Below are 85507 nucleotides of genomic sequence, written 5' to 3'. Positions count from 1 at the left end.
CAATTCACGGCGACGTGCCCGCACCGGACCGAACACTCAGCTACCGCCCGCGACACGGCCATCAGGACCCAGCCACCCCACAGTGCCAGCCACCACAGGAGTCGACTGATAACGATGAGAGGGCCTCCACCAGAATCTTCTGGTGGAGGCCCTCTCATCGTCCATGGGGATCAGCCGTTGCCGCCTCCGAAGAAGCCGCCTCCGCCACCACCGTTGTTGCCTCCGCCGCCGGCGGGGAAGGTGGTCAGCTTGATGACGGTGTTCGCCGGGTCGTCGACCTGCTGGTTGGGGTTCGGATCCTGTCGGATGACCCGCGCGTTGTCGCTCTGGTCACTGCCGTTTTCGAACTGGATCTGGGTGAAGCCCGCCTGGTTCAGGGCCTGCCGGGCCTGGGCCACGGTCGCTCCGACGACACCGGGCACCGGGGTCTTCTGCTGCTGTTGCAGCTTGCCGACCGTGATCGTGACCGTGCTGTTCTTGTCCGCCCTCTGGCCAGCCTGGAGCGAGGTCGAGATGACCTTGCCGTCCTGGTTCGGATCGTTGGTGGGCTGCTCGACGCAGTTGCCAATGAGGTTGGCTGCCTGCATTTGGATCTTTGCCTCGTCGCAGGTGCGGTCAATCACGTCGGGGACGGTCGCCTTGTCGGACGCCTTGGCGACTGTGAGGGTGATCGTGGAGCCCTTCTCGACCTCCTTGCCGCCGATCGGGTCCTGGTCGAGCACCGTGCCCGGGTCCTCGGTGGAGACGCGCGACTTGGTCTTGATCGTGAACCCGTAGTCGTCGCCCTCCAGCTTCGACTGCGCGTCCTCCTGGCTGAGCCCGATCACGCTGGGCACGGAGACCTTCGGCGCCCCGGTGGAGACCACCAGGTTGACCGTGGAGTCCTTCTCGACCTTCGTCTCCGGGTCCTGGTCCTGTGCGCAGACCTTGCCCTTGGGCTGGTTCTCGCACTCCTTGTCGGTGAAGGCCAGCTTGAGGCCGACGTTGTCCGCCTGTTGGGTGGCCGCCGCCCGGGTCTGGCCGACGAAGTTCGGCACGGCGATCGAGTCGTTGCCGGGGCCGCCCCCGCCGAAGGCGTACTTCCCGATCAGGATGGCGCCGATCAGGACCAGGACGCCCGCGACCACGAGGACGATCGTCGAGGTGTTGTTCTTCTTCGGCTGCCGGCGCCGGTCGGGGCGCTCGTCGTAGCCGTACCCGCCGTCGTCCGGGTTCATCGGCGGCAGCATGCTCGTCGCGCCGGCGCCCGGCTCGGAGCGCAGCGCGGTCGTCGCCTGGTCGTCGGGGTAGGCCCCGTAGCCCACCGCGCCGAGCGCCGCCGTCGCCGCGACGGGCTGGCCGTCGAGGCACGCCTCGATGTCGGCGCGCATCTCGTCCGCGGACTGGTAGCGGTAGTTCGGGTCCTTGACCAGTGCCTTGAGGACGATGGCGTCCATCTCGGGCGTGATCTCGGGGTCGAAGACGCTCGGGGACTGCGGCTCCTCCCGTACGTGCTGGTAGGCCACCGCGACCGGCGAGTCGCCGACGAAGGGCGGCCGTACCGTCAGCAGCTCGTACAGCAGGCAGCCCGTCGAGTAGAGGTCCGAGCGGGCGTCGACCTGCTCGCCCTTGGCCTGCTCCGGCGAGAGGTACTGCGCGGTGCCGATGACCGCCGCCGTCTGCGTCATCGTCATGCCGGAGTCGCCCATCGCGCGGGCGATGCCGAAGTCCATCACCTTGACCTGGCCGTTGCGCGTCAGCATGACGTTCGCGGGCTTGATGTCACGGTGGACGATGCCGCTGCGGTGGGCGTACTCCAGGCCCTGGAGGATGCCGATGGTCATTTCCATCGACCGCTCGGGCAGCAGCTTGCGGCCGCTGTGCAGAAGCTCACGGAGCGTGGAGCCGTCGACGTACTCCATCACGATGTACGGGATCGAGACCCCGTCGATGTAGTCCTCGCCCGTGTCGTAGACCGCGACGATCGCGGGATGGTTGAGCGAGGCGGCCGACTGGGCCTCCCGGCGGAACCGGGCCTGGAAGGACGGGTCACGCGCGAGGTCCGCGCGCAGCGTCTTCACCGCCACGGTGCGACCGAGCCGGGTGTCATGCGCGAGGTAGACCTCGGCCATGCCACCACGGCCGAGCACCTGGCCCAGCTCGTACCGGCCGCCGAGGCGACGCGGCTCTTCCATAGCTACCTACCAGCCCTCTCCGTCGGTCCCGGCCGGCACAGTGGTGTGCGGTCGGAGGCTGCCGTCCGGGCCTACCGTACCCGGCTCGCTTTGTTTGACCTGGCCAAGAGCGTCACCTGATACAGGACCGGTATCGCAACGTGCACCGATGTGCAGGGGACGTGATCGGTGTCACTTCTTGGCGTTGATGACCGCCTCCATCACGTTCTTCGCGATCGGAGCCGCGAGACCGCCGCCGGAGATGTCCTCGCGGTTGGCCTGGTCGTCCTCGATCACCACCGCCACGGCGACCGGCGAGCTGCCGTTACCGACCTTGGCATAGGAGATGAACCAGGCGTAGGGGTTGCCGCTGTTGTTGATGCCGTTCTGGGCCGTACCGGTCTTGCCGCCCACCGTCACGCCGTTGATCTGCGCGTTCTTGCCGGTGCCGTCCTTGATCACGGTCTCCATCATCGACTGGAGGATCTGCGCGTTGTTCGAGCTCAGCGGCTGGCTCATCTCCTCCGGCTCGGTCTGCGCGACCGTGTCCAGGGTGGAGGACTGGAGCTTGTCGACCATGTACGGCTTCATCAGCTTGCCGTCGTTGGCGACCGCGGAGGCGACCATGGCCATCTGGAGGGGGGTCGCGGCGGTGTTGAACTGGCCGATCGAGGACAGTGCGGTCTGCGAATCGTTCATCTTGTCGGAGAACACCGAGGCGTTGGAGCGGACCGGCACGAACTGCTGTTCGTCGAAGCCGAACTTCTTGGCCTCGGCCAGCATCTTGTCGTTGCCGAGGTCGGCGCCGATCTTGCCGAAGACGGTGTTGCAGGAGTACTGGAGCGCGACTCGCATCGTCGCGTCCTTGCAGGGGATGTTCCCCTCGTTCTTCAGCTCGGTGTTGGTGCCGGGCATGATCCAGGGCAGCGGGGAGTCGGTCTTCTCGTCCGCCGAGGTGTACTTCCCGTTCTCCAGTGCCGCCGCCGCCGTGACCACCTTGAAGGTGGAGCCCGGCGGGTAGGTCTCGCGCAGCGCGCGGTTCAGCATCGGGTCGTTCGGGTTGTACGTCTTCTGGGCCTGCTTCCACGCCTTGGCGTCGCTGTCCGAGTACCCGGCGAAGGACGAGGGGTCGTACGACGGGTAGGAGGCGAGGGCCAGGATCTTGCCGGTGGACGGCTCGATGGCCACGACGGCGCCCTTGCCGCCCTGTGCCTTCAGACCGTCGTACGCGGCCTTCTGCGCGGCCCCGCTGAGCGTGGTGACCACGTTGCCGCCCTGCTTGGGCTTGCCCGTGACCATGTCGAGGGTGTTGCGGAAGAACAGCCGGTCGTCGTTGCCGGTGAGGATGCCGTCCTCGATGGACTCCAGCTGGGTGGCGCCGAACGCCTGTGACGTGAAGCCGGTCACCGGTGCCCACATGGGCCCGTTCTTGTACGTCCGCTTGTACTTGAAGTCGCCGCTCTTGGCCTCGACCGAACCGGTTATCGGGTCACCGTCGACGATGAGGTCGCCGCGTGGCGACGCGTACCGTTCGATGGCCACCCGGCGGTTCTTGGTGTCCGTGCGCAGCGTGTCGGCCTGCACGTACTGCAGCCAGTTGTCGCGGATCAGGAGGGTGAGGACGAGGAGTCCACAGAAGATCGCGATGCGGCGCAGTGGCTTGTTCACGTCCGGCCTTTCCACAAGCAAGCAGGTGCGCCTGTTGCTTCGGTCTCTCGGTGTCGCTGGTGCTGGCGCGTCTTCGGCGGCCCACAGTCTAGGGGCAGCCGCTGTGCGCCCGATCGGGGTGTGGACAACGGCTGATCAATAGACGTACCGCAGCCGCGGAGGGTTCCACGCGGGGCGGACGGCCCTGGTGGGGAACCGTCCGCCGCGGGGCGTGAGAAGGGTCATCCGGTGATCGGGTCGGCCCCACCAGGGCGGACGATCTGGGTCATCTCGGCGTCGGGGCTGGCCGCCGGGGCGGGTGCCGGACGGCGGGCGGTGTCGCTGATGCGGATGAGGATGCCGATGAGGGCCCAGTTGGCGATGACGGAGGAACCGCCGTACGCCAGGAACGGCATCGTCATACCGGTGAGCGGGATGAGCCCCATCACACCGCCGGCGACCACGAACACCTGGAGCGCGAAGGCGCCGGACAGGCCCACGGCGAGCAGCTTGCCGAACGGGTCGCGGGCGGCCAGGGCGGTGCGTACGCCGCGCTCCACGATCAGCCCGTACAGCAGCAGGATCGCCATGATGCCGGCCAGGCCCAGCTCCTCGCCGAACGTGGCGAGGATGAAGTCGGAGTTGGCGGCGAACCGGATCAGCTCGGAGTGGCCCTGGCCGAGGCCGGTGCCGAGGGTGCCGCCGGAGCCGAACGCCCACAGGGCCTGCATGGCCTGCTCGGAGTGACCGGGGACGCCCTGCTGGGAGAGCTTGTACTCGCCCAGCGGGCTGAGCCACGCCTGGACGCGCATCTTCACGTGCGGCTCGAAGCTCGCCACGCCGACCGCGCCGGCCGCCGACATCAGCAGACCGAAGACGATCCAGCTGGTCCGCTCGGTGGCGACGTACAGCATGATCACGAACATGCCGAAGAACAGCAGCGACGTACCGAGGTCGGTCTCGAAGACCAGGATGAGGATCGAGAGGAACCAGACCACGAGGATCGGGCCGAGGTCGCGCCCGCGCGGCAGGTACAGCCCCATGACACGGCGGCTGGCGAGCGCCAGCGCGTCCCGCTTCACCATCAGGTAGCCGGCGAAGAACACGGCCAGCACGATCTTCGCGAACTCACCGGGCTGGATGGTGAACCCGCCGATGGAGATCCAGATCTTGGCGCCGTAGACGTTGAGGCCGAGCCCCGGGACCAGCGGGAGCAGCAGCAGGAAGATCGCCGCGACCATGGAGATGTAGGTGTAGCGCTGGAGCGTGCGGTGGTCCTTGAGGAAGATCAGGACGACGACGAACAGCGCGATGCCCATGGCCGTGTACAGCAGCTGGTTGGTCGCCTTGCCGCCGGCCACGTTGAGGCTCTGCAGCAGCTTGGACTGGTCGAGCCGCCAGATGACGACCAGACCGAGCCCGTTCAGCAGTGTCGCGAGGGGCAGCAGCAGCGGATCCGCGTATGGGGCGAACTTCCGTACGACGAGATGGGCGACGCCGGCCAGGAGGCCGAGGCCCAGGCCGTAGGCCAGCAGGCCGGCGGGCACCTGGTCGTTGATGGCGAGGCCCACGTTGGCGTAGGCGAACACCGGGATGGCGACCGCGAACACCAGCAGCGCGAGCTCGGTGTTGCGCCGGCTCGGCGTGCCGATGGCGCCGATGGTGGACGTGTGGTGCGTCGACGGGTTGGTAGTACTGCTCATCGTGTGACAGGGCCTCTCACGGCTTGCCTACTGCTTACCGCACAGCGAGACGACCTTCTGCTCATCCTCCGAGAGGCTGGGGCCGGGGCTGGGGGTCGCGGACGGGGTCGTGGACGGAGACTTCGAAGGGGGCGCCGATGCCGTCGAACCGGGCGACGGCGTGGACTTGGACGTGAGGGACGTGTCGGTGGTTCCGCCGGCCTCGCCCGCCCTGGTCTCGCTCTCGGCGGACCGACGCTGGGCCTCCTTCTTGCAGGCGGAGGCCTGCACGGCCAGTTCGTCGATCTTCGAGCGGGCCGCGTTCAGACCGCCCTCGGCGATCGTGGCCTTGACCTGCTTCTGCTGGTAGGCGGGCAGGTACTTGAGTTCGATCTCGGGGTGGTCCTTCTCCACCTTCGACAGCGACACCCAGGCCAGGTCCTGGCTGATGCCCTGGAACAGCGCGACGTGCTCGCCCTTGGTGCCGACGTAGTACTGGGTCTGCGTCCAGCGGTAGCCGCCGTACAGACCGCCGCCGATGACGGCGAGGACGAGGACGGAGTAGAAGCTGCGCTTCAGCCAGCGGCCCTTGCGCGGCTTCACGAAGTCGTCGTCCGTGTAGTCGCCGAAGCTGCCCGTCGGCACGTAGCCGGTGGTGTCGCCGCTGCCGGGCGGGCCGAACTCGCCGCCGCCGCCCTGGCCGGGCACCTGGCGGCCGAGGTGGGAGGCGCGGCCGGCCGGGGTCTGCATGATCCCGTTGTCGTGCAGGTGGTTCTGGTTCTCGGCGACCGCGCCGACCACCACGGGGGTGTCGGAGAGCTGGCCGGCGAGGGTGTCGCCCGTGTCCAGGTCGAGGACGTCCGCGACGATCACGGTGATGTTGTCGGGACCGCCGCCGCGCAGCGCGAGCTGGATCAGCTCCTGCACCGTCTCCTGCGGGCCCTGGTAGCTGGCGAGGGCCTCCTCCATCGTCTGGTGGGAGACGACGCCGGACAGTCCGTCGGAGCAGATCAGATAGCGGTCGCCGGCCCGGACCTCGCGGATCGACAGGTCGGGCTCGACGTGGTCGCCGCTGCCGAGCGCCCGCATCAGGAGCGAGCGCTGCGGGTGGGTCGTGGCCTCCTCCTCGGTGATCCGGCCCTCGTCGACGAGCCGCTGCACCCAGGTGTGGTCCTGCGTGATCTGCGTGAGCACGCCGTCGCGCAGCAGATAGGCGCGGGAGTCGCCGACGTGCACGAGGCCGAGCCGCTGGCCGGTCCACAGGAGGGCGGTCAGGGTCGTCCCCATGCCCTCCAGCTGCGGGTCCTCCTCGACCATGGAGCGCAGCTGGTCGTTGGCGCGCTGCACGGCCACGCCGAGCGAGGTGAGGATGTCGGAGCCGGGCACGTCGTCGTCGAGCGTGACCAGCGTGGAGATCACCTCGGAGGAGGCGACCTCACCTGCGGCCTGGCCGCCCATGCCGTCGGCGATGGCCAGCAGCCGGGGACCGGCGTAGCCGGAGTCCTCGTTGCCCTCCCGGATCATGCCTTTGTGCGATCCGGCGGCGAAGCGCAGTGACAGACTCATGCGCACCTCGCCCGTCGGCTCCGGGTACATCCGCACGGTGCCCACCCTCCGGTCGGGAGCGCGCCGGCGGCCGCCAGGCGGTCCGCCGTTGCGTGCTCGCTCCGCTCGCGCTCTTCCATGACGTAGTACTACTTCCGCAGCTCGATGACGGTCTTGCCGATGCGGATCGGGGCGCCCAGCGGGATCGGCGTGGGAGTCGTGAGCCGGGACCGGTCCAGGTAGGTGCCGTTGGTGGATCCGAGGTCCTCGACGATCCACTGGCCGTCGCGGTCGGGGTAGATCCTGGCGTGGCGGCTGGAGGCGTAGTCGTCGTCCAGCACGATGGTGGAGTCGTGCGCGCGGCCCAGGGTGATCGTCTGCGACTGGAGGGCCACGGTCGTACCGGTCAGGGTGCCTTCGGTCACGACCAGCTTGGAGGGGGCGTTGCGCCGCTGGCGCCCGCCGCTCTGCTGGGCGCGCTGCTGCGGCGGGGGCGCGGCCTGCTGCCGAGCGGCCTGCTGGCCCCGCCCGGCCTCGCGGCGCGACCCGCGCTGGGTGACGCGCGTACCGAACAGGTCGCTGCGGATGACCTGCACGGCCACGATCACGAACAGCCACAGTACGGCCAGGAAACCCAGCCGCATGACCGTGAGGGTCAGCTCTGACATTGCCCCCGCTTCACCCTTCGGCTTGCCTATAGATAACGGTGGTGCTGCCCACGACGATCCGCGAGCCGTCGCGGAGCGTAGCGCGGGTGGTGTGCTGTCCGTCCACCACGATGCCGTTGGTGGATCCGAGATCCTGGATCGTCGAGGGCGTTCCGGTCCGGATCTCGCAGTGCCGGCGGGAGACGCCGGGGTCGTCGATCCGCACGTCGGCCTCGGTGCTGCGGCCCATGACGAGGGTCGAACGGGAGATCTGGTGGCGGGTGCCGTTGATCTCGATCCAGTAGCGGGTGCGTCCGCCGCTCGTGGGCGCGGCCGGGGGCCGCTGGGGGGAGGCGGGCTGCGGATAGCCGTAGCCGCCCTGCCGGGCGCCGGGGGGCGGCGCGGACGGCATGGGGGGAGCCGCGGCGGGTCCGGGCTGCGGATAGCCGTAGCCGCCCGGGGCGGCGCCCTGGCCGGGGCGTCCGGGCGGGGCGGCGGCGGGCGCGGCCTGCTGGCTGCTGGAGGAGGCGAGGGTGCGGCTGCGCACCCGGTAGAGGCCGGTGTCGAGGTCCTCCGCCTTCTCCAGGTTGACCTTGATCGGGCCCATGAACGTGTAGCGCTGCTGCTTGGCGTAGTCGCGGACCATGCCGGCCAGCTCGTCGCCGAGCTGGCCCGAGTAGGGGCTGAGGCGCTCGTGGTCGGGCGCGCTGAGCTCCACGATGAAGTCGTTGGGGACGACGGTCCGGTCGCGGTTCCAGATCGTCGCGTTGTTGTCGCACTCCCGCTGGAGCGCTCCGGCGATCTCCACGGGCTGGACCTCGGACTTGAACACCTTGGCGAAGGTGCCGTTGACCAGACCTTCGAGACGTTGCTCGAACTTCTTCAGGACTCCCATGGGGCACCTCCTCCATCGTTGCCGTACTGCCTGCCGTACCGCTGTTGTTCCGTACTGCCCTGCCTGGTACTGCCTGGTACTGCTTACTGATCGTATCCACGCACCCGGCAATGAGCCGGTTCCCCCAGCGACTCCCCTTCGAACTCCTTGTGTCAAGGATCGTAGAGGCGGGTGAGGACAAGTGTCCCGCACCCGGACACCCACCCGGCCCGCCTCCGGGGGAGACGGGCGTCACCGGTACGAGGTTGATACGTGAACCGGTTCTCCTTGATACGTGACGGACGGGCCCGGGACCTCGGAAACAAGCGATGTGAATCCACCGTCTCCGGCGTGCTAATCTTCTGCATGTCGGAAGGGGCCAGCCCGAGAGGGTCGGGACCGGAGGACACACCCAATGCGCGGGTGGCGGAATAGGCAGACGCGCTGGATTCAGGTTCCAGTGCCCGCAAGGGCGTGGGGGTTCAACTCCCCCCTCGCGCACAGAGGCAACGGGCCCATCGTGAAAACGATGGGCCCGTTGTCGTATGTAGGGTTCCTACGACATCCGGTGGCTGTCCGGTGGTGTCGGTCACGTCCGGATCATCCGTGCACCGGGGTGCGTGCGTGAGGTATCTCACGAAGATGGCCGGTGGGGGACGAGTTCGCGGGCGTGGTGTGCACATGCGGAGAGTTGTCCACAGGGTCTGACGGGATATCGACGGCGGCTGTACGGTCGGCACGAGTTGATGTTCGGGCGGGCATGCGGGTGGACGGGGGTGGCGGTCGTGACGGCCGAGGTCGGAGCGGGGGCGGACGAAGGCGCCGCGGGCGGGACGGGACGCAGGCTGCCGCAGGTGCGGGGCTTCGCGCGCCGGCCGCACCAGGGGTCGCCGAAGGACGAGGGGAAGGCGCTGCGGGCGAGCGTGCCGCGCTCGGCGCACGACGCGCTGGACGTCGACGGTTCCCGCCCGGACGCGGTGGGCGCGGTCGTGGAGTCCAACCGGGGCCGCATTCCGGAGCTGACGCCGATACGGGTGGGCAGGATGGCCGCGTCCCCCTTCGCGTTCCTGCGCGGCGCGGCCGGGCTCATGGCCCACGACCTGGCGCGCACCCCCATGACCAGGATCGGCGCCCAGCTGTGCGGCGACGCCCACGCGGCCAATTTCGGTCTGTACGGCGACGCCCGCGGCGACCTGGTGATCGACCTGAACGACTTCGACGAGACCGTGCACGGCCCCTGGGAGTGGGACCTCAAGCGGCTGGCCGCCTCGCTGGTGCTGGCCGGCCGGGAGGCGGGCGCCGACGAGGACACCTGCCGCAAGGCGGCGCACGACGCGGCGGGCGCCTACCGGCGCACGATGCGACTGCTCGCCAAGCTCCCCGTGCTGGACGCCTGGAACGCCATCGCGGACGAGGAACTCGTCTCCCACACCGACGCCCACGATCTGCTGGGCACCCTGGAGCGGGTCTCGGAGAAGGCGCGCGCCAACACCAGCGGCCGGTTCGCCGCGAAGTCGACGGAACCCGCCGAGGAGGGCGGCCGGCGCTTCGTCGACGCCCCGCCGGTGCTGCGGCGCGTCGGGGACGCGGAGGCGGCGGCGGTCGCGGCGGCGCTGGAGGAGTACGTGACGACGGTCTCCGAGGACCGCCTGCCGCTGCTGGCCCGGCACGCGGTGCACGACGTGGCGTTCCGGGTCGTCGGCACCGGCAGCGTGGGCACGCGGTCCTACGTCGTCCTGCTCCTGGACCACCGAGGTCAGCCGCTGGTGCTCCAGGTGAAGGAGGCCCGGCCGTCGGCGCTGGTCCCGCATCTGGCGACGGCCGGCTTCGACACCCCGCCCGTCGCCCACGAGGGCAGGCGGGTCGTGCTGGGGCAGAAGCGCATGCAGGTCGTCAGCGACATCCTGCTGGGCTGGACGACGGTGGACGGCCGGCCCTTCCAGGTGCGCCAGTTCCGCAACCGCAAGGGCAGCGTCGACCCGGCCGCCCTCGCCGCGGACCAGGTCGACGACTACGGGCGGATGACCGGCGCGCTCCTGGCCCGCGCCCACTCGCACAGCGTGGACCCGCGCCTGATCGCCGGGTACTGCGGCAAGAACGAGGAACTGGACGAGGCGATCGCCGGCTTCGCCGCCCGCTACGCCGACCGCACGGAGGCGGACCACGCGGAACTGGTCACGGCGGTGCGCCAGGGCCGGATCGCGGCGGAGATGGGGGTCTGACGAGGGCGGGCCGGGGGGTGTGCGGGCAGCGGTGAGCGGCGACGGCGAGGGGAGGGCGGCGCGGCGGGCGTGTCGGTCGTCGCGGACGGGGTTCGGGCCGTGGCCTAGGCTGGTCGGGTGACGACCCCGGAAGCTGAGCAGTCCGAGACGCCGCGGCCCGAGGAACGGCTGGAACGGGCCGTGCGGGCCGCCGAACAGGCCCTGATCGAGTTCGAGATCGCGGTGGAGACCTTCCGCGTCGAGGTCGAGAACTTCTCCCGGCTGCACGAGCAGAAACTCGGCCCGATGTACTCGCGGCTGGAGGAGCTCGACGCCCGGATCGCGGAGGTGAAGGCCGCCCGCAGCGGCGACCCGGAGGACATCCGGCTCGCCGAGGAGGCGCGGGCCCGGGTCATGCCCATGCCCGGCGTTGAGGAGCTGATGCACGGCTGGATGGACGGGCACGGCCTGTATCCGGAGGCCGTCGCGATGCTCACCGACCAGCCGGTGCGGCCCCCGCAGCGAGTGCGCCCCGGTGAGGAGGCCCGCCGCCTCTACCGCGAGCTGGCCCGCAAGGCGCACCCGGACCTGGCGCAGGAGGAGGCCGAGCGGCAGCGGCGTGAGGAGTTCCTCACCCGTGTCAACGCCGCCTACGCCCGCGGCGACGAGGTGCTGCTGCGGGAGCTGGCCGAGGAGTGGGACGCGGGCCCGGCCCCAGCCGAGCGGCCCCCGAGCCCCAGCGAGGAGCTGTACGCCCGCCTCGAATGGCTTTCTGAGCGCAAGGAACTGCTCACGATGGTCGCGCGCGAGCTGGAGAACAGCGCGATCGCCTCGATGCTGCGGCTGGCCCCGGACGACCCGGACAGCCTGCTCGACGAGATCGCCCTCCGGCTCCAGTCCGACGTGCTGGAGCGGGAGATGCGGCTGGCGGAGCTGCTGACGCAGGAGTAGCCGAAGCGGGTCCCGGCAACGGGATCACCTCGGCCGCCCGTTCGGGTAGCGTCGGGGACATGAGTTTCGGAGCTGGTGTGCCCACGGTCGAGGTCGCGGACCTCAAGGACGACGACTTCCTGCTGGACGTCCGCGAGGACGACGAGTGGCAGGCGGGCCACGCCGCAGGGGCCCTGCACATTCCCCTCAGCGAGTTCGCGGCCCGCTACGGCGAGCTGACCGAGGCCGCCCCGCAGGACGGCCGGATCCATGTGATCTGCCGCTCGGGAGGCCGCTCGGCGCAGGTGACGATGTACCTCGCCCAGCAGGGCGTTGACGCGGTGAACGTCGACGGCGGCATGCAGGTCTGGCAGGCGGCCGGCCGCCCCGTCGTCACGGACGGGGGAGAGCCGGGGCACGTCCTCTAGCTCCCGCCGGCTCCCGCGTTCTGCCCGCCCCTCAGGTGGGAGGCAGGCGGCGTTTTCAGCGGTCGAAGTCCAGTTCCACCGTCTCCGTCACCGGGTGGGACTGGCAGGCCAGCACATAGCCGGCCTCCGTCTCCTCCGCCTCCAGGGCGAAGTTGCGGTCCATGCGGACCTCGCCCGTCACCAGGAACGCGCGGCAGGTGCCGCAGACGCCGCCCTTGCAGGCGTAGGGGGCGTCCGGGCGGTTGCGCAGGACCGTCTCCAGGAGCGATTCGCCCTCCCGCACGGGCCAGGTGCCGCCGCGGCCGTCCAGCCGGGCGGTCACGGTGCTGTGGGCGGGGGCCGTGACGGCGGCCGCCGGTGCCGGGCTCCCGTCGACGTGGAAGATCTCCTCGTGGATCCGCTGCCGTCCGACGCCCAGGCCGCGCAGCGCGCGCTCCGCGCCCTCCACCAGGCCGTGGGGCCCGCACAGGAACCAGCCGGCCACGTCCACCACCGGCAGCAGCGCGGGCAGCAGACCCGTCAGCCGTTCCCGGTCCAGCCGGCCCGAGGGCAGGCCCGCCTGCTGTTCCTCCCGTGAGAGCACCGTGACCAGCTGGAACCGCTCGGGGTGGCGGTCCTTCAGGTCGGCGACCTCCTCCAGGAACATCGTCGAGGCGGCCGTGCGGTCGCTGCGTATCAGACAGAACCGGGCCGTCGGCTCGCGCTCCAGCAGGGTCGAGGCGATCGACAGCACGGGGGTGATGCCGCTGCCGCCGACGATCGCCGCGTACAGCCCCGGTGCCGGGTCCAGGGTGAAGCGGCCGGCCGGGGTCATCACCTCCAGCTCGTCGCCGACGTTGATCTCCTTCAGCGCGTACGGGGAGAAGGCGCCGCCCTCCACCAGGCGCACCCCGACCCGCAGGACGGCCGGACCCGTGCCGTCGGGGCCGGGTGCCGGGGAGCAGATCGAGTAGGTCCGCCGGACGTCCTCCCCGCCCGTGCGGCGCCGCAGGGTGAGGTGCTGTCCGGGGGCGTGCCGGAACTCCTCGCGCAGGGCCGGGGGGACGGTGAGGGTCAGGGCCACGGAGTCGTCGGTGATCCGGTCGACCGCGGCCACCGGGAGCGTGTGGAAGCGGGCCATTCACAGCTCCTTGAAGTGGTCGAACGGTTCACGGCAGGACAGACAGCGCCGCAGGGCCTTGCAGGCGGTGGAGGAGAAGCGGCTGAGCAGCTCCGTGTCGGCCGATCCGCAGTGCGGGCAGCGGACCGGGTCGGAGACGTCCTGGGCGTGGGTCTCCCGGGCGTGGGCGTCCACGGCGGTGCGGGTGCGGCCGAGGGTGAGGGTCACCGGTCCGGGGGCGCGGTGGGGGCGCGGGGGAGCGATGCCGAACTCCCGTAGTTTGCGCCGCCCTTCGTCGGTGATGTCGTCGGTCGACCAGGCGGGGGTGAGCACCGTGCGCACCGTGACCTCGCACAGGCCGCCGTGCTCGCGCAGCACCCGCTCGATGTCCAGGGACATGGCCTCGACGGCCGGGCAGCCGGTGTAGGTCGGGGTCAGCTCGACCTCCGCCTCCACTCCGGCGGAGTCGGCGCCGCGGACGTGCACCGCGCGCACCACGCCCAGTTCGGCGAGGGTGAGCACGGGCAGCTCGGGGTCGGGCACCGAACCGGCGAGCGCGAGGAGTTCCGCCTCCAGCGGGGTGGTCGTCGTCACCATGTCGCCCCCGGGTGGCTGCGGTGCAGGTGCTGCATCTCGGCGAGCATCCGTCCGAACGACTCGGTGTGCAGGCCCTGCCGGCCGGCGCCCGCGGTCCAGGCGCCGGTGCGCGGTCCCTCGGGCAGGGGCAGGGTGGCGCGGCGCAGGATGTCGCCCACGGACTCCAGCCAGACCGCCTCCATGCCGGATCGGTCGACGTCCAGGCCCTCCACGGGCTGGAACAGTTCGCCGGTGAACCGCCACAGCGCGTCGCACGCGCGGGCCATGCGCTCATGGCTGACGTCCGTGCCGTCCCCGAGGCGCAGTGTCCACTGCTCGGCGTGGTCGCGGTGGTAGGCGACCTCCTTGACGGCCTTGGCGGCCAGCGGCGCGAACGGGCCGTCGCCCGCGGCCAGTTCGGTGTACAGCAACTGCTGGTAGGTGGAGAAGTAGAGCTGGCGGGCGATGGTGTGGGCGAAGTCGCCGCCTGGCTGTTCGACCAACTGGACGTTGCGGAAGGCGCGTTCCTCACGCAGATAGGCCAGCTCGTCCTCGTCGCCCGCCATGGACAGCAGTACCCGGGCCTGGCCGAGCAGGTCCAGGGCGATGTTGGCGAGGGCGACCTCCTCCTCCAGGACGGGGGCGTGGCCCGCCCACTCCCCCAGGCGGTGGGAGAGCACCAGGGCGTCGTCGCCGAGGGACAGCGCGGCGGTCGTGGGCACGGTGGCGGTCACAGGTGCTTCACCCCCTCCGGGATCTCGTAGAAGGTCGGGTGGCGGTAGGGCTTGTCGGCGGCGGGCTCGAAGAAGGGGTCCTTCTCGTCGGGCGACGACGCGGTGATCGCGGCGGCCGGGACGACCCAGATCGAGACGCCCTCGCCGCGCCGGGTGTAGAGGTCGCGGGCGTTGCGCAGGGCGAACTCCGCGTCCGGGGCGTGCAGGCTGCCGGCGTGGGTGTGGGAGAGGCCGCGGCGGGAGCGCACGAAGACCTCCCACAGGGGCCAGTCGGTGTTCGTCATGCCTGCGCTCCTCCGATCGCGCCGGTGCCTGCCCCGGCCGTGTGCTTGGCCGCGTAGGCCGCGGCGGCCTCCCGCACCCACGCGCCCTCGTCGTGGGCGGCGCGGCGCTGGGTGATGCGTTGTTCGTTGCAGGGGCCGTTGCCCTTGAGGACCTGGTGGAACTCGGTCCAGTCGATCTCCCCGAAGTCGTGGTGCCCGCGCTGCTCGTTCCAGCGGAGGTCGGGGTCGGGGAGGGTGAGGCCGAGGGATGCGGCCTGGGGGACGCAGATGTCCACGAAGCGCTGTCGCAGGTCGTCGTTGGAGTGGCGCTTGATCTTCCAGGCCATCGACTGCGCGGAGTTGGGCGAGGCGTCGTCGGGCGGGCCGAACATCATCAGGGACGGCCACCACCAGCGGTCGACCGCGTCCTGGGCCATCGCGTGCTGCTCCGGGGTGCCGTTGCTCAGGGCCAGCAGCAGTTCGTACCCCTGGCGCTGGTGGAAGGACTCCTCCTTGCAGATGCGGACCATCGCGCGGGCGTAGGGCCCGTAGGAGCAGCGGCACAGGGGGACCTGGTTGGTGATCGCGGCGCCGTCCACCAGCCAGCCGATCGCGCCGACGTCCGCCCAGGTCAGGGTGGGGTAGTTGAAGATCGACGAGTACTTCTGGCGGCCCGAGTGCAGCTTGTCGAGCAGTTCGTCGCGGCCCGTGCCGAGGGTTTCGGCCGCGCTGTAGAGATACAGGCCGTGGCCCGCCTCGTCCTGGACCTTGGCCATGAGGATCGCCTTGCGGCGCAGCGAGGGCGCGCGGGTGATCCAGTTGGCCTCCGGCTGCATGCCGATGATCTCGGAGTGGGCGTGCTGGGCGATCTGCCGGACCAGCGTCGCGCGGTAGGCGTCCGGCATCCAGTCGCGGGGTTCGATGCGCTCGTCCGCGGCCACGGCGGCGTCGAAGGCGCGCTCGTACGCCGCCGTGTCGGCGGTGTTCCCCGCGCCGTACCCCTCCGCGGGGTCTGTGCGGTGCGCGGCTGCTGTGGTCATGCGGGTCCCCCTGACCTCGGGCTCTGTCCGATCCACTGTCCCGACCGATCGTTCGGTCCGTGCGATTCCATGGTGAGCGAGCCGCCGCGGGGTGTCAATCTCTGTGGACAACCAGGGGGACGACCTGTGGACAACTCGTGGAGCCTCGGCGCGGGGCCGCCGGCCGCGGGGGTGGCCGCGGGCGTCTCACCTGCGGTGACCGTCGAGTGGGGTGGCGGAGTGGTGACGACCACGTGGGCGGGGCGCCGTTCGGGGCTGCGCCCGGCGGGCGGGGCTGAGTACCGTTCCGTGCGAGCGCGCGCAACGGGGTGCGCGCGCCGGACCGGCCGGCGCCCCCGTCGCGGGGTGACCGGACGAGGCAGCGGGATCGGGGAACGGCGGAATGGACGCGTACGACGAGGACCCGGTCGCACCGGTCGCACCGGAAGGGGTGGACGGGGCGGCGACCGAGGTGCGTCGGCAGCGGGACCCCGACGCCGACGGGCGACGTCCGGCCGGGATTCCCGGGCCCTCGACTCCGCCTCCGGCCGAGGACGACCGGCCGGAATCCTCGCCGGTTCCGGGGGGCTCCGCAGCTGGGGGCGGGCGGGACGATGCCGTCCCGGAGGCCGGACCGCCGGGTGCCGGGTCCTTGCGCGTCCCGGATGAGCTCGGCCTTCCTTCCGTGCCGGAGGGCGGGGCCGGGCGGTCGGGGGTGGCTGGGCTTTCGCTTCGGTATCAGGTCGGTGCCGCTCTGGCGCTCGCCCTCGTCGCCGTCGCCGTCTGTGTGCACCTCGGGATGGTGTTTCTGAGCGTGGCGCCGGCGAACACCGTGACCGAGCAGCACGGCAGGGCGATCGAGGACTGGGTGTACCCGGAGTTCGAGCAGAACTGGCGGCTGTTCGCGCCCAACCCGTTGCAGCAGGACGTGGCGATACAGGTCCGCGCCGAGGTCCGGCTGCCGGACGGCGGGATCGAGACCACCGGCTGGACCGATCTGTCCGCCCGCGACGGGGAGGCCGTCGACGGGAGCCTGCTGCCGAGCCACACCGAGCAGAACGAGCTGCGCCGCGCGTGGGAGTTCTTCACCTCCACCCACGGCGCCGACAACCGCCCCGTCGGTCTGCGCGGCACGCTCTCCGAGACCTATGTGCGCCGGATCGCCGTGATGCGCATGTACCGGGACGACCCGATCAGCCGCCGGGGCACGATCGACAGCGTCCAGGTCCGCGCCGAGACCACCAACGTGCCGCCGCCCCCGTGGAGCGACGAGAAGGTGTCCGACAAGCCGGAGTACCGGGTGCTGCCCTGGTGGACGGTCACCCCGGCCGAAGCGGCGAGGAGCGTCAGGTGAACCGGCTCGCGCTCTCGCTCTCCCGCGGCATCACGCGCGTCACCGACGCGGCCCTCGGCCCCTACCAGACCGCCGTGATCCGCATCGGCTTCGCCGGGACCTGGCTGCTGTTCCTGCTGCGCGAGTTCCCCCACCGACAGGAGCTGTACGGCCCCGACGGCCCCTGGGCCTGGGGCCTCGCCCGGCGGCTGACCGAGGACAACCACGCCTTTACGGCGCTGCTGTGGTCCGACGGGCAGTCCTGGTTCGAGTTCTGCTACCTGCTCGCCGTGGTCTCCAGCCTGCTGCTCCTGCTGGGCTGGCGCAGCCGTACGACCTCCGTGCTGTTCATGGCCGGCGTGCTCTCCCTCCAGAACCGCAGCGTCTTCATGGGCGACGGCGGCGACAACGTGCTGCACCTCATGGCGATCTACCTGGTGTTCACGCGCTGCGCCCAGGTGTGGTCCCTGGACGCGCGGCGGGCCGAGCGCGCCGAGGCGGCACGGGCGCGGGGGGAACGGGCCACCGACCGGGTCGGCCCGCTCCTGTGGGTGGTCCTCGGCCTGGCACTCGTCGTGGCGACCCTGACCGGCCGGTTCGGCGGCGGGTCCGTCGTGCCCGTGCTGATGTGGGCGGTGTGGGCGGGATGCGCCCTGTGGTGGGCGGTGGGCCGTCGGCCGCGCGCGGACGAGCCCCGGATCCTGCTGGACGTCGTCGCCAACGTCCTGCACAACGGCGCCCTGCTCGTGATCATGGCCGAGGCGTGTCTGATCTACGCCACCGCGGGCTGGTACAAGATCCAGGGCTCTCGCTGGCAGGACGGCACCGCCGTCTACTACCCGCTGCACCTGGAGTCCTTCTCGCCCTGGCCCGGCCTCGCCGACCTGCTGTCCTCCAACGGCACGCTCGTTTTGCTCGTGACCTACGGGACGGTCATGGTGCAGGTCGCCTTCCCCTTCACGCTGTTCAACCGGCGGGTCAAGAACGTCCTGCTGGCCGCGATGATCGTCGAGCACGTGGCCATCGCGATCGTGCTGGGGCTGCCGTTCTTCTCGCTGGCGATGATCGCCGCGGACTCGGTCTTCCTGCCGACGTCGTTCCTGCGCCGGATCGGCGAACGCGCGGGACGCGCGCGCGGGCGACTGCTCGGGCGGCTGCCCGGCCGCCGGGAGCGCGTCGGGACGGTGCCCGCGCCCCGCGCGCACGAGGACGATGAGCCCGCGCGCGTAGGCTTCACGGCATGACCGACCCGTTGATCCGCTGGGGCGAGGCCGTCGGCACCGGTGTCCTGCTCGACGGGTTCCACGCCCTCAAGCACGCCCTGCGCTTCGGCGCCGAGGTGCCGGTGGCGGTCACCACCGACCGGCGCGCCGCGCTCGCCCTCGCCGGGGAACTCGCCCCGGACCTGGGCGACACCCTGGACGCGCTGCTCACCGAGGTCGCACCGGCGGTGTACGCCTCCCTCGTGCCGCGCCCGCATCCCACGGGCGTCGCCGCGCTGGCCGTACGGCCCTCCCGCGCGGCCCAGTTGCGGACGCTGGCGCGGATGCCCCGCAGCACCCCGGTCGTGGTCCTCGACAACCCGCGCAACCTCGGCAACGCGGGCGCCGTGATCCGGCTGGCCGCCGGTTTCGGGGCGACCGGGGTCGTCACCACCGGCACGCTCGACCCCTGGCACCCTACCGTGGTGCGCGGCGGGGCCGGGCTGCACTTCGCGACCGCCGTGGAGCGGCTGGACGTCGACGAGCTGCCCCCGGGTCCCGTGTTCGCCCTCGATCCGGAGGGCGAGGACGTCCGGGGCACGAAGCTGCCCGACGACGCCGTGCTGGCCTTCGGTTCGGAGCGCAGCGGGCTGTCGCCCGAACTGCGCGCGCGGGCCGACCGGCTGCTCGCGCTGCCGATGCGCCCCCAGGTCTCCAGCTACAACCTGGCCACCAGCGTGGCCATGACGCTGTACCACTGGAGCGTCACCGGGGGCGCGGCGCTCGTTCCCTAGGCGTGCTTGCGCACCTCGACCACCCGGAAGCGGTTCGCGACGAACGCGGCGTCGCACAGGGCGGCGTTGGCCGCCGGGTTGCCGCCCGAGCCGTGGAAGTCGGAGAAGGCGGCGGTCTGGTTGACGTACACCCCGCCGGTGAGGTTGAGGGACAGCTGGGCGGCCTCCTCCAGGCAGACCTCGCGGACCGCGTCCTCGACCTCCGGGTCGGTCGTGTAGGCGCCGACCGTCATCGCGCCCTTGTCGCGCACCGTGCGGCGCAGCAGTTCCACGGCGTCGGACACCGAGTCGACCGCGACGGCGAAGGAGACCGGGCCGAAGCACTCGCCCATGAAGGCCGCCTCGTCGTCCGGCTTGGTGCCGTCCAGCTTGACGATCACGGGCGTGCGCACGACCGCGTCCGGGAAGTCCGGGTGGGTGACCTCGCGGGAGGCGAGGGCGACCTCGCCGAGGCCGGCCGCGGCTTCCAGGCGGGCCTTGACGTCCGGGTTGACGATCGCGCCGAGCAGGGCGTTCGCGCGGGTGTCGTCGCCGAGCAGGCCGGCGACCGCGCGGGCGAGGTCGCCGGCCACCTCGTCGTACGTCTTGGGGCCCTCGTCGGTGCGGATGCCGTCGCGGGGGATCAGCAGGTTCTGCGGGGTCGTGCACATCTGGCCGCTGTAGAGCGACAGCGAGAAGGCCAGGTTGGCGAGCATGCCGCGGTAGTCGTCCGTCGAGTCGACGACCACCGTGTTGACGCCGGCCTTCTCGGTGTAGACCTGCGCCTGGCGGGCGTTGGCCTCCAGCCAGTCGCCGAAGGCGGTGGAGCCGGTGTAGTCCACGATGCGGATCTCGGGGCGGGTGGCCAGCGTCTTCGCGATGCCCTCGCCGGGCCGCTCGGCGGCGAGCGCGACCAGGTTCGGGTCGAAGCCGGCGTCGGCGAGCGTCTCGCGCGCGACCCGCACGGTGAGCGCGAGCGGCAGCACCGCGCGCGGGTGGGGCTTGACCAGGACGGCGTTGCCGGTGGCCAGGGAGGCGAACAGGCCCGAGTAGCCGTTCCACGTCGGGAAGGTGTTGCAGCCGACGAGCAGCGAGATCCCGCGCGGGACGGGTGTGAAGCTCTTGGTCATGCTGAGCGGGTCGCGCTTGCCCTGGGGCTTGACCCACGCGGCGGTGTCCGGCGTGCGGGTCTGCTCCGCGTACGCGTAGGCCACCGCCTCCAGGCCGCGGTCCTGCGCGTGGGGGCCGCCCGCCTGGAACGCCATCATGAACGCCTGGCCGCTGGTGTGCATGACCGCGTGGGCGAACTCCATGGTGCGGTCGCTGATCCGCTTGAGGATCTCCAGGCACACCACGGCCCGGACCTCGGGGCCCGCGTCCCGCCAGGCGGTCTGGCCGGCCTTCATGGCGGGCAGCAGCGTGTCGACGTCCGCGTGGGGGTACGTCACGCCCAGTTCGATCCCGTACGGCGACAGCTCGGCGCCCACCCAGTCGTCCGTGCCGGGCTGGTCGAGGTCGAGGCGGGTGCCGAGCAGGGCGTCGAAGGCGGCCTTGCCGTCCGCGAGGCTCAGGCTGCCGTTCTCTCCGTACGCCTTGGGGTGTTCGGGGTGGGGGGACCAGTACGCGCGCGTGCGGATCGTCTCCAGCGCCTGGTCGAGAGTGGGCCGGTGCCTGGCGATCAGGTCGGGCGCGGTCGGTGCGGCCATGCGGGACCAACTCCTCGTCTCAGGAACTCTTCGTCGAGCTCATGACCTGGGAAGAATCAGGGGCGGAAACAGCGAGTCAGAGTTAGAGTAACCGAACGATCGGTCGGGACAAGGGGGTCCGCCGCATCTGTGGACAGCGTCGTGCGGGAGGATCACGCACATGACAGCACTTGACCTCAGCAGCCCCGTGGCCGTCGTCGGCACCGGCACCATGGGCCAGGGCATCGCCCAGGTCGCGCTGGTCGCGGGCCACCCCGTGCGGCTGTACGACGCCGTGCCGGGGCGGGCAGGGGAAGCGGCCGACGCGATCGGCGCCCGGCTCGACCGGCTGGTGGACAAGGGCCGCCTCGCCGCCGCCGACCGGGACGAGGCCCGCGCGCGGCTGACGGCCGCCGAGGACCTGGCGGGACTCGCCGACTGCGGCCTCGTCGTCGAGGCCGTCCTGGAGCGGCTGGAGGCCAAACAGGAGCTCTTCCGGGCGCTGGAGGACGTCGTCGACGACGACTGCCTGCTCGCCACCAACACCTCGTCCCTCTCGGTGACGGCCATCGGGGGCGCCCTGCGCAACCCGTCGCGCTTCGTGGGCCTGCACTTCTTCAACCCGGCCCCGCTGCTGCCGCTCGTGGAGGTCGTCTCCGGGTTCGCCACCGACGTCACCTCGGCCACGCGCGCGTACGAGATCGCACGCGCCTGGGGCAAGACGCCGGTCGCCTGCGCGGACACCCCCGGCTTCATCGTCAACCGCATCGCCCGGCCCTTCTACGCCGAGGCGTTCGCGGTGTACGAGGCGCAGGCCGCCGACCCGGCCACCATCGACGCCGTGCTGCGCGAGTGCGGCGGCTTCCGGATGGGCGCGTTCGAGCTGACCGACCTCATCGGGCAGGACGTCAACGAGTCCGTCACCCGCTCCGTGTGGCAGTCGTTCTTCCAGGACGTCCGCTTCACGCCGGCGCTCTCCCAGCGCCGGCTCGTCGAGTCCGGCCGCCTGGGCCGCAAGACCGGGCACGGCTGGTACGACTACGGCGACGACGCCGAGCCGGCCGAGCCGCACACCGCGGAGAAGGAGCAGCCGCCCGCGTACGTCGTCGCCGAGGGTGATCTCGGCCCGGCGTCCGAACTCCTCGCCCTGATCCGCGAGGCGGGCATCCCGGTCCGGCCCGAGGAGGAGGACCACGGCACCCGGCTGGTGCTGCCCAGCGGCGGCCAGCTTGTCCTCGCGGACGGCCAGACCTCCGTGGAGTTCCGCGACGTCGTCTACTTCGACCTCGCGCTCGACTACCGCAGGGCCACCCGCGTCGCCCTGTCCGCCTCCCAGGACACCTCGCCGCTCACCCTCGCCGAGGCCACCGGCCTCTTCCAGGCGCTCGGCAAGGAGGTCAGCCTCATCGGCGACGTCCCCGGCATGATCGTCGCCCGTACGGTCGCCCGGATCGTGGACCTCGCGCACGACGCCGTCGCCAAGGGCGTCGCCACCGAGGAGGACATCGACACGGCGATGCGCCTCGGGGTCAACTACCCGCTCGGCCCGTTCGAGTGGAGCCGCAGGCTCGGCCGCGGCTGGGCCTACGACCTCTTGGACGACCTGCACCTGCGCGACCCCTCGGGCCGCTACGCGCCGTCCCTCGCGCTGTACCGCCACGCGTACGCCACCGACAAGCGGGAGGGCAGCACCTCATGACGACCGTCAGGCGGGACACCTACACCCCCGAGACCCTGCTGTCGGTGGCCGTCCGCGTCTTCAACGAGCGCGGCTACGACGGCACGTCCATGGAGCACCTGTCCAAGGCGGCCGGCATCTCCAAGTCGTCGATCTACCACCACGTGGCCGGCAAGGAGGAGCTGCTGCGCCGTGCCGTCAGCCGGGCGCTCGACGAGCTGTTCGCGATCCTCGACGAGGAGCACGCGCGCGGGGGGCGGGCCGCGGACCGCCTGGAGTACGTCGTGCGGCGCATGGTCGAGGTGCTCATATCCGAGCTGCCCTACGTGACGCTGCTGCTGCGGGTGCGGGGGAACACCGACACCGAGCGCTGGGCGCTGGAGCGGCGGCGCGAGTTCGACCACCAGGTGGCCGGGCTGCTGCGGGCGGCCGCCGCCGAGGGGGACGTCCGCGACGACGTGGAGGTCCGCCTCGCCACCCGGCTGGTCTTCGGGATGATCAACTCCATCGTGGAGTGGTACCGGCCCGACGGGCGGGGCGGCAGCGCGCGCGAGGTGGCGGACGCGGTGGTGCGGCTGGTGTTCGCGGGACTGCGCCGGGACTGAGCGGACCGCTGGTGGACCGGGCGGACTGCTGGTGGACCGGGCGGACCGCTCCGGGACCGAGCCGACCCTCCGGCTCCGGGGATCAGCCCTCCGGCTCCAGGTCCTCCTCCTCGAAGACCAGCAGCGTGCGGGTGCTGAGCACCTCCGGGATCGCCTGGAGCCGGGTGAGCACCAGCTCGCGCAGCGCCCGGTTGTCGGGCGTGTGCACCAGGAGCAGCACGTCGAAGTCGCCGCCCACCAGGGCGATGTGCGAGGCGCCCGGCAGCTGCCGCAGGTGCTCGCGCACGGTGCGCCAGGTGTTCTGGACGATCTTCAGGGTGATGTACGCCGAGGTGCCCTGACCCGCGCGCTCGTGGTCGACGCGGGCTCCGAAGCCCCGGATCACGCCGTCCTCGACGAGGCGGTTGATGCGCGCGTAGGCGTTGGCGCGGGAGACATGGACGCGTTCGGCGACGGAGCGTATCGACGCGCGGCCGTCCGCCTGGAGTATCTGGAGGATGTCCTGATCAATGGCGTCCAGGGGACGCGGGGGCGGTATCACCACACCGCTCCCGGCGCCCTCGGCCATTTGTTCAGGTGCCATGTCCCCCTGCCTCCCTACCATGGACGTACTGCGGTCATTTGAAGCTGTGGAGAACCGTTTGTCCACAGCCTGAGGGCGCCTGTAGCCAAATTGTGCCGACGACCGAACAATCGGTAGGGAGGCGCCTCACCGTCGACGCGCCTCCCGTAGCCACCCCCATGAGGAGGTGCCCGTCATGACGGTCATGGAGCAGCGGGGCGCGTACCGGCCATCGCCGCCGCCCGCCTGGCAGCCCCGCACGGACCCCGCGCCGCTGCTGCCCGACGCCGAGCCCCACCGCGTCCTCGGCACGCAGGCCGCCGCGCAGGCCGACCCGGACCTGCTGCGCCGGCTGTACGCACAGCTCGTGCGCGGCCGCCGCTACAACACGCAGGCCACCGCCCTCACCAAGCAGGGCAGGCTCGCCGTCTACCCCTCCAGCACCGGCCAGGAGGCGTGCGAGGTCGCCGCCGCGCTCGCCCTGGAGGAGCGCGACTGGCTCTTCCCCAGCTACCGCGACACCCTCGCCGTCGTCGCGCGCGGCGTCGACCCCGTCGAGGCGCTCACCCTGCTGCGCGGCGACTGGCACACCGGCTACGACCCCCACGAGCACCGGGTCGCCCCGCTCAGCACCCCGCTCGCCACCCAGCTCCCGCACGCGGTCGGCCTCGCCCATGCGGCCCGCCTCAAGGGCGACGACGTGGTGGCGCTTGCCATGGTCGGCGACGGCGGCACCAGCGAGGGCGACTTCCACGAGGCGCTGAACTTCGCCGCCGTCTGGCAGGCCCCCGTCGTCTTCCTGGTGCAGAACAACGGCTTCGCCATCTCCGTGCCGCTCGCCAAGCAGACCGCCGCGCCCTCCCTGGCCCACAAGGCCGTCGGGTACGGCATGCCGGGCCGGCTGGTCGACGGCAACGACGCCGCCGCGGTGCACGAGGTCCTCACCGAGGCCGTGCGGCACGCACGCGCGGGCGGCGGCCCGACGCTGGTGGAAGCCGTGACGTACCGCATGGAGGCGCACACCAACGCCGACGACGCCACCCGCTACCGGGGCGACGCCGAGGTCGAGGCGTGGCGCGACCACGACCCGATCCTGCTCCTGGAGCGCGAACTGACCGGACGCGGACTGCTCGACGAGGACGGCGTCGCCGCCGCGCGCGAGGACGCCGAGACAATGGCCGCCGGGCTGCGCGAGCGCATGAACCGGGACCCGCGGCTCGACCCGATGGACATCTTCGCCCATGTGTACGCGGAGCCGACCCCGCAACTGCGCGAGCAGCGGGAGCTGCTGCGCGCCGAGCTGGACGCGGAGCAGGAAGGCGGTCACCGATGACCACCGTGGCCGTCAAGCCCGCCACCATGGCCCAGGCCCTCACGCGCGCGCTGCGCGACGCGATGGCCGCCGACCCCGCCGTGCACGTGCTCGGCGAGGACGTCGGCACGCTCGGCGGTGTCTTCCGGATCACCGACGGACTGGCCTCGGAGTTCGGCGAGGAACGCTGCACCGACACGCCGCTGGCCGAGGCGGGCATCCTCGGCACGGCCGTCGGCATGGCGATGTACGGGCTGCGCCCGGTCGTGGAGATGCAGTTCGACGCCTTCGCCTACCCGTCGTTCGAGCAACTCGTCAGCCATGTCGCCAAGATGCGCAACCGCACGCGCGGGAAGATGCCGCTGCCCCTGACCGTCCGGATTCCCTACGGCGGCGGCATCGGCGGCGTGGAGCACCACAGCGACGCCTCCGAGGCGTACTACATGGCGACCCCGGGGCTGCACGTCGTGACGCCCGCGACCGTCGCCGACGCCTACGGGATGCTGCGCGCCGCGATCGCCTCCGACGACCCGGTCGTCTTCCTGGAACCGAAGCGGCTGTACTGGTCGAAGGACACCTGGAACCCGGACGACCCGACGGCCGTTGAACCGATCGGACGCGCGGTGGTGCGGCGCTCCGGCCGCAGCGCCACGCTCATCACGTACGGGCCGTCCGTACCGGTCTGCCTCGAAGCCGCCGAGGCCGCCCGCGCGGAGGGCTGGGACCTCGAAGTCGTCGATCTGCGCTCACTGGTGCCGTTCGACGACGAGACGGTCTGCGCGTCGGTGCGGAGGACCGGGCGCGCGGTCGTCGTGCACGAGTCGGGTGGGTACGGCGGGCCGGGAGGGGAGATCGCCGCCCGGGTCACGGAGCGCTGCTTCCACCACCTGGAGGCGCCGGTGCTGCGTGTGGCCGGGTTCGACATCCCCTATCCGCCGCCGATGCTGGAACGGCATCATCTGCCCGGCGTCGACCGGATCCTGGACGCGGTGGCGCGTCTGCAGTGGGAGGCCGAGGGCTGATGGCACAGGTGCTGGAGTTCAAGCTCCCCGACCTGGGGGAGGGGCTCACCGAGGCGGAGATCGTCCGCTGGCTGGTGGAGGTCGGTGACGTGGTCGTCGTCGACCAGCCGGTCGTGGAGGTCGAGACGGCCAAGGCGATGGTCGAGGTGCCGTGCCCCTACGGGGGCGTGGTCACCGCGCGCTTCGGCGAGGAGGGCACGGAACTGCCCGTGGGTGCGCCCCTGATCACCGTGGCGGTGGGCCCGGCGGACGACTCCGGCGACCCCGGCACCCCCGAGCAGACCGAGGGCTCGGGGAACGTGCTGGTGGGCTACGGCACGGGTGCGCCACCGGCGAGGCGCCGCAGGGTACGGCCGACACCGCTGGGATCGAACGGCGGTCCGGCGACGGGCGGCGGCTCCGTGCCGGGCGCCTCCGTGACGGACGGCGCCTCCGTGGCGAACGGGAGCTCCGCGGCACGTGGCGCCTCCCTGGCGGACGGGAGCGTGGGGCGTGGTGCCCAGGCGGTTGCCGAGGGGCCCGTACCGGTCATCTCGCCGCTGGTGCGGAGGCTCGCGCGGGAGAACGGCGTGGACCTGCGGCGGCTGACGGGATCGGGACCCGACGGACTGATCCTCCGCGTGGACGTCGAGGACGCCCTGCGGGCCGGCGCGGCGAGGACGGCGACGATCTCCGCCCCCGTGGCAACACCGGCGCCGGCCCCCGCACAGGTCGCGGCACCCCCGGTGACCCGGCCCGGCCTCGCGGACACCCGGGTCCCCCTCAAGGGCATCCGCGGTGCCGTCGCCGACAAGCTCTCGCGCAGCCGGCGCGAGATCCCGGACGCCACCTGCTGGGTGGACGCCGACGCGACGGAACTCATGCGCGCGCGGGCGGCGATGAACGCGGCCGGGGGCCCGAAGATCTCCGTCCTCGCGCTGCTCGCCCGGATCTGCACGGCCGCCCTGGCTCGGTTCCCCGAACTCAACGCCTCCGTCGACACCGAGGCCCGCGAGATCGTCCGGTTCGGGCACGTGCACCTCGGTTTCGCCGCGCAGACCGACCGCGGACTGGTCGTCCCCGTCGTGCGGGACGCGCACGGACGGGACGCCGAGGGCCTGACGGCGGAGTTCGCGCGGCTGACCGAGTCCGCGCGCGCCGGAACCCTGACCCCCGGGGAACTCACCGGCGGCACCTTCACGTTGAACAACTACGGAGTGTTCGGCGTGGACGGCTCCACCCCGATCGTCAACCACCCCGAGGCGGCCATGCTCGGCGTCGGCCGCATCGTCCCCAAGCCGTGGGTGCACGAGGGCGAGCTGGCGGTCCGGCAGGTCGTCCAGCTCTCGCTCACCTTCGACCACCGGGTCTGCGACGGCGGCACGGCGGGCGGCTTCCTGCGCTACGTGGCGGACTGCGTGGAACAGCCGGCGGTGCTCCTGCGCACCCTGTGACGCACGGCATAATCTCCCGGACCCCCTTCGCGGGGCGTACGGGGGTATGGCGGTGATCCTTCTGCGGCCATACTCGGAGGGTGACTGCTCACGACGGGTCCGCCGGACCGGGGGCCGGCGTGCCCTACGACGCCGTGGTGCTGGCCGGCGGTGCCGCCCGGCGGCTCGGCGGGGCCGACAAGCCCGGTGTACGGGTAGGCGGGCGCCCGTTGCTGGACCGGGTGCTCACGGCGTGCGTGTCCGCGCGCACGACCGTCGTCGTGGCCGACCCCCGGCCCACCGCCCGCCCGGTGCGCTGGGCGCGTGAGGAGCCCTCCGGCGGCGGACCGGTCGCCGCGCTCGACGCGGGACTGCGGCACACCACGGCCGCGTACGCGGTGGTGCTCTCGGCCGATCTGCCCTTCCTCGAACCGGCCACGGTGGAGCGGCTGTTGACCGCTCTGCACGACACCGGCGCACAGGCCGCGCTGCTCACCGACGCGGACGGCCGGGACCAGCCGCTGGTGGCGGCCTACCGTACGGCGGACCTCCGCCGCGTACTGACCACCCTCGCCGAGGGATCACCGCCCCGGCTCGCCGGTCTCCCGCTGCGGCGGCTGGTCGCACTGCTCGACATCACTCGTGTCCCGGACCCCGTCGCCGGCTTCGACTGCGACACCTGGGACGACATCGCCAACGCCAGGGCACGGATCAGGGAGCATGGGCACGTGTTGGATGAATGGATCTCCGCAGTCAAGGACGAGCTGGGCATCGACCTGGACGTCGACACCGGCGTGCTGCTCGACCTCGCGCGTGACGCCGCCCACGGAGTGGCCCGACCGGCCGCGCCGCTGACCACCTTCCTCGTCGGCTACGCCGCGGCGAAGGCGGAGGGCGGTCCCGAGGCGGTCGCCGCGGCGGCCCGCAAGGCCGCCGCGCTCGCGCTGCGCTGGGAGGAAGAGAACGCTCCCGGGGACGGCAGCGAGAAGCCCGGACCGGGTCCGGACGCCGGATGACCGCCCGCGGCATCCGGGCCGGCGGGCCCGCCGAGGACGCCGACGACCTCGATGTGGAGGAGGCGCTCGCCCTCGTGAGGGAGAACAGGCAGGACAGGGGACGCCGACAGCTCGGCGAGCCGGGCCAGGGCCAGGGCCAGGGCCAGGACCGCGGTGCGGGCGGTCAGGTGCCCGCACCCCAGGGCGGCAGCGACCGCCACCACGCCACACCCTGGCCCCAGGCCCGGGACATCGCCGCCCGCGCCGCCCGGTCCGGGGCCCGCCGCCCGCCCGTCCCGGTGCCGCTCGGCGACGCCCTCGGCCTCACCCTGGCCGCCCCGCTCGACGCGCTCACCGACCTCCCGTCCTTCGACACCTCCGCCATGGACGGCTGGGCCGTCGCGGGCCCCGGCCCCTGGGACGTGCGCGACCAGGGCGTCCTCGCCGGGCACGCCCAGCCCGAGCCGCTGACGGACGGCGAGGCCGTGCGCATCGCGACCGGCGCCCGGGTCCCGGCGGACGCCACGGCCGTACTGCGCAGCGAGCACGGCCGCGTCGACACCAAGGGCCGGCTGCACCCCGCCCTCCCCCAGTCCGCGGCCGCCGCCGGACCCGTCCACGGCCAGGACATCCGCCCGCGCGGCCAGGAGTGCCGCGTCGGCGACCAGCTGCTGCCCGTCGGCACCCTGGTGACCCCCGCCGTGCTGGGGCTCGCCGCGGCCGCCGGGTACGACAGCGTCACCGCGGTCCCCCGCCCCCGCGCCGAAGTGCTCGTCCTCGGCGACGAGTTGCTCACCGAGGGACTTCCGCACGACGGGCTGATCCGGGACGCCCTCGGCCCGATGCTGCCGCCCTGGCTGCGTGCGCTCGGCGCCGAGGTGATCGCGGTGCGCCGGCTCGGCGACGACGCGAAGGCCCTGCACAAGGCCGTCACCTCCTCCGATGCCGACCTGGTCGTCACCACGGGCGGTACGGCGTCGGGACCGGTCGACCATGTGCACCCGATACTGCGGCGGATCGGTGCGGAACTCCTCGTCGACGGCGTGCGGGTCCGCCCCGGACACCCCATGCTGCTGGCCCGCACCAAGGAGAACCAGCACCTCGTCGGCCTGCCCGGCAACCCGCTCGCGGCCGTCTCCGGTCTGCTCACCCTCGCCGAGCCGCTGCTGCGCACCCTGGCAGCGCGTCCGGCGCCCGAGCAGTACGCGCTGCCGCTGCTGGACGCGGTGCAGGGGCATCCGCACGACACCCGGCTCGTCCCGGTGATCCTGCGCGGCGACGGCGCGCTGCCCCTGCACTACAACGGTCCGGCGATGCTGCGCGGGGTCGCCGCGGCCGACGCGCTGGCCGTCGTACCGCCGGGCGGTGCGCGCCAGGGGCAGGAGACCGAACTCCTCGACCTGCCGTGGGCGACGGCCGGGATCGGGGTGTGTTTCACGTGAAACTTCCGGGCCATGACGCCATTGCCCGTCAGGCGGACGAGCATCTGGTGACCCATCGGGTGAAACTCCCGAAGAAAGTGGTGGAGCGGCCGATCCGGCAGGTCGTCAAACGCCTGATGATGGCCCTGCTGGTGCTCGTCGCCACCGCGATGATCGTGTACGTGGAGAGCGACGGCTACACCGACAACTCCGACGGCTCGGTGGATCTGCTGGACGCGTTCTACTACGCGACGGTCACCCTCTCCACCACGGGATACGGCGACATCACCCCGGTCAGTGACGGCGCCCGGCTCACCAACATCCTCGTCATCACGCCCCTGCGCGTGCTGTTCCTGATCATCCTGGTCGGCACCACGCTGGAAGTCCTCACCGAACGCACCCGTGAGGAATGGCGCCTGAACCGCTGGAGGTCCACCTTGCGTGACCACACCGTCGTCATCGGGTTCGGTACGAAGGGGCGGTCGGCGATCCAGACCGTCTGTGCGACGGGGCTGCCGAAGGAGCAGGTCGTCGTGGTCGACCCCAGCTCCAAGGTGATCGAAGCGGCGACGGCCGAGGGGTTCGCGGGTGTTGTCGGGGACGCCACGCGCAGTGACGTCCTGAAGCGGGCCGAGGTGCACAAGGCACGGCAGATCATCGTGGCCCCGCAGCGCGACGACACCGCGGTCCTGGTCACGCTGACCGCGCGGCAGCTCAACCGCGGCGCGAAGATCGTGGCGGCGGTGCGCGAGGAGGAGAACGCGCCGCTGCTCAAGCAGTCCGGCGCCGACGCGGTCATCACCAGCGCCAGCGCGGCCGGGCGGCTGCTCGGGCTGTCGGTGCTCAGCCCCGCGGCGGGCATGGTCATGGAGGACCTGATCCAGCAGGGCAGCGGTCTCGACCTGATCGAGCGGCCGGTGGTCAAGGCCGAGGTGGGCCGCAGCCCGCGCGAGGCGGACGACCTGGTGGTGAGCGTCGTGCGCGGGCACCGGGTGCTCGGCTACGACGATCCGGCGATCGGCAGCCTCCAGCTTGCCGACCGGCTCATCACCATCGTGCGGGCCACCCCCGGCACCCAGGTCGCCCCGGACCTCCGCCCGATACCGCAGGCCCAGCGCACCCCGGACGCGGGTGCCTGACACGGGGTGACTGACACGGGGTGACGCGAAGCGGGTGACCGATGAGGGTCCGTGGCGTACCGGGGCGGTGGCGTACCGGGCAGGCGTCGTAGGGAACCCGCGCGGTCCCGGCGCTTCGTCGGAGGGGTGCGGGGTAGCGTCGCCGTCATGCATGCGATCACGATTCCCGAACCTGGTGGGCCCGAGGCGCTGGTGTGGGACGAGGTTCCCGATCCGGTGCCGGGCGAGGGCGAAGTGCTGGTCGACGTGGTGGCCAGCGCCGTCAACCGTGCCGACCTGCTGCAACGGCAGGGCTTCTACAACCCGCCGCCTGGGGCGTCCCCCTACCCCGGCCTGGAGTGCTCCGGCAGGGTCGCCGCGGTCGGCCCCGGGGTCTCCGGCTGGGCCGTGGGCGACGAGGTGTGCGCGCTGCTCGCGGGCGGCGGATACGCGGAGAAGGTCGTCGTCCCGGCCGGCCAGCTGCTCCCCGTGCCCGAAGGCATCGACCTCAAGCAGGCCGCGGCGCTGCCCGAGGTGGTGTGCACGGTCTGGTCGAACGTCTTCATGATCTCCCATCTGCGTCCGGGCGAGACCCTGCTCGTGCACGGTGGCTCCAGCGGCATCGGCACCATGGCGATCCAGCTGGCCAAGGCCGTCGGCGCCAAGGTCGCCGTCACGGCCGGCACCAAGGAGAAGCTGGACCGCTGTGCCGAGCTGGGCGCGGACGTCCTCGTGAACTACCGGGAGCAGGACTTCGTCGAGGAGGTCGGCCGGGCCACGGACGGGGCGGGCGCGGACGTGATCCTCGACAACATGGGTGCCAAATATCTGGACCGCAATGTGCAGACGCTCGCGGTCAACGGGCGGCTCGCCATCATCGGTCTCCAGGGCGGGCTGAAGGGTGAGCTGAACCTGGGTGTGCTGCTGAACAAGCGGGCCGCCGTCACCGCGACCTCGCTGCGGGCCCGTCCGCTCACCGAGAAGGCGGCCATCGTCGCGGCCGTACGGGAGCATGTGTGGCCGCTGCTCGCCGCGGGCCATGTGCGTCCGGTCGTCGACCGTGAGCTGCCCATGTCCCAGGCCGCCGAGGCCCACCGGGTGCTGGAGTCGAGCGACCACGTCGGCAAGGTGCTGCTGATCACGCCGTGACCACGGGGTGCTCCGCAGGGAGCGCCGCGATGTGCCGTCCGTCGGCTGCGGCGTCGTTGTGGCTGGGCGCGCCGTTCCCCGCGCCCCTTCAGGGCGGGTGCCGCCGGCTGGGTTTCGGGGGCGGCGCGGTTTCGCCGGGGGTGCTGCGTGTGTGCCGTTCGTCGGCTGCGGCGTCGTTGTGGCTGGGCGCGCCGTTCCCCGCGCCCCTTCGGGGCGCTTTCCCGCGCTCAGCTCTTGCGTAGTCGCAGGCCCAGGAAGGCCAGGCCCAGGCCCATGCCGATGAGGACCAGGCCGCTGCCCAGCGGGAGGATCCGCAGGACCGGTCCGGTCGTCTCCTGGCCGCTCCGGGTGACCTTGCGGCCCGCGGGCCGGGGCGGGGCGGCGGAGGGGGCCAGGGCGGCCTCCCGGGGCGACTCGGAGACGGCGGGGGGCCGTACCCCGCCGTCCTCGGGGGTGTGGTGCCCGTGCGTGCCGAAGAGGTCGTCGTCGCCCTGGATCTTCGTCGCGGGCCCGTCGTCGCGTCCCGGCCGCTGCCGTCCCTCACCGGGGCGGCTGCCGGCCCGGGACGGCTCGGAAGAGACCGATGAGACCGATGAGACCGATGAGACCGATGAGATCGGCGAGACTGACGAGACCGACGAGGCCGATGACCCCGACGACACGGACGACCCCGACGACGCCGATGAGGAGGATGCCGTGGGGGCGGCGGGTGAACCCGGGCCGGAGCCGGAGCCGGGCTTCGCTCCCGCCGCGGACTCCGTGGCCGACGGTACCGACGGGGAGGCCGGCGCTGAAGGGGAGGACGCGGACGACGCCGGTGCCGGTGTCGAGGACTCCGCGGGCGCGGACGTGGACGGGGGCCTGCCCGAAGAGGCGGGTGCCGTGGCCGGCGCGGGCCGGGACGGGGGCGCGGGTGCGGGGCCCGACGGCCCGGTGTGCGCGCTCGCGGTGCCGTACGGCAGCAGGAGCAGCGCCACGACGGGCAGCAGCCGTACGAGGCGGAGCGGGGGACGCAGCCATGGAGCCACGGCGGTGACCTCCTGGAACCCAGTCGCCGGTACCGAGGAACCTCAGCCTCACATTCGGCGACGATCCCGGCATTCCGGGTTGGGCCGACGGGTCTAAACGGTGGATCACGCCCCATGGGGGGCGGCGCGGTGATGAGGTGTAGGTGTGCGAGAGAATGGCGGCATGGAGATGCCGAGGAACGAAAGGTCGCCGGAGAACCCCCAGATCCTGGTCGTGGGCCAGGACGGGATGGCGCTCGGCGGTGGCGGAGACGACGACTCCCGCGAGATCCCGGTGACGGAGCAGGTCGAGCAGCCCGCCAAGGTGATGCGCATCGGCAGCATGATCAAGCAGCTGCTGGAGGAAGTACGCGCCGCTCCCCTGGACGAGGCCAGCCGGGCCCGGCTCAAGGAGATCCACCGCAGCTCCGTGAAGGAGCTGGAGGACGGACTCGCGCCCGAGCTCGTCGAGGAGCTGGAGCGGCTCTCCCTGCCCTTCTCGGACGGGGCGACGCCGAGTGACGCGGAACTGCGTATCGCGCAGGCCCAGTTGGTCGGCTGGCTGGAGGGTCTCTTCCACGGGATCCAGACCACGCTGTTCGCCCAGCAGATGGCCGCGAGGGCCCAGCTGGAGCAGATGCGCCGGGCCCTGCCGCCGGGCGTGGGCGACGGCCCGGAGGAGCAGCAGCGCGCGGGCGGCCGCTCGGGCGGACCGTACCTGTAGACGCGTTCCGCAAGCCGTTCCGCGGACCTGCTCCGCGGACCCGTACGACTGGACCTGTACGACCTCACAGCAAAGGGCCCGGCACTCCTGTGTGCCGGGCCCTTCGACGTGTGCGGGCCGGTCAGCCGGTCGCCGGGTTGCCGGTCGAGACCTTGAGCTGGATGGTCGGCATGTCCTTCGGGTCGACGTCCGTGCCGGCGGCCGGGAACTGGTCCATGATCGAGCCGTCGCCGTAGGTGTTCTCGTCGACCGGGACCTCCTTCATGCTCCAGCCCGCGGCCTGGAAGCACTCCTTGACCGACTTGATGTACTTGAAGTGGAAGTCCGGGACCTGGATCTTGTCCGGGTCGTCGTACGACTCCTGGGGCTCCGTGCACTCGCTCGTGTCGATGGTCTTGGACTCGTCCGGGCCGCGGTAGCCCTCCGCGTGGGACGAGGTGGAGGCCGACGCGGAGGTCGAGGCACCGGCGCCGCCCCCGCCCCCCGCGTTGTCGTCGCCACCGCCGCCCCTGTTCAGGGTCAGCGCGACGACCAGGCCGACGACCGCGACCAGGGACACCACGATCGAGCCGATGATCACCGGCCGGTTGCCCCTGCCGCCGCCCGGACCCGAGGACTGCACCGCGGTCTGCGGGGTGAGGTTGTACGGCGGCGGGGTCGAGGCGCCCTGCGGGCCGTACCCGGCCGACGGGGCCGCGTAGCCGCCCTGCTGCGGATAGCCGTAGGCCGGGGAGGGCGTCGGCGTGCCGTACGGGTTCGGGGTGGCCGGGGGCTGGTACGGCGTCTGCACCGGGCCGGTGGGCGCGGGGGCCGCCTGGTCGACCGGAGGGAAGACCGCGGAGCCGACGCCCGAGCCGCTGGGGGTCGGGGCGCCCGGCACGATGTTCGGCGCGGCCGCCTGGAAGGAGGCGGCGACGCGCAGGCACTCGTCCCGCATCGCCTCGGCGGTGGGGAAGCGCTCGTTCGGGTTCTTCTTCAGCGCGCGGGCGACCAGCGCGTCCACCGCCGGCGGCAGCGAACGGTTGACCGACGAAGGGGCGACCGGCTGCTCCTGCACATGCGCGTACGCGATCGCGAGGGGCGAGTCCGCGTCGAACGGCAACCGCCCGGTGACCAGTTGGAACAGCATGATGCCGACCGAGTACAGGTCGGAGCGGGCGTCCACACCGCGGCCGAGCGCCTGCTCGGGCGAGAGGTACTGCGGGGTGCCGACGACCATGCCGGTCTGGGTCATCGACGTGACGCCCGACTGCATGGCGCGGGCGATGCCGAAGTCCATGACCTTGACGACACCGCGCTTGGTGACCATGACGTTGCCCGGCTTGATGTCGCGGTGGACCAGCCCCATCTCATGGCTGATCTCCAGCGCCGCCAGCACGTCCGCCGTGATCCTTAGCGCCTTGTCGGCGGGCATCGCGCCGTGCTGCCGTACGTCCGCGTCGAGCACCGAGCCCAGCGGGCGGCCCTCGACGTACTCCATGACGATGTACGGAGTGGTCAGCCCGCCCAGGTCGTCCTCGCCGGTGTCGAAGACCGAGACGATGTTGGTGTGCGTGAGCTTCGCCACGGCCTGCGCCTCACGGCGGAAGCGCTCGCGGAACGCCTGCTCACGGCCGAGTTCCGTGTGCAACGTCTTGATCGCGACCTGGCGGTCGAGCACCGCGTCGTACGCCAGGTGCACGGAGGCCATGCCGCCCTCGCCGAGCAGGTCCCGCAACTGGTAGCGGCCGCCGGCGAGCGCCTGCCCCGTATACCGGCCCCCCGCGCCGTCCTGGCTCATGTTCCCCGTCCCCCCGTGGCCGTCAGGCGCTGATCGAATGTGCCATTCCCGGCCAAGTCTGCCCGAGGGCACTGACACGTCAAGCGTGGTGCCCGTTCCGTGACCGTACGCGAAAGAAGCGTCGCGGAAGCGTTACAGCGGCCGTACTCCAGGTACACGGAATTTGCACGACGCGAGGGGCTACCGGTTTGATGACCGGTCCGTCTCGGGCCGGTCCCGGTTCCGATCCCGGACCGGAGGCCCTCGTGGAGGCTGTAGCGTGGCCGACGGAGACCCGTACCAACACCGCGCTCACCGCGGGCAGAAACGACGGCGAGGACCGATGGCACAGACGCACAGCGCCCAGGGCCCGTCCGACCCCGAGGCGGCTGGCGGCGGATTGTCAGACGCGCCGGAGATGTGGGGCAACGGAGGGCTGGTCGGCGACGGCCGGTACCGGCTGACCCACCGTCTCGGCCGGGGCGGCATGGCCGAGGTGTTCGCGGCCGAGGACGTACGGCTGGGCCGCACCGTCGCGGTCAAGCTGCTGCGGGCCGATCTCGCGGAGGACCCCGTCTCCAAGGCGCGCTTCACGCGCGAGGCGCAGTCGGTGGCCGGACTCAACCACCACGCGATCGTCGCCGTGTACGACTCCGGCGAGGACCAGGTGGGCGGCCAGGCCGTGCCCTACATCGTGATGGAGCTGGTCGAGGGCCGCACCATTCGCGACCTGCTGCTCAACGCCGAGGCACCCGGGCCCGAGCAGGCCCTGATCATCGTCTCCGGGGTGCTGGAGGCGCTGGCCTACTCGCACCAGCACGGCATCGTGCACCGCGACATCAAGCCGGCCAACGTCATCATCACGCACAACGGCGCCGTCAAGGTCATGGACTTCGGCATCGCCCGCGCGCTGCACGGCGCGTCCACGACGATGACGCAGACCGGCATGGTGATGGGCACCCCGCAGTACCTGTCGCCTGAGCAGGCGCTCGGCAAGGCCGTCGACTACCGCTCCGACCTGTACGCGACCGGCTGTCTGCTGTACGAACTGCTCGCTCTGCGGCCCCCGTTCACCGGTGAGACCCCGCTGTCGGTGGTCTACCAGCACGTGCAGGACATCCCGGTGCCGCCGTCGGTCGTCGGGGGCTCCGCGCCGCCGGAGCTGGACGGTCTGGTCATGCGCTCGCTGGCCAAGGAGCCCGACGACCGCTTCCAGACGGCCGAGGAGATGCGCGGCCTGGTGCAGTACGGCCTCCAGATGCTGTACGACCAGGGCGGGCACACCGGCACCTGGAACACCGGGCCGGTCGACATGCACGACGGGCGGCACACCCCGGCCGCAGGGTTCGCCGGGACCACCGCGATGCAGCACCCCATGGCCGGGTCCGGCACCACGCAGATCCCGCAGCCGATCCTGCCCGGCGGGTACGGGGGCGGTTACGGGAACGACGACGGCGGCTTCGAGGGGCGCGGCAACAAGGGCAGCGGCCGCGGCAGGCTGTGGATCCTGGCCGTGCTCGCGGTGATCGCCGTCGCGGCGGGCGTGGCGCTGGCGCTGAACAGCGGCGGTGGCGGCGGTGGCGGCCAGGACACGGGCCCGTCGCCGACGACCTCGCAGTCCAGCGAGGACGAGACGAGCAGCGAGAGCCCGAGCGACGACACGCCGCAGCGGTCCATCGACCCGGGCACGGGCGGCGGCTCGGACCAGGGCACCGGCCGGCAGTACACGCCGTCGTCCACTCCGTCGTTCACCCAGTCCGACCCGGAGACCAGCGGCCCGACCGAGAATCCGTCGCCGCCGGAGACCTCCGACGAGCCGACCGACTCGGGCACGGAGTCGCAGCCCGCGACCACGGAGGCGCCGCCGGAGCCGACGGGCGGCGCGGACGGTGGCAACACCGGTGCGCCGGGGACGACTTGAATGCCAGAGCCCCCCACGATCGAGCCCACCCCCTGAGGGATCTTCACCACGCGCGCGTGGGAGCCTAGTCCGGCTCCCCCGCGCGCGTGGTGTTTCCGTACGGCCCCACGGGCGCCCGCGCGGTCACTCCGAGCGTCGCTCCGCGCGGTCACTCCACGAAGGCGTCGCAGACCGCGTCGTACTCCCGCGTCCACCACACCGCGAGCGCCGAGGCGGCCGGGAACTGGGGGTCGGCGCGGCTGTCGCCGCGCTCGTAGTGCCAGCGCAGCATCCAGAAGTCGTTGAGCCGCTCCCACCACACGCGGTGCACGGCCGCCGCGAGTTCGGAGGGCGTGGCCCGCGCGGCGAGCCGGTACGCGCGCGCGTAGGCCCGCACCTTCGGCAGGTCGAGCGCCCCCGCGGGCCGTACGAAGAAGATCGCGGCGGCGCGGACGGCCTCCTCCGCGCGGGGCTGCACGCCGAGCCGGTCCCAGTCGACGATCGCGGCCGGGGCGTCGCCCTTGTAGAGCAGGTTGAACGGGTGGAAGTCGCCGTGCACCCAGCCCACCGGGCCGCCGCGCGGGGGCCGGCGGTCCGCGTGCTGTTCGAGCAGTTCCCGGCGTTCGAGCAGGCGGTGGCGGGCCAGGGCGTCGAAGGAGTCCGCGGGGCGGTGGCGGCGGACGTGGCCGAGCAGGTCGTCGATCAGGGCGAAGGTGTCGGCCGGGTCGGCGCTCTCCACCGGGTGGGGGCTCGTGGCGGGCCGCGTGCCGCCCTTGGGCGGCATCACGCGCTCCAGGCAGGCGTGCACGGCGCCCAGGAGCGCGCCGAGCCGGGCGGACTGCCCGGTGGTGAGCTGGCCGCCGTGGCGGTGTCTGCCGTCGATCCAGGGGTGCAGGGCGTAGGCGTGGCCGCCGACGACGGCGACGGTGCGGCCGTCGTGCCGGGCGAGCGGCGGGGCGACCGGGACGCCCAGGTCGGCGAGGCGCCGGGTGGCCTCGTGCCGGCGCTCGATCGCGGCGGGATCGGCGGTGTCGGGGTCGAAGTGGTGCTTGAGGAAGTAGTGGCCGCGTGTCGTGCGCAGGCGGTATCCGCGGTTGAGGAGGCCCTGGTCGACGGGTTCGCAGGCGACGGCGGAACCCGCGCCGTACAGCCGGAGCAGGGCGCCCAGTGGGGGCGCGTGGGGCACGGGGGGTGGTACACAAGAGCGCGGCACGCCGCAGATGCTAGGGCACCAAAAGGGCGCGTGAGCTGCACGTTGTCACACACAGTCGCTTTCGATCACAGTGTGTGCACGAAGTGCCCTCCGGGGCCGCCGACCGCCCCGGAGTGGTAGGCCGAGTGCGGCGCGGGACTCTTCCCGTGACCTGGGTGGGCGGGATAACGTGCCGTTGCTCCGGCCTCCTGCAAGGCTGTGACCAGCGACCTTCCCGACCCTGGGGATTTACTTGGAAATCCAAGCAAAAGCCGCAGGTCAGGGGGGTTTCACAGAAATGTGGCGCACTGGGTAACGTGACATTTGCAGGGCGCTCGCCGGGGCACCTGTCACGCCTGTTCCGGCCCAGTGGCACCCACCCCGTGCTCCGGGTGCCGGCAACGGGTGAGCCGCACTGGTTACCCGGCAACCCCGGGGGCCGGACCGACGGAGGAGCACACGTGACCGTGGACAGCAGTGCCGCTCGCAAGCCGCGACGCAGCGCCGCAGGCAAGGCCGGCACCACCGGCACCAAGCGCACCACCCGCACCACCCGCACCACTGCCAAGAAGAGCACCGAACCCGAACTCGTCCAGCTGCTGACGCCCGAGGGCGAGCGCGTCGAGGACCCGAGGTACGCCGAGTACGCGGAGTACGTCGCCGGGATCACCCCCGAGGAGCTGCGCGGTCTGTACCGCGACATGGTGCTCACCCGCCGCTTCGACGCTGAGGCCACCGCCCTGCAGCGCCAGGGCGAGCTGGGCCTGTGGGCCTCGCTGCTGGGCCAGGAGGCCGCGCAGATCGGCTCAGGCCGGGCCACCCGCGAGGACGACTACGTCTTCCCGACCTACCGCGAGCACGGTGTGGCCTGGTGCCGCGGCGTCGACCCGACCAACCTGCTCGGCATGTTCCGGGGCGTGAACAACGGCGGCTGGGACCCGGGCGGCAACAACTTCCACCTCTACACCATCGTCATCGGCTCCCAGGCGCTGCACGCCACCGGCTACGCGATGGGCGTGGCCAAGGACGGCGCCGACTCGGCCGTCATCGCCTACTTCGGCGACGGCGCCTCCAGCCAGGGCGACGTGGCCGAGGCGTTCACCTTCTCCGCGGTCTACAACGCGCCCGTCGTGTTCTTCTGCCAGAACAACCAGTGGGCGATCTCCGAGCCCACCGAGAAGCAGACCCGGGTGCCGCTCTACCAGCGGGCCCAGGGCTACGGCTTCCCCGGGGTGCGCGTGGACGGCAACGACGTGCTCGCCTGCCTCGCGGTCACCAAGTGGGCGCTGGACCGGGCCCGCGCGGGCGAGGGTCCGACGCTCGTCGAGGCGTACACCTACCGGATGGGCGCCCACACCACCTCCGACGACCCGACCCGTTACCGGGGCGACGAGGAGCGCCTGGCCTGGGAGGCCAAGGACCCGATCCTGCGCCTTCGGCGGCACCTGGAGTCCGCAAACCACGCGGACGAGGGATTCTTCACGGAACTGGAGGCGGAGAGCGAGACGTTGGGCAGGCGAGTGCGCGAGGTGGTGCGGGCCATGCCCGACCCGGACAACCTCGCCATCTTCGACAACGTGTACGCGGACGGGCACGCGCTCGTCGACGAGGAGCGCGCCCAGTTCGCCGCCTACCAGGCGTCGTTCGCGGACGTAGAGGGGGTCTGACCATGGCGGAGACCACGGCCACGAAGAACATGGCGCTGGCCAAGGCGATCAACGAGTCGCTGCGGCGTGCCCTGGAGACGGACCCCAAGGTCCTCGTCATGGGTGAGGACGTCGGCAAGCTCGGCGGTGTCTTCCGGGTGACGGACGGTCTGCAGAAGGACTTCGGCGAGAGCCGCGTCATCGACACCCCGCTCGCCGAGTCGGGCATCGTCGGCACCGCCATCGGCCTGGCCCTGCGGGGCTACCGCCCGGTGGTGGAGATCCAGTTCGACGGCTTCGTCTTCCCGGCGTACGACCAGATCGTCACCCAGCTCGCGAAGATGCACGCGCGCTCGCTGGGCAAGGTCAAGCTCCCGGTCGTCGTCCGTATCCCCTACGGCGGCGGCATCGGCGCGGTCGAGCACCACTCGGAGTCCCCCGAGTCCCTGTTCGCGCACGTGGCGGGCCTCAAGATCGTCTCCCCGTCGAACGCCTCGGACGCGTACTGGATGATGCAGCAGGCCATCCAGAGCGACGACCCGGTGATCTTCTTCGAGCCCAAGCGGCGCTACTGGGACAAGGCCGAGGTCGACACCGAGGCCATCCCGGCGCCGCTGCACAAGGCGCGCGTGGTGCGCGAGGGCACCGACCTGACCCTCGTCGCCTACGGCCCGATGGTGAAGCTCTGCCGGGAGGTCGCCGACGCGGCGGCCGAGGAGGGCCGGTCCCTGGAGGTCCTGGACCTGCGGTCGGTCTCCCCGCTCGACTTCGACGCGATCCAGGCGTCGGTGGAGCGGACCGGCCGGCTGGTCGTGGTCCACGAGGCGCCGGTGTTCTTCGGCTCGGGCGCGGAGATCGCCGCCCGCATCACGGAGCGCTGCTTCTACCACCTGGAGGCCCCCGTGCTCCGGGTCGGCGGCTATCACGCGCCGTACCCGCCGGCCCGACTGGAGGAGTCGTACCTCCCCGACCTGGACCGGGTGCTCGACGCCGTCGACCGCGCCCTGGCGTACTGAGGAGAGGGACGTGACGACGATGACGGAAGCGTCCGTGCGTGAGTTCAAGATGCCCGACGTGGGCGAGGGACTCACCGAGGCCGAGATCCTCACGTGGTACGTGCAGCCGGGCGACACGGTGACCGACGGCCAGGTGGTGTGCGAGGTCGAGACCGCGAAGGCGGCCGTCGAACTGCCCATCCCGTACGACGGCGTGGTCCGCGAGCTGCACTTCCCGGCCGGCACCACGGTGGACGTGGGCACGTCCATCATCGCGGTGGACGTCTCGGGCGGCGCGGCCCCCGCTCCGGTGCCGGCGCAGCCGGCCGAGCAGCCCGCGCCCGTCGAGCGGCCCGCCGCCGAGGAGCCGAAGACGGAGGGCCGCCAGCCGGTGCTGGTCGGCTACGGCGTCTCCACCTCCTCGACCCGGCGCCGCCCGCGCAAGCCCACCGGGACGGGTGCCCCGGCCGAGGCCGTCCGCGCGGTCCAGACCGAGCTGAACGGCCACGCCGGTGCCGCGGCCCCGGCTCCTGCCCCGGCCCCGGCTCCCGCGCCCGCCCCCGAAGCCCCGGTGTCCGCAGCCCCCGCCCCCGGGTCGCGCCCCCTGGCCAAGCCGCCCGTGCGGAAGCTGGCGAAGGACCTCGGGGTCGACCTGGCCACGGTGACCCCGACCGGCCCGGACGGTGTCATCACGCGCGAGGACGTGCACGCGGCGGTCGCTCCCGTGGCCCCCACCCCCGTCGCCGTGCCCGTCCCCGAGGCCGTGCCGGCGGTCGTGACCCCGGCCGGGGCCCCGGCCCCGGCGGTCGCGTACGACGGGGCGCGCGAGACGCGGATCCCGGTCAAGGGCGTCCGCAGGGCGACGGCGCAGGCCATGGTCGGCTCGGCGTTCACGGCGCCGCACGTCACCGAGTTCGTGACGGTGGACGTGACGCGCACGATGCGGCTCGTCGAGGAGCTGAAGCAGGACAAGGAGATGCAGGGGCTGCGGGTCAACCCGCTGCTGCTGATCGCCAAGGCCCTGCTGGTCGCGATCAGGCGCAACCCGGACATCAACGCGTCCTGGGACGAGGCGAGCCAGGAGATCGTGCTCAAGCACTACGTCAACCTGGGCATCGCCGCGGCCACCCCGCGCGGGCTGCTCGTCCCCAACATCAAGGACGCGCACGCCAGGACGCTGCCGCAGCTGGCGCAGGCGCTCGGTGAGCTGGTGTCCACCGCGCGGGAGGGCAGGACCTCCCCGGCGGCGATGCAGGGTGGCACGGTCACCATCACCAACGTCGGCGTCTTCGGCATCGACACCGGCACGCCGATCCTCAACCCCGGCGAGTCCGCGATCCTCGCGGTCGGCGCGATCAAGCTCCAGCCGTGGGTCCACAAGGGCAAGGTGAAGCCCCGTCAGGTCACCACGCTGGCGCTGAGCTTCGACCACCGGCTGGTCGACGGCGAGCTGGGCTCCAAGGTGCTGGCCGATGTCGCGGCGATCCTGGAGCAGCCGAAGCGGCTGATCACCTGGGCCTGACGGGCGCGTCGACGACACGGGAAGGGGCCCGCCGCGTGCTGCGGCGGGCCCCTTCGGCGTCGTACGGGGACGTCACTTGGCGAAGCCGTAGGTCAGCAGCTTCTTGGCGTCCGACTCGCGGGCGGTGATGGACGAGGAGGCGAGGACGGTGCCGATGACCGTCTTGCCGTTGCGGGTGGCGGCGAAGACCAGGCAGTACTTGGCCTCGGGGCCGGAGCCGGTCTTTACGCCGATGGTGCCGCTGTAGCTGCTGAGCAGCCCGTTGGTGTTGGTCCAGGCGGCCATGGTGCGGGTGGAGCCGGTCTTGGTGATCGTCTTGGCGCGGTACGACTTGGTCTTGACGATCGTGCGGAACGTCGCGCTCTTCATCGCGCTGCTGGCGATCTTCGTCAGGTCGCGCGGCGTCGAGTAGTTGGTGCCCTTGCCGATGCCGTCGAACGAGTCGAAGTGCGTGTTCTTCAGGCCGAGGCTCTTGGCGGCGCTGTTCATCTTGCCGATGAAGGACTTCACCCGGGCGTCCCGGGTGGAGCCGGAGCCGTACTTGTCGGCGAGCGCGTAGGCGGCGTCGCAGCCGGACGGCAGCATCAGCCCGTACAGGAGCTGACGGACGGTGACTTTGTCACCGACGATCAGATGGGCCTGGGAGGCGTTGTTCTTGACGACGTAGTCGCTGTACGCCTTCTGGATCGTGACCTTGGCGTCCAGGTTCAGGTTCGACTGCGCGAGCACGACCTTCGCGGTCATGATCTTCGTGGTGGAGCCCGTGGACCGCCTGGTGTCCGCCGCCTTGGTGTAGAGCGTCTTGGCGTTGCCGTTGTTCATGACGTAGCCGCCCTTGGCCACGATCGAGGGCGTCGTCACGGCCTGGGCGGGCGCCGCGGAGAGGGCTCCGGCGGCGATCAGCGCGCCGGACGTGACGGCGACGGCGGTGGCCCTGCGGAGGCGAATGCCCTGGATGCCGGTTTTCAAGTGAGATACCCCGATTGTCTTGAATGCCCCTACTGTGCGGCCGAGTTGAGGTGGCAAGGGAGTGGGGCCGCACGTGTGTGACGCCCTGACGGGGGTGATGGTTGTACGACCCGCGAGGGTTTTTCGGGGAGTTCCGTGTGACCTGCGTTACGGGACGGTCGCGTGGGGTCCGCATCGTGGACGACGCTCGGGCATGCGTACGTGATGTATCTATGCTGTGCGCATGCCTTCAGCGCCCCCTGCCCCCGTCAGACAGCCGCCCGCCGCCGACCGCGTGTACACCCACGTCAAGCAGGGTGTCCTGGACCGCCGTTACGAGGGCGGCAGCCTCCTCACCGAGGGTGAGCTGGCCGAGGCCGTCGGGGTCTCGCGCACTCCGGTGCGCGAGGCGCTGCTGCGCCTGGAGGTGGAAGGGCTGATCAAGCTCTACCCGAAGAAGGGCGCCCTCGTGCTGCCCGTCTCCGCGCAGGAGATCCACGACGTGGTGGAGACCCGGCTGCTCGTCGAGCAGCACGCCACGCGCAAGGCCGTGCCCGCGCCGCCGGGCCTGGTGGAGCGCCTCGGTGAACTGCTCGCCCGGCAGCGGGAGCAGGCCGCCGCCGGGGACTTCGCCGGCGCGGCCGTCACCGACCGCTGCTTCCACGCCGAGATCGTGCGCAGCGGCGGCAACGAGATCCTCTCCCGCCTCTACGACCAACTGCGCGACCGTCAGCTGCGGATGGGCGTCGCCGTCATGCACTCCCACCCCGACCGCATCGCCAAGACGCTCAGCGAGCACGCGGAGATCCTGGAAGCGCTGCGCACCGGGGACGCCGAGGCGGCCGTGGGGGTCGTGCACCGGCACGTGAGCTGGTTCTCGAACCTCGCGCGGGGTGAGGTCCGATGAGCGGCACCACCCTTCCCGGGGACCCGCCGGGCGGTCGCCGGGCGGTGTGGGTGTGGAGCATCGGCGTCGCCGTCTACTTCGTCGCGGTCGTCTTCCGTACGTCCCTCGGGGTCGCCGGGCTCGACGCCGCGCAGCGCTTCCACGTGGGCGCCTCGGCGCTGTCGACCTTCTCGATCCTCCAACTGCTGGTCTACGCCGGCATGCAGATACCCGTGGGGCTGCTGGTCGACCGGCTCGGCACCAAGAGGGTGCTGGGCATGGGGGCGGTGCTGTTCACGGCCGGACAGCTGGGCTTCGCGTTCTCCCCGTCGTACGGCACCGCGCTCGCCTCGCGCGCACTGCTCGGCTGCGGTGACGCGATGACGTTCATCAGCGTGCTGCGACTCGGCGCGCGGTGGTTCCCGGCGCGGCGCGGACCCCTGGTCGCGCAGCTCGCGGGCCTGGTCGGCATGGCGGGCAACCTGATCTCCACGCTGGTGCTGGCCCGGCTGCTGCACGGCGTCGGGTGGACGACGGCGTTCGCGGGGAGCGCGGCGGCCGGCGCGATCGTCCTGGTGCTGCTCCTGCTGTTCCTGAAGGACCACCCCGAGGGCCACGAGCCGGAACCCTTCCCGCACCGGGGGGCCGCCTACGTGCGCCGGCAGATCGCCGCCTCCTGGCGGGAGCCGGGCACCCGGCTGGGCATGTGGGCGCACTTCACCACGCAGTTCCCCGCGATGGTGTTCCTGCTGCTGTGGGGGCTGCCGTTCCTCGTCGAGGCGCAGGGCCTCAGCCGGGCCACGGCCGGTGAACTGCTCACCCTGGTCGTGCTGTCCAACATGGTGATCGGTCTGGTCTACGGCCAGATCGTCGCCCGGCACCACGCGGCGCGGCTGCCGCTGGTGCTCGGGACGGTCGCGGCGACGACGGTGATGTGGGCGACGGTCCTCGTCTGGCCCGCGGACCACGCCCCGATGTGGCTGCTGCTGACGCTGTGCGCGGTGCTCGGCGCGTGCGGTCCCGCGTCGATGATCGGCTTCGACTTCGCCCGGCCCGCGAATCCGCCGGAGCGGCAGGGCACGGCCTCCGGGATCACCAACATGGGCGGATTCGTCGCCTCCATGGCGACCCTGTTCGCGGTGGGTGTCCTGCTCGACGCGACCGACGACGACTACTCGATCGCCTTCTCGGTGGTCTTCTTCCTCCAGGCGCTCGGCGTGAGCCAGATCCTGCGCCTGCGCCGCCGGGCGGCCCGCCGTGAACGCGAACGCCTGGTCGCGAGCCGGGTGGAGACGGTGCACGTACCGGCGGCGTAGCGCCGCGGAGTGGTGGTGCGGGCCCTCGAAGGCCCCGCACCACTCAGGCTTCCTGTCGCCGCGTCACCACGTCACCGTCACCACGTCGCTGTGTTCACGTCACCGTGTTACTGCGTCACCGCGAAGTGGCGGAGGATCGCCGCCGTCAGGGTCGGGTCGCCCTCGGTCTTCACACGGTCCGTGACCGCCTCGGGTGTCACCCGGCCGCAGGCCAGGCGGACGTAGGTCTCCCAGTCGAGGGTGAGGGTCGCGGCGGGGCCCAGCGCGGGGGCCGTCTCCAGGGTGCCCCGGCCCTGGATGTCGACCCGGATGGTGCGCAGGAACTCGATCGGCCCGTGCACGTCGAAGACGACCGCCGAACTGCGCGGCGCGTCGGCGTCGTCGGCCACGACCTTCGGCAGCTCGGACAGGAGCACGTCCCGTGCGACGTGCGCGCCCGGCGAGTCCAGGTTGCCCGGCCGGCCCAGGGCGGCGCGCAGGTCCTGCTCGTGCACCCACACGTCGAACGCCCGGTTGCGCATGGCCTCCTCCAACGTGAGGTCCGTGCCGAGCGGGCCGCGCACCTTGGTGCCCGGGTCGCGCGACTCGTTGCGCAGCTGGCGGTTGCGGCGGATGACCGTGTACTCCAGCTCGGACGTCATCTCCGGGGCCGTGTGGTGACGGCGGACGTCGACCTGCATCTCCATGTACCGCTGGTGCTCGTTGGTGACGTGGAACAGGTCGCGCGGCAGGCTGTGGATCGGCCGGGGGTCGCCGAGCATCTCGCAGTCCAGGCCGATGACGTGGGAGACGACGTCACGGACCGACCAGCCGGGGCAGGGCGTCCGCCGGTTCCACTCGCCCTCGACAAGCGGCTGCACCAGCTCGGATATCGCTTCGATGGAGTGGGTCCACGCGTCGGCGTAGGGCTGGAGGGTGGGATGCAGACTCACGGAACGGGACCCCTCGGCGGTCGGTACACGGGCGGTTGGTGGCTGGAGGTGCCAGTGGGAGGTGGCTTTCGGCGGGCGTCTCGGAGATCCCCCAAGCTCTCGTCATCGCTCGAACGGGGGGGACCCCCAAGTTACGCTGCTGTGAGGCACCCCGGCAGTGCTTTCGTGTGACGATCGTAGGCCCGTGTGGACGGGTCGAATGCCAGGACGGTGGTAGTGTGCGCGCCTCGCTCCTCCAGATCGCCGTAGACGAGGACGAATCGGTCGAATCGCGAAGGCGGCGGGTGGCCGCGCTGGTGCGTGAGCAGGCCGGGGCCGATCTGGTCGTCCTGCCCGAGCTGTGGACGACCGGCGCCTTCGCCTTCGAGACGTTCGCGCGTGAGGCCGAGCCGCTGGACGGGCCGACGCACGAGGCGATGGCCGGGGCCGCGCGTGACGCGGGCGTATGGCTGCACGCGGGGTCCTTCCCGGAGCGCGCCGCGTCCGAGGACGGCTCCGACGGGCCGGGGCCCCTCTACAACACCTCGCTCCTCCTCTCCCCCTCCGGTGAACTCGCCGCCGTCTACCGCAAGATCCATCGCTTCGGCTTCGACAAGGGTGAGGCCGTGCTGATGGGGGCCGGGCGCGAGCCGGTGACCGCGCGGCTGCCGTGGACCACGCTCGGCGTGGCCACCTGCTACGACCTGCGCTTCCCCGAGCTCTTCCGTGCGCTCGTCGACGGAGGCGCCGAGACGCTGGTGATCCCGGCGGGCTGGCCGGAGCGCCGCCGGACGCACTGGACGCTGCTGGCCCGGGCGCGGGCGGTCGAGAACCAGGCGTTCGTGCTCGCCTGTGGAACGGCCGGGACGCACGCCGGAGTTCCGCAGGCGGGTCACTCGATCGTGGTGGACCCCTGGGGCGAGGTCCTGGCGGAGGCGGGCGCCGGGGAGGAGGTCCTGACCGCGGAGTTCGACCCGTCGGCGGCGCGCACGGCGCGGGACCGCTTCCCGGTCCTCAAGGACCGGGTCCTGGGCCTCGCCCCGCCCTCCCACTGACACCACCCGGCCCCGCTGCGGGCGCCCCTTTCGGCGGTGTCGCGCAGGGTGGCGACGGCGCCGGGCGGGCCGCCGTCCCGGTCGGTGGAGCGCCGGCTGACGGCGAGCAGCCGACCCTGCGCGAGGTGCACCTCGCCGGCGGCGTCCCGGCCGGAGACGAACACCCGGGCCAGGCATCCCCGTCCCTGACGTCCCCGACGTCCTCGGCCCGGCGTTCCCGGCCCTGACGTTCCCGGCCCCGGCGTCCTCGGCCCGGCGTCCTCGTCCCCGGCGTCCTCGGCCCGGCGTCCTCGTCCCCGACGTCCTCGGCGTCCCCGACGTCCTCGGCGTCCCCGACGTCCTCGGCCCGGCGTCCTCGTCCCCGGCGTCCTCGGCCCGGCGTCCTCGTCCCCGACGTCCCCGTCCCCGACGTCCTCGCCCCCTACAACCCCGTCCCCAGGGGCTGTTCCGTCCAGATGACCTTGCCCGACGGGGTGTAGCGGGTGCCCCAGCGGTCGGCGAACTGGGCCACCAGGAACAGGCCCCGGCCGCCCTCGTCCGTCGTCGCCGCGCGGCGCAGGTGCGGGGCGGTGCTGCTGCCGTCGGAGACCTCGCAGATCAGACTGCGGTCGCGGATCAGCCGTACCCGGATGGGGCCGCCCGCGTGCCGGATGGCGTTGGTGACCAGTTCGCTGAGGATCAGCTCGGTCGTGAACGCCGCCTCCGTCAGCCCCCAGTCCTCCAGTGTCTTCGCCGCCGCGGCCCGCACCCGGCCCACCGCCGAGGGGTCGGCCGGCACGTCCCACTCCGCCGTCCGGTCGGGCGCCAGCATCCGGGTGCGGGCCACGACCAGGGCGATGTCGTCGCGGGGCCGCTCCGGCACCAGTTCGGCGAGCACCTTGCGGCACATCGCGTCCGGCTCCGGACCGGCCCCGGTCAGCGCCTGCCGCAGCAGTTCCAGGCCGTCGTCGATGTCACGGCGCTGGTCCTCGACGAGCCCGTCCGTGTAGAAGACCAGCGAACTGCCCTCGGGCAGCCGCACCGTGACCGTCTCGAAGGGCAGCGGACCGCCCAGGCCGAGCGGCGGCCCGCCGGGCACGTCCAGGAACTCCACGCTGCCCTCGGGCCGGACGAGGGCCGGCTGGAGGTGCCCCGCGCGCGAGAGCGTGCACAGGCCGGAGCCGGGGTCGTACACGGCGTACAGACAGGTCGCCCCGGTGACCTGCGGGCCCTCGTCGTCGCAGGACTCGTCCAGGTCGATGCGGGAGACCAGCTCGTCCAGGTGCCAGAGCAGTTCGTCGGGCGGGACGTCCAGCGTCGAGAAGTTGTGGACGGCGGTGCGCAGCCGGCCCATCGTCGCGGCCGCGTGCAGCCCGTGCCCCACGACGTCCCCGACGACGAGCGCGACGCGGGCCCCGGGCAGCGGGATGACGTCGAACCAGTCGCCGCCGACCCCGCCCTGCGCGGCCTGGGCGGGCAGATAGCCGTACGCCACCTCCAGCGCGGTCTGTTCGGGCAGGGCCCGGGGCAGCAGGCTGCGCTGGAGCGTGACGGCCATGCCGTGCTCGCGCGTGTAGCGGCGGGCGTTGTCGATGCTGACGGCGGCGCGGGCCACCAGTTCCTCGGCGAGGGAGAGGTCGTCCTGCTCGAAGGGCTCGCGCGGGCCCGACCGCCAGAAGGTCGTCACGCCCATGATGACGCCGCGGGCGCGCAGCGGGACGGTGAGCATCGAGTGCATGCCGAACTCGATGATCCGCCGGGCCCGTTCGGGGTCCTGGACCTGCCAGCCGGAGAACGTCGTCAGATCGGTCTCCAGGGTGGCCCGGCCGGTGGCGAAACCATCCGCCTGCGGGGTGTCCGGGGCGAAGCGGACCAGTTCGTCGTGGCCGTAGAGCGGGCTGCCGCCGAGGACGGCCCGGAAGCCGACGCGGCGCATGTCCGTGCCGCCCTGCCGCGGTTCGCCGCCGCGCAGCACGGGATCGGCGAGGTCGACGGTCACGAAGTCCGCGAACCGGGGGACCGCGAAGTCCGCCAGCTCCTGGGCGGTGTGGGTGACGTCGAGGCCGGTGCCGATCTCCAGACCGGCGTCGAAGAGCAGCTTCAGCCGCTCCTGCGCGAGGTCGGCGCGGCCGGTGAGCGCCTGGAGCTCGGTGGTGTCGCGCAGGGTGGCGACGGCGCCGGGCGGGCCGCCGTCCCGGTCGGTGGAGCGCTGGCTGACGGCGAGCAGCCGGCCCTGCGCGAGGTGCACCTCGTCGGTGGCGTCCCGGCCGGAGACGAACAGCCGGGCGAGGTCGCGGTCCATGTCCAGGTCGAGCGGGGAGCTGCCCTCCGCCTGCGGGGCGAGGCCGAGGAGTCTGCGCGCCTCGTCGTTGGCGAGGGCGAGCCGGCCGTCCCCGTCCATGATCATCACGCCTTCGCGCACGGAGTGCAGGACGGCGTCGTGGTGCTCGTACATCCTCGTCATCTCGGCGGGCCCGAGGCCGTGCGTCTGGTGGCGCAGCCGGCGGCTCACCAGGGCGGTGCCCGCGGTCGCGATGGCCAGGGCGGCGATCGCCGAGCCGACGAGCACGGGCAGCTGGTGCTCGACGACCCCGCTGACCGAGCTGAGGGTGACCCCTGCGGCGACCAGGCCGACGATCCGGCCCCGGTCGTCGGTCACGGGGACCGCCGCGCGCACCGAGGGGCCGAGCGTGCCGGTGTAGGTCTCCCGGACGACGCCGCCGGCCGCCGCGGGGCCTATGGTGCCGAGGTAGTGCTTGCCGATCTGGGAGGGGTCGGGGTGGGTGTAGCGGATGCCGTCGGTGGTCATCGCCACGACGAAGTCCACGCCCGACGCCTTGCGCGCCGCCTCCGCGCGCGGCTGGAGCAGCGCGGTCGGGTCGGGGCTCTGCATCGCCTCGGCCACACCGGGCGCGTGGGCGAACGTCTCGGCCACGGCGAAGGAACGATTGCGCGCCTCGCGCTCGCTGTCGGTGCGTACCTGTAGGACCACGGTGACCACCGCGGCGACGACGAGGAGCACGACGATCGCCGCCTGAAGGACGAATACCTGCCGGGCGACGGTACGCGCGCTCAACACCGAGCACAGGCGGCCGAGGTATCCGGCCATGCCTCTTTTATCTCACAAGCGGATGTGGCTGTCCGGCGGATCATGCGGATCGTGACGCACGGGCCCGGAACCGGTTCCGGCACCGGTGGTTTCTAGTCGCCGGCCCGTTCCTTTTCCGCCAGATGGATCACGCAGACCGCCACCGCGATCAGCAGCGCCGGGTCGGCGTCCTCCCGGACGACGTCCACGCCGTAGGTCTCGCGCAGATGCAGCCACCGGCGGGAGATCACCGCGAGGAGTTCGCCGTCGTACTCCACGGCGAACTCGCGGTCGAGGATCTTGCCGCTGACGTCCAGTTCGGTGCCGTCGGCCAGGGTCACCCGGTAGTGGTTGCGCAGCAGCGACAGCCGCTTGCGGCGGATCCGGGCCAGGGTCTCGCCGTCCCGTTCGATCACCATCGTGTCGCGCAGGGCCAGCATCTTCTGGTGGATGTCGATGAGGACCCGCCCCTGGGTGTCCTTCAGTTCGAAGGTGTCCCGCAGCCGCATCGCCTTGCCGTCGACCAGGAACACCCTGTTGCCGTGGTCGTCCTCGATCCAGTAGTCCTCGCCGATGCCGAGGAGCCGGTCGCGTACCTGGAATCTCATGCCGTTACGGCTTCCCCGCGCGCGGGACCGAAACGCCGCCGGTAGGCCGACGGGCTGAGCCCGGTCTCGCGGCGCAGCCGGGCGCGCAGATTGGCGGCGGTGCCGAGCCCGCTGCGGGCGGCGACCACGTCGAGGCGTTCCTCGCCCCGTTCGATCAGCCGGCAGGCCAGGGCGACGCGCTCCCCGGTCAGCCAGGCCAGCGGCGTGGTCCCCAACTGCGTGCGGAACCGGCGGTGCAGCGTGGCGGGGGAGACGGCGGCGCGGGCGGCCAGGTCCGCGACCGTCAGCGGCTCGCCCAGCCGTTCCTGCGCCCAGGCGAGCAGCGGGCCGAGCGACTCGTCGGGCACGTCGGGGACCGGGCGCTCCACGAACTGCCGTTGCCCGCCGTCCCGGTGCGCGGCGAACACCAGCCGCCGGGAGACGGCGTTGGCGATCTCGGCGCCGTGGTCGCGCCGTACGACGTGCAGCCCGAGGTCGAGCGCGGAGGCGCTGCCGGACGCGGTGAGGATGTCGCCGTCGTCCACGAACAGCACGTCCGGCTCCAGGAGCACCCGGGGGAAGCGGGCGCGGAAGTCGTCGGCCCACATCCAGTGGCAGGCCGCGCGCCGTCCGTCGAGGAGCCCGGCCTCGGCGAGGGTGAACGCGCCGGAGCAGAAGCCGACGAGGCGTGCGCCATGCGCGTGGGCCCGGCGCACGGTGTCCAGGACGCGGGGCTCGCGCGGGGTGTCGGTGTCGGGGCGGTTCGGCACGATCAGGGTGTCCGCCTCCTCGGCCGCCTCCAGGCCGGCGACCCCGGTGAGGGTGAAGAAGCCGTCGCGCATCCGGGTGTCCGGGTCGGCGGCGCACAGCCGGAAGTCGTAGAGGTCGCGGCCCAGCTCGGGGCGGCGCAGCCCGAAGACCTCGATGGCGCAGCTCATCTCGAAGGGGTTGGAGTTCTCGTCGACGAGGAGGACCACCCGGTGCGCCCGGCCGGCCCGGTCCGGCCGCGAGGGCTGAGAGGGCTGAGAGGGCTGAGAGGATTCTTGCGGCATGTGCGATTCCTAGCACTCGTGCCGCCGGCCCGCCACCGCTGACGATGGCGTCATGAATGAACCGATCTCCCTGGACACCGCCCTGGCCTCGTTCGCCGAGCGGTGGAGCCCCCGCATCGTGACGGCCGTCAACGACTACGACGTGCGCGTCGCCAAGGTCGAGGGCGACCACGTGTGGCACGTCCACGACCACACCGACGAGTTCTTCCTGGTGCTCGACGGCGAACTGCACATCGCCCTGCGCGAGGACGGCGGCGAACGCACCGTCGTCCTGCCCAGGGGCTCGGTCTTCACCGTCCCGAGCGGCACCGAGCACAAGCCGTACGCGCCCGTCCCCACGGCCATCCTGCTGTTCGAGCCGTCCGGCACGCTCACCGTCGGCGACCGGCACGAGGAGGTCCCGGCCCACGTGGACGCGACGACGGGCCACGCGCTCGGCCGACCGCCCCGCCCGACTGCCTGACCGCCCGACTGCCTGGCCGCCCGGCCGACTGCCGCCGGTCCTGGCCGGGAGGGACGGCCGGGACCGGCGGCAGGGCGGGGCGTGCTACCGGCGGCGCGGGCGCGGCGCCAGCTTGAACAGGGCCACTCCGGCGGCGACCAGCGTGGTGGCCGCCACCATCATCGCCATGCTGTTGAGCCACATGCCGGTGGCGGCCAGGGTGGCGCCGCCCGCGCCGGTGGTGCCGGCGCCTATCACTCGTCCGTACATCGTGCTTCTCCTAGGGGTGGTGCGTGAGGTGGGCGCGTGGGGGGCGGCGGTTCGGGTGACGGCCCGTCGGGCGGGTCGCGTCAGGTGGCGACCCACTTCTCCTCGCTGCGGCGCAGCAGGCCCCACAGGGAGGAGAAGTAGACGGCGTGCTGGAAGAGGTCGTAGAGCATCTCCGGGACCATCAGCAGGGCGACCAGGACCGCGAGGGGTCCGGCGCGGCGGACGGAGACGGTCTTCTCGACCACGAAGATCAGGCCGATCGCGGTCCAGAAGGGCGACATCCCGGGCCAGCCGTACAGCGAGGTGTACGTGATCGTGAAGATCAGGTAGACGAGGAAGGACAGCGCGCCGAAGCCCATCAGCAGCTGCTGGAGGAAGTAGCGGGCGGTGACCCGGGTCCAGCCGTAGTCGCGCAGGTTCTCCAGGGCGCCGCGCTGCCAGCGCAGCCGCTGGTGCCACAGCTTGGGCAGGGTCGGCATGACCTCGGTGGTGACCGCGCAGCCGGCCGGTGACATGGCCCGGTAGCCGAGGGTCTTGACCGCCTTGGTCATCTCGTCGTCCTCGGTGAGCGAGGCGAGGCTGTAGTAGCCGGTGCCGCCGCCGATCACCCCGGCGCGGCGGGCGGCGCGGACCTCGCGCAGCACACGGGCGCGGAACATGGTGCCGGTGCCGGTGAGGACCTGGGCCTTTCCGCCGGTGCGCTCCAGTTCCCAGGCGTAGCGGTGGAACTCCATGCGCTGGAGCAGGCCGAGCAGACCGCCGCCGGGTTCGCCGTAGAAGACGCCGCCGACGGCGCCGACCTTGCGGTTGAAGGTGGCGAGGGCGGTCTCGGCGAACCAGGGGTTGAGCACGGTGTCGGCGTCCTGGACGAGCACCAGGTCCCGGTCGTCGAGGTGGGGCAGCACCCAGGCGATGGCCTGGTTGAGGGCGCCCGCCTTCTTGTGGGTGTTGCCCTGGGTGGGGAAGACCTGGGCGCCGTGGGCGGTGGCGACGGCGGCGGTGGCGTCGGTGCAGTTGTCGGCGACGACCACGACCAGGTCGGGGGTGCGGGTCTGGTGCCGCAGCCCGTCGAGGGCGGCGGCGATCCGGTCCTCTTCGTTGTGCGCCGGTATCAGCACGACCAGCCGGGGCCGGTGCGCGGGCTCGTCCGGCCCGGCGTGCGCGCGCCGGGCGCCGTGACGCGGCGCCTGCGGCGCCACGCCGACGCGGTACGTCACGGAGCCCCCCCCGGGTCCCTGGTGCGTGGTGGCTCCGGTGTCCCCTCGGCCTCAGATGGACCGAGTCTTTACGCTTTCCACACAACTACACAAGTTGCCGGGGATAACGGATCTACCAAGACGTATGGCCTTTTCACCCCTCCAGGAACGCCGTGAGGGAATTGGCCAGCAGGTAGGGGTCGGCGGCGCCGCACAGTTCCCGGGCGCTGTGCATCGAGAGGATGGCGACGCCGATGTCGACGGTGCGGATGCCGTGGCGGGCCGCGGTGATGGGGCCGATCGTCGTGCCGCAGGGCATCGAGTTGTTGGAGACGAAGGACTGGAAGGGCACGTCCGCCTTCTCGCAGGCCGCGGCGAACACCGCCCGGCCCGAACCGTCGGTCGCGTAGCGGTTGTTGACGTTGACCTTGAGGATCGGGCCGCCGTTGACGCGCGGGTGGTGCGTCGGGTCGTGCCGCTCCGCGTAGTTGGGGTGCACGGCGTGGCCCGTGTCCGAGGAGAGGCAGATCGTGCCCGCGAACGAGCGGGCCCGGTCCTCGTACGACCCGCCGCGCGCGAAGACCGAGCGCTCCAGCACCCCGCCGAGCAGCGGCCCGTCCGCGCCGGTGTCCGACTGCGAGCCGTTCTCCTCGTGGTCGAAGGCGGCCAGCACCGGGATGTACGGCAGCTCCGCCCCGGACGTCGCCACCGCCGCCAGCGCCGCCGCGCCCGCGTGCACCGACAGCAGGTCGTCCATGCGCGGCCCGGCGACCAGCTCGCGGTCGCGGCCGAGGTAGGCGGGCGCCTCGACGGAGTGCACCATCAGGTCCCAGCCGGTCACCTCGCCCGAGCGCAGTCCGGTCTCCTCCTCCAGGAAGGCGATCAGGTCGCCGTCGCGGACGTCGTCCCCGACGCCCCACACGGGCTGGAGGTGGCGTTGCTTGTCGAGCTTGAGCCCGTCCGTGTTGACCGAGCGGTCGAGGTGGATGGCGAGCTGGGGCACGCGCAGTAGCGGCCGGTTCACGTTCACCAGCCGGGTCGAGCCGTCCCGCAGGGTGAGCCGGCCGGCGAGCCCGAGGTCGCGGTCGAGCCAGGAGTTGAGCAGCGGTCCGCCGTAGATCTCCACGGCCACCTGCCGCCAGCCGTGCGCCCCGGTGTCCGGCAGCGGCTTGACCCGCAGGTTGGGCGAGTCGGTGTGGGCGCCGACGATCCGGAACGGGGTGTGCGCGGCGGCGCCCTCCGAGACGTACCACGCGATGATCGCGCCGCCGCGCAGCACGAAGCGGCCGCCGCTGGTCCCGTCCCACTCCTCGGTCTCGGTGACCTGGCGGAAACCGGCCTTCTCCAGCCGCGCGGCGACGTTCGCCACGGCGTGGTACGGCGACGGGCTCGCCGCGAGGAAGGACATCAGATCGTCGGTGTGGCCGCGGTCGAAGCGGAGGGGAGCGCGCATGGGTTCACCTTAACGACGTGTGTGGGCCCACTCCCCTTATGGGAGCGGGCCCACACGGTGGGGCGGACGGGGCGCGAGGTCTAGAAGGCGGCCTCGTCCAGCTCCATCAGGTCCAGGTCGACGTTCTCCGAGATCTTGCGGGCCAGGGTGACGCCGGGCAGGACGTTGGCGGCGAAGAAGGTCGCGGCCGCGATCTTGCCGGTGTAGAACGCGGTGTCCTTGGCCGACACGCCCTTGCCGCCCGCGGTCTCCAGCTTGTCGGCGGCGACGGCCGCGCCCTTGAGCAGCAGGTAGCCGACGATCACGTCACCGGAGGCCAGCAGCAGGCGGGTGGTGTTGAGGCCCACCTTGTAGATGTTCTTGACGTCCTGCTCGGTGGCGGCGAGGTCGGTCAGCATCAGGCCGACGATCGCCTCCAGCTCCACGGCCGCCTTGGCCAGGTGCTCGCGGGCGCCCGCCAGCCGCTCGCCGCCGGTGCCGAGCGCGAGGAACTTCTTGATGTCCTCGGCGAGGGAGTTCAGCGCGGCGCCCTGGTTGCGGACGATCTTCCGGAAGAAGAAGTCCTGGCCCTGGATGGCCGTGGTGCCCTCGTAGAGGGTGTCGATCTTGGCGTCGCGGATGTACTGCTCGATCGGGTACTCCTGGAGGAACCCGGAGCCGCCGAAGGTCTGGAGCGACTGGGCGAGCTGCTCGTAGCCCTTCTCGGAGCCGTAGCCCTTGACGATCGGCAGGAGCAGGTCGTTGAGCGCGTGCTCGGTGGAGGCGTCCTCGCCGGTCGCCTCCTTGACCGCGATCGCGTCCTGGACGGAGGCGGTGTAGAGGACGAGGGCGCGCATGCCCTCCGCGTACGCCTTCTGCGTGATCAGCGAGCGGCGCACGTCGGGGTGGTGGGTGATGGTGACCTTGGGCGCGGCCTTGTCCATGAAGTTCGCGAGGTCCGGGCCCTGGACGCGCTCCTTGGCGTACTCCAGCGCGTTGAGGTAGCCGGTCGACAGGGTCGAGATGGCCTTCGTGCCGACCATCATCCGGGCGAACTCGATGATGCGGAACATCTGGCGGATGCCGTCGTGCTTGTCGCCGATCAGCCAGCCCTTGGCGGGGTGGCGGTCGCCGAACGTCATCTCGCAGGTGTTGGACGCCTTGAGGCCCATCTTGTGCTCGACGTTGGTGGCGTAGACGCCGTTGCGCTCGCCCAGCTCGCCGGTCTCGAAGTCGAAGACGTACTTCGGGACGAGGAAGAGGGACAGGCCCTTGGTGCCGGGTCCCGCGCCCTCGGGGCGGGCGAGGACGTAGTGGAGGATGTTCTCCTCCATGTCGTGCTCACCGGAGGTGATGAAGCGCTTCACGCCCTCGATGTGCCAGGAGCCGTCCTCCTGCTGGACCGCCCTGGTGCGGCCGGCGCCGACGTCGGACCCGGCGTCGGGCTCGGTGAGGACCATGGTGGAGCCCCAGGTCCGCTCGACCGCGATCTCGGCGATCTTCTTCTGCTCCTCGGTGCCCTCCTCGAAGAGGATGCGCGCGAACGCCGGGCCGGAGGAGTACATCCAGATCGCGGGGTTGGCGCCGAGGATCAGCTCCGCGTACGACCAGATCAGGGACGGGGGAGCCGTCGTCCCGCCGATCTCCTCGGGCAGGCCGAGCCGCCAGTACTCCGAGTCCATGAACGCCTTGTAGCTCTTCTTGAACGACGCGGGCAGCGGCGCGGTGTTCGTCTCGGGGTCGAAGACCGGCGGGTTGCGGTCGCCGTCGGTGAAGGAGTCGGCCAGCTCGTTCTCGGCGAGGCGGGTCAGTTCGGCGAGGACGCTCTTCGCGGTGTCGGTGTCCATCTCGGCGAAGGGGCCGGTGCCGTACAGCTTGTCCCGGCCCAGTACTTCGAAGAGGTTGAACTCGATGTCGCGCAGGTTCGACTTGTAGTGCCCCATGGACGGCTCCGTATCGGACTCGGCGAGGCACTGGATCCTCGCGTGTGGTTCACGTACCAACTAGCAGTACCGATGATGCTACCCGTCGGTAATAAGAAGCAACCCCGAACCGCCCATCTGTGACTCAGTACGCTTGCGCTCATGTATGGATACGGCCAGCCCATGGACGGGGGCAGCGCTCAGCAGCAGTACGCCCCGCCGCCGCAGCAGCCGGGCGGGTACGGCCAGCAGCCGCCGCTGTACCCCGAGCCGTCGCCGCCGTCGCTCGCGGACGCGGTGCGGGCCTTCACCACCGGCCAGCTGGCGGCCGAGGACTTCCAGCAGGTCTTCGCGACCTCCAAGGTGTACTGCCCGCGCGGCGACAACCCCGGCTTCCTCGCCCTGCACAACACCCAGCAGCCGGTGATCCCGATGTTCACCTCGCTCAAGGAGCTGCGCCGGTATGCGGGCAAGGAGTCCAAGTACTTCGTGATCACCGGCGCCGAGGTGATCGACCTGCTGCCGACCGGCTACGGCTTCGTCCTCGACATGGAGGGCGAGCACCGCATGGTGTTCGACGCGAAGGCCGTCGAGCAGATGGTCGAGTTCGCGATGCGCCGCATGTACGGCTGAGGTGTGCGGCACTCTGCCCCGGGCCCGGAGGGAATTCCCTCCGGGCCTTCTCCGTTGGGGGTGGCAGGAAGTTCAATGCTCAACTAAACTAGGTGCACAAGGAGGTACCGACATGCCTGCAGTGACCGTGGAGAATCCGTTGACGCTGCCGCGCGTGGCCCCGCCGGCCGACGCCGTGGCACGTCCCGTGCTCGCCGTCTCGACCGCGCCGAGCGGCTTCGAGGGTGAGGGCTTCCCGGTGCGCCGGGCGTTCGCCGGGATCAACTACCGCTATCTGGACCCGTTCATCATGATGGACCAGATGGGCGAGGTGGAGTACGCGCCGGGTGAGCCCAAGGGCACGCCCTGGCACCCGCACCGCGGCTTCGAGACCGTGACCTACATCATCGACGGGATCTTCGACCACCAGGACTCCCACGGCGGTGGCGGCACCATCACCAACGGCGACACCCAGTGGATGACGGCCGGTTCGGGCCTGCTCCACATCGAGGCGCCGCCGGAGGCCCTCGTCATGTCCGGCGGTCTCTTCCACGGCCTCCAGCTGTGGGTGAACCTGCCGGCCAAGGACAAGATGATGGCCCCGCGCTACCAGGACATCCGCGGCGGCAGCGTCCAGCTGCTCACCACCCCCGACGGCGGCGCGCTGCTGCGTGTCATCGCCGGTGAGCTGGACGGGCACGCGGGTCCCGGCATCACGCACACGCCGATCACGATGATCCACGCGACGCTGGCGCCGGGCGCGGAGCTCACGCTGCCCTGGCGCGAGGACTTCAACGCGCTGGCGTACGTACTGGCGGGCCGCGGCACGGTCGGCACCGACCGGCGTCCGGTCCAGATGGGCCAGACCGCCGTCTTCGGCAACGGCTCCTCGCTGACCGTCCGCGCGGACGAGAAGCAGGACTCCCACACACCGGACCTGGAGGTCGTGCTCCTGGGCGGACAGCCGATCCGTGAGCCCATGGCCCACTACGGCCCGTTCGTCATGAACACCCGTGAGGAGCTCCAGCAGGCGTTCGAGGACTTCCAGAAGGGCCGTCTCGGCACGGTCCCGGCGGTCCACGGCATGACGGCCTCCGGCCCGGAGTCCTGACCCGCCCGCACCACCCACGGCGAGCCGTGCCCCACTGTCCGGGGCACGGCTCGCCGCCTTTTGTGTCCGGGGCGGGCGCGCGTCGGGGGCGTTCGTCAGGCGTGTGCGTCAGGGGCGTTCGTACAGCTCGAACCAGATGCTCTTGCCCTCGCCCCGGGGGTCGACGCCCCATACGTCGGCGAGGAGTTCGATCAGCACCAGGCCGCGGCCGGAGGAGGCCAGCTCCCCGGGGCGCCGCTTGTGCGGGAGGTCGTCCCCGGCGTCCCCGACCTCTACCCGCAGCCGCCGCCCGCCCACCTCTCCGGTGACCTCGGCGAGCAGCAGCGCGTCGGCGTCCGTGTGCACGAGGACGTTGGTGACCATCTCGGAGACCAGCAGCACCGCCGAGTCGATCTGGTCGGCCGAGGCCCAGTCGTGCAGCAGCTCCCGCAACTGGTGCCGGGCCTCGGCGATCCGCTCGGGCTCGGCCTGGGCCACCGACAGCAGGGTGCGCCGGAGGGTGGCCGGAGCGCTCACCTCGGTGCCGCAGCCGCAGCCCTCGGCGGGGCGGCCCAGCAGCAGGACGGCGATGTCGTCCTCGCGCCGGTCGGCCAGCGGGCCGGTGGTGTGGTGCGAGGTGGGTCCGTGCACGGCCTGCACCAGGGTGTCCGCCAGCGACTCCAGATCGCCGCCGTGCTCCTCCAGGACGGTCCGCAGCCGCTGCCAGCCGGTGTCCATGTCGTGGCCGCCGGTCTCGATCAGGCCGTCGGTGCAGATCATCATGGTCTCGCCGGGCTCCAGCACGATCCGGGTCGTCGGGTAGTCCGCGTCCGGGTCGACGCCCAGCGGCAGCCCGCCCGCGGTGGGCCGGCGCAGCACCGTGCCGTCGGCCATGCGCACCGCCGGTTCCGGGTGACCCGCACGGGCGATCTCCAGCGTCCCGGTGGCCGGGTCGACCTCCGCGTACAGGCAGGTCGCGAAGCGCGGGTCGGTGCCCTCGCCGGTGGGGTCGGTGACGCCGTGCAGGAAGCGGGAGGCGCGGGAGAGGACGGCGTCGGGGCGGTGGCCCTCGGAGGCGTAGGCGTGCAGCGCGATCCGCAGCTGGCCCATCACCCCGGCGGCCCGTACGTCATGGCCCTGCACGTCCCCGATGACCAGCGCGTACATCCCTCCCCCGGATGCCGTCCGGGAGGTGCCCCCGGGCAGCGGGATCATGTCGTACCAGTCGCCGCCGACCTGGAGGCCGCCGCCGGTCGGTATGTAGCGGGCGGCGACGGTGAGGCCCGGTATCGCCGGGCCCAGGGTGGGCAGCATGGAGCGCTGGAGCCCGTCGGTCAGTTCCCGTTCGGACTCGGTGAGTTCGGCGCGCGAGAGGGCCTGCGCGAGCATCCGGGCCACCGTCGTCAGCACCGAGCGCTCGTCGGGGGTGAAGGCCACCGGGTAGGCGAAGGCCGCCATCCAGGCGCCCATGGTGCGGCCGGCCACCGTCAGCGGCAGGAACGCCCAGGAGCGGCGGCCGAAGGGCTGGGCGAGCGGCCAGGTCACCGGGTAGCGGGACTTGTACTGGCCGGGGGAGGACAGATAGACGGCGCGGCCGGTGCGGACCACCTCGGCGGCCGGGTAGTCGGTCTCCAGCGGCATCTGGGAGAAGGGGCGTTCGGCGCCCTTCTGCTGTCCGTGGTGGCCGATGATCGTCAGCCGGGTGCCCTCCACGCCGAACACCGCGAGGCCGTCCGGTGAGAATCCCGGCATCGACAGTCCCGCCGCGACCCGCAGCACCTCGGCCGTGGAGCGGGCCTCCGCCAGCGCGCGGCCCGCGTCCAGCAGGAACGCCTCGCGGGAGCGCCGCCAGTCCCCCGTGACCGCGCCGCGGCCCGCCGGGGTGCCCGGCGTCGGGTCGGTGACCTCCTGGAGGGTGCCGGTCAGCTGGTACGACCGCCGGTCGGCGTCGTAGGTGGGCTTGGAGCGGCTGCGGACCACCCGGACGATGCGGCCCCGCTCGTCCATGATCCGGATGCGCACCTCGGCGAGGGTGCCCTCGGCGGCGGCGAGCGGGACGACGCCGGTGATCTCGTTCCAGTCGACGGGGTGGAAGCGGGCCCGGGTCTGGGCCTCGGTGAGGGTGGTCCGCACGGCGGGCAGACCGATCAGCCGTGCCGCCTCCGCGTCCACGGTGACCAGCCCGGTGGTGGTGTCCCAGTGCCACAGTCCGGTCGCGAGGGCGGCCAGGACGTCCCCCACGGCGGGCAGGGGCTCGCCAGTGCGCATTGACCCACTTTAGGAAGGGATGATCGGAGAATGCCACCGGGTCGTGGTCTCGGAAAGGACTCGGAAAGGGTGGGGAGGCGATCTTGGGGTGCCCGGTAGGCTTGGGGCAGTTTCACGTGAAACAACGCCCCCGATCCGCGAAGACTGGATGAACGACGATGCATCGGTACAGGTCCCACACCTGCGGCGAGCTCCGCGCTTCTGACGTCGGCACCGACGTCCGGCTGAGTGGCTGGCTGCACAATCGGCGCGACCTGGGCGGCATCCTCTTCATCGATTTGCGTGACCACTACGGCATCACGCAGCTCGTGGCCCGTCCGGGCACCCCCGCCTACGAGGCGCTCGACAAGCTGAGCAAGGAGTCGACGGTCCGCGTCGACGGCAAGGTCGTCTCGCGCGGCACCGAGAACGTGAACGCCGACCTGCCGACCGGTGAGGTCGAGGTCGAGGTCGGCGAGGTCGAGCTGCTGGGCGCCGCCGCCCCGCTCCCCTTCACGATCAACACCGAGGACGGGGTCAACGAGGAGCGGCGCCTTGAGTACCGCTTCCTGGACCTGCGGCGCGAGCGCATGCACCGCAACATCATGCTGCGTACGGCCGTGATCTCCGCGATCCGGCACAAGATGACGGCGCTGGGCTTCAACGAGATGGCGACGCCGATCCTGTCCGCGACCTCTCCCGAGGGCGCGCGTGACTTCGTCGTCCCGTCGCGGCTGAACCCGGGCAAGTTCTACGCCCTGCCGCAGGCGCCGCAGCAGTTCAAGCAGCTGCTGATGATCTCCGGCTTCGACCGCTACTTCCAGATCGCGCCCTGCTTCCGCGACGAGGACGCGCGCGCGGACCGCTCGCCGGGCGAGTTCTACCAGCTCGACGTCGAGATGAGCTTCGTCGAGCAGGAGGACGTCTTCCAGCCGATCGAGCGGCTGATGACGGAGCTGTTCGAGGAGTTCGGCAACGGCCGCCATGTCACCTCGCCCTTTCCGCGGATCCCGTTCCGCGAGGCGATGCTCAAGTACGGCTCCGACAAGCCGGACCTGCGCGCCCGGCTGGAACTCGTCGACATCACCGACGTGTTCGAGGGCTCGGAGTTCAAGGCGTTCGCCGGCAAGCACGTGCGGGCGCTGCCGGTGCCGGACGTCGCGGCGCAGCCCCGCAAGTTCTTCGACCAGCTGGGCGACTTCGCGGTGTCGCTGGGCGCGAAGGGCCTGGCGTGGGTGCGGGTGGCCGAGGACGGGTCGCTGACCGGTCCGATCGCGAAGTTCCTCACGGAGGAGAACGTCGCGGAGCTGACCAAGCGGCTGTCCCTCGCCGCCGGGCACGCGGTGTTCTTCGGCGCGGGTGAGTTCGACGAGGTCTCGAAGATCATGGGCGCGGTGCGGGTCGAGGCCGCCAAGCGTGCCGGGCACTTCGAGGAGAACGTCTTCCGGTTCTGCTGGATCGTCGACTTCCCGATGTACGAGAAGGACGAGGAGACCGGCGCGATCGACTTCTCGCACAACCCGTTCTCGATGCCGCAGGGCGGTTTGGAGGCCCTGGAGACGCAGGACCCGCTGGACATCCTGGGCTGGCAGTACGACATCGTCTGCAACGGTGTCGAGCTGTCCTCCGGTGCGATCCGGAACCACGAGCCGGAGATCATGCTGAAGGCGTTCGAGATCGCGGGCTACGACCGGGAGACCGTCGAGGAGAAGTTCGCGGGCATGCTGCGCGCGTTCCGCTTCGGCGCCCCGCCGCACGGCGGCATCGCCCCCGGTGTCGACCGCATCGTGATGCTCCTCGCCGACGAGCCGAACATCCGCGAGACGATCTCCTTCCCGCTCAACGGGAACGCCCAGGACCTGATGATGGGCGCCCCGACGGAGCTGGAGGAGGCCCGGCTGCGGGAGCTCCACCTGTCGGTGCGCAAGCCGCAGGCGAAGTAGTCGTTGCGCGAGGAGGCCCGGAACCCCCTGGGGTTCCGGGCCTCCTCTGTGCATGCGGCGCGGCGGAGGCGGCTCAGTCCAGCAGCCCGAGTCGGGTGATCTCCCGTCCCGCGGAGCGGTCCATGACCATCAGCAGGCCGGCCTCGCGCGTCCTGGTGTAGGCGGCCTCGTCGATGACGCCCAGCTGGAACCAGACCGCTTTGGCGCCGATGACAACGGCCTGGTCGGCGACGGCTCCGGCGAGGGCGGAGTTGACGAACACGTTCACCACGTCCACCGCGAAGGGGATCTCCGCGAGGGAGGTGTAGCCCGGCTCGCCGTGCACCGCCTCGGCCTTCGGATGCACGGGCACCACTCTCTTGCCGATGCGCCGCAGCTTGTCGGCCACGCCGTAGGCGGCGCGTTCGGGGTTCTCGGACAGACCCACCACGGCCCAGGTGTCTCCGGCAGCGGCGAGGATCTGCCTCGTTGTCGTGTCATCGCCATAGCTCGTCAGCTGCATGGGCCTACGGTAGCGGGGCTGCATACTGTATGCAATGGGGCGGAGTGGGCGGTGTGGGGTTGTTCAGTCGTCGTCCGTGAGGACGTCGGGGGACGCGCCGTCCTCCAGGAGGCGTTCCGCGATGTCGTCGGACCAGTGCTGGGCCCAGGCGCGCAGGGTGTCGATCGCCGTCTCGTCCAGGCCGTACCGCAGGAAGTCGGCGTCGGAGTAGAAGTCCGTGCCGGTGAGGCGGGACTGGAGGGTGGGCAGGTCGAAGGGGTCGTGGGCGTGACGGCGGCCCAGTTCCTCCAGGTCGGGCAGGGAGAAGCGGGTGGCCGCGGCCCGTGCGTCGACGAGGTCGACGGCGGCGCCCCGGTCGTACAGGGCGCGGATCTTCGTCCCGACGGCGTCCTCCAGGGAGAGGGTGGGGCCGTACCCGGTCAGCACCGGGGGCTGCCAGAGGACTTCCTTGTGCAGGACGAGGGCGCAGGGCTCGCCGGTCGGGGGGTCGGTGACGGTCAGCTGTGCGGTGCGCGCGGTGACGGGGCCGGGCCGCACCTGCCGGCCGCGTGCCTCCAGGGCGGCGCCGACGGCCCGCGCGATGGCGTCCATCGGTTCGGGACTCTCGGTGACGAGGTCCAGGTCCCCGTGCGACCGCGCCACCAGCCCATGCGCCTGGAGGGCATACCCACCGGCGAGAACGAGGGCATACACCCCGGAAACCGACACGACGTCCCCGAGCAACCGCCGATGAGTTTCAGAAAGCTCCACGACCCAGGAACTCTGCCAGATCCAAGGCCCCGCACGGGCGGACGCCGCCCCGGGTGATCCCTCAGACCGAGGGCGATTCGCGGGGTTCCGCCATGGGGCTCGGGGCGGTGGGGGACTCGGTTTCGACGAAGAGATCCTCGGCACGTTCGACGGTTCCGGCGCGGTCGAGCCAGTCGTTGGCCCGGGTCAGGTCAGTGCAGGCGGTGATGCGGTCGCGGACGTCGTCGGAGACGGGGATGCCGCGCAGCTCCAGGATGGCCAGAACGCCCTTTACCTCGCCTTCAGCCTTGCCTTCAGCCTTGCCTTCGGCCACGCCGTCGAGGTACGCCTTCTCGATGATCGTCCCTCGGCCGGGGAAGTAGTTCACGAACGTCACGATGTTCCTCCATTTGTCTCCGGCGGGGGTCGTTCCCAGCGCGGTGTCCAAAAACTGGCTGAAGTACCGGGCGGCGTTCGGGGCCATTCCCGCGAGGGCCTGGCCCAGTGCGTCCAGTATGGCGTCCGACCCCGGGCTGTTGGCGTGTGCCAGGGCGGAGAACGCGGCCATCGCGGGTTTCTCGGCCGCCGTTCTGGGGTCCGTGATCGCGGGGAGGTTGTCCGGGCCGACCACCAGGGGGTGGGTTCGCTGTGCTGTCCAGCCTCGGGTGCCGCAGTCGAAGGGGCCGGATGCCCACTTGGCGGTGGTGCGGTCGCGGCACACGACGAGGAGCAGGACCGGCAGGCCGTACTTCGACTGGAGGTAGGCGACGTAGTACGCCCAGCTCGCCGCCTTCTTCGGGTCGCGGCGTTCCTGGGCCTCCACGGCCAGCAGGAAGTCCTCGCCGTCGGACGGTTCGATGCGCAGCACGGTGTCCACGTGCCGTGCGAGCGGCCGGGTCTCCGTCACGTCCGCGGTGACCGCGTACGCGGCGGCCTTCTCAGGTAAGTCGATGCCCAGTACCCCGAATACGGGGGTCAGGATCTCGGGGCGTTCCTCGAAGATCCGGTGCATGCCCTCATGGGCCGATGTGACCATGAGCGCAACATATGAGGATCAACGGGCCTGTCGGCCGGGTATGTGGGTGCGTTCAGTCTTTCGAGTGGCGAAGAAACGTTCAGTGTCGTCGCCAGGTTGTCCCGCGTGCCGGGGAGTTCGGGCTCCCCGGCACATGGGCGCGTGGCTGTCAGTTGGCTTCGCCGCCGAAGCGGGTTTTGTAGGTTTCCAGGTCTTCTTCCGTCAGCTTGGCGAAGAGGACCGGGGGGACCGTGAAGGGGGTGCCGGCGGGGACGGTGGTGAGGGACCTGGCCTCGGGTTCGGTGATCCAGGTGGCCGTGTCCGAGGGGAGGGCGAAGGCCGCTCGCATGGCCGCCGCCGTGGCCGGGATGAAGGGTTCGGAGACCACTGCGTAGAGGTGGATCAGGTTCATCGCCGTGCGCAGGGTGAGCGCGGCCCCGTCCTTGTCGGTCTTGATCTCCAGCCAGGGGGCCTTCTCCTCGAGGTAGGAGTTGCCCGCCGACCACAGGGCGCGCAGCGCGGCCGCCGCCTTGCGGAACTGGAGGGACTCCATGTGCTCCTCGTACTCGGCGAGCAGCCGTGCGATCTCCGTGCCGAGGCGGCTCTCCGCCTCGCCGGGCTCACCGCCGGCCGGCACCTCGTCGCCGAACCGCTTCTTCGAGAAGGACAGCACGCGGTTGACGAAGTTGCCGAGGGTGTCGGCGAGGTCCTTGTTGACCGTCGCCGTGAAGTGCTCCCAGGTGAACGACGCGTCGTCCGACTCGGGGGCGTTGGCGATCAGGAAGTAGCGCCAGTAGTCGGCCGGCAGGATGTCGAGGGCCTGGTCGGTGAAGACGCCGCGCTTCTGGGAGGTGGAGAACTTCCCGCCGTAGTACGTCAGCCAGTTGAACGCCTTGACGAAGTCGACCTTCTTCCACGGCTCGCGCACGCCCAGCTCGGTGGCCGGGAACATCACCGTGTGGAACGGGACGTTGTCCTTGGCCATGAACTCGGTGTAGCGGACGTCCGTGTCGACGTCGTACCACCACGACTTCCAGTCGCCGCCGGTCGCGTCCGCCCACTCCTTCGTCGCGCCGATGTACTCGATCGGGGCGTCGAACCAGACGTAGAAGACCTTGCCCTCGGCGCCCAGCTCCGGCCAGGTGTCCGCGGGGACCGGGATGCCCCAGTCCAGGTCACGGGTGATGGCGCGGTCGTGCAGCCCCTCCGTCAGCCACTTGCGGGCGATGGAGGAGGCGAGCTGCGGCCAGTCCTGCTCGTGCCGGGCCACCCACTCCTCGACCTCGTGCTGGAGCTTCGACTGGAGGAGGAAGAGGTGCTTGGTCTCACGGACCTCCAGGTCGGTGGAGCCGGAGATCGCGGAGCGCGGGTTGATCAGGTCGGTGGGGTCGAGGACCCGGGTGCAGTTCTCGCACTGGTCGCCGCGGGCCTTGTCGTAGCCGCAGTGGGGGCAGGTGCCCTCGACGTAGCGGTCCGGCAGGAAGCGGCCGTCGACCGGCGAGTACACCTGGCGGATCGCCCGCTCCTCGATGAAGCCGTTCTCGTTGAGGCGGCGGGCGAAGTGCTGGGTGATCTCCATGTTCTCCGCGGAGGAGCTGCGGCCGAAGTAGTCGAACGCGAGCGCGAAGCCGTCGTAGATCGCCTTCTGGGCGTCGTGGGCCTGGGCGCAGAAGTCGGCGACCGAGAGGCCGGCCTCCTTCGCGGCCAGTTCGGCCGGGGTGCCGTGCTCGTCCGTCGCGCAGATGTAGAGGACGTCGTGGCCGCGCTGGCGCAGGTAGCGGGAGTACACGTCCGCCGGGAGCATGGACCCCACCATGTTGCCCAGGTGCTTGATCCCGTTGATGTACGGAAGGGCGCTGGTGATGAGGTGTCGAGCCATCGGGGGCTGCTCCCATGTCGCTGAGGTCGCTGAGGGTACGAACCTTGAAATCGTAGCCGACATGTGTATGCCGCCCGCCTCCCGTTTTACGGGGTGGGAGGCGGGCGGCACGGGGTGGGGGCGGGGCGGGGGTGGTATGGGGAGTTATGGGTGTCTTGTGGCGGGTGTTGTGCGGCGGGTGTCGTCTTACGGGTGCCGCGTTACGGGTGCCGTATTACGGGCGCCAGTTCGCGAGGACGCCCTCGTACAGTTCGGTGTCCGTCAGTTCCAGCGGGGTGGGGCCCGCGTGGAAGAAGGACGTGTTCGGGGTCTTCAGCTTGCGGAGGTAGTCGAACGCCTTGTTGTCGTGCTCGCCGAACGCGACGAAGGAGAAGAAGACCGAGGGGTGGGTGTTCGCGGCGTCCGTGAGGGCCTGGGTGGCCGGGGTCTTGGCGTCGGGGGCGCCGTCCGTCTGGAAGACCACCAGGGCGGGGGTGGGGGTGGGGGTGCCGGGGGTTTGGGTCTTGTCGTGGTGGGCCAGTACGGCCTCCACGGCGGCGTGGTAGCTGGTACGGCCCATGCGGCCCAGGGTGGCGTGGACCTCGTCGATCTTGTTCTCGTGGTCGGTGAGGGTGAGGTCGGTGGTGCCGTCGAGCTCGGTCGAGAAGAAGACGACGTGGACCGTGGCCTCGGGGTCGAGGTGGGCGGCGAGGGCGAGGGTCTGTTCGGCGAGGGCCTGGGCGGAGCCGTCCTTGTAGTACGGGCGCATGCTCGCGGAGCGGTCCAGGACGAGGTAGAGCTTCGCTCGGGTGCCGGTGAGGTGGGTTGCCGTGAGGGTGGCTTGGGCGGCGGTGTAGGCCGTGACGAGGTCCTGCGGGAGCTTGGCCGGGTTGATGGGTGTGCGGTTGTTGGTGTCGCCGTCTGCGGGTCCGTTGTCGGCGGCCTCGGCTTCGCCGTCGGCACCACCCTTGTTCCCACCCGCACCACCCGTGCGGGTCGCGTTGTCGGGTGCGGGTGCCGCCTGCGGGGCGGGCTCGCCGTCGGCGTCTGCGGGTTCGTCGTCCGCCGGTTCGTCGGCAACCGCGGCTTCGCCGACGGGCTCTGCCTCGGGCGTGATGTCGGCGGTCGGCGTCGGCTCAGCGTCTTCCGGCGCCCTCGTTTCCCCCGCCGGGGCAACCTCCGCCTCGGGGGCGGCTTCGGGCTCGGGCTCGGCAACAGCTTCCGGTTCCGGCTCGGGCTCAGCGGTGGCCTCAGGCTCGACCTCGGCCTTGGGCTCGGGCGTCGGGGTCGGCTGGACCTCTTCGGTGGGCTCCGGGGCCGGGGCGGGTTCGGTGGCGTTCTCGGCGGTGCCGGAGGGCTCCGCCGTTGCCGGCTCCGGCTCGGGCTCCGGGGTCTCCTCCTGCTTCGACGGCTCCGGCTCGGAGATCGGTGCGGGCTCCGGCTCCGGCGTCTTCTCCGTCGCCGTCGACTCCGGCTCCACAGTGTTCTCCGTCGCCGTCAGCTCCGGCTCCGTCTCCGGCTTCGCCTCTGTGGCCGTCGCTTGCGGCTCCGCCTTGGCTTCCGCCTTCGTCGGCTCCGGTTCTGCTTCGGCCTCCGTGGCCGTCAGTTCCCGCTCCGGCTCGGTCTCCGTCAGCTCCAGCTCCGGCTTCGCCTCGGCTTCCGTGGCCGTCTGTTCCGGCTCCGGCTCGGTCTCCGTCAGCTCCAGCTCCGGCTTCGCCTCGGCTTCCGTGGCCGTCGGCTCCGGCCCCGGCTTCGCCTTCGTCGGCTTCGCCTTGGCCTTCGCCTTCGTCGGCTCCGGCTTCGCCTCTGTTGCCGTCTCTTCCGGCTTTGCCTCGGTCTCCGTGGCCGTCGGTTCCGGCCCCGCCTCGGCCTCCGTTGCCGTCGGTTCCGGCTCAGCCCCCGGCAGGGGGTCCGTCGGCTGGGTTGGGATCTTGATGTTGTTGAAGGCTGCTGCTACCAGCTCGTGTTCGTCGTCGGTTTCCGCGGCAGCGGGCTCGCGGGGGGTGGGGACCTCGGAGGTGCGGGTTCCGGAGGTGGGGGACGGCGAAGGGAGGTGGTCCGCACCCTCCGGTTCGGCGGTGCGCGTCTTGCGTGAGCGGCTGAACGCGTTCCGCAGGAGAGTGAGAATGCCCATGTGCGCAACCCTTCGCGTGAGTTGATTCCCGTCAATCCCTGGCCAGGACGGACACGTAAGGTTAGCGGCCCCCGGTGACGATCTTGGGGAGGGGAGAATGTCAGTGCGGTGACGCGATCGCCCTCGCCGCCGCGACCTCCTGGCGGAGCGGTTCCAGGACGCTGCCCGCCGGTCCCGTGAGGTCGGTGCGGACCGACACCAGGGTTTCGGACTTCCGGACGCCCTCGGCCAACTCGCGCAGTTGCAAAGTCACTTGGGTGATCTCCGACAACGAGGGCGGCGCCGCTCCGTGCCGGACGCGGACCCTCGCCGCGGTCGTCGCGTCGACGATGCGTTCCACCGCCACCACCAGCGGCCACCACGCGGCGGCCCGCCGCCCCGTCGGCGGCGGTTCCGTCAGCGCCCGCTGGAACTCGGTGCGCACGACCGAGAGGTCGCGGTAGAGGCGGCGCCGCATCCGGGCCCGTGCCGCGGGCTCCGTGTCGGCGCCGAACGCCGACTCCACGTACCGCGCCGTGTCGGCGACCGCGTCCGCGAGCCGGTCGCCGACCCGGGTGTGCCAGCTCTCCGGCCACAGCAGGTAGCCCGCGACCAGCGCGATGGCGCAGCCCAGCAGGGAGTCCAGCAGCCGCGGCAGCAGCAGTGCCGTGCCCTGGTGGTTGAGGATGTCGGACAGCAGCAGGATCACCGGGGTGATGGCGGCCGTCTGGTAGCCGTACCCCCGCGGGGTGAACGCCGGGATCAGCGGGGCGAGGAGCAGCATCACCAGGACGTCCCACCAGCCCCGCGGCACCTCCGAGAGGACCGCCGCCGCCAGCAGCAGCCCCGCCACCGTGCCCAGCGCCCGCAGCAGCGCCCGGGAGAAGACCGAGCCGAAGTCGGGCTTGAGGACGAACGTGATGGTGAGGGCGACCCAGTAGGAGCGCGGGACCGGTGCGATGGACACCAGGATCTGGGCGATGCCGATGCACAGGGCGAGGCGCAGGCCGTAGCGCCAGGAGTTGGCGGAGAGGGTGACGTTGCGGGCGGCCCGCGCCGTGCGGACGCCGAGCGCGGCGGGGCGCCCGAGCCGGTCGTCGATGCCGCGCGGGTCGACGTCCGGGGCGGCCACCACCTCGGCGGCGTGCCGCAGCGCGTGGTCGACGGCGCGGGCGGTCTCGGTGACCGGGGGCGGCAGCCGCAGCCCCGTCGGTCCGCTGTAGCCGGTGCCGACGGCCTGTGCGAGGTTCCGTACGGCCTCGGGGACCTCGGGCGGCAGCGGCCGGCCGGCGAGGTGGGCGGCGGGGGCGGCCTCGACGACCGGGGTGATCGCGTTCAACTGGGCCAGCAGCCGGGTCAGTTCGGGGCTGCGGCCGTGGTGGCGGGCCCGCCGGGCGAGGATGAGGTCGTACGCCTGGTTCAGCGACTGGGTGACGGCGTGGCGGGCCTCGTCGTACTCCTCCGTCCGGTCGGTGCCGGACACGGCGAGCAGGGCGGCCACCGTGCGGTAGGTGTCGGCGACCGACGAGCGTTCCGGGACGCCGGAGCGCAGTGGCCAGGCGAGCAGGGCGAGGAGCAGGACGAGGAGGCCGCCGCCGGCCATCAGGACGGGCGCGAACCACCAGGGTCCCGGCAGCGGGAGGCCCGCGCCCACCACGGCGTTCAGCAGGAGCAGCAGTCCCGACACGGAGGCGACCGCGCCGATCGTCGAGATCATCCCGGAGATCAGCGCGACGCCGGTGACCACGGCGACCGCGAGCCAGCCGTGGCCGTGCGCGGCGGCGCCGAGGGTGACGCCGACGGCGCCGAAGAACTGGGGGATCGCGATGTTGAGGATGCGCATGCGGTAGGCGTCGGCGGTGTCGCCGATGACGCCGGACAGGGCGCCCATGGAGGCGAGCGCGCCGTACGCGGGGCGGTCCAGCGCGAGGCCGACGGCCAGGGGGAGGGCCATGGCGACGGCGGCGCGGACCATGGCGGGGCGGTTGGGCGGGGCGTGCTGGGGCTGGAGGTTCCGGACCAGCCAGTCGGGAGGGGTGAGGCTGATGGGGAACTCGCGGGCCATGCGCCCATTATGACCGGCGGCCCGGGACGGGACCGGGGCCGATGCGGGGCCGATGCGGTGCTGGTCCGGGGCAGGTCCGGTGCCGGGCCGCGGTCGGTCGGGGGCCGCTCCGGGGCCGCTCCGCTGCCGGGTCGCGGTCGGTCCAAAGCCGGGCCGCGGTCGGTCCGGTGCCGGTCCGGGGCAGGTCCGTGATCGGTCGGGGGACAGGTCCGCGGCCGGTCCGGGGCCGCTCCGCTGCCGCTCCGGTGCTGGGCCGTGGTCGGTCCGGGGCCGCTCCGCTGCCGGGCCGTGGTCGGTCGGAGGACGGTCCGGGGCCGCTTCGGTGCCGGGTCGCGGTCGGTCCGAAGCCGGGGTCGCGGTCGGTCCGAAGTCGGGCCCTAGTCGGTCCGGTGCCAGACCGGGGGTCATTCGTGCTGGTGGAGGGTGAGGTCGACCACGAGGGCGCGGTGGTCGGAGGGGGCGGTGCGCAGGAAGCGGGCGCCGGTCGCGGAGAAGTCCCCGGAGACGAGGACGTGGTCGATCTGGGCGCCGGCGACGGAGGCGGTGCGGGCGGGCCAGGTCGGGGTGCGGTCGTGGCCGGCGAGGCGGGCGGCGTCCTGGAGGCCGGTGTCGAGGATGCGGCGGAAGGCGGCGTGGTCCTGTGAGGCGTTGAAGTCGCCGGCGAGGACGGTCGGGGCGCCGTGGCCGGCGGCGGCGAAGGCGCGCAGGCGGGCGAGTTCGCGGTGCCAGAGGCCGACCTGGCCGGGGAGCGGGGGCATGGGGTGGGCGAGCTGGAGCCGTACGGGGTGGCCGCGTACGTCGGCGACGGCGCCGGGCATGCCCATGGTGCCGGCGACGCCGGGGGTGCCGCGCAGCGGGAAGCGGCTGAGGAGGAGGGAGCCGGCGGAGCCGGGCGCGGGGACGGCCCGGCGGTGCGGGTAGTCGCGGGTGAACTCCCGTTCCAGGGTGGTGCGGCAGCGCCGCTCGCACTCCTCGACGAAGACGACGTCCGGTTTCCAGCGGCGGATGTGGGGGACCAGGGCGTCGGTGCCGCGGCCGAACTCCACGTTCGAGGTGAGGACGCGCAGTTCGGCGACGGGGGCGCCGGCGGGGGCGGTGGACTTGCCGTACGGCTCGATGTACCAGGCGAGTACGGCGAGCGCGGCCACGCCCCACACCAGGCCGGGCCACCAGCGGGCGTACAGCGAGCAGAGCAGGGCGACGGCGGTGGGCGCGAGCAGCCAGGGCAGGAAGGCCAGCAGTTGCGGTACGGGGGTGACTCCGTCGGTGTCGGCGACCCGGCACCCGGCGACGACGCTCACCACGGCCAGCAGCAGGACCGCGCACACGCGCGGTGCCCGGCCGGACTCCGATCCCATTCGGCCGAGGGTACGTGGACCGGACGACCCTGGGGCGAAGTCAGAGGCGGGCCCTGGTCGGAGGGGGGACGGTCGGCTCGGTCGGCTCCGTCGGTCCGGGTGTGCGGCGGAGGGCGCGGGTCACCCGGACGTGGCGGGTCAGCCATGTTGTCGCGGCTACCGTCAGGCCCACGGCGATCAGGAGCCAGCAGACCGTGCGCAGGGGGGACGTCAGGGCGTCGTAGATGGCGCCCGCCGCCGGGTGGGAGACGTTCTCGGGCAGGTCGGCGAGGGTGAGCCGGCGGCCGATCGCGACCGCCAGGGCGAGCAGCGCGCCGCCCAGGGCCGTGCCGAGGGCGGTCGCCGTGATCGCGCGTCTGCGGTGGACGGCGAGGCCGATGCCCGTGACGGCGAGGACACCCGCCGCGACGGGCAGCCAGAGCCCGGCGACTTCGAGCACGTGGAACCCCTTCCGGTACGCGGCCAGTTCACCGGCCGGGAGCACGGCGACGGCCGTGTGCTCGACGGGGATGCGGTCGGCGAGGGGCATGTGGTCCTCGGCGAGCCGCTGCTTGAGCTGGGCGGTGACGGGGGCGAGGTCGAGGATCACCGGCCCGTCGGAGAACTCCGCACCCGTGTCCTCCTCGCGCAGCGCGCGCAGCACCGCGTCGTGGGCGGCCCGGTTGCCCGCGTCCCAGGCCAGCCGGAAGGCGTGGGTACGGGTGAAGGAGCGCACGGCGTCGTGCACGAAGGGCCCGACGGCGGCGTGCACGGGACGGACGCCGAACCGGTGGTCGACCTCGCGCATGATGCCCGCGCCCACGGTGTCGGCGACGGCGTCGCGCACGTCGGGGTCGTCGGCGAGCGGCGCCATGGTGGTGACGTACCGCCCGGTGTCGGCGAGCCCGTACGCCGCCCAGGCCGCCAGGGCGCCGAACGGCACGAGCAGACAGGCCAGGCCGATCAGCGCCGCCGACAGGGTGTTCCTGAGGCACGGGCGCACGCCCCCAGCCAACGCCCGGCACGCCCCGGCCGCGAGCAGGACGCCCCCGTTCGCGTCACGTCATGCCCATGCCGAACCAGCGGCTCGAACCATGGCTCACGTCCCGCATCCCGCGCCCCCGACGCCGTGCGCTCCCGGACAGCGCCCCGCTCGCACCAGGCGGCCCCGCTCACCCCAGGTCACCCCCCGGCCCATGCCCGCGGCAGCGCCCCGGCGCTAGCGGATGCGGTGGCCCTCCGCGTCCTCGTGGGTGTAGTAGCGGTAGAAGAGGACGGCGAACACCGACGCCCCGACCACCAGGCCCAGGCCCGCCGATCCCAGGATCGAGTGACCTCGGCCGCTCAGGCTGTACAGGAAGCCGAAGGTGATGCCGACGAAGGACGCCCACAGCGTCGCGTGGACCTCGCGGGGCAGGCGCGGCCCCAGGACCAGCAGGCCGTAGCAGACGGCCATGAACACGATCGCGGTGACGAAGCCGAACAGCACGTTCCAGCCGGTGATGGGCCCGCCGTAGCGGACGTTGGCCGCCGCCCAGTAGCCGTAGACCAGGCCGAGGACGACGGACAGCGCCACCTTGCCGACGGCGTGGGCGCGCGGGCCGAGGATGTCGGGCGTACGGGCGGCGGGCGCGCGCCCGCTCAGGACCGTGCCGGTCGCCGATGCCGGTACCGGTGCCGCGTGAGTCATGAGGGGACTCCTCTCTCCTCGTCCTCCGTGGTTCGCCGAATTTCTCCGGGTTCCCGCGTTCCCCCGCTTTCCCGGGTTCCCTCCGGCTTCCAGGGCACACCCGGGCCGGGCGCCCGGCAAGTCCTGGGACGGGATCTCCCCGGATGCGCCCCGAGGCCCACCGTGCTTCGCTGAGGTGCGTGACCCTCGACGACGAGCCGCGGCGTCCGCAGGAGCTGCGGATCCGGGGCCGCAGCGTCGCCTGGGTGGTGCCGCTGCTGCTGCTCGTCCTGATCACGGCGGTCGACCTCAACACGACCGAACACTTCCGGATCATCTCCTGGATCGTCCTGGTGCCCGGTATCGCCGCCGCGATCTGCGCGGTCTGGTCGACGGCGGTCTTCGCCGCGCTCTCCCTCGTCGTCTACGTCTTCGTGGACAGCGCCTGGCCGAGCGAGTACCAGGCTGGCCTGCCCGACTTCGTGCTGGTCGCGCTCGGCGGCGTCCTCGCCGTGCTCGCCTGCGCGGTGCGGGTGCGCGGCGAGCGCCGCATGCTGCACATGCGGGACATCGCCGAGACCACCCGCCGCACGGTGCTGCGCCCGCTGCCCACGCGCTGGGCGGGCCTGGAGCACGCCGCCGTCTACCTCGCCGCGGACACCGCCGCCCGGGTCGGCGGCGACTTCTACGACATCCAGCCGGGGCCGCACGGCACCCGCATCCTGCTCGGCGACGTGCAGGGCAAGGGGCTCGGCGCGGTGGAGGCCGCCGCCGCGCTGCTCGGCACGTTCCGCGAGGCCGGCTACCACGAGGCGGACCTGGCCGTCGTCGCCGCCCGGCTGGAGGTCCGGATGCTGCGCCACCGCTTCCACGCGCGGTCCCTCGGCCACGACGACGGGGAGCGCTTCGCCACCGCCGTCCTGCTCGGCTTCCCCCCGGACGCGCCCGGCGAGGTCGAGGTCGTCAACTTCGGTCACGAGCCCCCGCTGGCGCTCGGCCCCGGCGGACTGCGGCGGCTGCCGCCGGGCGACGGGCTGCCGCTCGGCCTGTGCGACCTCACCGGCGGGCTCCCGCCGGCCCGTCGCGCCTCGCTGTCCGTGGGCGAGACGCTGCTGCTGGTGACCGACGGGGTGACCGAATCCCGGGACGGGGCAGGGGAGTTCTACCCCCTGGAGAACGAACTGGCCCGCGCCCTCGCCGCCGACCCGCGCACGGCCGAACCCCGGCGGCTTGTGGCCCTGGTGCGGGACGGCGCACTGCGCCACGCGGGCGGGCACGTCGCCGACGACACCACGGTGTTCGCGGTGCGGCGGACGTCGGCCGAAGCCCACGAACGGGGAGGTTTGCCGACTTGAGGTCCGGGTTTGCAGCAGCAGCGGTTACGGTGCTGCTGCGACCAGATCGACAGGGGGAGGGACGATGACCGGGACCGTGCTGCTGCTCGCGGCCTCGCCGGTGGGCCGTGGGCGTCTGGTGGACGCGGCCTCCGTGCTCCCCGTCCTCGCGGCCGTCTCCCCCTCCGTGCTGTCGGGCACGGACACCGCGAACGTGGTCGAGCTCGCCGATCCCCTGGAGCCGCAGGCCGTCCTGACCCGGCTGCGGGCCGCCGCCGCGGCGCCCGGACCGCTGACGGTGTTCGTCGCAGGCCAGCTCCAGCTCGACCGCCGCCAGCGGCTGCCCCACCTCGCGCTCGCCCGCACCACCGCGTCGACCGTCCGCTACACCGCGCTGCCCTGGCACTGGGTCCGCGAGGAGCTGCGGCTGCGCCCGGCCGGCGCGACCAGCCTCGTCGTCGATCTGCACACGGACGCCGAGACCTGGGAGCTGCTGCGCACCCACCCTCTCGACTCGGGCCGGGGCAACGCCGTCTACGGCCGGATCGCGCCACCGCCCGGCCGGCGCGGTGTGGCCGTGCCCTCGTACATGCGGGCCGTGGCGACGCTGCTGCGCAGCGGGCACCGGCCGCCGCTGGAGCGGTTGCACCAGGAGGCGCTGGCGCGGATCGCCGACGAGGCGGCCACGAACGTGCTGCTGACCGCGTCCGCGCCGCCCGGCGGGGACCCGCACGAGGCGATCAGCGCCGCCGTGCGCGAGGGCCGGCACGCGGAGGCGGACGCGCTCGCCGCGCGCTGGGAGCGGTCGGCGCTGCGCGCGCACGGACCGGCGTCCGAGGACGCGCTGCACTGGGCGGAGGTCCGCGCGGACCTCGCGATGTTCGCGGGCGACCCGGCGCGCAGCTGCCGGGCCTGGCTGACCGTGGCGACCGCGCGGCTGGCCGCCGGGCAGCCCGCGGACTCCCCCGCGGTGGAGGCCGCCGCGGACCGCGCCCACCACCAGTGGGGCCGTATCCCCGACCCGGCCCGCGCCCGTGAACTGGGCCCGCCCCTCGCGGAGTTGAGGCTGAGGGTGCCCGGCCGCAGGGAGGGCGCCCTGGACCACGTCCAGCAGCACCTGCGCCAGCTCCAGACCCAGGACTAGTGCCCGCCGCTCACTTCACGGGCAGGAAGGCCAGCGCGGCCGACGTCAGGGTCCGCACGCCCGGGACGAGGGTGGTGAGGTCCGGGGCGAAGTGGGGGCTGTGGTTGCCCGGGACCGCCTCCAGTTTCTCCATGAGGGTCGTGCCGTCGGCGGCGTCCCACACGGCGGGCGGTGTCGTGGTCACGAACCAGTAGGAGTACGGGATCGAGTCCCCCGCGAGCCGCGGGAAGTCCTCGCTGCCCATGGCCGGGCCCGGGTCGATGACGGTCGCCGCGCCGAAGACCTCGCCGTGCACCGCGGCCACCAGCCGGTCGGTGTCCGCGTCGTTGACGGTCGCCGGGAAGGTGCCGCCGACGGTCACCTCCGGCTCGCGCGGGCAGCCCGCCGCCAGGCACTCGCCCAGCGCCACGCGCCGGACCGCGGCCAGCATCCGCTCCCGCGTCCCCTCCGACCGGGTGCGCAGGTTGAGGGCGATGCGCGCCTCGGCGGGGATGATGTTGTGCCGGGTGCCCGCCTCGATCCGGCCGACGGTGAGCACCGCGGGCTCGTGCGCGGCGAGTTCGCGGGAGACGACCGTCTGGAGCCGGGTGACCAGATAGGCGGCCGTGACCACCGGGTCGACCGTCGACTCGGGCCGCGAACCGTGTCCGCCCCGGCCGTGCACGACGACGTCCACGTCCGTCGAGGCCGCCATGATCAGCCCCGGCACGTGCGGGTACAGGCCCGCGGGGCCCGGCGCCGCGTGCTGGCCGAGCAGCACGTCGGGGCGGCCGAACCGCTCGTACAGCCCGTCCGCGAGCATCCGGTCCGCGCCCTCGCCGATCTCCTCGGCCGGCTGGCCGACCGCCAGCAGCGTGCCCGACCAGGTGTCCCGCCCCGACGCCAGCGCCGCCGCCGCGCCCGCGAGCCAGGTGACGTGCAGGTCGTGCCCGCAGGCGTGCATCACGCCGTCCGTCTCCGAGGCGTACGGCAGTCCGGTCTCCTCGCGCACCGGCAGGGCGTCCATGTCCGCGCGCAGCAGCACGGTCGGGCCGTCGCCGTTGCGCAGCACACCGACCACGCCGGTGCCGCCGACCCCGTCGGACGTCTCGAAGCCGGACGCGGTCAGCCGGTCGGCCAGCCGGGCCGCCGTCCGGTGCTCCCGCAGGGACAGCTCGGGGTTGCGGTGCAGGTCGGTGTAGAAGTCCTCAAGGGCGGACGCGGAGGTGCCGGAGGTCAGGTCCAGGGCGGTGCGGGCGGCGGCTGAGGTCACGGGGGCAGGGTACGTCCGGCCGTCCCGAGCAGGTGATGTCTTTGCGTTCGTGTCACCTCGGGGCTCGCCCCTGGTTACGCTCGGCCACTAACCGGACACAACGACGCGCAGCGTCGGCTTGGGGGTGCACCGTCATGGCTCATATCCGCGAACTCGACCCGAGTGCCTCGCCGTTGGACTACTTCGGCTCGGAACTCCGCCGCAAACGCGAGGAGGCCGGCCTCAAGCAGTCCCAACTGGGCGACGCCATCTTCTGCACGGGGTCCCTGATCGGGCAGATCGAGACCGCGCGCAAGGTCCCGACCCGCGAGTTCGCCGAGCGCGCGGACGCCGCGCTGCTGACCGACGGCTTCTTCTCACGGCTGGTGGGACTGGTGCTGCGCAGCCAACTGCCGCACTGGTTTCAGCCGTACGCGGAGATGGAGGCCAAAGCCGAGTACATCTCCACGTTCCAGTGCCAGCTGGTGTACGGGCTGCTCCAGACGCCCGAATACGCAGGTGCCCTGCGCGTCTTTTCAGGGTTGGGTCAAGTGGAGGAGATGGTCGCGGCGCGGATGGAACGCCAGCGCATCCTGAACCGCAGCAATCCACCCGCCCTGTGGGTTGTCCTCGGAGAAGCGGTGCTGCTTCACGAGGTCGGTGGGCACGAGGTGATGCGGGCGCAGCTCGCGCATCTGCTGAAGATGCAGGAGCGGCCCTGGTTGCACATCCAGGTGCTGCCGCTCACCGTGGGCGCCCACTCCGGGATGAGGGGCTCGTTCACCATGCTCCGCTTCGACGACGATCCCGACCTCTTCTACTGCGAGACCTACGACAATGGTCACATGACGGCCAACTCGAAGGTGATCAGGGAACGTTCGATCGGATACGCTCATTTGCAGGCGTGTGCTCTCTCCCCGGAGAGCTCGGCCGATCTGATCACTCAGGTGATGGAGGAGCGCTATGGCGAGCAGTCGGCAGCCGGAGAGAGTCATAACATGGCGTAAGTCCAGCTACAGCGCCGCCGAGGGCGGCGAGTGCGTGGAGGTCGCCGACCTCGTAGAGCACGTCGGCGTCCGTGATTCGAAGGCCCCCGACGTCGCGCAGCTGGCCGTGCGGCGAGGTGCGTGGAACGCCTTCGTACGCGTCTTCAAGTGACGGAGCGCTGACACGGCGGCCCGGGTCCTGGACCCGGGCCGCTTTCGTGTGCACCGGCCGCCCCACGGCCCGGACAGGGCTCTCGCTGTCCGGTTCTGTAGCGGACAACTGACGGGTAGTCAGCGTACACTGGAGTAAAAGAGAGGGATCTCATGGGAAGATCATGGGAGGCGGATCCGACGGCGGAATTCAAGCGGCGCCTGGGAAAATCTGCCTCGGAGCTGGGCCATAGCGGTCAGGGTGAGGAATGCCCAGAGATCTGGGAGCTGGACAACGGTGATGTCGTCGTGATCGGGAGAGACCTTACAGAAGCTCTCGCCTCCCGATTGCCGGACGGAGTGTCGATCGGTTCGAACGAACGGCTTGTGGTCATCCCCCGCTCCATGCTCATCTCGGCGAAGACGGACATCCCCAATGTTTGAGTGCTTCCACGACGGCACGGGCATGGTGCTCGCGAGGCCCGACTACCTGGACGACTTCAGGCGGACCCAGAAGAGCGACATCCATCGCTATGACAAGCTCGAACGTGGCCAGACGTTCAAGGAGCAGGGTTCACCGAGCTGGGACGCGTTCGTTGCCGGGGACTGGGCGGGTGCACTGCGACTGATCGAGGCTGACAGGGATTCCTCCGCCAAGTATTTTCAGGACATGGCACGTCGTGGCCTGGTGTTCCGAAGGCTTCGTATCGTCGAATTCCCGGTGACTCCGTATGTGCAGTGGGAGATGCAGCTCTTTCGGCTCAGGTCGGAACTGGGCGAGGAAATCCGCGTGTTGAACGTTTTGGAGATCGCCGATCTGGAGAATGAGCGACCGCTGCCCGAGATCGTCATCCTCGGGGATTCGGTGATGTACAACGTGATTTATGACGAGGAGCTGAAAGGTGCGGGTGCGCGCCGGTTCACCGATCCCGAGCAGATCGCGACGACGGCCGCCGAATTCGAGTCCCTTTACAGCAAGGGCGAGAACTTCTCAGACTTCTTCGAACGCGAGATCGCCCCGCTCGGACCCCCCACCGTCCACTGATATGCACCATGGCAGGGGAGCGCGCACATGGATCCGGAGCTGACCGCGCTGGCACAGGGCGCGGGCCTGACCGTCGTCACTCTGATGGCGACCGACGCCTGGGAGCGCACCCGGGACGGGTTCGTCGCTCTCTGGCGGCGAGCCCGGCCGGAGCGGGCCGACGCACTGGCCGCGGAACTGGACAGCACGCGGGAGGATCTGCTGGCGAACCCGGCTGACGAGGGCGAGTTGGCGGCTGAGTGGCAGGGCAGAGTCCGACGGCTACTGGTCGAACGGCCCGATGTGGCGGAGGACCTACGGCGTCTGTTGGGCGAGCTCGCGCCCCGCACTACGTCCGCTCCAGCCGTTGCGCAGCGCGCCGAGGCCTCCGGCGACTCCCGGATCTACCAGGCCGGACGAGATCTGCACGTCACCGAGCAGTGAGCGGGTCGACAGAAGGCCGGGCGGAGGGCAACGGCCGCGTCTACCAGTCCACCGGGGACCAGCACATCACTGAGCACCATCACCACGGCGGCCCGCCGAACCCCACGTCAGGGATGGGCCCGGACTCCGTGCGGCGACCCGCCACGGGCCGCCCTCCAGTCGTCCTGCGTGACCGGGCCGAACTGCTGACGCGGCTGCGGTCCGCTCTTGGGCGGAACGAGATGAATCAGGTCTACGTGCTGCATGGGCTCGGCGGCTGTGGCAAGACCGCCGTCGCCGCCGAGATCTTTCGCTTCGCGAGCGCCGAGGGCGGTCGGATCGGTCTGTGGGTCAACGCTTCCGACGTGACCTCGTTGCGCGCTGGAATGCTCGCCGTCGCCGCTGATCGCGGGGCGGGCGAAGGCGAACTCACCGCCGCGCGCAGTGGGCTGAGGGCCGCCGCGGACCTGGTGTGGGACCGACTTGACCAGTCCGACCAGCCGTGGCTGCTCGTGATCGACAACGCCGACGAACCGACTGTCCTGCGCGACGGCGGCTGGCTGCGCACCAGCCCGCGCGGCACCACCCTGGTCACCACCCGGCAGGCCGCCGCGCACTGGTGGCCGGGGGCCGAACTGCACCACGTGGGAGTGTTGCCGCGGGAGGACGCGGCACAGGTGCTGTGCGATCTGGCTCCGGCGAGTGGGACACCGGAGGAGGCGGCTGAGATCGCGGACAGGCTCGGGCGACTCCCCCTGGCACTCACCCTCGCGGGTGGCTATCTCGCGCACCAGGTGATCAGTCCATGGAGCATGGCCGAGTACGGCCGGGCGCTGGACAGGGGCCACGAGGTCGACGCCATTGAGTTGCTGGACCAGGGGGCCGAGCACAGCACCGTCCACAACTTCCGTCACCTTGCCAGCCGGACTTGGGAGTTGTCCTTGGACGCGCTGCGCGTCCAAGGGCTTCCCGAGGCCGCCGCCTTGATCCGATTGCTCGCCTGCTGGTCCCACGACCCGTTGCCGCTCGCTCTGCTGGTGGGAACGGGGATCGGAAACGTGCTGCCCCGTGCCCGGGTGGAGATGGCACTACGCGGGCTGCTCGACCACTCGCTCACCCGGCTCCTACCGGGTCCACCGCGCTGCCTGCTCACCCATGGTGTGCTGCTCGACAGCGTCGCCCGGGGAACGCCGGCGGACCAGCGTGAGTCACTGGTGGGTGCGGCCGCCGAGCTGCTTGGCTCGGCGCTGCCCGACGTGACGCAGCCCTGGACGCGAGAGGACCCACCACTGGCTCCACTCGCCCGGCACACTCAAGCCCTGCTGCGGCGGGCGACAGCGTGGGACGAGGTCGGTCCGGTGACCCTGGCGCGAGTGCTGGACAGCGCTCTGCGGCTCACCGTGGCTCTGCACCGGGCGGGTGACTATGTGTCGGCGCTGTCGGTGGCGGAAAACGCGGTCGCGGCCGGAACCCGTTCACTGGGCCCGCGGCACCCGACGGTTCTCCGGATTCGTCAGCGTGCGGGGCGGACCCTCTACCGACTCGGACGGTACGAGGAGGCGGAGGCAGTTCATCGCCTGGCCCTCGCGGACTGCGTCTCCACATTCGGTTCGGACGCCCTGGAGTCGCTTGAGAGCTGCCTGGGACTGTCGTCGGTGCTCTACTGGGGGTTCAACCGGCGCACCGAGGCACTCGCCCTGGTGCAGCGGGTCGTTCAGGGCCGAACCCTCGCGTGTGGTGCGACCCATCCGTCGACGCTGATCGCCCGGACCTACCTGGTGGAGTTCACACCGACGCCGGAACTGGATCCAGCCACCGCTCCTGATCTGCTGAGCGAGTGCCGCGACACTCTGGGCCCCGAAAACCCGGTCACTCTGATTGCCGCACTCAACCACGGCTTCGCCCTGACCAATGCCGGTCGGCATCATGAGGCTCTTCCTGTAGTCGAGGCCGTAGTAGAGGCATCCGACCATCGCTATGGCCCGGATCACCCCCGAACCCTTGCCGCCCACGCTCTGTTCGGTCGGCTGCTCAGTGAACTCGGCCGGTTCGAAGACGCGGTGGCGCAGTCCGAACTCGTGGCCGACGGGCGCTTGCGCGCGCTGGGTCCCGCCCATCCATGGACGGTGTCGGCGCAGAGGAAGCTGGCCCAGCGGCGGGCCCTGCTGCCAGGCGGAGAGCGGTGACAGAGGCGGACTTCTCGCCGCACCAACTCCGTTGCCCGATACGCTGAGGAAGTCGGCCGAGGTCCGGCGGCGCCACGTCGGCAGAGCGCTTAGCGGGGCGCCTGCTGCGTGGTCCTCGGGGGCTGCTCCGCGTGGGCCGGTACGACGTTCGCCGCCATGACCAGGGCGGCCACGGCCAGGACGGCCGCGGCAAGGCCCCGCGCGGTGGGTGTCCCCCCGAACGAGCGGAGCCGGGTGTGGGGGAGCGCGGTGGGGCGTGCGGATGAGCGTCCTGGCACGGCGACCTCGCAACAACAGCGACGTATTAAGCATGCTTAATTCGCCGTTTAACCTAGGGGCTGACCGAGCCGAACGGCAAGGGGTTCAGGGGTAGTTGGGGGGAGTGACCAGATGCTGGAACGTGACGATCCGGAGACCATCGGGCGGCGGGTGCAACAGCTGCGCAGTGAACGCGGGCTGACTCAGCGCCAGTTGGCCGAACCGGCGTACACGCCGGCGTACATCTCCACCCTGGAGGCGGGCCGGGTGCGGGCCTCGGACGAGGCGCTGCGGCACATCGCCGGTCGGCTCGGCGTCGCCTTCGAGGAGCTGGCGGTGGGTGGGCGGGCCCACCTCGCCACCGATCTGCGGCTGCGGCTGACCGAGGCGCAGCGCACCCTGGCCACCGGGGACGCCGAGGAAGCGGCCGGGCAGTACGCGGTGCTGCTGGCGGAGGCGGAGGCGCACGGGCTGGCCGTGGAGCAGGCGACGGCGCTGCTCGGGCTCGGGGAGTGCGCGCTCGACATGGGCGAACTGGTGGAGGCGCGGCAGTTCTTCGAGCGTGCCGAGGAGCGGATGGCGGGTGAGCCGCTGCCCGTGCGGGTGCCGGCGATCCGGGGGCGGGCGGTGTCCCACTACCTCGCGGGGGAACTCCGGTACGCGGTCTACCTGCTGGAGTCGACGCTCGACGAACTCAACCGGGGCGGGCTGCACGACCCGGACGCGCTGCTGCTGCTCTACGCGAGCGCGATCGGGCCGTACATGGACATGGGCGCGCACGCGCGGGCCGCGCAGGCCGCGGAGCTGGCGCTCGCCCTGGCCCCGCAGGCCGGGGACCCGGCGCTGATAGCCCGGATGCACCGGTCGGTCGCCCGGACGCTGCTCGCCGAGGGGCGGGTCGCCGACGCGGACGCCTCGCTGGCCAAGGCGGCCGAGCTGTACCGGCAGCTGCAACTGCGCACCGAGCTCGCCAACTGCCACTGGATGCGCGGGTACGTGTACGCGCAGGACGGCGACCTGGAGCGGGCGGAGGGGGAGATGCGCGAGGCGCTGGCGATGCTCGCGGAGACGCGGGCCGCGCTGTACGGGAGCCAGGTCGCGGTGGAACTCGCCGACGTGCTGCACCGGCGGGGCAAGTCGCGGGAGGCGGCGGAGCTGCTTGAGGGCGTCCTCGGGGACCTGTCGTCCGAGCGGGGCGCCGTGCACTCCGCGGGGGCGCACCGGCTGCTCGGGATCATCGCGGAGGACGAGCGCGACACGGAGAAGGCGGAGGAGCACTACGTGCGGGCGCTCAGCCTGCTGGAGCGGGCGGGGGCGGCGGGCGACCTGGCCGACCTGTGCCGGCTCCTCGGTGACCTGCTGCGCCGCACGGGACGGGTGGAGGCGGCCCTGGACGCCTACCGCACGGGCCTCGGCCACCGCACGGCCCCCGGCACCACCACCCTCGGCCCGGCCCCGGCCCAGCCACCACTGTGACCCGGGGGTGGCTTCCCGTGTGCGGCCTCGGCTTGACGGCTGGTGTGGGCTCGGGGGTCGGTCTTCGGGCACCCCGGCCCTGGGCCCGGCCGCTCCTGTGACCCGGGGGTGGCTTCCCGTGCGTGGCCTCGGCTTGACGGCTGGTGTGGGCTCGGGGGTCGGTCTTCGGGCACCCCGGCCCTGGGCCCGGCCGCTCCTGTGACCCGGGGGTGGCTTCCCGT

The 85507-nt window shown here is 71.9% G+C and carries 73 protein-coding genes and 1 tRNA gene; 37 read left to right on the top strand and 37 right to left on the bottom strand.

Annotated elements, in window-relative coordinates:
• Window positions 1–170: 170 nt before the first annotated feature.
• The 6 genes from pknB to AB0F77_RS32920 form a co-directional block, all read right to left on the bottom strand.
• Window positions 171–2174 carry a Stk1 family PASTA domain-containing Ser/Thr kinase gene (gene pknB, locus AB0F77_RS32945; RefSeq protein ID WP_361955350.1) on the bottom strand — a complete coding sequence of 668 codons (2004 nt, stop codon included), beginning with the start codon at window positions 2172–2174 and terminating at the stop codon, window positions 171–173.
• 171 nt (window positions 2175–2345) lie between these two features.
• The gene (locus AB0F77_RS32940; RefSeq protein WP_361955349.1) at window positions 2346–3821 is read right to left on the bottom strand and encodes a penicillin-binding protein 2; all 1476 of its coding nucleotides are present in this window, start codon (window positions 3819–3821) and stop codon (window positions 2346–2348) included.
• A gap of 221 nt (window positions 3822–4042) precedes the next feature.
• A complete protein-coding gene (locus AB0F77_RS32935; RefSeq protein ID WP_361955348.1) occupies window positions 4043–5503 on the bottom strand; it encodes an FtsW/RodA/SpoVE family cell cycle protein in 1461 nt (486 codons plus the stop codon).
• A 27-nt stretch (window positions 5504–5530) separates the two neighbouring features.
• The gene (locus tag AB0F77_RS32930; protein WP_361955353.1) at window positions 5531–7078 is read right to left on the bottom strand and encodes a Stp1/IreP family PP2C-type Ser/Thr phosphatase; all 1548 of its coding nucleotides are present in this window, start codon (window positions 7076–7078) and stop codon (window positions 5531–5533) included.
• Between the two features lie 98 nt (window positions 7079–7176).
• Window positions 7177–7695: an FHA domain-containing protein gene (locus AB0F77_RS32925; protein ID WP_361955347.1), complete on the bottom strand. Its 519-nt coding sequence runs from the start codon at window positions 7693–7695 to the stop codon at window positions 7177–7179.
• A 10-nt stretch (window positions 7696–7705) separates the two neighbouring features.
• Window positions 7706–8569 carry a DUF3662 and FHA domain-containing protein gene (locus AB0F77_RS32920; RefSeq protein WP_361955346.1) on the bottom strand — a complete coding sequence of 288 codons (864 nt, stop codon included), beginning with the start codon at window positions 8567–8569 and terminating at the stop codon, window positions 7706–7708.
• Between the two features lie 396 nt (window positions 8570–8965).
• Between AB0F77_RS32920 and AB0F77_RS32915 the strand changes: the two genes are divergently transcribed.
• The 4 genes from AB0F77_RS32915 (at window position 8966) to AB0F77_RS32900 (ending at window position 12107) form a co-directional block, all read left to right on the top strand.
• A tRNA-Leu gene (locus AB0F77_RS32915) sits at window positions 8966–9049 on the top strand.
• Between the two features lie 245 nt (window positions 9050–9294).
• Window positions 9295–10770, top strand: a complete 1476-nt coding sequence (locus tag AB0F77_RS32910) for a DUF2252 domain-containing protein (RefSeq protein ID WP_361955345.1) — start codon at window positions 9295–9297, stop codon at window positions 10768–10770.
• Window positions 10771–10887: 117 nt separating this feature from the next.
• Window positions 10888–11700 (top strand): hypothetical protein, encoded by an 813-nt coding sequence (locus AB0F77_RS32905; RefSeq protein WP_361955344.1) that lies wholly within the window; start codon window positions 10888–10890, stop codon window positions 11698–11700.
• Window positions 11701–11777: 77 nt separating this feature from the next.
• Entirely contained in the window at window positions 11778–12107 is a 330-nt protein-coding gene (locus AB0F77_RS32900) for a rhodanese-like domain-containing protein (protein ID WP_361955352.1), read from the top strand.
• 55 nt (window positions 12108–12162) lie between these two features.
• On the opposite strand, the gene AB0F77_RS32895 is transcribed toward AB0F77_RS32900, so the two are convergent.
• The 5 genes from AB0F77_RS32895 to paaA are packed head-to-tail and all read right to left on the bottom strand — an operon-like array spanning window position 12163 to window position 15819.
• Window positions 12163–13227, bottom strand: a complete 1065-nt coding sequence (locus AB0F77_RS32895; RefSeq protein WP_361955343.1) for a 2Fe-2S iron-sulfur cluster-binding protein — start codon at window positions 13225–13227, stop codon at window positions 12163–12165.
• The gene (gene paaD / locus AB0F77_RS32890) at window positions 13228–13803 is read right to left on the bottom strand and encodes a 1,2-phenylacetyl-CoA epoxidase subunit PaaD (RefSeq protein WP_361955342.1); all 576 of its coding nucleotides are present in this window, start codon (window positions 13801–13803) and stop codon (window positions 13228–13230) included.
• On the bottom strand, window positions 13797–14516 hold the full coding sequence (gene paaC / locus AB0F77_RS32885; RefSeq protein WP_361955341.1) for a 1,2-phenylacetyl-CoA epoxidase subunit PaaC: 720 nt from the start codon (window positions 14514–14516) through the stop codon (window positions 13797–13799). Before paaC ends, paaD begins: the two co-directional genes overlap by 7 nt.
• Window positions 14513–14800 carry a 1,2-phenylacetyl-CoA epoxidase subunit PaaB gene (gene paaB / locus AB0F77_RS32880; protein WP_189311452.1) on the bottom strand — a complete coding sequence of 96 codons (288 nt, stop codon included), beginning with the start codon at window positions 14798–14800 and terminating at the stop codon, window positions 14513–14515. Before paaB ends, paaC begins: the two co-directional genes overlap by 4 nt.
• The gene (gene paaA, locus AB0F77_RS32875) at window positions 14797–15819 is read right to left on the bottom strand and encodes a 1,2-phenylacetyl-CoA epoxidase subunit PaaA (protein WP_361955340.1); all 1023 of its coding nucleotides are present in this window, start codon (window positions 15817–15819) and stop codon (window positions 14797–14799) included. The genes paaB and paaA overlap by 4 nt, the downstream gene beginning before the upstream one ends.
• A gap of 382 nt (window positions 15820–16201) precedes the next feature.
• Here paaA and AB0F77_RS32870 point away from each other — a divergent pair, with 382 nt between their 5' ends.
• The 3 genes from AB0F77_RS32870 to AB0F77_RS32860 are packed head-to-tail and all read left to right on the top strand — an operon-like array spanning window position 16202 to window position 19127.
• The gene (locus AB0F77_RS32870) at window positions 16202–17152 is read left to right on the top strand and encodes a DUF5819 family protein (RefSeq protein WP_361955339.1); all 951 of its coding nucleotides are present in this window, start codon (window positions 16202–16204) and stop codon (window positions 17150–17152) included.
• Window positions 17149–18375 carry an HTTM domain-containing protein gene (locus AB0F77_RS32865; protein WP_361955338.1) on the top strand — a complete coding sequence of 409 codons (1227 nt, stop codon included), beginning with the start codon at window positions 17149–17151 and terminating at the stop codon, window positions 18373–18375. Before AB0F77_RS32870 ends, AB0F77_RS32865 begins: the two co-directional genes overlap by 4 nt.
• Window positions 18372–19127, top strand: coding sequence for a TrmH family RNA methyltransferase (locus AB0F77_RS32860; RefSeq protein WP_361955337.1), 756 nt, complete (start codon window positions 18372–18374; stop codon window positions 19125–19127). Before AB0F77_RS32865 ends, AB0F77_RS32860 begins: the two co-directional genes overlap by 4 nt.
• Here AB0F77_RS32860 and paaN read toward each other — a convergent pair.
• Entirely contained in the window at window positions 19124–20812 is a 1689-nt protein-coding gene (gene paaN / locus AB0F77_RS32855) for a phenylacetic acid degradation protein PaaN (RefSeq protein ID WP_361955336.1), read from the bottom strand. The two genes, AB0F77_RS32860 and paaN, sit on opposite strands and share 4 nt — an antisense overlap.
• Before the next feature lie 160 nt (window positions 20813–20972).
• Here paaN and AB0F77_RS32850 point away from each other — a divergent pair, with 160 nt between their 5' ends.
• Both AB0F77_RS32850 and AB0F77_RS32845 read left to right on the top strand, forming a co-directional pair.
• On the top strand, window positions 20973–22490 hold the full coding sequence (locus AB0F77_RS32850) for a 3-hydroxyacyl-CoA dehydrogenase (protein ID WP_361955335.1): 1518 nt from the start codon (window positions 20973–20975) through the stop codon (window positions 22488–22490).
• Complete coding sequence (locus AB0F77_RS32845) at window positions 22487–23074, top strand: TetR/AcrR family transcriptional regulator (protein ID WP_361955334.1); 588 nt, start codon at window positions 22487–22489, stop codon at window positions 23072–23074. Before AB0F77_RS32850 ends, AB0F77_RS32845 begins: the two co-directional genes overlap by 4 nt.
• A gap of 82 nt (window positions 23075–23156) precedes the next feature.
• Here AB0F77_RS32845 and AB0F77_RS32840 read toward each other — a convergent pair whose 3' ends face one another.
• On the bottom strand, window positions 23157–23657 hold the full coding sequence (locus AB0F77_RS32840; RefSeq protein ID WP_361955333.1) for an Lrp/AsnC family transcriptional regulator: 501 nt from the start codon (window positions 23655–23657) through the stop codon (window positions 23157–23159).
• Between the two features lie 175 nt (window positions 23658–23832).
• Between AB0F77_RS32840 and pdhA (AB0F77_RS32835) the strand changes: the two genes are divergently transcribed.
• The 7 genes from pdhA (AB0F77_RS32835) to AB0F77_RS32805 all read left to right on the top strand — a co-directional run bounded on the left by pdhA (AB0F77_RS32835) (window position 23833) and on the right by AB0F77_RS32805 (window position 32065).
• Window positions 23833–24969: a pyruvate dehydrogenase (acetyl-transferring) E1 component subunit alpha gene (gene pdhA, locus AB0F77_RS32835; protein ID WP_361955332.1), complete on the top strand. Its 1137-nt coding sequence runs from the start codon at window positions 23833–23835 to the stop codon at window positions 24967–24969.
• On the top strand, window positions 24966–25970 hold the full coding sequence (locus AB0F77_RS32830; protein ID WP_361955331.1) for an alpha-ketoacid dehydrogenase subunit beta: 1005 nt from the start codon (window positions 24966–24968) through the stop codon (window positions 25968–25970). The genes pdhA (AB0F77_RS32835) and AB0F77_RS32830 overlap by 4 nt, the downstream gene beginning before the upstream one ends.
• Window positions 25970–27403, top strand: coding sequence for a dihydrolipoamide acetyltransferase family protein (locus AB0F77_RS32825; RefSeq protein ID WP_361955330.1), 1434 nt, complete (start codon window positions 25970–25972; stop codon window positions 27401–27403). Before AB0F77_RS32830 ends, AB0F77_RS32825 begins: the two co-directional genes overlap by 1 nt.
• Window positions 27404–27483: 80 nt before the next feature.
• Window positions 27484–28398: an NTP transferase domain-containing protein gene (locus AB0F77_RS32820; RefSeq protein ID WP_361955329.1), complete on the top strand. Its 915-nt coding sequence runs from the start codon at window positions 27484–27486 to the stop codon at window positions 28396–28398.
• Entirely contained in the window at window positions 28395–29819 is a 1425-nt protein-coding gene (locus AB0F77_RS32815) for a molybdopterin molybdotransferase MoeA (protein ID WP_361955328.1), read from the top strand. Before AB0F77_RS32820 ends, AB0F77_RS32815 begins: the two co-directional genes overlap by 4 nt.
• The gene (locus AB0F77_RS32810; RefSeq protein WP_361955327.1) at window positions 29816–30937 is read left to right on the top strand and encodes a potassium channel family protein; all 1122 of its coding nucleotides are present in this window, start codon (window positions 29816–29818) and stop codon (window positions 30935–30937) included. The genes AB0F77_RS32815 and AB0F77_RS32810 overlap by 4 nt, the downstream gene beginning before the upstream one ends.
• 147 nt (window positions 30938–31084) lie before the next feature.
• The gene (locus AB0F77_RS32805; protein ID WP_361955326.1) at window positions 31085–32065 is read left to right on the top strand and encodes an NAD(P)H-quinone oxidoreductase; all 981 of its coding nucleotides are present in this window, start codon (window positions 31085–31087) and stop codon (window positions 32063–32065) included.
• A 540-nt stretch (window positions 32066–32605) separates the two neighbouring features.
• On the opposite strand, the gene AB0F77_RS32800 is transcribed toward AB0F77_RS32805, so the two are convergent.
• On the bottom strand, window positions 32606–33085 hold the full coding sequence (locus AB0F77_RS32800) for a hypothetical protein (protein WP_361955325.1): 480 nt from the start codon (window positions 33083–33085) through the stop codon (window positions 32606–32608).
• Between the two features lie 171 nt (window positions 33086–33256).
• Here AB0F77_RS32800 and AB0F77_RS32795 point away from each other — a divergent pair, with 171 nt between their 5' ends.
• On the top strand, window positions 33257–33796 hold the full coding sequence (locus AB0F77_RS32795) for a bacterial proteasome activator family protein (protein WP_361955324.1): 540 nt from the start codon (window positions 33257–33259) through the stop codon (window positions 33794–33796).
• A 121-nt stretch (window positions 33797–33917) separates the two neighbouring features.
• Here the strand turns inward: AB0F77_RS32795 and AB0F77_RS32790 are convergent, their stop codons facing one another.
• On the bottom strand, window positions 33918–35576 hold the full coding sequence (locus AB0F77_RS32790) for a protein kinase (RefSeq protein ID WP_361955323.1): 1659 nt from the start codon (window positions 35574–35576) through the stop codon (window positions 33918–33920).
• 322 nt (window positions 35577–35898) lie between these two features.
• On the opposite strand from AB0F77_RS32790, the gene AB0F77_RS32785 reads away from it, so the two are divergent.
• A complete protein-coding gene (locus AB0F77_RS32785; RefSeq protein ID WP_361955322.1) occupies window positions 35899–37476 on the top strand; it encodes a protein kinase in 1578 nt (525 codons plus the stop codon).
• Window positions 37477–37624: 148 nt separating this feature from the next.
• Here the strand turns inward: AB0F77_RS32785 and AB0F77_RS32780 are convergent, their stop codons facing one another.
• Entirely contained in the window at window positions 37625–38641 is a 1017-nt protein-coding gene (locus AB0F77_RS32780; RefSeq protein WP_361955321.1) for a phosphotransferase, read from the bottom strand.
• A 467-nt stretch (window positions 38642–39108) separates the two neighbouring features.
• On the opposite strand from AB0F77_RS32780, the gene pdhA (AB0F77_RS32775) reads away from it, so the two are divergent.
• From pdhA (AB0F77_RS32775) to AB0F77_RS32765, 3 genes are read left to right on the top strand one after another with little or no spacing between them, the layout of a single operon-like run.
• Window positions 39109–40314, top strand: a complete 1206-nt coding sequence (gene pdhA, locus AB0F77_RS32775) for a pyruvate dehydrogenase (acetyl-transferring) E1 component subunit alpha (protein WP_361955320.1) — start codon at window positions 39109–39111, stop codon at window positions 40312–40314.
• A gap of 2 nt (window positions 40315–40316) precedes the next feature.
• The gene (locus AB0F77_RS32770) at window positions 40317–41309 is read left to right on the top strand and encodes an alpha-ketoacid dehydrogenase subunit beta (protein ID WP_361955319.1); all 993 of its coding nucleotides are present in this window, start codon (window positions 40317–40319) and stop codon (window positions 41307–41309) included.
• A gap of 10 nt (window positions 41310–41319) precedes the next feature.
• On the top strand, window positions 41320–42810 hold the full coding sequence (locus AB0F77_RS32765) for a dihydrolipoamide acetyltransferase family protein (RefSeq protein ID WP_361955318.1): 1491 nt from the start codon (window positions 41320–41322) through the stop codon (window positions 42808–42810).
• Window positions 42811–42882: 72 nt separating this feature from the next.
• Here the strand turns inward: AB0F77_RS32765 and AB0F77_RS32760 are convergent, their stop codons facing one another.
• Window positions 42883–43779, bottom strand: a complete 897-nt coding sequence (locus tag AB0F77_RS32760) for a D-alanyl-D-alanine carboxypeptidase (RefSeq protein WP_361955317.1) — start codon at window positions 43777–43779, stop codon at window positions 42883–42885.
• A gap of 223 nt (window positions 43780–44002) precedes the next feature.
• Here AB0F77_RS32760 and AB0F77_RS32755 point away from each other — a divergent pair, with 223 nt between their 5' ends.
• Both AB0F77_RS32755 and AB0F77_RS32750 read left to right on the top strand, forming a co-directional pair.
• Window positions 44003–44665, top strand: a complete 663-nt coding sequence (locus AB0F77_RS32755) for a GntR family transcriptional regulator (protein ID WP_361955316.1) — start codon at window positions 44003–44005, stop codon at window positions 44663–44665.
• On the top strand, window positions 44662–45960 hold the full coding sequence (locus AB0F77_RS32750; RefSeq protein ID WP_361955315.1) for an MFS transporter: 1299 nt from the start codon (window positions 44662–44664) through the stop codon (window positions 45958–45960). Before AB0F77_RS32755 ends, AB0F77_RS32750 begins: the two co-directional genes overlap by 4 nt.
• A gap of 107 nt (window positions 45961–46067) precedes the next feature.
• Here AB0F77_RS32750 and AB0F77_RS32745 read toward each other — a convergent pair whose 3' ends face one another.
• A complete protein-coding gene (locus AB0F77_RS32745; RefSeq protein ID WP_361955314.1) occupies window positions 46068–46892 on the bottom strand; it encodes a maleylpyruvate isomerase family mycothiol-dependent enzyme in 825 nt (274 codons plus the stop codon).
• Between the two features lie 218 nt (window positions 46893–47110).
• Here AB0F77_RS32745 and AB0F77_RS32740 point away from each other — a divergent pair, with 218 nt between their 5' ends.
• On the top strand, window positions 47111–47926 hold the full coding sequence (locus tag AB0F77_RS32740) for a carbon-nitrogen family hydrolase (protein ID WP_361955313.1): 816 nt from the start codon (window positions 47111–47113) through the stop codon (window positions 47924–47926).
• 421 nt (window positions 47927–48347) lie between these two features.
• Here the strand turns inward: AB0F77_RS32740 and AB0F77_RS32735 are convergent, their stop codons facing one another.
• The 3 genes from AB0F77_RS32735 to AB0F77_RS32725 form a co-directional block, all read right to left on the bottom strand.
• Window positions 48348–51014, bottom strand: coding sequence for a SpoIIE family protein phosphatase (locus AB0F77_RS32735; RefSeq protein ID WP_361955312.1), 2667 nt, complete (start codon window positions 51012–51014; stop codon window positions 48348–48350).
• Between the two features lie 92 nt (window positions 51015–51106).
• Window positions 51107–51601, bottom strand: coding sequence for an LURP-one-related family protein (locus tag AB0F77_RS32730; RefSeq protein ID WP_361955311.1), 495 nt, complete (start codon window positions 51599–51601; stop codon window positions 51107–51109).
• Complete coding sequence (locus AB0F77_RS32725; RefSeq protein ID WP_361955310.1) at window positions 51598–52632, bottom strand: helix-turn-helix domain-containing protein; 1035 nt, start codon at window positions 52630–52632, stop codon at window positions 51598–51600. Before AB0F77_RS32725 ends, AB0F77_RS32730 begins: the two co-directional genes overlap by 4 nt.
• Window positions 52633–52684: 52 nt before the next feature.
• Here AB0F77_RS32725 and AB0F77_RS32720 point away from each other — a divergent pair, with 52 nt between their 5' ends.
• The gene (locus tag AB0F77_RS32720; protein WP_361955309.1) at window positions 52685–53095 is read left to right on the top strand and encodes a cupin domain-containing protein; all 411 of its coding nucleotides are present in this window, start codon (window positions 52685–52687) and stop codon (window positions 53093–53095) included.
• An 84-nt stretch (window positions 53096–53179) separates the two neighbouring features.
• Here the strand turns inward: AB0F77_RS32720 and AB0F77_RS32715 are convergent, their stop codons facing one another.
• The 4 genes from AB0F77_RS32715 to AB0F77_RS32700 form a co-directional block, all read right to left on the bottom strand.
• Window positions 53180–53344 (bottom strand): hypothetical protein, encoded by a 165-nt coding sequence (locus tag AB0F77_RS32715; RefSeq protein ID WP_361955308.1) that lies wholly within the window; start codon window positions 53342–53344, stop codon window positions 53180–53182.
• An 80-nt stretch (window positions 53345–53424) separates the two neighbouring features.
• Window positions 53425–54468, bottom strand: a complete 1044-nt coding sequence (locus AB0F77_RS32710) for a glycosyltransferase family 2 protein (RefSeq protein WP_361955351.1) — start codon at window positions 54466–54468, stop codon at window positions 53425–53427.
• Between the two features lie 226 nt (window positions 54469–54694).
• Complete coding sequence (locus tag AB0F77_RS32705; RefSeq protein ID WP_361955307.1) at window positions 54695–55993, bottom strand: M18 family aminopeptidase; 1299 nt, start codon at window positions 55991–55993, stop codon at window positions 54695–54697.
• Between the two features lie 80 nt (window positions 55994–56073).
• Complete coding sequence (locus AB0F77_RS32700) at window positions 56074–57915, bottom strand: acyl-CoA dehydrogenase (RefSeq protein WP_361955306.1); 1842 nt, start codon at window positions 57913–57915, stop codon at window positions 56074–56076.
• A gap of 141 nt (window positions 57916–58056) precedes the next feature.
• Here AB0F77_RS32700 and AB0F77_RS32695 point away from each other — a divergent pair, with 141 nt between their 5' ends.
• Window positions 58057–58527, top strand: a complete 471-nt coding sequence (locus AB0F77_RS32695; RefSeq protein ID WP_361955305.1) for an SseB family protein — start codon at window positions 58057–58059, stop codon at window positions 58525–58527.
• A 112-nt stretch (window positions 58528–58639) separates the two neighbouring features.
• Window positions 58640–59617 (top strand): pirin family protein, encoded by a 978-nt coding sequence (locus tag AB0F77_RS32690; protein WP_361955304.1) that lies wholly within the window; start codon window positions 58640–58642, stop codon window positions 59615–59617.
• A 108-nt stretch (window positions 59618–59725) separates the two neighbouring features.
• On the opposite strand, the gene AB0F77_RS32685 is transcribed toward AB0F77_RS32690, so the two are convergent.
• A complete protein-coding gene (locus tag AB0F77_RS32685) occupies window positions 59726–61864 on the bottom strand; it encodes a SpoIIE family protein phosphatase (protein ID WP_361955303.1) in 2139 nt (712 codons plus the stop codon).
• Between the two features lie 158 nt (window positions 61865–62022).
• Here AB0F77_RS32685 and aspS point away from each other — a divergent pair, with 158 nt between their 5' ends.
• Entirely contained in the window at window positions 62023–63786 is a 1764-nt protein-coding gene (gene aspS / locus AB0F77_RS32680; RefSeq protein ID WP_361955302.1) for an aspartate--tRNA ligase, read from the top strand.
• A gap of 73 nt (window positions 63787–63859) precedes the next feature.
• On the opposite strand, the gene AB0F77_RS32675 is transcribed toward aspS, so the two are convergent.
• The 9 genes from AB0F77_RS32675 to AB0F77_RS32635 form a co-directional block, all read right to left on the bottom strand.
• Window positions 63860–64288: a CoA-binding protein gene (locus AB0F77_RS32675; RefSeq protein WP_361955301.1), complete on the bottom strand. Its 429-nt coding sequence runs from the start codon at window positions 64286–64288 to the stop codon at window positions 63860–63862.
• 63 nt (window positions 64289–64351) lie between these two features.
• Window positions 64352–65038, bottom strand: coding sequence for a hypothetical protein (locus AB0F77_RS32670; protein ID WP_361955300.1), 687 nt, complete (start codon window positions 65036–65038; stop codon window positions 64352–64354).
• Window positions 65039–65099: 61 nt separating this feature from the next.
• Complete coding sequence (locus tag AB0F77_RS32665) at window positions 65100–66053, bottom strand: hypothetical protein (protein ID WP_361955299.1); 954 nt, start codon at window positions 66051–66053, stop codon at window positions 65100–65102.
• Between the two features lie 148 nt (window positions 66054–66201).
• Window positions 66202–67911, bottom strand: coding sequence for a methionine--tRNA ligase (gene metG / locus AB0F77_RS32660; RefSeq protein ID WP_361955298.1), 1710 nt, complete (start codon window positions 67909–67911; stop codon window positions 66202–66204).
• A 214-nt stretch (window positions 67912–68125) separates the two neighbouring features.
• Window positions 68126–70024 carry a VWA domain-containing protein gene (locus tag AB0F77_RS32655; protein WP_361955297.1) on the bottom strand — a complete coding sequence of 633 codons (1899 nt, stop codon included), beginning with the start codon at window positions 70022–70024 and terminating at the stop codon, window positions 68126–68128.
• A gap of 100 nt (window positions 70025–70124) precedes the next feature.
• Window positions 70125–72068 carry an FUSC family protein gene (locus tag AB0F77_RS32650; protein WP_361955296.1) on the bottom strand — a complete coding sequence of 648 codons (1944 nt, stop codon included), beginning with the start codon at window positions 72066–72068 and terminating at the stop codon, window positions 70125–70127.
• Window positions 72069–72472: 404 nt separating this feature from the next.
• Complete coding sequence (locus tag AB0F77_RS32645; RefSeq protein ID WP_361955295.1) at window positions 72473–73426, bottom strand: endonuclease/exonuclease/phosphatase family protein; 954 nt, start codon at window positions 73424–73426, stop codon at window positions 72473–72475.
• Between the two features lie 40 nt (window positions 73427–73466).
• Window positions 73467–74408: a hypothetical protein gene (locus AB0F77_RS32640; protein ID WP_361955294.1), complete on the bottom strand. Its 942-nt coding sequence runs from the start codon at window positions 74406–74408 to the stop codon at window positions 73467–73469.
• A 216-nt stretch (window positions 74409–74624) separates the two neighbouring features.
• On the bottom strand, window positions 74625–75095 hold the full coding sequence (locus AB0F77_RS32635) for a hypothetical protein (protein WP_361955293.1): 471 nt from the start codon (window positions 75093–75095) through the stop codon (window positions 74625–74627).
• Window positions 75096–75274: 179 nt separating this feature from the next.
• On the opposite strand from AB0F77_RS32635, the gene AB0F77_RS32630 reads away from it, so the two are divergent.
• Window positions 75275–76429, top strand: coding sequence for a PP2C family protein-serine/threonine phosphatase (locus tag AB0F77_RS32630; RefSeq protein WP_361955292.1), 1155 nt, complete (start codon window positions 75275–75277; stop codon window positions 76427–76429).
• Between the two features lie 64 nt (window positions 76430–76493).
• On the top strand, window positions 76494–77552 hold the full coding sequence (locus AB0F77_RS32625) for a hypothetical protein (RefSeq protein WP_361955291.1): 1059 nt from the start codon (window positions 76494–76496) through the stop codon (window positions 77550–77552).
• 10 nt (window positions 77553–77562) lie between these two features.
• Here the strand turns inward: AB0F77_RS32625 and AB0F77_RS32620 are convergent, their stop codons facing one another.
• Complete coding sequence (locus AB0F77_RS32620) at window positions 77563–78804, bottom strand: amidohydrolase (protein ID WP_361955290.1); 1242 nt, start codon at window positions 78802–78804, stop codon at window positions 77563–77565.
• Between the two features lie 134 nt (window positions 78805–78938).
• Here AB0F77_RS32620 and AB0F77_RS32615 point away from each other — a divergent pair, with 134 nt between their 5' ends.
• The 6 genes from AB0F77_RS32615 to AB0F77_RS32590 all read left to right on the top strand — a co-directional run bounded on the left by AB0F77_RS32615 (window position 78939) and on the right by AB0F77_RS32590 (window position 83552).
• Window positions 78939–79790, top strand: a complete 852-nt coding sequence (locus AB0F77_RS32615; protein ID WP_361955289.1) for a helix-turn-helix transcriptional regulator — start codon at window positions 78939–78941, stop codon at window positions 79788–79790.
• A complete protein-coding gene (locus AB0F77_RS32610; RefSeq protein WP_361955288.1) occupies window positions 79747–79941 on the top strand; it encodes a DUF397 domain-containing protein in 195 nt (64 codons plus the stop codon). Before AB0F77_RS32615 ends, AB0F77_RS32610 begins: the two co-directional genes overlap by 44 nt.
• A gap of 152 nt (window positions 79942–80093) precedes the next feature.
• Window positions 80094–80363: a hypothetical protein gene (locus AB0F77_RS32605; protein WP_361955287.1), complete on the top strand. Its 270-nt coding sequence runs from the start codon at window positions 80094–80096 to the stop codon at window positions 80361–80363.
• On the top strand, window positions 80356–80964 hold the full coding sequence (locus tag AB0F77_RS32600) for a DUF6879 family protein (protein ID WP_361955286.1): 609 nt from the start codon (window positions 80356–80358) through the stop codon (window positions 80962–80964). Before AB0F77_RS32605 ends, AB0F77_RS32600 begins: the two co-directional genes overlap by 8 nt.
• Before the next feature lie 27 nt (window positions 80965–80991).
• Window positions 80992–81387, top strand: coding sequence for a hypothetical protein (locus AB0F77_RS32595; protein ID WP_361955285.1), 396 nt, complete (start codon window positions 80992–80994; stop codon window positions 81385–81387).
• The gene (locus AB0F77_RS32590; RefSeq protein ID WP_361955284.1) at window positions 81384–83552 is read left to right on the top strand and encodes a tetratricopeptide repeat protein; all 2169 of its coding nucleotides are present in this window, start codon (window positions 81384–81386) and stop codon (window positions 83550–83552) included. The genes AB0F77_RS32595 and AB0F77_RS32590 overlap by 4 nt, the downstream gene beginning before the upstream one ends.
• A gap of 89 nt (window positions 83553–83641) precedes the next feature.
• Here the strand turns inward: AB0F77_RS32590 and AB0F77_RS32585 are convergent, their stop codons facing one another.
• Entirely contained in the window at window positions 83642–83830 is a 189-nt protein-coding gene (locus tag AB0F77_RS32585) for a hypothetical protein (RefSeq protein ID WP_361955283.1), read from the bottom strand.
• 112 nt (window positions 83831–83942) lie between these two features.
• On the opposite strand from AB0F77_RS32585, the gene AB0F77_RS32580 reads away from it, so the two are divergent.
• Window positions 83943–85286, top strand: coding sequence for a helix-turn-helix domain-containing protein (locus tag AB0F77_RS32580; protein WP_361955282.1), 1344 nt, complete (start codon window positions 83943–83945; stop codon window positions 85284–85286).
• Window positions 85287–85507: the final 221 nt, after the last annotated feature.

Origin of the sequence: Streptomyces sp. NPDC026672, from assembly GCF_040638185.1 — a bacterium.
GTDB lineage: Bacteria > Actinomycetota > Actinomycetes > Streptomycetales > Streptomycetaceae > Streptomyces.
The sequence above is the reverse complement of the archived record's forward strand: the minus strand, read 5'-3'. Positions and strand labels throughout refer to the sequence as shown.

Bases quoted from the DNA above. Each gene is read 5' to 3' on its own strand.
- pknB (WP_361955350.1), bottom strand. From the start codon at position 2,174: ATGGAAGAGCCGCGTCGCCTCGGCGGCCGGTACGAGCTGGGCCAGGTG.
- AB0F77_RS32935 (WP_361955348.1), bottom strand. From the start codon at position 5,503: ATGAGCAGTACTACCAACCCGTCGACGCACCACACGTCCACCATCGGC.
- AB0F77_RS32930 (WP_361955353.1), bottom strand. From the start codon at position 7,078: ATGTACCCGGAGCCGACGGGCGAGGTGCGCATGAGTCTGTCACTGCGC.
- AB0F77_RS32925 (WP_361955347.1), bottom strand. From the start codon at position 7,695: ATGTCAGAGCTGACCCTCACGGTCATGCGGCTGGGTTTCCTGGCCGTA.
- AB0F77_RS32920 (WP_361955346.1), bottom strand. From the start codon at position 8,569: ATGGGAGTCCTGAAGAAGTTCGAGCAACGTCTCGAAGGTCTGGTCAAC.
- AB0F77_RS32910 (WP_361955345.1), top strand. From the start codon at position 9,295: ATGTTCGGGCGGGCATGCGGGTGGACGGGGGTGGCGGTCGTGACGGCC.
- AB0F77_RS32895 (WP_361955343.1), bottom strand. From the start codon at position 13,227: ATGGCCCGCTTCCACACGCTCCCGGTGGCCGCGGTCGACCGGATCACC.
- paaD (WP_361955342.1), bottom strand. From the start codon at position 13,803: ATGGTGACGACGACCACCCCGCTGGAGGCGGAACTCCTCGCGCTCGCC.
- paaB (WP_189311452.1), bottom strand. From the start codon at position 14,800: ATGACGAACACCGACTGGCCCCTGTGGGAGGTCTTCGTGCGCTCCCGC.
- paaA (WP_361955340.1), bottom strand. From the start codon at position 15,819: ATGACCACAGCAGCCGCGCACCGCACAGACCCCGCGGAGGGGTACGGC.
- AB0F77_RS32870 (WP_361955339.1), top strand. From the start codon at position 16,202: ATGGACGCGTACGACGAGGACCCGGTCGCACCGGTCGCACCGGAAGGG.
- AB0F77_RS32860 (WP_361955337.1), top strand. From the start codon at position 18,372: ATGACCGACCCGTTGATCCGCTGGGGCGAGGCCGTCGGCACCGGTGTC.
- paaN (WP_361955336.1), bottom strand. From the start codon at position 20,812: ATGGCCGCACCGACCGCGCCCGACCTGATCGCCAGGCACCGGCCCACT.
- AB0F77_RS32850 (WP_361955335.1), top strand. From the start codon at position 20,973: ATGACAGCACTTGACCTCAGCAGCCCCGTGGCCGTCGTCGGCACCGGC.
- AB0F77_RS32845 (WP_361955334.1), top strand. From the start codon at position 22,487: ATGACGACCGTCAGGCGGGACACCTACACCCCCGAGACCCTGCTGTCG.
- AB0F77_RS32840 (WP_361955333.1), bottom strand. From the start codon at position 23,657: ATGGCACCTGAACAAATGGCCGAGGGCGCCGGGAGCGGTGTGGTGATA.
- pdhA (WP_361955332.1), top strand. From the start codon at position 23,833: ATGACGGTCATGGAGCAGCGGGGCGCGTACCGGCCATCGCCGCCGCCC.
- AB0F77_RS32830 (WP_361955331.1), top strand. From the start codon at position 24,966: ATGACCACCGTGGCCGTCAAGCCCGCCACCATGGCCCAGGCCCTCACG.
- AB0F77_RS32825 (WP_361955330.1), top strand. From the start codon at position 25,970: ATGGCACAGGTGCTGGAGTTCAAGCTCCCCGACCTGGGGGAGGGGCTC.
- AB0F77_RS32815 (WP_361955328.1), top strand. From the start codon at position 28,395: ATGACCGCCCGCGGCATCCGGGCCGGCGGGCCCGCCGAGGACGCCGAC.
- AB0F77_RS32805 (WP_361955326.1), top strand. From the start codon at position 31,085: ATGCATGCGATCACGATTCCCGAACCTGGTGGGCCCGAGGCGCTGGTG.
- AB0F77_RS32800 (WP_361955325.1), bottom strand. From the start codon at position 33,085: ATGGCTGCGTCCCCCGCTCCGCCTCGTACGGCTGCTGCCCGTCGTGGC.
- AB0F77_RS32795 (WP_361955324.1), top strand. From the start codon at position 33,257: ATGGAGATGCCGAGGAACGAAAGGTCGCCGGAGAACCCCCAGATCCTG.
- AB0F77_RS32790 (WP_361955323.1), bottom strand. From the start codon at position 35,576: ATGAGCCAGGACGGCGCGGGGGGCCGGTATACGGGGCAGGCGCTCGCC.
- AB0F77_RS32785 (WP_361955322.1), top strand. From the start codon at position 35,899: ATGGCACAGACGCACAGCGCCCAGGGCCCGTCCGACCCCGAGGCGGCT.
- AB0F77_RS32770 (WP_361955319.1), top strand. From the start codon at position 40,317: ATGGCGGAGACCACGGCCACGAAGAACATGGCGCTGGCCAAGGCGATC.
- AB0F77_RS32755 (WP_361955316.1), top strand. From the start codon at position 44,003: ATGCCTTCAGCGCCCCCTGCCCCCGTCAGACAGCCGCCCGCCGCCGAC.
- AB0F77_RS32750 (WP_361955315.1), top strand. From the start codon at position 44,662: ATGAGCGGCACCACCCTTCCCGGGGACCCGCCGGGCGGTCGCCGGGCG.
- AB0F77_RS32735 (WP_361955312.1), bottom strand. From the start codon at position 51,014: ATGGCCGGATACCTCGGCCGCCTGTGCTCGGTGTTGAGCGCGCGTACC.
- AB0F77_RS32730 (WP_361955311.1), bottom strand. From the start codon at position 51,601: ATGAGATTCCAGGTACGCGACCGGCTCCTCGGCATCGGCGAGGACTAC.
- AB0F77_RS32725 (WP_361955310.1), bottom strand. From the start codon at position 52,632: ATGCCGCAAGAATCCTCTCAGCCCTCTCAGCCCTCTCAGCCCTCGCGG.
- AB0F77_RS32720 (WP_361955309.1), top strand. From the start codon at position 52,685: ATGAATGAACCGATCTCCCTGGACACCGCCCTGGCCTCGTTCGCCGAG.
- AB0F77_RS32715 (WP_361955308.1), bottom strand. From the start codon at position 53,344: ATGTACGGACGAGTGATAGGCGCCGGCACCACCGGCGCGGGCGGCGCC.
- AB0F77_RS32705 (WP_361955307.1), bottom strand. From the start codon at position 55,993: ATGCGCGCTCCCCTCCGCTTCGACCGCGGCCACACCGACGATCTGATG.
- AB0F77_RS32700 (WP_361955306.1), bottom strand. From the start codon at position 57,915: ATGGGGCACTACAAGTCGAACCTGCGCGACATCGAGTTCAACCTCTTC.
- AB0F77_RS32695 (WP_361955305.1), top strand. From the start codon at position 58,057: ATGTATGGATACGGCCAGCCCATGGACGGGGGCAGCGCTCAGCAGCAG.
- AB0F77_RS32690 (WP_361955304.1), top strand. From the start codon at position 58,640: ATGCCTGCAGTGACCGTGGAGAATCCGTTGACGCTGCCGCGCGTGGCC.
- AB0F77_RS32685 (WP_361955303.1), bottom strand. From the start codon at position 61,864: ATGCGCACTGGCGAGCCCCTGCCCGCCGTGGGGGACGTCCTGGCCGCC.
- aspS (WP_361955302.1), top strand. From the start codon at position 62,023: ATGCATCGGTACAGGTCCCACACCTGCGGCGAGCTCCGCGCTTCTGAC.
- AB0F77_RS32675 (WP_361955301.1), bottom strand. From the start codon at position 64,288: ATGCAGCTGACGAGCTATGGCGATGACACGACAACGAGGCAGATCCTC.
- AB0F77_RS32665 (WP_361955299.1), bottom strand. From the start codon at position 66,053: ATGGTCACATCGGCCCATGAGGGCATGCACCGGATCTTCGAGGAACGC.
- metG (WP_361955298.1), bottom strand. From the start codon at position 67,911: ATGGCTCGACACCTCATCACCAGCGCCCTTCCGTACATCAACGGGATC.
- AB0F77_RS32655 (WP_361955297.1), bottom strand. From the start codon at position 70,024: ATGGGCATTCTCACTCTCCTGCGGAACGCGTTCAGCCGCTCACGCAAG.
- AB0F77_RS32650 (WP_361955296.1), bottom strand. From the start codon at position 72,068: ATGGCCCGCGAGTTCCCCATCAGCCTCACCCCTCCCGACTGGCTGGTC.
- AB0F77_RS32645 (WP_361955295.1), bottom strand. From the start codon at position 73,426: ATGGGATCGGAGTCCGGCCGGGCACCGCGCGTGTGCGCGGTCCTGCTG.
- AB0F77_RS32635 (WP_361955293.1), bottom strand. From the start codon at position 75,095: ATGACTCACGCGGCACCGGTACCGGCATCGGCGACCGGCACGGTCCTG.
- AB0F77_RS32625 (WP_361955291.1), top strand. From the start codon at position 76,494: ATGACCGGGACCGTGCTGCTGCTCGCGGCCTCGCCGGTGGGCCGTGGG.
- AB0F77_RS32615 (WP_361955289.1), top strand. From the start codon at position 78,939: ATGGCTCATATCCGCGAACTCGACCCGAGTGCCTCGCCGTTGGACTAC.
- AB0F77_RS32610 (WP_361955288.1), top strand. From the start codon at position 79,747: ATGGCGAGCAGTCGGCAGCCGGAGAGAGTCATAACATGGCGTAAGTCC.
- AB0F77_RS32605 (WP_361955287.1), top strand. From the start codon at position 80,094: ATGGGAAGATCATGGGAGGCGGATCCGACGGCGGAATTCAAGCGGCGC.
- AB0F77_RS32600 (WP_361955286.1), top strand. From the start codon at position 80,356: ATGTTTGAGTGCTTCCACGACGGCACGGGCATGGTGCTCGCGAGGCCC.
- AB0F77_RS32595 (WP_361955285.1), top strand. From the start codon at position 80,992: ATGGATCCGGAGCTGACCGCGCTGGCACAGGGCGCGGGCCTGACCGTC.
- AB0F77_RS32580 (WP_361955282.1), top strand. From the start codon at position 83,943: ATGCTGGAACGTGACGATCCGGAGACCATCGGGCGGCGGGTGCAACAG.